The organism is Flavobacterium sp. MMS24-S5, from assembly GCF_050320125.1.
GTDB lineage: Bacteria > Bacteroidota > Bacteroidia > Flavobacteriales > Flavobacteriaceae > Flavobacterium > Flavobacterium tyrosinilyticum.
The window spans coordinates 1960828-2076170 of record NZ_CP190016.1 but is presented as its reverse complement, the minus strand read 5'-3'; the positions used below and the strand labels follow the sequence as shown (position 1 = coordinate 2076170).

The 115343-nt window shown below is 31.6% G+C and carries 116 protein-coding genes and 11 pseudogenes (2 of these 127 only partly in view); 117 read left to right on the top strand and 10 right to left on the bottom strand.

Translation table 11 applies throughout. The annotated features are described in order from the left end of the window. A protein-coding gene (locus ACPWTF_RS09585; protein ID WP_427872856.1) for an IS3 family transposase occupies positions 1-503 on the bottom strand; the annotation gives its coding sequence in 2 pieces (ribosomal slippage) (positions 1-164 and positions 164-503; 1269 coding nt in all); it reaches 765 nt to the left of the window's first position. Between the two features lie 226 nt (positions 504-729). Here ACPWTF_RS09585 and ACPWTF_RS09580 point away from each other — a divergent pair. After that, positions 730-2085: a UDP-N-acetylmuramate--L-alanine ligase gene (locus tag ACPWTF_RS09580; protein ID WP_427875275.1), complete on the top strand. Its 1356-nt coding sequence runs from the start codon at positions 730-732 to the stop codon at positions 2083-2085. Positions 2086-2180: 95 nt separating this feature from the next. Here the strand turns inward: ACPWTF_RS09580 and ACPWTF_RS09575 are convergent, their stop codons facing one another. Further along, on the bottom strand, positions 2181-2813 hold the full coding sequence (locus tag ACPWTF_RS09575) for a DUF1287 domain-containing protein (protein WP_427875274.1): 633 nt from the start codon (positions 2811-2813) through the stop codon (positions 2181-2183). Positions 2814-2919: 106 nt separating this feature from the next. Here ACPWTF_RS09575 and radC point away from each other — a divergent pair, with 106 nt between their 5' ends. The 3 genes from radC to ACPWTF_RS09560 are packed head-to-tail and all read left to right on the top strand — an operon-like array spanning position 2920 to position 5051. Continuing rightward, on the top strand, positions 2920-3609 hold the full coding sequence (radC, locus tag ACPWTF_RS09570) for a RadC family protein (RefSeq protein WP_427875273.1): 690 nt from the start codon (positions 2920-2922) through the stop codon (positions 3607-3609). A gap of 3 nt (positions 3610-3612) precedes the next feature. Further along, entirely contained in the window at positions 3613-4299 is a 687-nt protein-coding gene (locus ACPWTF_RS09565) for a YjjG family noncanonical pyrimidine nucleotidase (RefSeq protein WP_379798833.1), read from the top strand. A 2-nt stretch (positions 4300-4301) separates the two neighbouring features. Then, positions 4302-5051, top strand: a complete 750-nt coding sequence (locus ACPWTF_RS09560) for a hypothetical protein (protein ID WP_427875747.1) — start codon at positions 4302-4304, stop codon at positions 5049-5051. 14 nt (positions 5052-5065) lie between these two features. On the opposite strand, the pseudogene ACPWTF_RS09555 reads toward ACPWTF_RS09560, so the two are convergent. Beyond that, positions 5066-6345 (bottom strand): annotated as a pseudogene (locus ACPWTF_RS09555) (replication-associated recombination protein A). 176 nt (positions 6346-6521) lie between these two features. On the opposite strand from ACPWTF_RS09555, the pseudogene ACPWTF_RS09550 reads away from it, so the two are divergent. Both ACPWTF_RS09550 and ACPWTF_RS09545 read left to right on the top strand, forming a co-directional pair. Next, positions 6522-7287 (top strand): annotated as a pseudogene (locus ACPWTF_RS09550) (rhomboid family intramembrane serine protease). Between the two features lie 63 nt (positions 7288-7350). Then, entirely contained in the window at positions 7351-7848 is a 498-nt protein-coding gene (locus ACPWTF_RS09545; protein WP_427875272.1) for a hypothetical protein, read from the top strand. Here ACPWTF_RS09545 and ACPWTF_RS09540 read toward each other — a convergent pair whose 3' ends face one another. From ACPWTF_RS09540 to ACPWTF_RS09515, 6 genes are all read right to left on the bottom strand, one after another. Further along, a complete protein-coding gene (locus ACPWTF_RS09540; protein WP_427875271.1) occupies positions 7849-8652 on the bottom strand; it encodes a DUF2490 domain-containing protein in 804 nt (267 codons plus the stop codon). 52 nt (positions 8653-8704) lie between these two features. After that, positions 8705-9439: a 23S rRNA (guanosine(2251)-2'-O)-methyltransferase RlmB gene (rlmB, locus tag ACPWTF_RS09535; protein WP_095931505.1), complete on the bottom strand. Its 735-nt coding sequence runs from the start codon at positions 9437-9439 to the stop codon at positions 8705-8707. A gap of 83 nt (positions 9440-9522) precedes the next feature. Beyond that, positions 9523-10965: a SusD/RagB family nutrient-binding outer membrane lipoprotein gene (locus tag ACPWTF_RS09530; protein ID WP_427875270.1), complete on the bottom strand. Its 1443-nt coding sequence runs from the start codon at positions 10963-10965 to the stop codon at positions 9523-9525. 1 nt (position 10966) lies between these two features. Further along, the gene (locus tag ACPWTF_RS09525; RefSeq protein ID WP_427875269.1) at positions 10967-13273 is read right to left on the bottom strand and encodes a TonB-dependent receptor domain-containing protein; all 2307 of its coding nucleotides are present in this window, start codon (positions 13271-13273) and stop codon (positions 10967-10969) included. Between the two features lie 63 nt (positions 13274-13336). Then, a complete protein-coding gene (locus ACPWTF_RS09520) occupies positions 13337-14197 on the bottom strand; it encodes a carboxypeptidase-like regulatory domain-containing protein (RefSeq protein WP_427875268.1) in 861 nt (286 codons plus the stop codon). An 84-nt stretch (positions 14198-14281) separates the two neighbouring features. Further along, positions 14282-15982, bottom strand: a complete 1701-nt coding sequence (locus ACPWTF_RS09515) for a hypothetical protein (protein WP_427875267.1) — start codon at positions 15980-15982, stop codon at positions 14282-14284. Between the two features lie 182 nt (positions 15983-16164). Between ACPWTF_RS09515 and rpsL the strand changes: the two genes are divergently transcribed. The 38 genes and pseudogenes from rpsL (at position 16165) to ctlX (ending at position 39795) form a co-directional block, all read left to right on the top strand. Then, positions 16165-16548, top strand: a complete 384-nt coding sequence (rpsL, locus tag ACPWTF_RS09510; RefSeq protein WP_007136570.1) for a 30S ribosomal protein S12 — start codon at positions 16165-16167, stop codon at positions 16546-16548. Between the two features lie 24 nt (positions 16549-16572). Beyond that, positions 16573-17049 carry a 30S ribosomal protein S7 gene (rpsG, locus tag ACPWTF_RS09505; RefSeq protein WP_026727879.1) on the top strand — a complete coding sequence of 159 codons (477 nt, stop codon included), beginning with the start codon at positions 16573-16575 and terminating at the stop codon, positions 17047-17049. Between the two features lie 10 nt (positions 17050-17059). Beyond that, positions 17060-19217: pseudogene (gene fusA / locus ACPWTF_RS09500) on the top strand (elongation factor G). A gap of 10 nt (positions 19218-19227) precedes the next feature. Beyond that, a complete protein-coding gene (gene rpsJ / locus ACPWTF_RS09495; protein ID WP_007803605.1) occupies positions 19228-19533 on the top strand; it encodes a 30S ribosomal protein S10 in 306 nt (101 codons plus the stop codon). Between the two features lie 405 nt (positions 19534-19938). Beyond that, positions 19939-20556, top strand: a complete 618-nt coding sequence (rplC, locus tag ACPWTF_RS09490; protein WP_095931500.1) for a 50S ribosomal protein L3 — start codon at positions 19939-19941, stop codon at positions 20554-20556. After that, on the top strand, positions 20556-21185 hold the full coding sequence (gene rplD / locus ACPWTF_RS09485; protein ID WP_111379744.1) for a 50S ribosomal protein L4: 630 nt from the start codon (positions 20556-20558) through the stop codon (positions 21183-21185). The genes rplC and rplD overlap by 1 nt, the downstream gene beginning before the upstream one ends. Positions 21186-21192: 7 nt before the next feature. Continuing rightward, the gene (gene rplW / locus ACPWTF_RS09480; RefSeq protein ID WP_008464286.1) at positions 21193-21483 is read left to right on the top strand and encodes a 50S ribosomal protein L23; all 291 of its coding nucleotides are present in this window, start codon (positions 21193-21195) and stop codon (positions 21481-21483) included. Between the two features lie 9 nt (positions 21484-21492). Next, positions 21493-22317 carry a 50S ribosomal protein L2 gene (gene rplB, locus ACPWTF_RS09475; RefSeq protein ID WP_008464287.1) on the top strand — a complete coding sequence of 275 codons (825 nt, stop codon included), beginning with the start codon at positions 21493-21495 and terminating at the stop codon, positions 22315-22317. 6 nt (positions 22318-22323) lie between these two features. Then, positions 22324-22604 (top strand): annotated as a pseudogene (gene rpsS, locus ACPWTF_RS09470) (30S ribosomal protein S19). An 8-nt stretch (positions 22605-22612) separates the two neighbouring features. Further along, positions 22613-23026, top strand: coding sequence for a 50S ribosomal protein L22 (gene rplV, locus ACPWTF_RS09465; protein ID WP_007803631.1), 414 nt, complete (start codon positions 22613-22615; stop codon positions 23024-23026). Between the two features lie 5 nt (positions 23027-23031). Next, positions 23032-23790 (top strand): 30S ribosomal protein S3, encoded by a 759-nt coding sequence (gene rpsC, locus ACPWTF_RS09460; RefSeq protein WP_008464292.1) that lies wholly within the window; start codon positions 23032-23034, stop codon positions 23788-23790. 19 nt (positions 23791-23809) lie between these two features. Then, entirely contained in the window at positions 23810-24235 is a 426-nt protein-coding gene (gene rplP, locus ACPWTF_RS09455) for a 50S ribosomal protein L16 (protein WP_008464295.1), read from the top strand. Positions 24236-24247: 12 nt separating this feature from the next. Next, positions 24248-24439 (top strand): 50S ribosomal protein L29, encoded by a 192-nt coding sequence (rpmC, locus tag ACPWTF_RS09450; protein ID WP_008464297.1) that lies wholly within the window; start codon positions 24248-24250, stop codon positions 24437-24439. A gap of 17 nt (positions 24440-24456) precedes the next feature. Then, positions 24457-24717: a 30S ribosomal protein S17 gene (gene rpsQ, locus ACPWTF_RS09445; RefSeq protein ID WP_012022485.1), complete on the top strand. Its 261-nt coding sequence runs from the start codon at positions 24457-24459 to the stop codon at positions 24715-24717. Positions 24718-24719: 2 nt separating this feature from the next. Continuing rightward, on the top strand, positions 24720-25088 hold the full coding sequence (gene rplN, locus ACPWTF_RS09440) for a 50S ribosomal protein L14 (protein ID WP_007803649.1): 369 nt from the start codon (positions 24720-24722) through the stop codon (positions 25086-25088). Positions 25089-25099: 11 nt separating this feature from the next. Continuing rightward, positions 25100-25414 (top strand): 50S ribosomal protein L24, encoded by a 315-nt coding sequence (gene rplX, locus ACPWTF_RS09435; RefSeq protein ID WP_026727873.1) that lies wholly within the window; start codon positions 25100-25102, stop codon positions 25412-25414. 2 nt (positions 25415-25416) lie between these two features. After that, complete coding sequence (gene rplE / locus ACPWTF_RS09430; protein WP_012022484.1) at positions 25417-25968, top strand: 50S ribosomal protein L5; 552 nt, start codon at positions 25417-25419, stop codon at positions 25966-25968. Between the two features lie 3 nt (positions 25969-25971). Then, positions 25972-26241: a 30S ribosomal protein S14 gene (gene rpsN, locus ACPWTF_RS09425; RefSeq protein WP_008464305.1), complete on the top strand. Its 270-nt coding sequence runs from the start codon at positions 25972-25974 to the stop codon at positions 26239-26241. Between the two features lie 105 nt (positions 26242-26346). Then, the gene (rpsH, locus tag ACPWTF_RS09420; protein ID WP_008464306.1) at positions 26347-26745 is read left to right on the top strand and encodes a 30S ribosomal protein S8; all 399 of its coding nucleotides are present in this window, start codon (positions 26347-26349) and stop codon (positions 26743-26745) included. A 19-nt stretch (positions 26746-26764) separates the two neighbouring features. Further along, positions 26765-27307, top strand: a complete 543-nt coding sequence (gene rplF, locus ACPWTF_RS09415; RefSeq protein ID WP_248728271.1) for a 50S ribosomal protein L6 — start codon at positions 26765-26767, stop codon at positions 27305-27307. A gap of 11 nt (positions 27308-27318) precedes the next feature. Next, the gene (rplR, locus tag ACPWTF_RS09410) at positions 27319-27669 is read left to right on the top strand and encodes a 50S ribosomal protein L18 (RefSeq protein WP_035650451.1); all 351 of its coding nucleotides are present in this window, start codon (positions 27319-27321) and stop codon (positions 27667-27669) included. 3 nt (positions 27670-27672) lie between these two features. After that, the gene (gene rpsE / locus ACPWTF_RS09405) at positions 27673-28197 is read left to right on the top strand and encodes a 30S ribosomal protein S5 (protein WP_085949269.1); all 525 of its coding nucleotides are present in this window, start codon (positions 27673-27675) and stop codon (positions 28195-28197) included. An 11-nt stretch (positions 28198-28208) separates the two neighbouring features. After that, positions 28209-28391, top strand: a complete 183-nt coding sequence (gene rpmD / locus ACPWTF_RS09400; RefSeq protein ID WP_008464315.1) for a 50S ribosomal protein L30 — start codon at positions 28209-28211, stop codon at positions 28389-28391. Between the two features lie 11 nt (positions 28392-28402). Beyond that, the gene (gene rplO, locus ACPWTF_RS09395) at positions 28403-28855 is read left to right on the top strand and encodes a 50S ribosomal protein L15 (protein WP_095931496.1); all 453 of its coding nucleotides are present in this window, start codon (positions 28403-28405) and stop codon (positions 28853-28855) included. A gap of 13 nt (positions 28856-28868) precedes the next feature. Beyond that, positions 28869-30215, top strand: coding sequence for a preprotein translocase subunit SecY (gene secY, locus ACPWTF_RS09390; protein WP_427875266.1), 1347 nt, complete (start codon positions 28869-28871; stop codon positions 30213-30215). A 7-nt stretch (positions 30216-30222) separates the two neighbouring features. After that, positions 30223-30438 carry a translation initiation factor IF-1 gene (gene infA / locus ACPWTF_RS09385; RefSeq protein ID WP_007136545.1) on the top strand — a complete coding sequence of 72 codons (216 nt, stop codon included), beginning with the start codon at positions 30223-30225 and terminating at the stop codon, positions 30436-30438. A 12-nt stretch (positions 30439-30450) separates the two neighbouring features. After that, entirely contained in the window at positions 30451-30567 is a 117-nt protein-coding gene (gene ykgO, locus ACPWTF_RS09380) for a type B 50S ribosomal protein L36 (protein ID WP_002987490.1), read from the top strand. Positions 30568-30569: 2 nt separating this feature from the next. Then, the gene (gene rpsM / locus ACPWTF_RS09375; RefSeq protein ID WP_008464322.1) at positions 30570-30944 is read left to right on the top strand and encodes a 30S ribosomal protein S13; all 375 of its coding nucleotides are present in this window, start codon (positions 30570-30572) and stop codon (positions 30942-30944) included. Positions 30945-30952: 8 nt separating this feature from the next. Further along, positions 30953-31336, top strand: a complete 384-nt coding sequence (gene rpsK, locus ACPWTF_RS09370; RefSeq protein WP_026727866.1) for a 30S ribosomal protein S11 — start codon at positions 30953-30955, stop codon at positions 31334-31336. A 91-nt stretch (positions 31337-31427) separates the two neighbouring features. Beyond that, positions 31428-32033 carry a 30S ribosomal protein S4 gene (rpsD, locus tag ACPWTF_RS09365; protein ID WP_427875265.1) on the top strand — a complete coding sequence of 202 codons (606 nt, stop codon included), beginning with the start codon at positions 31428-31430 and terminating at the stop codon, positions 32031-32033. Positions 32034-32054: 21 nt separating this feature from the next. After that, positions 32055-33047 (top strand): DNA-directed RNA polymerase subunit alpha, encoded by a 993-nt coding sequence (locus tag ACPWTF_RS09360; protein ID WP_427875264.1) that lies wholly within the window; start codon positions 32055-32057, stop codon positions 33045-33047. Between the two features lie 62 nt (positions 33048-33109). Further along, complete coding sequence (gene rplQ / locus ACPWTF_RS09355) at positions 33110-33601, top strand: 50S ribosomal protein L17 (RefSeq protein ID WP_095931493.1); 492 nt, start codon at positions 33110-33112, stop codon at positions 33599-33601. Positions 33602-33845: 244 nt separating this feature from the next. After that, a pseudogene (gene carA, locus ACPWTF_RS09350) lies at positions 33846-34956 on the top strand (glutamine-hydrolyzing carbamoyl-phosphate synthase small subunit). Positions 34957-35067: 111 nt separating this feature from the next. After that, positions 35068-36360: a phosphopyruvate hydratase gene (eno, locus tag ACPWTF_RS09345; protein WP_095931491.1), complete on the top strand. Its 1293-nt coding sequence runs from the start codon at positions 35068-35070 to the stop codon at positions 36358-36360. A 152-nt stretch (positions 36361-36512) separates the two neighbouring features. Further along, the gene (locus ACPWTF_RS09340; protein WP_427875263.1) at positions 36513-37175 is read left to right on the top strand and encodes a citrate/2-methylcitrate synthase; all 663 of its coding nucleotides are present in this window, start codon (positions 36513-36515) and stop codon (positions 37173-37175) included. Next, positions 37129-37790, top strand: a pseudogene (locus ACPWTF_RS09335) (citrate/2-methylcitrate synthase). The gene ACPWTF_RS09340 and the pseudogene ACPWTF_RS09335 overlap by 47 nt, the downstream one beginning before the upstream one ends. Positions 37791-37852: 62 nt before the next feature. After that, positions 37853-38768 (top strand): annotated as a pseudogene (locus tag ACPWTF_RS09330) (dimethylarginine dimethylaminohydrolase family protein). Positions 38769-38859: 91 nt separating this feature from the next. Further along, positions 38860-39795, top strand: a complete 936-nt coding sequence (gene ctlX / locus ACPWTF_RS09325) for a citrulline utilization hydrolase CtlX (RefSeq protein ID WP_427875262.1) — start codon at positions 38860-38862, stop codon at positions 39793-39795. A gap of 63 nt (positions 39796-39858) precedes the next feature. On the opposite strand, the gene ACPWTF_RS09320 is transcribed toward ctlX, so the two are convergent. Further along, positions 39859-40485: a MarC family NAAT transporter gene (locus ACPWTF_RS09320; RefSeq protein WP_250837462.1), complete on the bottom strand. Its 627-nt coding sequence runs from the start codon at positions 40483-40485 to the stop codon at positions 39859-39861. Between the two features lie 153 nt (positions 40486-40638). On the opposite strand from ACPWTF_RS09320, the gene ACPWTF_RS09315 reads away from it, so the two are divergent. The 73 genes and pseudogenes from ACPWTF_RS09315 to ACPWTF_RS08955 form a co-directional block, all read left to right on the top strand. Beyond that, positions 40639-41004, top strand: a complete 366-nt coding sequence (locus tag ACPWTF_RS09315) for a CoA-binding protein (protein WP_379798809.1) — start codon at positions 40639-40641, stop codon at positions 41002-41004. 130 nt (positions 41005-41134) lie between these two features. Then, positions 41135-41754: pseudogene (recR, locus tag ACPWTF_RS09310) on the top strand (recombination mediator RecR). A gap of 70 nt (positions 41755-41824) precedes the next feature. Next, the gene (locus ACPWTF_RS09305; protein WP_427875261.1) at positions 41825-42616 is read left to right on the top strand and encodes a polysaccharide biosynthesis/export family protein; all 792 of its coding nucleotides are present in this window, start codon (positions 41825-41827) and stop codon (positions 42614-42616) included. Between the two features lie 16 nt (positions 42617-42632). Continuing rightward, on the top strand, positions 42633-45080 hold the full coding sequence (locus tag ACPWTF_RS09300) for a GumC family protein (protein WP_427875260.1): 2448 nt from the start codon (positions 42633-42635) through the stop codon (positions 45078-45080). A 10-nt stretch (positions 45081-45090) separates the two neighbouring features. Beyond that, positions 45091-46074 carry an SDR family oxidoreductase gene (locus tag ACPWTF_RS09295; RefSeq protein WP_427875259.1) on the top strand — a complete coding sequence of 328 codons (984 nt, stop codon included), beginning with the start codon at positions 45091-45093 and terminating at the stop codon, positions 46072-46074. Between the two features lie 27 nt (positions 46075-46101). Then, positions 46102-47493 (top strand): UDP-glucose 6-dehydrogenase, encoded by a 1392-nt coding sequence (locus ACPWTF_RS09290; protein WP_427875258.1) that lies wholly within the window; start codon positions 46102-46104, stop codon positions 47491-47493. Positions 47494-47557: 64 nt separating this feature from the next. Then, positions 47558-48022, top strand: a complete 465-nt coding sequence (locus ACPWTF_RS09285; RefSeq protein WP_427875257.1) for a UpxY family transcription antiterminator — start codon at positions 47558-47560, stop codon at positions 48020-48022. A gap of 283 nt (positions 48023-48305) precedes the next feature. Then, a complete protein-coding gene (locus ACPWTF_RS09280; RefSeq protein WP_427875256.1) occupies positions 48306-49595 on the top strand; it encodes a nucleotide sugar dehydrogenase in 1290 nt (429 codons plus the stop codon). 24 nt (positions 49596-49619) lie between these two features. Next, positions 49620-50627, top strand: a complete 1008-nt coding sequence (locus tag ACPWTF_RS09275; protein ID WP_427875255.1) for a mannose-1-phosphate guanylyltransferase — start codon at positions 49620-49622, stop codon at positions 50625-50627. Positions 50628-50641: 14 nt separating this feature from the next. Further along, a complete protein-coding gene (gene rfbB / locus ACPWTF_RS09270) occupies positions 50642-51688 on the top strand; it encodes a dTDP-glucose 4,6-dehydratase (RefSeq protein WP_427875254.1) in 1047 nt (348 codons plus the stop codon). Between the two features lie 46 nt (positions 51689-51734). Next, positions 51735-54230, top strand: coding sequence for an SLBB domain-containing protein (locus ACPWTF_RS09265; protein ID WP_427875253.1), 2496 nt, complete (start codon positions 51735-51737; stop codon positions 54228-54230). Positions 54231-54237: 7 nt separating this feature from the next. Next, positions 54238-55302: a Wzz/FepE/Etk N-terminal domain-containing protein gene (locus ACPWTF_RS09260; protein ID WP_250837450.1), complete on the top strand. Its 1065-nt coding sequence runs from the start codon at positions 54238-54240 to the stop codon at positions 55300-55302. 601 nt (positions 55303-55903) lie between these two features. Beyond that, positions 55904-57337, top strand: coding sequence for a lipopolysaccharide biosynthesis protein (locus ACPWTF_RS09255; RefSeq protein ID WP_427875252.1), 1434 nt, complete (start codon positions 55904-55906; stop codon positions 57335-57337). Further along, positions 57334-58416, top strand: coding sequence for a DegT/DnrJ/EryC1/StrS family aminotransferase (locus ACPWTF_RS09250; protein WP_427875251.1), 1083 nt, complete (start codon positions 57334-57336; stop codon positions 58414-58416). Before ACPWTF_RS09255 ends, ACPWTF_RS09250 begins: the two co-directional genes overlap by 4 nt. 6 nt (positions 58417-58422) lie before the next feature. Beyond that, a complete protein-coding gene (locus ACPWTF_RS09245; RefSeq protein WP_427875250.1) occupies positions 58423-59427 on the top strand; it encodes an ATP-grasp domain-containing protein in 1005 nt (334 codons plus the stop codon). Next, complete coding sequence (locus ACPWTF_RS09240; protein ID WP_427875249.1) at positions 59424-60215, top strand: NAD-dependent epimerase/dehydratase family protein; 792 nt, start codon at positions 59424-59426, stop codon at positions 60213-60215. Before ACPWTF_RS09245 ends, ACPWTF_RS09240 begins: the two co-directional genes overlap by 4 nt. After that, complete coding sequence (locus ACPWTF_RS09235) at positions 60196-60843, top strand: metallophosphoesterase family protein (protein ID WP_427875248.1); 648 nt, start codon at positions 60196-60198, stop codon at positions 60841-60843. Before ACPWTF_RS09240 ends, ACPWTF_RS09235 begins: the two co-directional genes overlap by 20 nt. A gap of 118 nt (positions 60844-60961) precedes the next feature. Further along, complete coding sequence (locus ACPWTF_RS09230; protein WP_427875247.1) at positions 60962-61978, top strand: glycosyltransferase family 2 protein; 1017 nt, start codon at positions 60962-60964, stop codon at positions 61976-61978. 351 nt (positions 61979-62329) lie between these two features. After that, the gene (locus ACPWTF_RS09225) at positions 62330-62956 is read left to right on the top strand and encodes an acyltransferase (RefSeq protein WP_427875246.1); all 627 of its coding nucleotides are present in this window, start codon (positions 62330-62332) and stop codon (positions 62954-62956) included. Beyond that, complete coding sequence (locus tag ACPWTF_RS09220; RefSeq protein ID WP_427875245.1) at positions 62953-64056, top strand: glycosyltransferase family 4 protein; 1104 nt, start codon at positions 62953-62955, stop codon at positions 64054-64056. Before ACPWTF_RS09225 ends, ACPWTF_RS09220 begins: the two co-directional genes overlap by 4 nt. Before the next feature lie 8 nt (positions 64057-64064). Next, positions 64065-65060, top strand: a complete 996-nt coding sequence (locus tag ACPWTF_RS09215) for a GDP-mannose 4,6-dehydratase (RefSeq protein ID WP_427875244.1) — start codon at positions 64065-64067, stop codon at positions 65058-65060. A 22-nt stretch (positions 65061-65082) separates the two neighbouring features. Beyond that, positions 65083-65838 (top strand): glycosyltransferase family 2 protein, encoded by a 756-nt coding sequence (locus ACPWTF_RS09210; RefSeq protein ID WP_427875243.1) that lies wholly within the window; start codon positions 65083-65085, stop codon positions 65836-65838. 1 nt (position 65839) lies between these two features. Next, complete coding sequence (locus ACPWTF_RS09205; protein ID WP_427875242.1) at positions 65840-67030, top strand: glycosyltransferase; 1191 nt, start codon at positions 65840-65842, stop codon at positions 67028-67030. Between the two features lie 142 nt (positions 67031-67172). Next, complete coding sequence (locus ACPWTF_RS09200; RefSeq protein ID WP_427875241.1) at positions 67173-68414, top strand: hypothetical protein; 1242 nt, start codon at positions 67173-67175, stop codon at positions 68412-68414. A 12-nt stretch (positions 68415-68426) separates the two neighbouring features. Next, on the top strand, positions 68427-69722 hold the full coding sequence (locus ACPWTF_RS09195) for a hypothetical protein (RefSeq protein WP_427875240.1): 1296 nt from the start codon (positions 68427-68429) through the stop codon (positions 69720-69722). Positions 69723-69758: 36 nt separating this feature from the next. Next, complete coding sequence (locus ACPWTF_RS09190) at positions 69759-70790, top strand: polysaccharide biosynthesis protein (RefSeq protein WP_427875239.1); 1032 nt, start codon at positions 69759-69761, stop codon at positions 70788-70790. Positions 70791-70844: 54 nt separating this feature from the next. Then, positions 70845-71964, top strand: a pseudogene (locus tag ACPWTF_RS09185) (NAD-dependent epimerase/dehydratase family protein). Between the two features lie 87 nt (positions 71965-72051). Continuing rightward, positions 72052-73185 (top strand): non-hydrolyzing UDP-N-acetylglucosamine 2-epimerase, encoded by a 1134-nt coding sequence (gene wecB, locus ACPWTF_RS09180; protein WP_250837435.1) that lies wholly within the window; start codon positions 72052-72054, stop codon positions 73183-73185. A 19-nt stretch (positions 73186-73204) separates the two neighbouring features. After that, a complete protein-coding gene (locus ACPWTF_RS09175; protein ID WP_427875237.1) occupies positions 73205-73990 on the top strand; it encodes a glycosyltransferase family A protein in 786 nt (261 codons plus the stop codon). Further along, complete coding sequence (locus ACPWTF_RS09170) at positions 73987-74574, top strand: acetyltransferase (RefSeq protein WP_427875236.1); 588 nt, start codon at positions 73987-73989, stop codon at positions 74572-74574. The genes ACPWTF_RS09175 and ACPWTF_RS09170 overlap by 4 nt, the downstream gene beginning before the upstream one ends. Positions 74575-74577: 3 nt before the next feature. After that, positions 74578-75711 (top strand): NAD-dependent epimerase/dehydratase family protein, encoded by a 1134-nt coding sequence (locus ACPWTF_RS09165; protein ID WP_427875235.1) that lies wholly within the window; start codon positions 74578-74580, stop codon positions 75709-75711. Then, positions 75708-76748 carry a hypothetical protein gene (locus ACPWTF_RS09160; RefSeq protein ID WP_427875234.1) on the top strand — a complete coding sequence of 347 codons (1041 nt, stop codon included), beginning with the start codon at positions 75708-75710 and terminating at the stop codon, positions 76746-76748. Before ACPWTF_RS09165 ends, ACPWTF_RS09160 begins: the two co-directional genes overlap by 4 nt. 1 nt (position 76749) lies before the next feature. Then, positions 76750-77658 (top strand): NAD-dependent epimerase/dehydratase family protein, encoded by a 909-nt coding sequence (locus ACPWTF_RS09155; protein ID WP_427875233.1) that lies wholly within the window; start codon positions 76750-76752, stop codon positions 77656-77658. 11 nt (positions 77659-77669) lie between these two features. Then, a complete protein-coding gene (gene gmd / locus ACPWTF_RS09150; RefSeq protein ID WP_427875232.1) occupies positions 77670-78788 on the top strand; it encodes a GDP-mannose 4,6-dehydratase in 1119 nt (372 codons plus the stop codon). A gap of 47 nt (positions 78789-78835) precedes the next feature. Then, complete coding sequence (locus ACPWTF_RS09145) at positions 78836-79768, top strand: GDP-L-fucose synthase family protein (RefSeq protein ID WP_427875231.1); 933 nt, start codon at positions 78836-78838, stop codon at positions 79766-79768. A 9-nt stretch (positions 79769-79777) separates the two neighbouring features. Next, on the top strand, positions 79778-80749 hold the full coding sequence (locus tag ACPWTF_RS09140; protein WP_427875230.1) for an MraY family glycosyltransferase: 972 nt from the start codon (positions 79778-79780) through the stop codon (positions 80747-80749). Continuing rightward, entirely contained in the window at positions 80739-81170 is a 432-nt protein-coding gene (locus tag ACPWTF_RS09135; protein WP_250837426.1) for a WxcM-like domain-containing protein, read from the top strand. The genes ACPWTF_RS09140 and ACPWTF_RS09135 overlap by 11 nt, the downstream gene beginning before the upstream one ends. Further along, positions 81160-82304 (top strand): annotated as a pseudogene (locus ACPWTF_RS09130) (DegT/DnrJ/EryC1/StrS family aminotransferase). Before ACPWTF_RS09135 ends, ACPWTF_RS09130 begins: the two are co-directional and overlap by 11 nt. Further along, positions 82301-82849 carry a dTDP-4-dehydrorhamnose 3,5-epimerase gene (gene rfbC / locus ACPWTF_RS09125; protein WP_427875229.1) on the top strand — a complete coding sequence of 183 codons (549 nt, stop codon included), beginning with the start codon at positions 82301-82303 and terminating at the stop codon, positions 82847-82849. Before ACPWTF_RS09130 ends, rfbC begins: the two are co-directional and overlap by 4 nt. Then, complete coding sequence (gene rfbD, locus ACPWTF_RS09120; protein WP_427875228.1) at positions 82849-83694, top strand: dTDP-4-dehydrorhamnose reductase; 846 nt, start codon at positions 82849-82851, stop codon at positions 83692-83694. The genes rfbC and rfbD overlap by 1 nt, the downstream gene beginning before the upstream one ends. Before the next feature lie 82 nt (positions 83695-83776). Then, a complete protein-coding gene (gene rfbA, locus ACPWTF_RS09115; protein WP_427875227.1) occupies positions 83777-84661 on the top strand; it encodes a glucose-1-phosphate thymidylyltransferase RfbA in 885 nt (294 codons plus the stop codon). A 108-nt stretch (positions 84662-84769) separates the two neighbouring features. Beyond that, a pseudogene (locus ACPWTF_RS09110) lies at positions 84770-86713 on the top strand (polysaccharide biosynthesis protein). Between the two features lie 135 nt (positions 86714-86848). Continuing rightward, entirely contained in the window at positions 86849-87712 is an 864-nt protein-coding gene (locus ACPWTF_RS09105) for an ABC transporter permease (RefSeq protein WP_250837420.1), read from the top strand. Between the two features lie 47 nt (positions 87713-87759). Next, positions 87760-89019 (top strand): ABC transporter ATP-binding protein, encoded by a 1260-nt coding sequence (locus ACPWTF_RS09100; RefSeq protein WP_427875226.1) that lies wholly within the window; start codon positions 87760-87762, stop codon positions 89017-89019. Then, positions 89003-89626 carry an acyltransferase gene (locus tag ACPWTF_RS09095; RefSeq protein ID WP_427875225.1) on the top strand — a complete coding sequence of 208 codons (624 nt, stop codon included), beginning with the start codon at positions 89003-89005 and terminating at the stop codon, positions 89624-89626. Before ACPWTF_RS09100 ends, ACPWTF_RS09095 begins: the two co-directional genes overlap by 17 nt. Then, positions 89613-90179 carry an FkbM family methyltransferase gene (locus ACPWTF_RS09090; RefSeq protein ID WP_427875224.1) on the top strand — a complete coding sequence of 189 codons (567 nt, stop codon included), beginning with the start codon at positions 89613-89615 and terminating at the stop codon, positions 90177-90179. Before ACPWTF_RS09095 ends, ACPWTF_RS09090 begins: the two co-directional genes overlap by 14 nt. Continuing rightward, a complete protein-coding gene (locus tag ACPWTF_RS09085; RefSeq protein WP_427875223.1) occupies positions 90166-90408 on the top strand; it encodes a hypothetical protein in 243 nt (80 codons plus the stop codon). Before ACPWTF_RS09090 ends, ACPWTF_RS09085 begins: the two co-directional genes overlap by 14 nt. Further along, positions 90408-91418: a glycosyltransferase gene (locus ACPWTF_RS09080; protein WP_427875222.1), complete on the top strand. Its 1011-nt coding sequence runs from the start codon at positions 90408-90410 to the stop codon at positions 91416-91418. Before ACPWTF_RS09085 ends, ACPWTF_RS09080 begins: the two co-directional genes overlap by 1 nt. 53 nt (positions 91419-91471) lie before the next feature. Continuing rightward, the gene (locus tag ACPWTF_RS09075; protein WP_427875221.1) at positions 91472-92356 is read left to right on the top strand and encodes a glycosyltransferase family 2 protein; all 885 of its coding nucleotides are present in this window, start codon (positions 91472-91474) and stop codon (positions 92354-92356) included. A 39-nt stretch (positions 92357-92395) separates the two neighbouring features. Then, positions 92396-93175 carry a glycosyltransferase family 2 protein gene (locus tag ACPWTF_RS09070; protein ID WP_427875220.1) on the top strand — a complete coding sequence of 260 codons (780 nt, stop codon included), beginning with the start codon at positions 92396-92398 and terminating at the stop codon, positions 93173-93175. Beyond that, positions 93176-94021, top strand: a complete 846-nt coding sequence (locus ACPWTF_RS09065) for a glycosyltransferase family 2 protein (RefSeq protein WP_427875219.1) — start codon at positions 93176-93178, stop codon at positions 94019-94021. Next, complete coding sequence (locus tag ACPWTF_RS09060; protein ID WP_427875218.1) at positions 94018-94911, top strand: glycosyltransferase family 2 protein; 894 nt, start codon at positions 94018-94020, stop codon at positions 94909-94911. The genes ACPWTF_RS09065 and ACPWTF_RS09060 overlap by 4 nt, the downstream gene beginning before the upstream one ends. Beyond that, complete coding sequence (locus ACPWTF_RS09055) at positions 94908-95915, top strand: glycosyltransferase family 2 protein (protein ID WP_427875217.1); 1008 nt, start codon at positions 94908-94910, stop codon at positions 95913-95915. Before ACPWTF_RS09060 ends, ACPWTF_RS09055 begins: the two co-directional genes overlap by 4 nt. A gap of 16 nt (positions 95916-95931) precedes the next feature. Beyond that, positions 95932-97008 (top strand): glycosyltransferase family 2 protein, encoded by a 1077-nt coding sequence (locus ACPWTF_RS09050; RefSeq protein WP_427875216.1) that lies wholly within the window; start codon positions 95932-95934, stop codon positions 97006-97008. Positions 97009-97015: 7 nt separating this feature from the next. After that, positions 97016-98107 (top strand): glycosyltransferase family 4 protein, encoded by a 1092-nt coding sequence (locus ACPWTF_RS09045; protein WP_427875215.1) that lies wholly within the window; start codon positions 97016-97018, stop codon positions 98105-98107. Further along, positions 98104-98769: a cytidylyltransferase domain-containing protein gene (locus ACPWTF_RS09040; RefSeq protein ID WP_427875214.1), complete on the top strand. Its 666-nt coding sequence runs from the start codon at positions 98104-98106 to the stop codon at positions 98767-98769. The genes ACPWTF_RS09045 and ACPWTF_RS09040 overlap by 4 nt, the downstream gene beginning before the upstream one ends. Positions 98770-98784: 15 nt before the next feature. Beyond that, entirely contained in the window at positions 98785-99828 is a 1044-nt protein-coding gene (neuB, locus tag ACPWTF_RS09035) for an N-acetylneuraminate synthase (RefSeq protein WP_427875213.1), read from the top strand. 3 nt (positions 99829-99831) lie between these two features. Then, on the top strand, positions 99832-100827 hold the full coding sequence (locus ACPWTF_RS09030; RefSeq protein ID WP_427875212.1) for a glycosyltransferase family A protein: 996 nt from the start codon (positions 99832-99834) through the stop codon (positions 100825-100827). Positions 100828-100869: 42 nt separating this feature from the next. Beyond that, positions 100870-101994, top strand: coding sequence for a UDP-N-acetylglucosamine 2-epimerase (neuC, locus tag ACPWTF_RS09025; RefSeq protein WP_427875211.1), 1125 nt, complete (start codon positions 100870-100872; stop codon positions 101992-101994). 1 nt (position 101995) lies between these two features. After that, positions 101996-102973, top strand: coding sequence for a glycosyltransferase family 10 domain-containing protein (locus tag ACPWTF_RS09020; protein ID WP_427875210.1), 978 nt, complete (start codon positions 101996-101998; stop codon positions 102971-102973). Next, the gene (locus ACPWTF_RS09015; protein WP_427875209.1) at positions 102973-104151 is read left to right on the top strand and encodes an acyltransferase family protein; all 1179 of its coding nucleotides are present in this window, start codon (positions 102973-102975) and stop codon (positions 104149-104151) included. Before ACPWTF_RS09020 ends, ACPWTF_RS09015 begins: the two co-directional genes overlap by 1 nt. Further along, positions 104151-105551: a UDP-glycosyltransferase gene (locus tag ACPWTF_RS09010; protein WP_427875208.1), complete on the top strand. Its 1401-nt coding sequence runs from the start codon at positions 104151-104153 to the stop codon at positions 105549-105551. Before ACPWTF_RS09015 ends, ACPWTF_RS09010 begins: the two co-directional genes overlap by 1 nt. A 46-nt stretch (positions 105552-105597) precedes the next feature. Then, positions 105598-107031, top strand: coding sequence for an MBOAT family O-acyltransferase (locus tag ACPWTF_RS09005; protein WP_427875207.1), 1434 nt, complete (start codon positions 105598-105600; stop codon positions 107029-107031). Further along, positions 107031-107909 carry a hypothetical protein gene (locus ACPWTF_RS09000; protein WP_427875206.1) on the top strand — a complete coding sequence of 293 codons (879 nt, stop codon included), beginning with the start codon at positions 107031-107033 and terminating at the stop codon, positions 107907-107909. The genes ACPWTF_RS09005 and ACPWTF_RS09000 overlap by 1 nt, the downstream gene beginning before the upstream one ends. Positions 107910-107949: 40 nt before the next feature. After that, positions 107950-108315: an EamA family transporter gene (locus tag ACPWTF_RS08995; protein ID WP_427875205.1), complete on the top strand. Its 366-nt coding sequence runs from the start codon at positions 107950-107952 to the stop codon at positions 108313-108315. Positions 108316-108461: 146 nt separating this feature from the next. After that, positions 108462-109391 (top strand): glycosyltransferase family 2 protein, encoded by a 930-nt coding sequence (locus tag ACPWTF_RS08990; RefSeq protein ID WP_427875203.1) that lies wholly within the window; start codon positions 108462-108464, stop codon positions 109389-109391. Then, on the top strand, positions 109388-110083 hold the full coding sequence (locus ACPWTF_RS08985; RefSeq protein ID WP_427875202.1) for a GNAT family N-acetyltransferase: 696 nt from the start codon (positions 109388-109390) through the stop codon (positions 110081-110083). The genes ACPWTF_RS08990 and ACPWTF_RS08985 overlap by 4 nt, the downstream gene beginning before the upstream one ends. Then, entirely contained in the window at positions 110070-111182 is a 1113-nt protein-coding gene (rffA, locus tag ACPWTF_RS08980; RefSeq protein WP_427875201.1) for a dTDP-4-amino-4,6-dideoxygalactose transaminase, read from the top strand. Before ACPWTF_RS08985 ends, rffA begins: the two co-directional genes overlap by 14 nt. A 466-nt stretch (positions 111183-111648) precedes the next feature. After that, on the top strand, positions 111649-112461 hold the full coding sequence (locus ACPWTF_RS08975; protein ID WP_427875200.1) for a hypothetical protein: 813 nt from the start codon (positions 111649-111651) through the stop codon (positions 112459-112461). A 2-nt stretch (positions 112462-112463) separates the two neighbouring features. After that, a complete protein-coding gene (locus tag ACPWTF_RS08970; RefSeq protein WP_427875199.1) occupies positions 112464-113096 on the top strand; it encodes a glycosyltransferase family 4 protein in 633 nt (210 codons plus the stop codon). Positions 113097-113107: 11 nt separating this feature from the next. Continuing rightward, positions 113108-113614: a glycosyltransferase family 4 protein gene (locus ACPWTF_RS08965; RefSeq protein ID WP_427875746.1), complete on the top strand. Its 507-nt coding sequence runs from the start codon at positions 113108-113110 to the stop codon at positions 113612-113614. A 215-nt stretch (positions 113615-113829) separates the two neighbouring features. Further along, positions 113830-115161: a glycosyltransferase family 2 protein gene (locus ACPWTF_RS08960; RefSeq protein ID WP_427875198.1), complete on the top strand. Its 1332-nt coding sequence runs from the start codon at positions 113830-113832 to the stop codon at positions 115159-115161. Next, positions 115154-115343, top strand: partial view of an FkbM family methyltransferase gene (locus tag ACPWTF_RS08955; RefSeq protein WP_427875197.1) — the 5' portion only. It continues 671 nt past the right edge of the window; the window shows 190 of its 861 coding nt (coding positions 1-190); the start codon lies at positions 115154-115156; its stop codon lies off the right edge, out of view. The genes ACPWTF_RS08960 and ACPWTF_RS08955 overlap by 8 nt, the downstream gene beginning before the upstream one ends.

Here is a 115343-nt window from a genome sequence, read left to right as displayed (position 1 = left end):
TACCAAAGATTTGAGATATTCTTTGTCATGACCTAACTTTAATTGATGTGATGTTCGTTTGTAATAAGCCTGTTTACTATATCCAAACAATCGACATATTTCACAAGGACTAACCTTGTGCATACGATTTATTTCTTGGACTGCTTGGAACCAGACTTTTTTACAATCTCGATTTTTAGTTCGCGTTCGGCTATTTCTATAAACTTTTTAAAGACCAGTAATTCCTGCTCTTTCTTAGCTAATTGAGCTTCGAGTTCTTTGATGCGTTGAGATTGAGGATTTTTCATAGGACGTCCCAGTGTTAGTTTTTCCAGATATGTAAATTTACCATATTTTCTTAACCAACTATCAATACAGCTATGGCTTCTGATTTGATAGCGACGACGTAGATCTGCTTTACAAAATAATCCCAATTCAAATTCTTTTACAACCTGTTTTTTGACTGCCTCACTGTAAGTGCATATAGGCATAACTCTTTTAAATTCTTCTCTTGGTAATGACATAATTAGATTAATTATAGTCAACTTTTTTCAGGACGAGACAATATAAAATTAAACCCGACAAGTTTTAAAAGCTTGTCGGGTTTTTTGTTGTCTTCTAATTAATTTATCTTTAAAACCAAATGATGGAATCTATAATTCCTTATTTTTGAAGAATAATTACAGCGTTTTATTAGTTATTTGCTATTTCGATTAACCGATGAAACAGATTAACGATTAAACATTTTAAATGAAAACACATTTCATCGCCATTGGCGGAAGCGCAATGCACAATCTGGCATTAGCATTACATAATAAAGGATATCAAGTTACGGGAAGTGACGATGCTATTTTTGAACCTTCAAAATCAAGATTAGAGAAAAAAGGAATTCTTCCTGCAGAATTGGGCTGGTTTCCAGAAAAAATCACTTCAGATATTGATGCGATTATTTTAGGAATGCACGCAAAAGCGGATAATCCTGAATTATTAAAAGCGCAGGAATTAGGATTGAAAATCTATTCTTATCCTGAATTTTTATACGAGCAATCTAAAAATAAAACGCGTGTTGTAATTGGTGGTTCTCATGGTAAAACAACGATTACTTCGATGATTCTTCATGTAATGCATTATCATAATATTGCGGTTGATTATATGGTGGGAGCACAATTGGAAGGTTTTGACACCATGGTACATTTGACTGAAGAAAATGATTTTGTTGTTTTGGAAGGAGATGAATATTTATCTTCTCCAATTGACAGACGTCCGAAATTTCATTTATATCAGCCAAACATTGCTTTGATTTCTGGAATTGCTTGGGATCATATTAATGTTTTTCCAACGTATGAAAACTATGTCGAGCAGTTTGAGATCTTCATCGAAAAAATTACAAATGGTGGAATTTTAGTTTACAACGAAAATGATCCAGAAGTAAAACGCGTTTCTGAAGCAGCAACAAATCCGATTAGAAAAATCGCTTACTCAACTCCAGAATATGCTGTGAGTGATGGAGTGACTTTATTAAAAACTCCAGAGGGCGATATGCCGATTGAAGTTTTTGGTGCGCATAATTTAAATAACTTGGCAGGAGCAAAATGGATTTGCCAAAACATAGGTGTTGATGAAGCGGATTTCTACGAAGCAATTGCAAGCTTTAAAGGCGCTTCTAAGCGTTTAGAAAAAATTGCCGAAGGAAAAGGAAAAGTAGCTTATAAAGATTTTGCGCATTCGCCAAGTAAAGTGGCTGCGACAACAAAAGCGGTAAAAGAGCAATATCCAAATAGAACTTTAGTAGCTTGTTTAGAATTGCATACTTATAGCAGTTTAAATGCTGAGTTTTTAAAAGAGTACGAAGGTGCTTTAGAATATGCCGATGTTGCGGTTGTTTTCTATTCGCCAGATGCGGTGAAAATTAAGCAATTGGAAGAAGTAACTTATGAGCAAATAGCGACTGCATTCAATAGAAAAGATTTAATTATTTATACCAATCCAGCTGAGTTTAAAGAATACTTATTCAATTTAAATTTAGATAATTCTGCACTTTTATTAATGAGTTCAGGAAATTATGGAGGTTTGAATTTTGATGAAGTAAAAGAGTTGGTTAATTAGATAATTAGTCAATTAGGAAATTAGATAATGTGTCAATTGCTATACAATTGGCACATTTTTTTTTGATTTATCTAATTGATAAATTTTCTGATTTTCTAATTAGAAATTTCTTCGTATTTATAATGTCCTACAATTTTATATTTAAACAAACAATCTTCCAAAACTTGTCCGCCTCCTACATTATGAACTATTAAATTGCGTTTTCCATCAGCTGACTTTTTATTAGTTACAATACCAATGTGCGGAAGTTTATCGTTAATTGTCCAGGTTACTAATTCACCAGTTTTATAGTCTTTTGCATTTTGTGTAACGGGTAATTTTGTGCCTTTTCTTTCAAAAAACACCTCTAGATTCGGAACTCTTCTATGATCAATATTAGTATCTGTTTTTGTCATTCCCCATTTTTGAAGATTTGGATAGAGTGAAAAATTTTCGATCATATCTTCATGAACTTCTTTTTGCAAATCGATATTTAGAACTCGATATGAGCGTATTACGACATCTGTACAAACTCCCTTGTCTTTTGGAACATCGCCATTTGGATAATCAATTTTGAAGTAAGATGGGTCATAATCTATTGATGGATCAATTATTGAAATTGCTGCTTGTGATAATTTTTCGCCAAAAGTTTTAGGTTCGGTATAATTTGAAACAGCTACACTTTTGTTTTCTTTTTGTTGGCATGATAGAAAAAACAATAAAATAAAGCTGGAGATTAATGATTTCATTTTCAGATAATTTAGTTTTTAAAGATACTAAAATTTAAAAACGTCCGACATTAATTGAGAGATTTTTCTTCTTTTTTAAATATCTTCGCTTCTTAAAATTATAATTATGGAAGTGGGACATTTTGCTATTAAAAATTGGTCTGATGATGACAAACCTCGCGAAAAATTAATGCTCAAAGGAAAAGATGCTTTAAGTGATGCCGAATTATTAGCTATTCTAATTGGTTCTGGAAGTCGTAATGAATCTGCGGTTGCTTTATGTAAGCGTATTTTAGCGGTTGCCAAAAATCTAACTGCCTTAGGTAAAATGACTATTTCTCAGTTGATGCAATTTAAAGGCATAGGTGAAGCAAAAGCCGTTTCAATTGTATCGGCTTTAGAATTGGGTAGGAGACAAAGAATAGAAGATGTTTTAAAATTAAAAAAAATAACTTCTAGTAAAGCTGTTTTTGATATTATGCAGCCCATTATCGGAGAACTTCCGCATGAAGAATTTTGGGTACTTTTTCTTAATAATTCAAATAAAGTGATTTATAAATCGCAATTAAGTAAAGGAGGTATTGCTGGGACAGTTGTAGATATACGATTGGTTTTTAAATTAGCGCTAGAAAATGGCGCTACAGCCTTGATTTTGTGTCATAATCATCCTTCAGGTGGTTTGGATCCGAGTAATGCCGACAAACAAATTACCAAGAAAATTAAAACTGCTGGAGAAATATTAGATGTTAAAGTTTTAGATCATGTTATTATAACTGAATCAAAATATTATAGTTTTGTAGATGAAGGAATTTTTTAATACATGAACACCAATATTACCGACATCTTTTTTGATTTAGATCATACGCTTTGGGATTTTGATAAAAATTCAGAAATGGCTTTTGATCGAATTTTCAAAACTAAGTATCAAGAAATCGTTACTCAAGATTTTATTAAAGAATATATTCCGATCAATCAAGAATGTTGGAGATTGTATCAGAATGATAAAATTACACATCAGGAGCTTCGTTATAATCGTTTGAAGTTTTCATTTGATGCTTTGAATTATGTAATTTCAGAAGAGAATATTTTGGAAATTGCCAATGACTATATCGAGTTTCTTACCGACAACAATTATCTTTTTGATGGGGCAATTGAAGTTTTGGAATATTTAAAGCCTAAGTACAAACTTCATATTATAACAAACGGATTTGCTCATGTTCAGGAGAAGAAAATTAATAATGCTTCACTTGGCGGATATTTCAGTACCATTACAAATTCGGAATTAGCTGGAGTTAAAAAGCCAAATAGTATTATATTTGACTATGCATTAAAATTAGCCAATACATCTAAAGAAAGCAGTATCATGATCGGAGATGATTTTGAGGCTGATGTAAATGGTGCTTTAAATGCTGGTATAGATGCTATTTTCTTTAATGAAAAGCGAGTAGACGTTTCCGAAAATTATAAACAAATTAACCATTTATTAGAACTAAAAAAATATTTATAATGATGAGAATTAAAATTTTACTTACTGCAATTTTATGTTCAGTTGTTGGATTTGCACAGTCTATTAATGATTTCAAAGCTGTAATTATTCCTCTGAAATATGAGTTTATGAAGACTGATAATCAATATCGTTTGGCAACTTTAAGTAAACAAAATTTGACTAAAGGTGGTTTCGAAGCTTTTTATTCAAATGAACAACTTCCTGAGGGATATACAGACCGTTGCCAGGTTTTATATATGGATGTAATAAGAGATAATGCTTTCTTGGTAACTAAACTTATTATACAATTCAAGGATTGTTTTGGACAAGTAGTTTTTACTTCAGAAGCTGGAAAAAGTAGAGAGAAAGAATATGAAATAGCTTATAAAGAAGCGTTAGACAATGCCTTTAAGTCAGTTTATGCTTTGCATTATAAATATAGTGGAAATCCAGTTACAAATTCAAAAACATCTGCTCCTGTAAAAGCTGCTGTGGCAACAACTGTGGTTGCAACTCCAGTTGCTACTGCATCTTCGCCAGATTTGAAAGATCCAAATTTATTATATGCGCAACCAACAGAATCTGGTTACCAATTAATTGATAAAACACCAAAGGTAGTTATGAAGCTTCTTAAAACTTCTCAGCCAAATGTTTATATCGCTATAAAAGATAACGTTCAGGGTTCTTTAATCTTAAAAGAAGATGGACAATGGTACTTTGAATCTTATCAGAATGATAAATTAGTTTCAGAAAAAATTGTAGTTAAATTCTAAATACAAAATACGGCTTAATAACCGTATTTATCTTTCCAACGGTTCTTTAAAAATTCGCGGGTACTATTCTCTCTAGAATTGTTTCCAGGATTGTAAAGAACCGTTTCTTTTATAGCATCTGGAAGGAATTCTTGTTCGGCAAAATTATTGGCGTAATCGTGCGAATACTTGTATTCATCTCCGTATCCTAATTCCTTCATCAGTTTAGTAGGAGCATTTCGCAAATGAATTGGAACAGGCAAATCGCCAGTCTGTTTTACCAGCTGTTGCGCATTACCAATTGCCATATAAGAAGCATTGCTTTTTGGCGAAGCGGCCAAATAAATTGCACATTGACTTAAAATGATACGGCTTTCTGGGTATCCAATTGTTGTAACAGCCTGAAAAGTATTATTGGCCATTATAAGAGCAGTTGGGTTAGCATTGCCAATATCTTCACTTGCCAAAATAAGCATTCTTCGGGCAATAAATTTTACCTCTTCTCCGCCTTCAATCATTCGTGCCAACCAATAAACGGCTCCGTTAGGGTCGCTACCGCGAATAGATTTAATAAACGCAGAAACAATGTCGTAGTGCTGTTCGCCAGTTTTGTCATAAAGAACGGTATTTTGCTGTACGAGTTCAAAAACACGATCGTTGGTAATGGTAATTTCATCACCAGATGAAGCATTAACGACTAGTTCAAATACATTTAAGAGTTTTCTTCCATCACCACCAGATATACGCAACAAAGCTTCTGTTTCTTTTAGATTTATTTTTTTTGTCAGCAAATAGGAATCTGTTTTCATTGCACGCTGCAAAAGAGCTTCTAAATCGGCTTTTGTAAATGCATTTAGTATGTAAACCTGGCAACGTGACAATAATGCAGGAATCACTTCAAAACTTGGGTTTTCGGTTGTCGCACCGACCAAGGTTATCCAGCCTTTTTCTACAGCAGCTAAAAGCGAATCTTGCTGTGATTTGCTAAATCGATGAATCTCATCGATAAATAGAATAGGGTTTTTAGCAGTAAAAAGTCCGCCACTTTGTTTTGCTTTTTCTATAACATCGCGAATATCTTTTACGCCAGAATTTATAGCGCTCAAAATATAAAAAGGTCTTTTGGATTCCTGAGCAATAATTTGAGCCAATGTTGTTTTACCTGTACCAGGAGTGCCCCAGAAAATTAATGAAGGAATGATTCCTTTTGAAATTTGCTGTGTTAATGAACCAGTTCGTGCCCAACCAAATGGTGTTGGCTTATATAATCTTCTAATTTCTGCGGACGAATACGCTCTGCTAAAGGTGCTTCCATAAATACAAAATTACTATTTTAAGATTTAAATTTCATTCATTCAAAAGTTAAAACAGTTTGTAGAGAGAACGATTGTTCTGATTTGAGACAATTTTTTATTTTGGAATATGACAAATTATCAGTAAAATATTTTTGGATAGTTTTTTGAGTCTTGTTATTTGTTATTTTCTAAAAATATGAACGACACTAATTTTAGGTTTTCAAATTCGGTTATTGGACTTCCGATGTTTTTTGTCCTCTTTTTATGGATAGTATATTGGCTTCAGATCCGTTTTGATTTTGATTTTTATCGATACGGAATTTATCCTCGAGACTTGATTGGTTTACGTGGTGTTTTGTTCGGTCCGATTTATTCATGAAAATTTAGATCATTTGTATAACAATAGTATTCCGCTTGTAATACTATTGGCGGCGATGCAGTTTTTTTATCCAAAACAAACATTAGGTGTTATAGGCTACGGGATTCTATTTTCGGGATTAATCACTTGGGTTGTCGGAAGAGAAAATTTTCATATCGGCGCCAGCGGATTAATTTATGTTTTAGTTAGTTTTATTTTCTTTAAGGGTATTCAAACTAAATATTATAGATTGGTGGCATTATCTTTAACTGTGATTTTGCTTTATGGCGGAATGATATGGTATGTTTTCCCAGATGTTGATCAATCTATTTCTTGGGAAGGGCATTTGGCAGGACTTATTACAGGTTTTGTTTTGACATTGTTTTACAAAGCACCCGAATATGCAAAACCAATTGTTTACGATTGGCAGCGTCCAGATTTTGATCCGAGCAGTGATTCTTTTATGAAGCATTTTGATGAGAATGGAAATTTCGTTACTTTTTCCTATGAGGAGGAAGAGGATCAGATAGAGTATTTTTCGTCAAGTCATCCAGTAAATTATATTGTAGTTAAAAAAGCAGATCAAGAAGAAACCGAGGAATAATTTTCTTTGAAATAAAAAAAGTAAATTTGTTAGAGTAACAATTTAATCTTGAGCATTATGAAAATGAAGTTTCTACTTTTGTTTTTTAGTTTTGTTTTTACTGGGAAAGGAATTGCTCAATGTGAAATAAAAAATAGGGTACAGGCAGATGGTAGTATGATTTACTATTTTGAGCCTGCAGTATTTTATACTACAAAATCAAAATCGTTGAAAATTAATATTGTTACAGATAAAGAGAATTATTTTGTTGCACTGCAGCCGACACCATTTCCTGAAAAGAAAGTTGGGAAAAAGATCAAAGACGATTTAATAATTCATCTGGCGGATAATAAAACATATAATTTAGCGCATTACGATACACAATATCGACGTAACGATTCTATAATGCAAGTTCTCTATTTGATAGACAATAAAGATCTTTATGCGTTTTCTAATTACGAAGCTATTACTGCTGAAATCAATATGGAAGGAACTGAATTTGTGAGAAGCTATAACTTTAAGCTTCATAAAGATGCTATCATCGAACAGCTTAAATGTTTTTTAAAGAAAGAAGAAAATTAATTATTCTTCATCCTTCATTTCAGGATGCTTTTTGGCTTCGATTTTCTTCTTAAGGTTTCGAATAAGATTATTGAATGTTAGAGTAAGCGAGGCTGCATTGGTTGTTTGATTCCCGCTGTTTCGGGGAAGATATTCATTGCAATAGGTTAGTTCAACCTGAATATCATCCGAAAATAAATATCCAGCTCCAATATTTAAACGATTCCGATCAAAGAAACTTTCGCCAGTAACTTTTGCTCCAGATTTGAAATAAAGCTCATCTGATGCAATTGCATATACAACACCGCTTCTTAATATTTTACTATTGATTGGTTGTATATATTTAATTTGCTGTCTATATCGAAAAACATCTTCATAATCATCATCTTCATTTCTCATATGACGGAATTCAGCACGCATTCTTGTGCTTAAAGTATATCCGGTTTTATGAAAGTAATAAATACCTTGAAGAGCAAATCGTGTTTCTGGAGATTCGAACTGACCAATTTCGGGTACATCTCTATTATTAAAATAGGCTATAAAAGCAGAGAATTTCCATCTTGGAGAAAAATAGTAATGTCCCCAGCCTCTAATGGATCTTTGAATTGTGTTTTCAAATAAATTTGGAGATGATTCTTTACTGCTGTAAGCTGCGGCGAAATCTATTTCTGTCGCCCATTTTTTGCTTAAAGTTTGGTTGAACTGAATTTCATTCCAAAATTGATTGTACGTAGTATTTTGTCCGTAGCTGTTTGTAATTAGTAAAATTACAAACAGGCAGCGGAATATTGTAACTTTTGATTTTGAATTAGATTTTGAAAGCATTAATTAAAGGTATTTAATTATTTCATTCGCATCTTAATCTCTCAATGTGTTTTTAGGTTCTTTGGCGAACAGCTTCGTATAGAAAAGCGCCGCAGGCTACAGATACGTTTAGTGATCCAATTGTACCGAACATTGGCAATTTGGCTTTTTCGTCAACTATTTTTAAAACAGAAGGGTTTATTCCTCGATCTTCAGATCCCATAATAATAGCCAATGGTTCTGTTAGTGATATGTCGTATATGTTTTGATCTGTTTTTTCAGTTGCAGCAACTGTTTTTACTCCAGAACCTTGCAAGTAAAAGATCGCATCTTTTATATGTTCAACTTTGCAAATAGGCACATTGAATACCGCTCCAGCAGAAGTCTTAACTGTATCTCCATTAACGGGAGCCGAACCTGCTTTTTGTATAATAATTCCGTTTACACCAGTACATTCAGCTGTTCTAATAATAGCACCAAAATTTCTAGCGTCTGATACCTGATCTAATATTAGAAAAAGAGGCTTTTGACCTGACTCAATTGTAGATTCAACTAAATGTTCTAAATCAATAAAACCAATAGGAGAGATGGTTGCTACTGCACCTTGATGATTATTTGGAGTAAGGCGGTTTAGTTTTTCTACAGGTACATAAGAGAAGTTAACGTTTGCACGTTTCATTACCTTCATTAAATCCTTCATAAGCTCACCAGAAATGTCTTTCTGTATGAAAACTTTATCTACTTCTTTTCCTGCTTGAATTGCCTCTATGATGGCTCTAATGCCAAATATTTGATGTTCTTTTTCCATTGGACAAATATAGGTAATATGTTTATATAAAAAAACCGCCCTGAATTAACAGAGCGGTTTGATATAATTGTTTTGAGAATAAATTAGAATTTATCCCAGAAAACGTGAACTTTAAGTTTGTTTCCTCCAATTGCAGTAGAAGCAGCAGCCCAATTTGCATTGTTTACTGTTTGCTCGTTGATTGGATAAGTGTAACGTTTTGGAATTTCTCCTTCAGCAGCAGCAACAGCGTTAGCAGGTGCAACTAAAGCAGGGAAATCTAATCTTCTGTAAGAGTTCCAAGCTTCGAATGGTCTGTTGAAGAAAGCAATCCAAGCTTGTTTACCGATTTTTTCTTTGTAAGTTGCTCCTGCAGCAGTAGCATAAGCTACTTCTGGTTTAGCTAAGTAAGCAGCAGCTTCACTTGCAATTCCCCAATTTTCGAAAGAAGCAGTGATAGCTCTGTTATAGTAGTACTCAGCAGTATTTCCAACAGCATATCCTCTTGCAGCAGCTTCAGCTAAGTAGAAGTTAGATTCAGTAGCCTCAGCTAATAAACCTGGGAAATCAGCAGCTTTTAACTTGTCTCCAATAGCAGAGAAATTTTGGTAAATGTTAGTTAGGCCGTTAAGACCTCCTTTATAAGATCCATCAGGCATTGCATTGAAATAAATAGCTCTTCTTGGATCTTGTAAAGTATTCATTGCATTAACAATAGTTTCAGAAGCAACGAAGTCATTACGGTTACTAGCTACTAAGTTAGCAAAAATAGGGTTGTACATTGGAGCAGCTCCTGGATAGTCGAAAGTTGCATTTTGAGTATTGTTTAAGATAACTCCAGCATTGTAAGCACTTTCAACTGTACTTTTAGAAAGTGCAGCATCAGCATCAGCTAAATTCAAACCAATTTTTAATTTCAAAGTGTTAGCAAAAAGTTTCCATTTTGCTACATCACCTCCATAAATAAAGTCAGCAGAACCAAAAGAATCAGCACTAGTATTTAATTGAGCAATAGCTGCGTCTAATCTAGTGATTAATTTAGGGTAAATAGCTGCATCATCTTCGTATTTAGGTAAAATTACTTCTTTTACTTTTAATGCGTCAGTGTAAGGAACATCTCCGTAAGTATCCACTAAAACTTGGAAAGTGTAAACTTGAAGGATCTCAATTAAAGCAATTTTATTCTTTTGTACTGTAGCATCGCCACCTTCAGTTAAAATTACTTCTTTTGAAGTTTGTAAATTACCTAATGTACTTCTGTATAGTGCATTCCAGTGTCCGTCTCCAATTCTTCTTGTAGTAATATTGAATCTTGCTTCAGTGTTGTACTGAGTTGCAGCCCAATATTGAGATGTATATCTTAATATACTTAGGTTGACACTTGGAGTTACTAGTTGATCTGTAAGTTCTTTTTCAGCATTCGTGAAAAGCGTCTCAGAAGGTACGTCGTAAGATTTGTCCTGGTCATTGTTGTATGTAGGATCATCGCTTACACAGCTTGTCATAAATAATGACAATGCTGTTATTGAGAGGATTAATTTTTTCATCTTAGAAAGTCGCTTTAATATTAAATGAGTATACTTTTGTTGTTGGCATTACACCTGATTGAAAACCTTGAACGTTTCCAGATGATTGTCCAGCTTCTGGGTCAGCATACGGTAAATTTTTGTGAATAATCCAAAGATTATTTCCTAATAAACTAAATGAGATTGATTTAGCCATTGTTTTGTCTAAGAATCTAGACGGTACATTGTATGTGAAACCAACTTCTCTTAATTTTACGTAAGATGCATCGTAGATGAATTTTTTGTTTGGTTCAACTTCAACACCAAAACCAGCTCCTACCATGTTTGCAGGGATTCTAGATTGGTTTGGAGTACCATCTTCGTAAACACCGTCAAGGATAATACCACCACCATTAGCGATAGAGTTTCTTAATGGGTTTCCTAAGTCGTTAAGACCAGCAGTTTCTGGGTAAAGACCTGTGTATTGTCCGTAAGCTTGATCTAGAGAGTAAACACTTCCTCCTTTTTTCATATCGATTAAGAAGTTCAAAGAGAAATCTTTGTAGTTAAATCTGTTAGAAAGACCACCGATCCAGTCAGCTTGGATGTTTCCAATTACTTTATCAGTAGCAAGTAGGTAGTAACCATCTTCGTCAACTGTTTTGTTTCCGTTTGCATCATATACATAGTCTGTTCCTCTCATTGTACCGTAAGGTTGACCAACAGTAGCATTTAAAGAAACTCCATTTTGCCATGAAGCTAATTGTAAGTTATCTCTTCCTTGGTTCAAAGAAACAACTTCGTTTCTGTTTCTAGACCAGTTTACACCAACTTGCCATTCGAAATCTTTAGTTTTAACTGGTGATCCGAATAAAGATACCTCGATACCTTTGTTTTGCATTTCTCCAGCATTAATTTGTGAAGTTGCAAATCCTGTAGATGTAGATTGTGGTACGTTGAAAATTTGATCTGTAGTGTTAGATTGGTATACAGATACGTCAAAACTTAATCTGTTTTTGAACATAGCTGCCTCAACACCAAACTCCCAGCTTTTTAATTTTTCAGATCTTAAGTTTTTAAAGTCAACGAAAGTAGAGCTGTTAGCAAACATTAAGTTTCCGCCAATTAATCCATTGTTAACTTTTGATCCAATTAAACCAGCAGCAGGGTCATTACCTACAACTGCGTAGTTAGCTCTAAGCTTTAAGTTGTTTAACCAATCTTGTTTGATTAATTCAGATACAATGAAACTTGTTCCAAGCGACCAGTAATCATATTTGTTGTTGTTTTGTGGTAAAGCAGTAGATTGATCTCTTCTGTATGAACCTTCAACGAAAACGATTCTGTTGTAGTCAATAGAGCCTTGAGTGTAAAGACCTAATTTGTTGTAGTTGATCTCTTGCTCGATAGGAGCAACAAATGACATAGAGTTAGCTAATGTAAATAATCCAGGAGCTACTAAACCTCCAGTTGTTGATCCGTCGAAAGAATCTACGTGAGATTTAATGAAAGTTGATCCACCTAAAAGTTTAGCTGAAATTTTTTCAGAGATTTTTAAGTCGTAAGTTGCGATGAAATCGTAAGTTGTCTGTAAGAAGCTTCTTGTATATAATGAATATCCAGAAGTTTCGTCAAGAGCTTGTAAACCAAACTCTTCAGCGTGGCTTCCTTTTTCTTTTCTTAATTCTTGTCTGTCGTTAGAAGTATCTACAGTAACACGTCCTAAAACATTAAAGTTTTTTGTTATATCATAAGAGATATTCGCACCTGCAAGAACTCTAGTTCTGTCATCAGAAGAGAAGTTTTTGTAACGGTCAAAGTATGGGTTGTTCCAGTAAGCTGGAGCAAAATTTCCATTTAATGGATCATTCATGTTCCAAGTAACGTTTTGTCCGTTTACATTGTATGCGTCTTTTAATTCTCTAACATCAACGTTAGTTTGCCACCATTGTCTGAAACCAGTTAAGATGTTATCTCCATAACCTGTACTGTTTCTACCTACTGTAGATTGATCAGAGAATGTAAAGAATGCAGACGTTTTAATTTTGTCTGATAAGTTTCTTGTGAAACTACCATTAAGAATGTTTCTGTTTAATCTACTGTTTGGTAAAATTCCAGATTCATTGTTGTTAGTGTAGCTAAAGTTGTAAGATCCTTTTTCGTCTCCACCGCTTAATCCAACGTTGTTAACTGTGCTGAAAGATTTTTGGAAGAATTTACCAGGATCATTAGCAGCAGCAACCCATGGAGTAGCTTTACCATAATTAGCGTTACCTGGAGCAAAAGCAGTCCATTGGAATACGTTTAAACTTGGGTTGAAAGCATTACCGAAAGATGAATCGGCAGTCATATCAACAACTTGATCAGGAATACCATCTCCGTTAGCATCTGCTGTGTAGAAACTATCGTTTGGTCATGAATAACCATTAGCTCCGTAACCTTTTTGGTACTTAATGAAAGTATCTTTATCATAAGAACCCATAGAAGTTGTAGAACTGAAACTTACTCCTAAAGCGCTGTTTTTCTTGCCTTTTTTAGTAGTAATCATAATCGCACCATTCGCAGCCTGGCTACCATATAATGCAGTTGCAGCAGCACCTTTAAGTACTGTAATAGATTCAATGTTGTTTGGGTCAATATCAGAAGCAGAGTTACCAAAGTCAAAACCTTGTCTTCCGCTTTTTGCTGATGCTGAGTTTAAGTTATCATTGCTAATAGCAACACCATCAACAACCATTAATGCTTGGTTGTTTCCAGTTAAACTTTTTGATCCACGTAGTACGATGTTTGTAGATCCACCAAAGTTAGAGTTAGTTTTAACCTCTAAACCTGCAACTTTACCTGATAAGTTGTTTAGGAAGTTGTTTGTTGGTGTTGAGTTAACTGTTTTTTCATCAAGTTTTTGTGATGAGTAACCTAAAGATTTTTTCTCTCTTTTGATACCTAAAGCTGTTGTTACTACAACTGCTTCAAGTTCTTGTGCGTCACCTGATAATTTAACATTAACTACAGATGAGCTTGCAGCTACTTCTTGGGTTTTCATTCCAATGTAGCTAAATACCAAAACTTGGCTTGAAGATGCTTTAATAGAAAATTTTCCATCAAAATCAGTTTGTGTTCCAGTTTTGCTTCCTTTCACTAATACACTTACCCCCGGTAAAGGCATACCTGTATTATCGGAAACTGTTCCTGAAACAGCTCTTTCTTGCGCAAATGTCAATTGCGCAACTAGTACTAATAAAAGCACTAAGAATCCATTGAACTTTAGTTTCATTTTTAAATATTTTGAATTAGTATCGCAAAACTCTTAATAATTTGTTAACTTTCCTAATAAAAAAAATATTTTTTTTGGTAAACCCTAAAATTTAACATTATAACATATGTTTACGATAGTGTTATATAATTGTATTTCCTGTTGATTTTGCTGTCCATTCGTGAGAATAATTCGTAAAATTCCGTTTTTTGTTTCTATTCCCACACCTATGCCGATTCCTATTAAATTCTTAATTTTTTTAGGATTTGAAATATTGGTTAAGTCTTGATATATAGCATAATCGGCTATAGAATGGATGTAAGCGCTTTTTGAAAACATATATCTGTATTCTGTAAGAAATGCAGAATAAAAATTTGCCTGTAGACTGTTTTCTGAAAATCCTCTGATTGAATTCATACCTCCAAATCGAAATAATTCATTGGTAATATAATTTTTGCTGTCTAAATAGCAACTTTGAGAATTTATGTTAATGAAATTCTTGTTATTAAGTTCGAAATTGTACGCGGCATTTACATTTATATAAAATTGTTTGCTAGGATCTGCTGTTTCAAGATCATTATTTGTTTCTCTTTTTCCAAGGCCTATTATCGAACTTAAAAATGCTTTTCCAGGCATGAGGCTATTGTTGGAGTCTGTTTTTTTGTATTCGTATGTTGAAGTAAAGTAGGAATTGTTGAAATCACTAATAGTAGAATTATTGATGTTTTGAATATCGCTTGATTCGGTAGATTGGTAACCAAGGTAGATCTTGGAATTGTAATTTAAATAGTAGCCAAGATTGATGTCTGTTTTAGTGTTCTGAAATGTGCTGTCTTGTTTGAAGATATTTAATTGTGCTTTTATTCCAAGTGGAGATTGAAACAGATAGGGGATTTCAAGTTTTGTGTTGAAGGTTTTTTGTTGGTTTCCGTCGCTTTTCCAATAAAGAGAAAATTTTTCGCCAGCTCGTAATATGTTTGTTAATGAAATGTCCAAATAACCATTTAGAATTAACTTTTTGTTTTCGTCATTTGAAAAACCAATATATCCATCAAAATTGTTCGCTTTTCTTTTGTCAAGATAAGTGTAGATTTTGGTCGAATCTGAAGTGAATAAGATTTCGGGATACTTGGGCTGTGAAACAAATTCAAAACTATTAATATCGTCATAAAGTTTTTTGACAGTTTCTTGATTAAAAGTTTTGTTTAGGTATTTTTTGTTTAATTGTTTAAGCGCTCCTTTTGGAAAATAGTCTTTCAGAGAAGGGTTTGTATAATTTACAATAATTGAATTTAAGGTTCTTTTTTTTTCGGAATCGAAATTTAAATCAGCGTAAATTATTGAATTCTTTTTTTTAATGTTTTCAAGTTTGATTTTAGAAAATGCAAATCCTGCTTTTTCGTTGTCTGATATTTTTTGATTTAAGAAATTTTCAAGTTCTGTATAGGGTATTATTATGCTGTCTTTTGTTGTTGTTTTTGAGTGGTAAAAAAAACTATTTATACCTATATATATATGTATCTCTTTTATTCTAGTTTGCAAGTCTATTAAAATAGTATAAGTGCTGTCGTTTGCCTTTTTGTTTTCTAATGTTTTAGCGTCTATATAGCCTTGTTTTGCTAGTTTGTTTGTTACTGTTGAAATTTCATTGTTTAGTGATTTTATGTTTGGATGTTTTTTTATGTAAAAAATGGAGTCAATAGTTTGATCTTGTTTTTTGTTTATTCCAGTTATATTAAGGTAGAAAGATTGCGCAAAACAATTTGATGATAGAAGTAAAATGAGTATGTAATGTAATTGTTTCAAAAGCAATTGTTTTGTTAGTTAAATGTAAAGCAAATATCTAATGTTTCTTTGTGAAATCATAGATATAAATAATGTTGTTGAAAATTAATGATTTAACGTTTGTATAGTGAAAATTATTTTATACATTTGCAACCCCGTAAAAAGCGGGAATTTAATAAACATAATAATTTTTAGTATTAATTATGCCAACAATTCAACAATTAGTAAGAACAGGAAGAACTCAGATCACTAAGAAGAGTAAATCGGTTGCTTTAGATTCTTGTCCTCAAAGAAGAGGGGTTTGTACGCGTGTTTACACTACTACACCAAAAAAACCAAACTCTGCAATGCGTAAAGTTGCGCGTGTACGTTTGACAAATGGTAATGAGGTGAATGCTTACATCCCAGGTGAAGGACATAATCTACAAGAGCACTCGATAGTATTAGTGCGAGGTGGAAGGGTAAAAGATTTACCAGGTGTTAGATATCATATCGTTCGTGGAGCTCTTGATACGTCAGGTGTTGCAGGAAGAACGCAAAGAAGATCTAAGTACGGTGCTAAACGCCCAAAAGAAGCAAAAAAGTAATTTAAAAACTTTTAAGAAAAAGACATGAGAAAAAGAGCGGCAAAGAAAAGACCACTTTTACCGGATCCAAGGTTTAATGACCAATTAGTTACACGTTTTGTGAACAACTTAATGTGGGATGGTAAGAAATCTACAGCTTTTAAAGTATTTTATGATGCAATTGATATCATAGAAACTAAAAAGCAAAATGATGAGAAAACTTCATTAGAGATCTGGAAAGATGCTTTAACTAACGTTATGCCTCACGTAGAAGTACGTAGCCGTAGAGTTGGTGGAGCTACATTCCAAATTCCAATGCAGATTCGTCCAGACAGAAAAATTTCTATGGCAATGAAGTGGTTAATACTTTATTCTAGAAGAAGAAATGAAAAATCTATGGCACAACGTTTAGCTTCTGAGTGTTTAGCTGCTGCTAAAGAAGAAGGTGCTGCGGTTAAGAAAAGAATGGATACTCACAAAATGGCAGAAGCTAATAAAGCATTCTCTCACTTTAGATTTTAATTCGTAAGAAATGGCTAGAGATTTAAAATATACAAGAAATATCGGAATCGCTGCTCACATTGATGCTGGTAAAACAACAACAACTGAGCGTATTCTTTTTTATACTGGAAAGTCACACAAAATTGGTGAGGTACACGATGGTGCTGCAACAATGGACTGGATGGCTCAAGAGCAAGAAAGAGGTATTACAATTACTTCTGCTGCTACAACTTGTACTTGGAATTTTCCAACTGTACAAGGTAAGGTTATTCCAGAATCATTACCGTACCACTTTAATATTATTGATACTCCTGGGCACGTTGACTTTACTGTAGAGGTAAACCGTTCTTTACGTGTACTTGATGGTTTGGTTTTCTTATTTAGTGCTGTTGATGGTGTTGAGCCTCAATCAGAAACTAACTGGAGGCTTGCTGATCAATATAGAGTTCCTCGTATGGGATTCGTAAATAAAATGGACTGTCAAGGTGCTAACTTCTTAGCTGTATGCGGACAGGTTAAAGATATGTTGAAATCGAATGCGGTTGCAATTACTTTGCCTATTGGTGATGAAGCAGATTTCAAAGGGATTGTTGACTTAGTTAAAAATCAAGCTATTGTATGGCATGATGAAACTCAAGGAGCTACTTTTGATATCGTTGATATTCCAGCTGATATGGTTGATGATGTAAAGCACTACCGTTCTATCCTTATCGAAGAGATTGCAACTTATGATGAAAATCTTTTGGATAAATACATGGAAGATGAAAACTCTATTACAGAGGAAGAAATCAACAATGCTTTAAGAGCTGCAACTATCGATATGGCAATCATTCCTATGCTTGCTGGTTCTTCTTTCAAAAACAAAGGAGTTCAATTTATGTTAGATGCTGTTTGTAAGTATTTACCATCTCCATTAGATAAAGAAGGTATTGAAGGAATTCACCCTGACGATGCTGAATTATTAGAAGAAGATCAAACTAAAATCTTACGTCGTCCAGATGTAAAAGAGCCGTTTGCTGCTTTGGCATTTAAAATTGCTACAGATCCATTCGTAGGTCGTTTAGCTTTCTTCCGTGCTTACTCTGGGCGTTTAGATGCTGGTTCTTATGTTTTAAATACTCGTTCTGGTAACAAAGAGAGAATTTCTCGTATTTACCAAATGCACGCTAACAAACAAAATCCAATCGAATTTATTGAGGCTGGAGATATTGGAGCTGCTGTAGGATTTAAAGATATCAAAACAGGAGATACTTTGTGTGATGAAAAGAGTCCAATTATCTTGGAATCTATGAAATTCCCAGAGCCGGTAATTGGTATTGCTATTGAGCCTAAAACTAAAGCTGACGTTGATAAAATGGGTATGGCTTTGGCTAAATTAGCTGAGGAAGATCCAACGTTTACAGTAAGAACTGATGAGGCTTCTGGTCAAACTATTATTTCTGGTATGGGTGAGCTTCACTTAGATATCTTAGTTGATCGTATGAAACGTGAGTTTAAAGTAGAGGTTAACCAAGGTGAGCCACAAGTAGAATATAAAGAGGCGTTTACTAAATCTGCTCAGCATAGAGAAACTTACAAAAAACAATCTGGAGGTCGTGGTAAATTCGGTGATATCGTATTTAGAATCGAGCCTGCTGATGAAGTTGATGGTAAAGTTCCTGTAGGATTGCAGTTTGTTAATGAGGTAAAAGGTGGTAACGTTCCTAAAGAATATATCCCTGCTGTTGAAAAAGGTTTCCGTGAGGCTATGAAAACAGTTCCCATTAGCTGGATACGCTGTTGATAGTTTGAAGGTAACTTTATTAGACGGATCTTTCCACCCTGTGGATTCTGATGCTCTTTCTTTTGAATTAGCTGCTAGAATGGGTTATAAAGAGTCAGGACGTGCTGCTGGGGCTGTTATTCTTGAGCCAATCATGAAAATCGAGGTTATTACTCCAGAAGAAAACATGGGTGATATCGTAGGTGATTTGAACCGTCGTAGAGGTCAAGTTAATGACATGGGTGATAGAAATGGTGCTAAGACTATCAAAGCTGACGTGCCTTTATCAGAAATGTTTGGTTATGTAACTACATTAAGAACATTATCTTCTGGTAGAGCAACTTCAACAATGGAGTTTTCTCACTATGCAGAAACACCTTCTAATATTTCAGAAGAGGTAATCAAAAAAGCAAAAGGTAACGCTTAATTTTAAGAAAATGAGTCAAAAAATCAGAATAAAACTAAAATCTTACGATCACATGTTGGTGGATAAATCTGCTGAAAAGATCGTAAAAACAGTAAAAACTACTGGAGCGGTTGTAACAGGTCCAATTCCGTTGCCAACTCACAAAAAACTTTTCACTGTATTACGTTCTCCGCACGTTAACAAAAAAGCGAGAGAGCAATTTGAGGTAATGTCATACAAGAGATTGATTGATATTTATTCATCTTCATCTAAAACTATTGATGCTTTAATGAAACTTGAATTGCCAAGTGGAGTTGAAGTTGAGATTAAAGTATAATTTTTTTATATTTTTTTATATAAAAAGCGAGGCATTTTTTGTCTCGCTTTTTTTGTTTTAAAAAGTTGTTTTTAGTTTGTGAAATTTAATTTTTTTTTATTTTATAAAAATTTTTACTTTTTTGTAAAAGCCTTTGTTTTAAAGGGGTGCGAGTTTTTTTTGTTGTGATTTTATTAATTAATTGTTATGATTGGGTTGCTTGAAGATTGAAAAAACAGACTCAAATTTTATTGTGATTAAAGTTGGTTTTGGTGTTGTTTTGGTGCTTGGATTTTGATTATGAGCGATTTAATTTTTACAACTGTTTGGTATATTCGTTTTTAATGTCTACTTTTGCACTCCCTGTTTGGAAATTTCTGTTATTTTCAAATTGAAGGGAATTTTAGTAATTAATAATTAATATTTATGTCTGGGTTAATTGGTAAGAAAATCGGCATGACTAGTATCTTTGATGAAAACGGGAAAAACATTCCTTGTACAGTAATCGAAGCTGGTCCATGCGTTGTTACCCAAGTCAGAACCAAAGAGGTTGACGGGTATGAAGCGTTGCAACTTGGTTTCGATGACAAAAACGAGAAACATTCTACTAAAGCTGCTTTAGGGCACTTTAAAAAAGCTGGAACTGTTGCTAAGAAAAAAGTCGTTGAATTTCAGGATTTTGCAACTGAACAAAAATTAGGAGATCTTGTAGATGTTACTATTTTTGCAGAAGGAGAATTTGTGGATGTACAAGGTGTGTCTAAAGGTAAAGGTTTCCAGGGTGTTGTTAAACGTCACGGTTTTGGTGGTGTTGGACAAGCTACTCATGGTCAGCACAACCGTTTAAGAGCGCCAGGTTCTGTAGGAGCTTCTTCTTATCCATCTAGAGTATTCAAAGGAATGCGTATGGCTGGAAGAATGGGAGGAGAAAATGTAAAAATTCAAAACCTTAGAGTTTTAAAAGTAGTTGCTGATAAGAATCTACTTGTTGTTAAAGGATGCGTTCCTGGGCACAAAAACTCTTATGTAATCATTCAGAAGTAATGGAAGTAAAAGTATTAGATTTCAACGGAAAAGATACTGGTAGAAAAGTTCAACTTTCTGATTCAGTATTCGCAATTGAGCCAAACAATCACGCAGTATATCTTGATGTTAAGCAATATCTTGCTAATCAAAGACAAGGTACTCACAAAGCTAAAGAAAGAGCTGAAGTAACTGGAAGTACGCGTAAGATTAAAAAACAAAAAGGAACTGGTACTGCGCGTGCAGGAAGTGTTAAGAATCCATTGTTTAAAGGTGGTGGAACAGTTTTCGGACCAAGACCAAGAAGTTATTCATTCAAATTGAATAAAGGCTTAAAGAGATTAGCTAGAAAATCAGCTTTCTCAATCAAAGCAAAAGAGTCAAATATCGTAGTTTTAGAAGATTTTAATTTTGAAGCACCAAACACTAAAAATTTCATTAACGTTTTGAAAGCTTTAGGGTTAGAGAATAAAAAATCTTTATTTGTGTTGGGTGAGTCAAATAAAAATGTATATTTGTCGTCACGTAATTTAAAGGCTTCAAACGTCGTAACTAGCTCAGAATTAAGCACTTACGCAATATTAAACGCTAATAATTTAGTGCTTTTGGAAGGTTCTTTAGAGTTAATTGAAGAAAATTTAAGTAAATAATAGGAATATGAGCATTATTATTAGACCTATAGTAACGGAAAAAGTAACCAAAGAAAGTGAAGTTCTAAACCGCTTCGGATTCGTTGTTAACAAAAAAGCAAACAAAGTTGAGATTAAGAAAGCTGTTGAAGCTGCTTATGGAGTAACTATCGTTTCTGTTAACACAATGAATGTGAGACCAGATAGATCTACTAAATACACTAAAAGTGGTTTAATCAGTGGAAAGACAAATGCTTATAAAAAAGCAATTGTACAAGTACAAGAAGGAGAAACAATTGATTTTTACAACAATATCTAAGATAGAAAAATGTCAGTAAGAAAATTAAAACCTATTACCCCGGGTCAGCGATTTAGAGTTGTGAATGGTTATGACGCTATTACAACTGATAAGCCGGAACGCTCATTGATAGCGCCGATAAAAAACTCAGGAGGTAGAAATAGTCAAGGAAAGATGACCATGCGTTATACGGGTGGTGGTCACAAGCAGAGATATCGTATTATTGATTTCAAAAGAACTAAAGATGGAATTCCAGCTACAGTGAAATCAATTGAATATGATCCAAATCGTACTGCATTTATCGCTTTATTAGCTTACGCTGATGGAGAGAAAACTTATATTATCGCACAAAATGGATTGAAAGTTGGTCAGAAATTAGTTTCTGGACCAGAGTCTCAACCAGAAATCGGTAATACATTACCTTTAAGCAGAATTCCTCTTGGAACTGTTATATCTTGTATTGAGTTACGTCCAGGACAAGGAGCGGTTATCGCTCGTTCAGCTGGAACTTTTGCTCAGTTAATGGCAAGAGACGGGAAATATGCAACAATTAAAATGCCTTCTGGTGAGACAAGATTAATCTTGTTAACTTGTTCGGCTACAATTGGAGCTGTTTCTAACTCTGACCACCAATTAGTTGTGTCTGGAAAAGCAGGTAGAACAAGATGGTTAGGAAGAAGACCTAGAACTAGACCAGTAGCGATGAACCCAGTTGATCACCCTATGGGAGGTGGTGAAGGACGTTCTTCTGGAGGGCACCCACGTTCAAGAAACGGATTGCCAGCTAAAGGTTACAGAACTCGTTCTAAGAAAAACCCGAGTAACAAGTATATCGTAGAACGTAGAAAGAAATAATAAGATATGGCACGTTCATTAAAAAAAGGCAGCTTTTCGTTCATTATAAATTAGACAAGAAAGTTCAAGAAAACGTAGAAAGTGGTAAAAATGCAGTTGTTAAGACTTGGTCTAGAGCTTCAATGATTACTCCAGATTTCGTTGGACAAACTATCGCAGTTCATAACGGTCGTCAATTTGTACCAGTTTACGTAACAGAAAACATGGTAGGTCACAAATTAGGAGAGTTTTCGCCAACTAGATCTTTTAGAGGTCATGCTGGAGCAAAAAATAAAGGTAAAAAATAAAAGAAGCAATGGGAGTTCGTAAAAGAGAAACAGCAGATGCGAGAAAAGAGGCTAATAAGTCTATCGCTTTCGCAAAATTGAATAACTGCCCTACTTCACCTAGAAAAATGCGCTTAGTAGCGGACTTGGTAAGAGGTCAGAAGGTAGAAAGAGCACTTAACATTTTAAGATTCAGTTCTAAAGAAGCTTCAAGAAAATTAGAAAAACTATTATTATCTGCAATCAATAACTGGGAGCAAAAAAATAGTGAAGGTAATTTAGAAGAGGCTGGATTATTTGTTAAAGAGATCAGAGTAGATGGTGGAATGATGTTAAAAAGACTTCGTCCAGCTCCACAAGGTCGTGCACACAGAATAAGAAAACGTTCTAATCACGTAACAATCGTGCTTGGAGCTATCAATAACACACAAAGCAATTCTTAAGCAGCATGGGACAAAAGACAAATCCAATTGGAAATAGACTTGGTATCATCAGAGGATGGGACTCAAACTGGTATGGTGGAAATGATTACGGTGATAAACTTGCCGAAGATCACAAAATCAGAAAGTATATCCACGCTCGTTTATCAAAAGCTAGTGTATCTAAAGTAATCATCGAGAGAACTTTGAAACTTGTAACCGTTACTATCACTACTGCTAGACCTGGTATCATTATCGGAAAAGGTGGACAAGAGGTAGACAAGTTAAAAGAAGAACTTAAGAAAGTTACTGACAAAGAGGTTCAAATCAACATCTTTGAAATTAAAAGACCTGAGTTAGATGCTTATCTTGTGGCGACAAGCATCGCTCGTCAAATCGAAAGCCGTATTTCTTACAGACGTGCAATCAAAATGGCTATTGCTGCTTCTATGCGTATGAACGCTGAAGGTATCAAAGTTTTGATTTCTGGTCGTTTGAATGGTGCTGAGATGGCGCGTTCGGAAGGTTTCAAAGAAGGTAGAATTCCTCTATCAACTTTCAGAGCTGACATTGATTATGCACTTGCTGAAGCTCACACTACTTACGGTAGAATGGGGATCAAAGTGTGGATCATGAAAGGTGAAGTTTACGGTAAGAGAGAACTTTCTCCACTTGCTGGAATGGATAAAAAACAATCTGGTACAGGTGGTGGAAAAGGTGGAGATGCTCCTAGAGGCAAATCTAACTTTAACAAAGGTGGAAAACCAGACGCTCGTAAAAGAAAGTAAATTTTTAAACTAAAGAAAAATGTTACAGCCTAAAAGAACAAAATACCGTAAGGTACAAAAAGGTAGAATGAAAGGTAACTCTCAAAGAGGGCATGAACTTTCAAATGGAATGTTTGGTATTAAATCTGTACATGAAGATGGAATGTTCTTAACTTCTCGTCAAATCGAAGCTGCACGTATCGCTGCAACTCGTTACATGAAAAGAGAGGGACAATTATGGATTAAAATTTTCCCAGACAAACCTATTACTAAGAAACCTCTTGAAGTACGTATGGGTAAAGGTAAAGGAGCAGTTGAGTATTGGGCTGCTGTTGTTAAACCAGGAAGAATTATGTTTGAAGTTGGAGGAGTTCCATTGTCAGTTGCAAAAGAGGCTTTACGTCTTGCAGCTCAAAAACTTCCAGTAAAAACTAAGTTCGTCGTTGCTAGAGATTTCGAAGCATAATTTATATTTATTATGAAACAATCAGAAATAAAAGATCTTTCTGCAGCGGAGTTGCAAGAAAAGCTTAGTCAAACTAAGAAAGTATATGCTGACCTAAAAATGGCTCACGCAATCTCTCCAATTGCTAACCCACTTCAAATTAGAAGCGTTAGAAGAACAGTTGCAAGATTAGCTACAGAGTTAACTAAAAGAGAGTTACAATAATTGTATTCTGCTGAAAGATGGAAGAAAAAAGAAATTTAAGAAAAGAAAGAATAGGTGTTGTTACTTCAAATAAGATGGATAAATCTATCGTTATTTCGGAAGTAAGAAAAGTAAAACACCCATTATACGGTAAGTTCGTGTTGAAAACTAAGAAATATGTTGCACACGACGAAACAAACGACTGTAACATTGGAGATACTGTAAGAATTAGCGAAACGCGTCCTTTAAGTAAAACAAAATGTTGGAGATTAGTTGAAATCTTAGAAAGAGCTAAATAATTATGGTACAACAAGAATCAAGACTAAAAGTAGCAGATAACACGGGAGCTAAAGAAGTTTTAACTATTCGTGTTTTAGGAGGTACTAAAAGAAGATATGCCTCTGTTGGTGACAAAATTGTAGTTTCTATCAAAGATGCAACTCCAAACGGAAACGTGAAAAAAGGAGCTGTTTCAACTGCAGTTGTTGTGCGTACTAAAAAAGAAGTGAGAAGAGCTGATGGTTCTTATATCCGTTTCGATGACAATGCATGTGTTCTTTTGAACGCTGCAGGGGAAATGAGAGGAACTCGTGTTTTTGGTCCGGTAGCAAGAGAACTTCGTGAAAAACAATTCATGAAAATTGTATCATTAGCACCAGAAGTGCTTTAATTCGTTTTAAGATGATAAAGCTAAAAATAAAATCAGGAGATATCGTAAGAGTTATTGCTGGAGACCATAAAGGGGCTGAAGGTAAAGTTTTACGTGTTTACCGTGAAAAAAACAAAGCGATCGTTGAAGGTGTAAACATGGTTTCTAAACATACTAAACCAAGTGCTAAAAACCCTCAAGGTGGTATCGTTAAGAAAGAAGCTTCTATTCAAATTTCTAACATTGCTTTAATTGATCCTAAAACTAAGGAGACAACTAGAGTAGGTATTAGAGTAGAAGGAGATAAGAAAGTAAGATTTTCAAAAAAATCTAATCAAGTACTATAGTAATGGCATATACACCTAGACTAAAAGAAGAATATAAGAGTAGAGTAATCTCTGCTCTTAAAGAAGAGTTCGGATATACAAACGTGATGCAAGTTCCTAAACTTGAGAAAATCGTTTTGAGCCGTGGAGTTGGTGCAGCTGTATCTGATAAAAAACTTATTGACTATGCAGTTGATGAGTTAACAAAGATCACTGGACAAAAAGCAGTTTCTACAATCTCTAAGAAAGACGTTGCGTCTTTCAAATTGAGAAAAGGAATGCCTATTGGAGCAAAAGTTACTTTACGTGGAGAAAGAATGTATGAGTTTTTAGATAGACTTATCACTTCTGCTTTACCACGTGTTAGAGATTTTGGTGGTATTAAAGCTACTGGATTCGACGGAAGAGGTAACTACAATCTTGGAGTTTTAGAGCAAATCATTTTCCCAGAAATTGATATTGACAAAGTAAACAAAATTTCAGGAATGGATATTACTTTTGTTACTACTGCAAAAACAGACAAGGAAGCAAAGTCATTATTGGCTGAATTAGGATTACCTTTTAAAAAGAATTAAGACATGGCTAAAGAATCAATGAAAGCCCGCGAGGTGAAAAGAGAGAAAACGGTAGCTAAGTACGCTGAAAAGAGAAAAGCTTTATTAGAAGCTGGAGACTATGAAGGTTTACAAAGATTACCTAAAAATGCTTCACCAGTTCGTTTACACAACCGTTGTAAGTTAACAGGTAGACCTAGAGGTTACATCCGTCAATTCGGTATTTCACGTGTAACTTTCCGTGAAATGGCTAACAATGGATTAATTCCTGGTGTTAAAAAAGCATCTTGGTAATCTGGCAATAAGTTATTACTTTTGCAAACCAAAAAATAATTTTTAATTGATTAAAGGTTCGGGAGATGAGTATCTCCCGAAAACCATAATCGCAATCAAATACATATGTATACAGATCCTATTGCAGATTATTTGACTAGAGTTCGTAACGCTGTGGCTGCAAACCACAAAGTTGTTGAAATTCCAGCATCTAATCTTAAAAAAGAGATAACTAAGATCTTATTTGATCAAGGTTATATCTTAAGTTACAAATTTGAGCAGAACACAGTTCAAGGTTCTATCAAAATTGCTTTGAAGTATGATAAAGATACTAAAGAGCCTGTAATCAAAGATATCCAAAGAATTAGTAAACCTGGTTTACGTAAGTACGCAGGTGCTGCCAAATTACCTAGAATCCTTAACGGATTAGGAATTGCTATTGTTTCTACATCAAAAGGTTTGATGACAGGAAAACAAGCTAAGCAATTAAATGTAGGTGGTGAAGTAATTTGTTACGTATACTAATTTTAAACACTAGATAAAGATGTCAAGAATAGGTAAAAGCCCAATTGTAATCCCTGCTGGTGTAACTGTTGAAGTTAAAGACGGTATTATTACAGTAAAAGGAAAAAGAGGTCAACTAGTACAAGAGTTTTCGGACGTAAATGTAACTGTTGAAGGCGATCAAGTTTTAGTTGAAAGATCGTCTGATCATAAAGACCATAGAGCAAAACACGGATTATTTAGATCTTTGATCAATAATATGATTGTTGGTGTATCTGAAGGTTTCACAAAAGAACTAGAATTAGTTGGAGTAGGTTATAGAGCTTCAAACCAAGGTCAAAAATTAGATTTAGCTCTTGGATATTCTCACAATATTGTTTTAGAAATTGCTCCAGAAGTATCTTTAGAAACAGTATCTGAAAAAGGTAAGAACCCTATCGTAAAATTAACATCGTTTGATAAACAACTTTTAGGTCAAGTAGCTGCGAAAATCAGAGGTTTCCGTAAGCCTGAGCCATACAAAGGAAAAGGTGTTAAATTTGTGGGTGAAGTATTAAGAAGAAAAGCAGGTAAATCAGCTTAAAATATAAGATTATGTCATTAACAAAATCTGAAAGAAGACAGAGAATTAAATTCAGAATTAGAAAATCGGTTAGTGGTTCTGCTGCAAGACCTAGACTTTCTGTTTTTAGAAGTAATAAAGAAATTTACGCTCAAATTATTGATGATGTAAATGGAGTTACTATCTTAGCTGCATCTTCTAGAGAAAAAGAAATAGGAAAAGGTACTAACGTTGAAGTAGCTGCTGCTGTTGGAAAACTAGTTGCGGAGAAAGCGTTAAAAGCTGGGATTGATACCATCACTTTTGATAGAGGTGGATATTTATATCACGGGCGTATTAAATCATTAGCAGAAGGCGCAAGAGCCGCTGGACTTAAATTCTAATATATTATGTCTAAATACAAAAATGTAGAATTGGTAAAACCTAGTGGTCTTGAATTAAAAGATCGTCTAGTTAGTGTTAATCGTGTTACTAAAGTTACAAAAGGTGGTAGAGCTTTCGGTTTTTCTGCTATTGTAGTTGTAGGTGATGAAAATGGAGTAGTTGGTCATGGATTAGGAAAATCTAAAGACGTTTCTGAAGCAATTGCGAAAGCAGTAGAAGATGCTAAGAAAAATTTAGTTAGAATTCCTTTGAATGGACAATCTGTTCCTCACGAACAAAAAGGTAAATTTGGTGGTGCACGCGTATTCTTAATTCCAGCGTCTCATGGTACTGGAGTTATTGCTGGTGGAGCTGTTCGTTCAGTTCTTGAGTCAGTAGGTATTCACGATGTATTGTCTAAATCTCAAGGATCATCAAATCCACATAACGTAGTAAAAGCAACTTTTGATGCTTTATTGCAAATGAGAAGCGCTCATACTGTTGCAAAACAAAGAGGTGTTTCTTTAGAGAAAGTTTTTAAAGGTTAATTCAGGAAATTATGGCTAAATTATTAGTAAAACAAGTAAGAAGCAAAATCAACTGTCCTCTTTCTCAAAAGAGAGGGTTGGAAGCTTTAGGTCTACGTAAAATTGGACAAGTTGTGGAGCATGAGTCAAATCCTGCTATCCTTGGGATGATAAACAAAGTTAAACACTTAGTTTCTGTTGAAGAAGCTAAATAACAAATACTGTTATGAATTTAAGTAACTTACAACCTGCTGAGGGATCTACACACAATCAAAATAAAAGATTAGGTAGAGGAGAAGGTTCTGGAAAAGGTGGTACCGCTGCACGTGGACACAAAGGAGCAAAATCTCGTTCTGGTTATTCTAAGAAGATTGGTTTTGAAGGAGGGCAGATGCCACTTCAAAGACGTGTACCTAAGTTTGGTTTCAAAAACATCAATCGTAAAGAATACGAAGGTGTTAATTTAGATACTCTTCAATTATTAGTTGATAACGGTGCAATTACTGATTCTGTATCTATGACAGAGTTCGTGGCAAATCGTCTAGCTACTAAAAATGAGATCGTTAAGATTTTAGGTAGAGGAGAATTGAAAGCAAAATTAAAAGTAACTGCCCACAAATTTACTGCTACTGCAAAAGCTGCTATTGAAGCTGCTGGTGGAGAAGCTGTAACTATATAACTTATCTATTAAGATGAAGAAATTTATTGAATCAATAAGTAATGTTTGGAAAATCGAAGAACTAAAGAATAGAATCTTAATTACATTAGGATTGCTTTTAGTATATCGTTTTGGAGCACACGTTACGCTTCCTGGAATTGACGCAACGCAATTGACTGGTTTAGCGGGACAAACTAAAAATGGTTTAGGATCTATCCTAGACATGTTCACCGGGGGTGCTTTCTCTAAGGCTTCAGTTTTTGCTTTAGGTATCATGCCTTATATTTCTGCGTCTATTGTTGTTCAGTTGATGGGGATTGCGATTCCATATTTACAAAAACTTCAAAATGATGGGGAAAGTGGTAGAAAAAAGATTAATCAAATCACTCGTTGGTTGACAATCGCTATCACATTGGTTCAAGGTTCAACTTATATCTATAATTTATACAGAACATTGCCTAGTAATGCATTTTTGCTAGGCTTTAATTCTCCTGAATTTTTGTTCTCGTCTGTTATCATTTTGGTTACTGGTACAATTTTTGCTATGTGGCTGGGTGAGAAAATTACGGATAAAGGTATTGGAAATGGTATTTCATTGTTAATTATGGTTGGTATTTTAGCTCGTTTACCGCAAGCTTTTATCCAAGAGTTTACAACTCGTGTTACCAATAACAATGGAGGTCCAATGTTATTAGTTATTGAAATTATTGTGTGGTTATTAGTTATCATCTCTTGTGTATTGCTTACAATGGCAGTACGTAGAATCCCTGTTCAGTATGCTCGTCGTACAACTACAGGAGATTACGAGCAAGATTTGGCAGGAGGTAATAGACAATGGATTCCCCTTAAGCTTAATGCTTCTGGAGTTATGCCAATTATTTTTGCTCAGGCAATTATGTTTATTCCTGCGGCTGTAGCTGGATTGTCTAAATCAGATACATCACAATCTATTGTTGGTGCATTTAGTAATATGTTTGGTTTCTGGTATAATTTTGTTTTTGCAACTTTAATTATTGTATTTACATTCTTTTATACTGCGATCACTGTACCTACTAACAAAATGGCTGATGATTTAAAGAGAAGCGGCGGTTTTATTCCTGGAGTTCGTCCTGGAGCAGAAACTTCTGATTTCCTTGATAAAGTGATGTCTTTAATAACTTTCCCAGGATCTTTATTCCTTGCTTTGATTGCTGTGTTCCCAGCTATTGTTGTAAGTATTATGGATGTACAACAATCTTGGGCGATGTTTTTTGGAGGTACCTCATTAATAATTATGGTTGGTGTTGCAATAGATACTATTCAACAAATCAATTCATACTTGTTAAACAAACATTATGATGGTTTAATGAAGACTGGTAAAAATAGAAAAGCGGTAGCTTAATATATTTATGGCAAAACAATCAGCAATAGAACAAGACGGATCAATCATTGAAGCATTATCAAATGCGATGTTCCGTGTAGAGTTAGAAAATGGACATATCGTAATTGCTCATATTTCTGGAAAAATGCGTATGCATTACATCAAATTATTACCTGGTGATAAAGTGAAACTAGAAATGAGTCCATACGATTTGTCAAAAGCAAGAATTACTTATCGATATTAAAGGATATTCACTATGAAAGTTAGAGCATCAGTAAAAAAGAGAAGTGCCGAGTGCATTATCGTGCGTAGAAAAGGGAGACTGTACGTAATAAACAAAAAGAATCCTAGATTTAAACAAAGACAAGGATAATTATGGCAAGAATAGCAGGGGTAGATATCCCAAAAAACAAAAGAGGTGTTATTGCACTTACCTACATCTTCGGATTAGGAAAAAGTAGAGCTATCGAGATTTTGGAAAAAGCTCAAGTTAGCCAAGATAAAAAAGTTCAAGATTGGAATGATGATGAAATCGGAGCAATTCGTGAAGCTGTTTCATTTTACAAAATTGAAGGAGAATTACGTTCTGAAATATCTTTAAACATTAAACGTTTAATGGATATCGGATGTTACAGAGGTATTCGTCATAGATCTGGTCTTCCATTAAGAGGGCAAAGAACTAAAAACAACTCAAGAACAAGAAAAGGTAAAAGAAAAACTGTTGCTAACAAGAAAAAAGCAACTAAATAATAAGTAATATGGCTAAAGCAACTGCAAAAAAACGTAAAGTTATCGTTGAATCAACGGGTGAGGCTCATATTTCTGCCACTTTTAATAACATTATTATTTCTTTGACTAATAAGAAAGGTGAAGTTATCTCTTGGTCTTCAGCTGGTAAAATGGGTTTCAGAGGTTCTAAAAAGAACACTCCTTATGCAGCTCAAATGGCAGCGGAAGATTGCGCTAAAGTAGCACTTGAGGCAGGACTTAAAAAAGTGAAAGTTTATGTAAAAGGACCAGGTAACGGACGTGAGTCTGCTATCCGTTCTATTCATAACGGTGGAATTGAAGTTACAGAGATTATCGATGTTACTCCAATGCCACACAACGGATGTCGTCCTCCAAAAAGACGTAGAGTTTAATTTTTTATTTTTATAGTATAAACAAGGTAGAACATAGATTATCGAAGGATTAGACCTGAATTCATAATTTCTACCTTAAATTTTTTTTAAAATGGCAAGATATACCTGGCTGAAAACCAAAATCGCTCGTAAATTTGGCGAGGCAATCTTCGGAGATGATAAATCTTTCGAAAAAAGAAATTACCCACCTGGACAACACGGGATGGCTAAAAAAAGAGGAAAAAAATCTGAGTACGCTGTTCAGTTAATGGAAAAGCAAAAAGCTAAATATTCTTATGGAATTTTAGAAAAACAATTCAGAAATTTATTCGAAAAAGCATCAGCGACTAAAGGAGTAACTGGTGAAGTTTTATTACAATTATGCGAAGCAAGATTAGATAATGTTGTTTTTAGAATGGGAATTGCTCCATCTAGAAGAGGTGCGCGTCAAATCGTTTCTCACAGACACATTACTGTAAATGGAGAGGTTGTTAATATTCCTTCTTACCACCTTAAGCCTGGTGATAAAGTTGCAGTTCGTGAAAAATCTAAATCTTTAGAAGCTATCGAACGTTCTTTATCAAATTCAAGTCATGTTTATGAATGGATTACTTGGAACAATGATCTTAAAGAAGGAACTTTCGTTTCTGTACCTGCGAGACTTCAAATTCCAGAAAACATTAAAGAACAATTAATCGTAGAGTTGTACAACAAATAATAATTGACTTAGTCGAAATTTATGGCAATATTTAATTTTCAAAAGCCCGATAAAGTTATCATGATCGATTCAACCGATTTTGAAGGTAAATTTGAGTTTAGACCTTTAGAACCTGGTTACGGATTGACAGTTGGTAATGCACTTAGAAGAGTTTTGCTTTCAGCGTTAGAAGGTTATGCAATTACATCTGTTCGTATCGAAGGTGTAGATCATGAGTTTTCTACTATTTCAGGTGTTGTTGAGGATGTTACCGAAATTATCCTTAATCTTAAGCAAGTACGTTTCAAACGTCAGATTGAAGATATCGATAATGAATCAGTTACTATTTCTGTTTCTGGTAAAGATCAATTAACAGCAGGTGATTTTCAAAAATTTATCTCAGGTTTTCAAGTTTTGAATCCAGACCTTGTTATCTGTAATTTAGATTCTAAAATCAAATTGAACTTCGATTTAACAATCGAGAAAGGTAGAGGATACGTTCCTGCTGAAGAGAACAAAAAACAGAATGCTGCAATTGGAACAATTTTTACAGATTCTATTTTTACTCCGGTAAAAAATGTAAAATATGCAATCGAAAACTTCCGTGTAGAGCAAAAAACAGATTACGAAAAATTAGTTTTTGAAATTAAAACTGATGGATTTATTAATCCAAAAGATGCTCTTACTGAAGCTGCTAAAGTTTTAATTCACCATTTCATGTTGTTTTCTGATGAAAGAATTACACTTGAGGCTGACGAAATTGCACAAACAGAATCGTATGATGAAGAGTCATTGCATATGAGACAATTGCTTAAAACTAAGCTTGTTGATATGGATTTATCTGTGAGAGCATTAAATTGCTTGAAAGCGGCTGAAGTTGATACACTTGGTGATTTAGTATCGTTCAATAAAAATGACCTAATGAAATTCCGTAATTTTGGTAAAAAATCTTTAACTGAACTTGATGAACTTGTTGCAGTGAAGAATTTAACTTTCGGAATGGATTTAGCTAAATACAAATTAGATAAAGAATAATTTACTTCATATTTTGCTCTCCATAGCGGATTGTAGCAAGATGAAGATAAAAAAAACACGTCATGAGACACGGAAAAAAATTCAACCACTTAAGCAGACAGACTGGACATAGAAAAGCTATGTTGGCTAATATGGCTTGTTCTCTTATTGAGCACAAACGTATTAACACTACTGTTGCTAAAGCTAAAGCGCTTAAACAATTCGTTGAGCCTTTAATCACTAAATCAAAAGAAGATACGACTCACAATCGTCGTATTGTTTTTGCTTACCTACGTAGCAAATATGCTGTAACTGACTTGTTCAGAGATGTAGCTGCTAAAGTTGGTGACCGTCCAGGTGGATACACTCGTATCATTAAAGTTGGAAATCGTTTGGGAGATAATGCTGATATGGCAATGATCGAACTTGTAGATTTCAATGAACTTTACAACGGAGGTAAAAAAGAAGTTAAAAAAGCGAAAAGCCGTCGTGGTGGTAAAGCTAAAAAAGCTGAAACTGCTGCTCCAGAAGCTCCTGCTGCTGAAACAGAAACGACTACTGAAGCTTCTGAATAATTATGAAAGTAATCATTCTATAGAAATCAAGGATAAACTAATTTTTAGTTTATCCTTTTTTTTGATTTTTTTGAAACCATAAAAATGTAACTTATTTAAAATGATAGGTTTTATTTTTACGGATGAAAGTTTTAAAAAATCTTGGAGGGGCTATTTTAAAGAAGTAAATTTGCAAAATTCTAATTACACTTAAAACCTATATTTTGGTTTTATAACTTGATTAAAAAACAATACAAATTAAATAATGAAATACACAACACGACAAAGCGCCATTTTATTACTTAGTGACGGAACAATCTTTCACGGAAAATCTATCGGGATTAGCGGTAAAACTTTTGGTGAAGTTTGTTTTAACACAGGGATGACTGGGTATCAGGAAATTTTTACTGATCCTTCTTATTTTGGGCAAATAATGGTTGCTACAAATACACATATCGGAAACTATGGTGTTAATGATTCTGAGGTTGAATCTGATAGTATTAAAATTGCCGGTTTAGTTTGTAAAAACTTTAGTTTTAATTATTCTAGAGAAAATGCTTCGGGAAGTTTAGAGGATTATTTTGCTAAACAAAATTTAATCTGTATTTCTGATGTTGATACGCGTGCACTTGTAAGCTACATTCGAGATAATGGTGCTATGAATGCAGTAATTTGTACAGATGGAACTTCAATAGAGGATTTGAAAAAAGAGTTGGCTAATGTTCCTAATATGGAAGGTTTGGAATTGGCTTCTAAAGTTTCAACTAAAGAGCCATATTTCTTTGGCGACGAAAATGCTACTTATAAAATATCAGCTTTAGATCTTGGTATCAAAAAGAATATTTTGAGAAATCTTGCTAAAAGAGATTGTTACATTAAAGTGTATCCGTTTGATTCAACTTATAAAGATATGTCTGAGTTTAATCCTGATGGATATTTCTTATCAAACGGCCATGGAGATCCAAATCCGTTGTTTGGAGCAATTCAGGTTGCTAAGGAGATTTTGGCAGATAATAAGCCATTGTTCGGAATCTGTTTAGGACATCAAGTAATTGGTTTGGCTAATGGTGTTGAAACTTATAAGATGTTTAATGGACACAGAGGAATTAACCATCCAGTAAAAAACATCCTTACAGGTAAAGGTGAAATAACATCTCAAAACCACGGTTTTGCTGTTAAGAGAGAACAATTGGAAAATCATCCAGAATTAGAAATTACGCATGTTCACTTGAATGATGGTACTGTTGCAGGAATGAGAATGAAGAATAAAAATTGTTTCTCAGTTCAGTATCACCCAGAGGCTAGTCCGGGACCGACACGATTCGTCATATTTGTTTGATCAATTTGTAGAGAATATTAAAAGTGGCAAAGCCTAAAACGATGTAGTTAATAAATAAAGGTGTTTAATGACTACAATGCGTTTATAGTATTAAATATTTTTATAATTTCGAAAAAAAAATATAATTTATTAATAAAAAACAAAAATAATGAGTATTATAATTAAAGTTCACGCAAGACAAATTCTTGATTCTAGAGGTAATCCTACTATTGAAGTAGATGTAGTAACTGAAAATGGAGTTTTAGGTAGAGCTGCTGTTCCATCTGGAGCATCAACTGGAGAACACGAAGCTGTTGAATTACGTGATGGAGGTAAAGCTTATCTAGGTAAAGGTGTTTTGAATGCAGTGAACAATGTAAATACTGTTATTGCTGAAGAATTAGTGGGAACTTCTGTTTTCGAACAAAACACAATTGACCAATTGATGATTGATTTAGATGGAACTCCAAATAAATCTAAATTAGGAGCTAATGCTATTTTAGGGGTTTCTTTAGCGGCTGCAAAAGCTGCTGCTAACGAACTTGGATTACCATTATACAGATACGTAGGTGGTGTTTCTGCTAATACGTTACCAGTTCCAATGATGAACATCATCAACGGTGGTTCTCACTCTGATGCGCCTATCGCGTTCCAAGAGTTTATGATTTTCCCAGTAAAAGCAACTTCTTTTACGCATTCTATGCAAATGGGAACTGAAATTTTCCACAGTTTGAAAAAAGTTTTACACGATAGAGGTTTGAGTACTGCTGTAGGTGACGAAGGAGGTTTTGCTCCAAACTTAGCTGGTGGTACTGAAGATGCATTAGATACAATTAAATTGGCTGTTGAAAAAGCTGGTTATTCTTTCGGTGACGAAATTATGATCGCTCTTGACTGTGCAGCTTCTGAGTTTTATGTAAACGGTAAATACGATTATACTAAATTTGAAGGTGAAACTGGAAAAATCAGAACTTCTGAGGAGCAGGCTGATTACTTAGCTGAACTTGCTGCTAAATATCCAATTATTTCTATCGAAGATGGTATGTACGAAGATGATTGGAATGGATGGAAATATTTGACTGAAAAAATTGGTGATAAAGTCCAATTAGTTGGTGATGATTTGTTTGTTACTAATGTTGAGCGTTTGTCTACAGGAATCCAAAAAGGAATTGCTAACTCGATCTTGGTAAAAGTAAACCAAATTGGAACTTTAACTGAAACTATTGCAGCTGTAAACATGGCGAAAAACGCTGGTTACACATCTGTAATGTCTCACCGTTCTGGAGAAACTGAAGACAATACAATTGCAGATTTAGCTGTAGCTTTAAACTGTGGTCAAATTAAAACTGGTTCTGCTTCTCGTTCAGATCGTATGGCAAAATACAATCAATTATTAAGAATTGAAGAAGAATTAGGAAGCACTGCTTATTTCCCAGGTTTAAATGCTTTCAAGATTAAATAATCATAAGAGATATATTAAGATAAACCATTCATTTTTTAATGAATGGTTTTTTTTGGAGTTTTAACAAATTCATAGCAGTATTCTTTTTTTAATTAGTCTTAAATTCATTAGATTTGATAAATTATTATTTAAAGAATTATTTCCAGTATATTATGTCAAAAATAGCTACATTAGAAATAGATGGTAAAAAGATTGAGCTTCCAGTAATCACAGGAAGCGAAAACGAATCAGCTATCGATATTAACAAATTACGTGATTTAACAGGTTTTATTACACTTGATCCAGGTTATAAAAATTCAGGGTCTTGTACAAGCGAAATCACTTTCCTAGATGGAGAAGAAGGAATTTTACGTTACAGAGGATACTCAATCGAAGATCTTGCGGAAAAAGCTAATTTCTTAGAAGTATCTTATCTTTTGATTTTTGGTGAATTGCCTACAGCTTCACAATTAGAAGACTTTGAAAATGGTATAAAAAAGCATTCTTTGGTAAACGAAGAAATGAAAAATATTATTGACGGTTTTCCTAAAACGGCTCACCCAATGGGAGTGCTATCTGCTTTGACTAGTGCTTTAACGGCATTTAACCCTAAAGCAGTTAATGTTGATAATGAAAAAGAAATGTATGAGGCTATTTGCAAAACAATGGCAAAATTTCTTGTAATTGCTACATGGACTTATAGAAAATCTATGGGTTATCCTTTAAACTACTACGATAATACAAAAGGATATGTAGAAAGCTTTATGCAATTAATGTTTAAATTGCCTACTGGTCACTTATGCTGCAAATCCAGTAATCGTAAATGCTTTAGATAAATTATTTATTCTTCACGCAGATCATGAGCAAAACTGTTCTACATCTACTGTTAGAATGGTAGGTTCTTCTCACGCAGGTTTATTTGCTTCAGTTTCTGCAGGAGTTTCTGCTTTATGGGGCCACTTCACGGTGGAGCAAACCAAGCTGTACTTGAAATGCTTGAAGAGATTAATAAAGATGGAGGAGATACAGATAAATTTTTAGCAAAAGCAAAAGACAAAAATGATCCTTTCCGTTTAATGGGATTCGGACACAGAGTTTATAAAAACTTTGATCCAAGAGCTAAAATTATCAAAAAAGCAGCAACAGAAGTATTAGAGACTTTAGGTGTTGAAGATCCGATTTTAGATATCGCAAGAAAATTAGAAAAAGCTGCTCTTGAAGATGAATACTTCAAAGCAAGAAACTTATATCCAAACGTTGATTTCTACTCTGGAATTATCTACAGAGCTTTAGGAATTCCAACTGATATGTTTACTGTTATGTTTGCAATTGGAAGACTGCCAGGTTGGATTGCGCAATGGAAAGAAATGCGTGAAAACAAAGAACCAATTGGAAGACCAAGACAAATTTATACAGGACATCCTTTACGAGAGTTTAAGTCTAATAAATAAAAAACGAAAGCTTCACTTAACTGTGAAGCTTTTTTTATATTTGCTCAAAATACAATAGAGTTATGTTGCAATTAAATGTAAAGAACGAAACGTCTCGACTTCGTGCTGTAGTTTTGGGTTCTGCTGTTCATAATGGACAGAACTCCAACTATAGAAGAGGCTTATGATCCTAAATCATTGGAACATATTAAGGCGGGAACTTATCCTTTAGAAAAAGATATGGTTGCTGAAATGGATGCTTTTAATGCTGTTTTTCAGAAATATGAAGTAACAGTTTATCGTCCGGAAATGATTGAAAACTACAATCAGATTTTTGCACGAGATATTGGGTTCGTAATTGATGATATCTTTGTGAAATCGAATATTCTTCCAGATAGAGAACGCGAATTAGATGCTATTCAATATGTAATTGATCAGATTGATCCATTAAAAGTGGTTCGTCCTCCAGAAGAAGTTCATATCGAAGGAGGAGATGTGATGCTTTGGAATGATCATATTTTTATTGGAACTTATAAAGGAAGTGATTATAAAGACTACATTACAGCAAGAACCAATATGCATGGTGTAAACTATATCAAATCGCTATTTCCTAATAAGATTGTAAAAGAATTTGATTTGGTAAAATCTAAATTAGAAGCAAGAGATAATGCGTTACATTTGGATTGTTGTTTCCAGCCCGTTGGAAAAAATAAAGGTATTATTTATAAAAGAGGTTTCCGTGAGGAGGCAGATTATCTTTATTTAGTGAAGCTTTTCGGAAAAGAAAATCTATTTCATATTGAAAGAAACGAAATGTATAATATGTTTTCGAATGTATTTTCAATTGATGAAAATGTGGTGGTTTCTGAAAAGAATTTTACAAGATTGAATAATTGGCTTCGTGAAAATGGTTTTATTGTTGAAGAAATTCCATATGCTGAAATTTCAAAGCAAGAAGGTTTGTTGAGATGTTCAACGCTTCCATTAATTAGAGACTAAAAATAGTTTTTTGTTTCAAGTTTCACGTTTCAAGTTTTTTGCAAGACGTGAAACCTGAAGCTTTAAACGTGAAACAAAAAAAATATAAAAAATGAGACAAACAACAAACGCAATAGTAATGATTCGACCAGTTGCTTTCAGAATGAATGAACAGACGGCTGTAAATAATTATTATCAAAAAGTATTAGACGGACTTTTACCCAGTACCGTTAATGCTAAAGCGCAACAGGAATTTGATGCTTTTGTTGAAAAATTAAGAGCGGTCGGAGTAGATGTTACTGTTGTTGATGACAATTTAGAGACTGATACTCCTGATAGTATTTTTCCAAACAATTGGGTTTCATTTCATGAAAATGGAGATGTGGCACTTTATCCGATGTTTGCTGAAAATCGTCGTCAAGAACGTCGTGAAGATATTTTAGATACTTTGGAAGAAAAAGGATTCGAAATTGCTAATATCATGGATTATACTTCAGCAGAAGAAGATGGCATTTTCTTAGAAGGAACGGGGAGTTTGTTATTAGATAGAGCTAATGGAAAAGCATATTGCGCACTATCTCCAAGAGCAGATGAAGAGCTTTTTATAGAATTCTGCGAAGATTTTGATTATGCTCCTGTTATTTTTGAAGCTTTTCAAACGGTTGATGGCGAGCGTAAACTAATTTATCATACTAATGTAATGATGTGTTTAGGTGAAACTTTTGCTGTTATTTGTGCAGATTCTATCGATGATAAGAAAGAACGAAAAATGGTTCTAGATAATCTTAAACAAGATCAAAAGGAAGTTATTTTAATAACAGAAGACCAAGTGAATAATTTTGCAGGAAATATGCTAGAAGTTCGCGGAAAAGAGGATAAGAGATATATTGTTATGAGTGCTTCTGCACACCAGATCTTAACTCCAAAACAGATTGCTCAATTGGAAAATCATGCAGAAATCTTAAGCTCAAGCCTTGATACAATTGAAGCTTGTGGTGGAGGAAGCGCAAGATGTATGATGGCTGAAGTTTTCTTGCCGAGAAGTTAAAATAAAAGAAAGGGATAAAATCATACTTGATTTTATCCCTTTCTTTTTAAGAACATTTTGGAGTTAAAAATTTCCTTTTATAATATTTACTATAGCACTTACTATGTATTGAATTCCGATAGAAATAACGATAAAACCAACAATTCTTGAAATAGCGACAATTCCAGATGCTCCTAAAATTCTAGCTAGATAATGAGCACTTTTTAAAATAGCAAAAATCGCTATAGCAATTGCAAGAATCGCCAATGACGAAATTATAATTTCATTTATTTCATGATGCTCTTGATAAAAAGCAATTAAAAGAGACATCGATCCAGGGCCAGCAAGCATTGGTATTGCTAAAGGTGTTAATGCGATATCATTTCTGTGTTGTGCTTCATTTTCAATTTTTTTATTGATTCCTCGTTTCTTGTTGAATTTTCCAGAAAGTAAAGAAAAGCCAGAATTTACAATTACAATTCCGCCCGCAATTCTTAAGGCGTCTATGCTGATTCCGAAAAAAGTTAGAACATATTGGCCAATGAAATAAGAAACCAATAATATGATGAAAACATTGATTGCGGTCCAAAGAGAGATTCGGGATCTTTCTTTTTGAGAGTCGTGTTGTGTTAATCCGACAAAAATAGGTACGGTTCCAATTGGGTTAAGCACGGAGAACAAGGCGGCAAATAAGTAAATAAATAATTCCATATTGTATTGGTTGGTTGAAGTAAATGTAGTTATTTTTTGATGTTTTTATGTAGAATTATGTTATAATAATGTTTTTTATTGCTGTTTATTCTGGGTCAAAGAGATAAAGTTAAATCGTTCTTTTTGATTACTTTTGCATTCTAAACAAAAAAAATGAAAAATAAAAAAACATTAGTTATAGGAGCGTCTACAAATCCAGAACGTTATTCTTATAAAGCAGTAAATATGCTGATAGGAAAAGGACATTCTGTTTTAGCAATCGGACAAAAAGCTGGAGAAGTTGCTGGAGTAAAAATTCAAACTAAAGCGATACCAGTTAAAAATATTGATACTATCACTTTGTATTTAAATCCTATTCGTCAGAGAGATTATTATAATTATATTATTGAGTCACATCCTAAACGAGTAATTTTTAATCCAGGAACCGAAAATCCAGAGTTGTACCAATTACTAGAATTAAATGATATTCAAGTAGAGGTGGCTTGTACGTTAGTTTTGTTGGCTACAAATCAATACTAAAACATTGTTTGTCATCTTCATTTGAGCCAAGAAAAGAAAGGGGTTTCGTAATAAATTATCGTTAGCATTAAGCTTTGAATTTAATGGCTGTAATGTAGGCTAAACCATTAAAAGTATTACTTTTGTCGTCATGGAATTTTCATCAAAATTAATTGAAAAAGCGGTAAACGAAATGTCGCAATTACCTGGTATAGGTAAGCGTACGGCACTTCGATTAGTTCTTCATTTGTTAAAGCAACCTAAAGAACAAACAGCTTTTTTGTCTCAAGCATTATTGAAAATGCGTGAGGATATTAAGTTTTGTGAAAGTTGCCATAATATTTCTGATACTAAAATGTGCGAGATTTGCGCTAATACAGTTAGAAATCATGAAACAATATGTGTTGTAGAAGATATTAGAGATGTTATGGCGATAGAAAACACAGGACAATTTAGAGGAATATATCATGTGCTTGGAGGGAAAATTTCACCTATTGAAGGAGTTGGCCCAATCAGTTAAATATTTCTAGTTTAGTAGCAAAAGTAAAATCTGGAAATGTAGCAGAGATTATTTTTGCTTTAAGCTCAACTATGGAAGGAGATACGACAAATTTTTATATCTATAAACAAATTGCAGATTCTGAGATTATAATTTCGACAATTGCGAGAGGAATATCAGTTGGAGATGAATTAGAGTATGCAGACGAAATAACACTTGGGCGCAGTATCTTGCATAGAGTGCCTTTCGAAAAAACATTTAAGAACAATTAGCTAAACCCCAAATAGCAATTATGTTTTTCTTGATATTAAAGGAAAAGATCTTTGCGAAAACATTGAACGAATGACAAAAAACAGTTTTCTTCTATTTTTATTAATCTCAACATTACTTACATCGTGCATTCCAATCAAAGATTTGGTTTACCTTCAGGATAAAAATGATTCAGGAGAACAAGCAGCGATTGTAGCAGTAGAATCAAAACCATATAGATTGCAAGTACATGATGTTTTAAGGATTAATATAAAAGCAATAGACTCAAAATTAGTATCTATTTTTAATACAACAGAAGGAGAAGCTGGTCAGGCTGGGAAAAGTGAGTCTGGTTTATACTTTGATGGATTTACAGTTGACGATCATGGAAATATAAGAATGCCAATTCTTGGAGAAATTAATGTAATTGGATATACTCTCGAAGAGACAAGAATAAAAATTGAAAAGAAATTACTGGAAGAATATTTTAAAAGCGAAGCAAATATTTTTGTAACAGTAAAATTAGCTGGATTTAGATATACCATAAATGGAGAAGTTGGAAGTACAGGTACAAAAGTATTATTTAAAGACAATGTAAATATTTTAGAAGCTGTTGCAAATGCAGGAGATATTACAACAGTTGGTAATAGAAAAGAAGTAACCATAATTCGTCAGAGTCCAACTGGTGTTCAAATGCATGATATTGATCTTACAGATGTGAACGTAATGAAATCACCATACTATTATTTGCAACCGAATGATTATATATACGTAAAGCCATTGAGACAAAAAACTTGGGGAACTGGGCAAACGGGTATACAGTCTATAGGAACAATAATTACATTGTTATCTTTGGCAACAACAGTTTATTTAATTATAAAGTAAAAAATAGATTTTTAAAATGTTAGATATTAAAGATTTCGCCATTTTTGAAAATCATTCTCATTTTGATTTTAAAGGGTTTCTGTTGAAAATTGTAAGTTACTGGAAATGGTTTCTTGTAAGTTTGATTATTACATTCACTATTGCTTACCAGATAAATATTCGTAAAGAAAAAATTTACGGAATGCAAACCATGATTTCTATTAAAGAAGAAAGTAATCCTTTTTTTACATCAAATACCAGTTTGGTATTCAATTGGGGAGGAGTTTCGGATCAGGTAAACGGTATTTCTACGATTTTGCAATCGAGATCTCATAATGAACTAGTAGTAGAGAAACTTCAATTTTATATTAACTATTTAGAGCAAGGGAAATACAATTTAATTGATTCTTACGGAGCGGTACCATTTTATGTCGATATTGACAAAACAAAGGGACAGCTTGCAAATACATTAATTAGTATAAAATTTTTAAGCGAAAATGAGTATCAAATTCAGATACCATTTGAAGTTAATTCTGTTTCGTTAATTACTTATAGCAATAATTCTTACAGCAATACGTCAGTACAACCTACAACTTTTATTAAAAAATACAAAGTAGGAGAACGTGTTAGTCTTCCTTTTTTAGATTGGAAACTTCAAATAGTAGATAATCCAGGTTTTTATAAAGGGAAAGAATACTTTGTAAGATTTAATGATTTTGATGGAACTGTATCTCAATACAAAGGCATAAATGTAGATGCTGGAAGAAGTGGGGGGTCGTTGTTGACTTTGTCAATGCAAGGAACAAATAAAGCGAGAATGGTTGACTATCTGAATGCTACTGTAAGGATGCTTATGAAATTGCAATTAGATGGTAAAAACCAATTTGCAACAAACACTATTAGATTCATAGATAGTACTCTTGTTGCAATGGAATCTCAGCTTAAAGAGACAGGTAACGAATTAAAGTCTTTTCAAAAAGACAAAAATATTTACGAAATAGAAGACGGAGGTTCTAAAGTTTCAGAGAAAATAATGAGTTTTGATGCTGAAAAGGATCAAGTAGCTAGAAAAATTGCTTATTATAATTCTTTAAAAGCATATCTAAATAGTAGCGTTGATTATTCTAGATTACCTGCCCCTTCTGTTGCAGGAATTGAAGATCCAAATATTGTTGCCAATGTGGGTAGGCTTATTGCGCTGTCTACTCAAAGATCTGAAATGGCTTATGCTGTAAAGAGTGAAAAAATATTTAAAGATTTTGACAATCAAATGGCCGCAGTAAAAAATGTTCTTCAAGAGAATATTAATACTGCAAAGTCTTCTTTAGTTTATGATTTATCTTTGTTAAATGCCAAAATTGGACAAGCAGAAAGTACTGTTAAAAAACTTCCTGCTGAACAACAAGAATTACTGAAGATTAAAAGAAAATACGATCTGAATGATAATATCTATACAGAGTTCCTTCAAAAGAGAAATGAAGCAGAAATTGTAAGAGCATCTAACCTATCAGATATTCATTTTATTGATCCGGCAAAAGATATTGGTGGAGGTTTAATAGGGCCTAAGACTTCTGTAAACTATGTAATGGCTTTGTTCTTAGGGTTTTTAATTCCCTTCTTATTTGTTTTATTAATCTTCTTTATTAATAATTCAATTCAGAATAGTGATGATATTAGTAAACTAACTCAAATTCCATTGCTTGGAGTGATTGGTATTAATAAAGACTCAGGAAGCTTAGCGGTTTTTGATAAACCAAAATCTGCTCTTTCAGAATCATTTAGGGGCTTACGTTCTTCACTTCAGTTTTTATATAAAAAACAAAAAGTTGACGGATCAAAAACCTTAATGATTACTTCTTCAATTAGTGGAGAAGGAAAAACATTCTGTTCTATAAATATCGCTACAGTTTTTGCTTTAAGCGAGAAAAAAACAGTAATTGTTGGTTTGGATTTAAGAAAACCAAGATTAGCAGATGAATTTCAATTAAAATCATCTTTAGGAGTTGTCAATTATTTAATAAGACAAAATAATTTAGAAGAAATTACGAATCGGACACCAATTCCTAATTTAGATGTAATACTTTCAGTGCCAATTCCCCCAAATCCTTCTGAGTTAATTTTAAGTGATTCAATGAAAGAATTGATTGATGAATTGAAGCAAAAATATGATTATATAGTTTTGGATACTCCACCAGTTGGTTTAGTGGCAGATTCGTTAGAATTAGTTCAGTTTGCAGATGTAATATTGTACATTGTAAGACAAAATTATACTAAGAAAGATATGATAACGTTGTTGAATACTAGACTCAAACGTGGAGAGTTGAGCAACGTGAGTATTGTATTAAATGGTTATGAAAATAAAGCAAAATACGGTAGTGGTTATGGATATGGTTACGGCTACGGAGCTTATTCGAATGGTTATCATGAGGAGGAAGTTAAAGATGGATTTTGGAAAGCATTTTTAAATCGAATTAGAAAAAAATAAACTTTGATAAATGGAAATTAGGGTAAAGAATACAATTTTGATTACTGGGGGGGCTGGGTTTATAGGTTCAAATTTGACTGGGTATTTTTTAGGCTTAGGCCATAAAGTCGTTTGTTTGGATAATTTTTCTACAGGCCACCGTTATAATTTAAAAGATTTTTTAAATAACCCTGATTTTAAGTTGATTGAAGGTGATATTCGAAATTTAACTGATTGTAATTTAGCTGTTGCAGGAGTAGATTATGTTTTACATCAGGCCGCTTTAGGTTCTGTTCCTAGATCAATAAAAGATCCAATTACGACAAATGATGTAAATGTTTCGGGTTTTTTAAATATGCTTACAGCAGCACGCGATGCTAAAGTAAAACGATTTGTTTATGCTGCGAGTTCTTCTACTTATGGAGATTCTCAAGGATTGCCAAAAGTAGAAGATGTTATCGGAAAACCATTGTCTCCTTATGCAATTACAAAATATGTGAATGAACTTTATGCTGAAATTTTTAGCAAGACATATGGATTAGAAACAATCGGGCTTCGTTATTTTAATGTTTTTGGAAGAAAGCAAGACCCTAATGGAGCTTATGCGGCTGTAATTCCAAAGTTTGTAAAGCAATTTATGAGCCACGAGAGTCCAATAATTAATGGAGACGGAAATTATTCTCGTGATTTTACATATATAGACAATGTAATTCAAATGAATGAGTTGGCTATGACTTGTCAAAATTTAGAAGCAATTAATACTATTTATAATACTGCATTTGGAGACAGAAATACTTTAAATGACTTAGTTGGATATTTAAAAGAATATTTGTCAGACTTTGATCCAAAAATAAAGGATGTTCCAGTTATTTATGGTGAAAATCGAGCAGGAGACATTCCGCATTCTCTAGCAAGTATCGAAAAAGCAAAAAGAAATCTCGGTTATAATCCAAAGTATTCTTTGCAAGACGGGTTAAAAGAAGCTGTTGAGTGGTATTGGAATAATTTAAAATAAATTTAAGATCAAGATAAAATAGATCAAATGAAAATTACAAAAATTTGCTGCATTGGTGCAGGATATGTTGGATGGCCAACAATGGCAGTGATTGCTCAAAAATGTCCTCATATTCAGGTTACGGTTGTTGATTTAAATGAACAAAGAATAGCAGATTGGAATGATCCGAATCCTGAAAATATTCCAATATATGAACCTGGACTTTCTGAAATTGTAGCAGAAGCAAGGGGCAGGAATTTGTTTTTTTCTACTGATGTTGATAAAGCAATAGATGAAGCTGAAATGATATTTATTTCTGTAAATACACCTACCAAGACTTATGGAAAAGGAAAAGGAATGGCAGCAGATTTAAAATATATCGAATTATGTGCTAGACAAATTGCAAGGGTTGCAAAGCAAAATAAAATTGTAGTCGAGAAGTCAACTTTGCCAGTGAGAACTGCTGAGGCCATTAAAAGTATATTGGATAATACAGGAAATGGTGTTCAATTTCAAATTTTATCTAATCCAGAGTTTTTAGCAGAAGGAACTGCAGTTACAGATTTATTAAACCCTGATCGAATTTTGATTGGTGGAGATACAACTCAAGAAGGTGAAGAGGCAATTAATTCCTTAGTAGAAGTTTATTCAAATTGGGTAAGCAAAGATCGAATTTTGACAACAAATGTTTGGTCGTCTGAATTGTCTAAACTAACTGCAAATGCATTTTTAGCACAACGTATTTCTTCAATAAACGCGATGTCAGAGCTTTGCGAGAAAACTGGCGCAAATGTAAATGAAGTGGCTAAAGCGATCGGTATGGATAGTAGAATTGGCCCTAAATTCTTGAAAGCTTCTGTAGGATTTGGCGGTTCTTGTTTCCAAAAAGACATATTGAATTTAGTATATATAGCAAAATCATACGGATTAAATGAGGTTGCAGATTATTGGGAGCAAGTGATTATTATGAATGATCATCAAAAAAGAAGATTTTCAAATAAAATTGTTCAGACTTTATATAATACAGTAGCCGATAAAAAAATTACTTTCTTAGGCTGGGCTTTTAAAAAAGATACAAATGATACAAGAGAGTCTGCTGCAATTTATGTTGCTGATGATTTAATAAATGAACAGGCCAAAATCTCAGTTTTTGATCCGAAGGTTTCTAAAACTAAAATGCTAAGTGATTTAGATTATCTAGAAACGAGAGCAAGTGATAATAATCTTGACTCACTAAGTGTTTTTGATAATGCTTATGAGGCATGTAAAGATGCACATGCGATTGCAATCTTAACAGAATGGGATGAGTTTACAACTTACGATTGGAAAAGGATTTATGATTCTATGCATAAGCCAGCTTTTGTCTTTGATGGAAGAAATATTTTAAATGCCAAACAATTAGAATCAATCGGATTCGTTTATAATGGTATTGGAGCATAAATTGCTTTTGTATTTGTAGAATTAAATGGAGTGGGATATGTTGCTTCATCCTTAAATAAAAAAAATGAATTGGTACGTTGTTTATACAAAACCGAAATGGGAAAAGAAAGTAGCAGATAAACTTAATCAGCTTGGAATAGAATGTTATTGTCCATTGATTACTCAAATAAAACAGTGGTCAGACAGGAAGAAGAAAATTGAAACGCCTCTTTTTAATTCCTACGTTTTTGTTCAGTTATCCGATTCAGATCGTAACTTAGTTTTTCAAGCACAAGGAGTAGTTAGGTATTTGTTTTGGTTAGGAAAGCCAGCAATTGTAAAAAATCAAGAAATTGAAATTATTAGAACAAGTTTAAAATCCCCAAATCTAAAGGATGTTTCAGTTTCTAGTATTCAGGTGGGAGATAAAATAAAACTAGAGTCTGGTGTGTTTATCAATCAAAATGCAATTGTTCAGGAGGTTTCTAATAATTATTATGTGCTGGTGCTTGAAGCTTTAGGGTGTGTCTTGAAAATAAAATATAAATAACAGCGTTATCCAATAAAAAATTAGCAGAAGAGAAGTCTTTTTTTAGATTTTTTTCTTCTGTTTTTTTTATAAAGTAATTATTTACAGCCTGATTAATAACGTATTGTGGTCAAACGTTTTTTTATTAACAATTTGTTTTTGAGTATTACGGGAAACCGTATTGATTAACTAGAGTTATTATACTATATTTGCGCGAAAATGATTAATTTAGGCATCTGAGTCAGATATTGTGACTTGGAACGGCGAAGCCGTGAATTTTTAAAAGCCTAAAGAAATTAAGCAGATGAAGTTAAAAAAAAATATTAAAATTGCAGTTATTGGTTTAGGTTATGTCGGATTGCCATTAGCACGACTGTTTGCAACAAAATATTCTGTAATTGGTTTTGATGTAAATGAATCGAGAGTTAGTTCTCTGAAATCAGGAACAGACACTACTTTAGAAGTAGAGGATGATGTTTTACAAAACGTTTTAGTAGATAAAATCGATGGAAAAGAAGGATTATATTGTACTACCTCTATAGTGGACATTGCTGAGTGTAATTATTATATAGTCACAGTTCCTACGCCAGTAGACAAAAATAACAGGCCAGATTTAACACCTCTTTATAAATCTAGTGAAACTGTTGGTAAAGTTTTAAAAAGAGGGGATATAGTTATCTACGAATCTACGGTTTATCCTGGAGTGACGGAAGAACAATGTGTGCCGGTTCTAGAGCAGGTTTCAGGATTGAAATTTAATGAAGATTTTTTCGCAGGATATTCGCCAGAAAGGATTAACCCAGGTGATAAAGAGCATACAGTTGAAAAAATTCTAAAAGTAACATCAGGCTCAACACCAGAAATAGGTTTAAAAGTTGATGCTTTATATAAGTCTGTAATTACTGCTGGAACCCATTTAGCTCCAACAATAAAAGTAGCGGAAGCGGCCAAAGTTATTGAAAACTCTCAGCGAGACATTAATATCGCTTTTGTTAACGAATTGGCTAAGATATTCAACTTAATGAATATCGATACTCAAGAAGTATTAACAGCGGCATCTACAAAATGGAATTTTTTGCCATTTAAACCAGGTCTTGTCGGTGGACATTGTATTGGTGTGGATCCTTACTACTTAGCGCAAAGAGCACAAGAGTTTGGTTATCACCCTGAAATAATTTTAGCAGGAAGACGTTTAAATGATAGCATGGGTGAATATGTAGCTTCACAAATAGTGAAGTTAATGATTAAAAAAGGTATTTCGGTCAATGGGGCCGAGCTGTTAATGTTAGGTATTACTTTCAAAGAAAATTGCCCAGACGTTAGAAATACAAAAATTGTAGATGTTATAAAAGCACTAAAAGATTACGGAATAGTCGTTACCATTTTTGACCCTTTAGCTAATAATGACGAAGTTAATAAAGAATATAAGCTGGAGACTATTAACTCTCTGCCTGAAAAAAAATTTGATGCATTAGTATTAGGAGTAGCTCATTCAGAGTTTCTAAAAATAGATTTTTCAAGTTTGCAAAAAGAAAAAAGTTTAATTTATGATGTAAAAGGAGTTTTAGGATCTTTGGCAGACAATAGGCTTTAGATTTCCTTTTTTATTTAAAAATATATGAATTCAGATAAATATATTACACATGTAATCCTTACTGGAGGAGTTGGAAGTCGTTTATGGCCACTTTCGCGTAAAAGTAGACCAAAACAATACCTTGAAATATTTGATGGCAAGTCTTTATTTGAAATGACAGTTGAGCGGAATAGTCATTTAGCTAATAAAATAATGGTGGTTGGAAATATTGATAATCATCAATTAAGCGGACAAGTAATGCATAAAACTAGTACTTCGTATATAAATATTGTGGAAGCAACACCACGAAATACGGCGGCGGCAATTGCTTTTGCAGCGTTTGCATCAAATCCAGAAGATATCTTAATTGTTACTCCATCAGATCATATAATTGATCAAATGGAGAATTATAATCAAGCTATTTCTGAAGCTGTTTCCAAAGCCCATGAAGGATTCATAGTAACTTTTGGTATTATTCCTACCAAACCAGAAACGGGATATGGTTATATAGAAGCTGAAGGAGACAATGTAATTTCATTTCGAGAAAAACCAAATGAGACTACAGCAAAAGAGTTTATTGCAAAAGGAAATTTTTTGTGGAATAGTGGTATGTTTTGTTTTAAAGCGAATGTTTTATTGCAAGAACTCAAACAATTTCAACCGGATGTTTACGAAAAATCAAAATTAGTTTGGGAGTCTAGTCAAAATGGTTTTCTTGATTTAGCTTTATCTATGGAGATTCCTTCTATAAGTATTGATTATGCCGTAATGGAACGCAGTAAAAAAATTAAGGTTGTCCCAGCTTCGTTTTCTTGGTCAGACTTAGGTTCTTTTGAATCCGTATACGATTATTTAAATTCAAAAGGGCATTCTACGGACTCAAACGGAAATATGGTCATCGGCTGTGATAAGCACACGACTTTCCTTGGGCTGAAAAACACCATTTTTGTTTATACAGAAACTGCTAATCTAATTTTACAGAAAGAAAACTCGCAAGATGTGAAAGATATCTATAGCGAATTAGAAAAACAAAATTCAGATTTATTAAATTAATAAAGCATTTAAAAATGAAAAAAATTCTAATAACTGGCGGCGCTGGTTTTATAGGTTCTCATGTAGTACGACATTTTGTGAACAAATATCCAGAATATCAAATTTTTAATTTAGATGCTTTAACCTATGCTGGTAATCTAGAAAATATAAAAGATATTGAAGATAAATCAAATTATACCTTTGTTAAAGGTGATATTGTGGATGAAATCTTTATAAATGAACTTTTTAAAAAACATGTTTTTGAGGGCATTCTTCATTTAGCGGCTGAATCTCACGTAGATCGTTCAATTGAAGATCCATTGGCATTTGTGAAAACCAATGTTATTGGGACAATGAATTTATTAAATGCTGCAAAGAATCAATGGAAGGGAGATTTTGAAGGGAAAAGATTTTATCACATAAGCACGGATGAAGTGTATGGTTCACTTGGACCTGAGGGATTGTTTACAGAGTCCACGTCTTATGATCCAAACTCACCTTATTCTGCTTCAAAAGCCAGTTCTGACCATTTTGTTAGAGCCTACGGAGAAACCTACGGACTTCCATATGTTTTGACTAACTGTTCGAACAATTACGGATCCTATCACTTTCCTGAAAAACTTATTCCTCTTTTTATTAATAATATTATAAATAATAAGTCATTACCTGTTTATGGAGATGGAAATTACACGCGGGATTGGCTTTTTGTGGAAGATCATGCAATTGCGATAGATTTAGTTTTTCATGAAGGGAAAAATCATGAAACATATAATATTGGCGGGTTTAATGAATGGAAAAATATAGATTTGGTTAAGTTACTATGTAAAATAATGGATGTTAAATTAGGACGAGTAGAAGGTACTTCTGAAGGATTAATTACATATGTAAAAGATAGGCCAGGTCATGATTTGCGTTACGCTATTGATGCTTCGAAAATTAAAAAAGAATTAAACTGGAAACCTTCAGTGACTTTTGAAGAAGGATTAGAAAAAACTATAAATTGGTATTTGGATAATCAAGAATGGCTCCAAAATGTTACTTCAGGGTCTTACAAAGATTATTATCAAAAACAATACTCATAAAAGGAAAATAATTAATAAATTTCTTTTAAATAATTTTCTCATAAACATGAAAAAAATAATATACGTTCTTACCCTATTTTTTGCATTCATTACTTTTAATGCAACAGCACAAGATATTATGAAATCTAAAGATTTAAGTACAGTAAAAGTTGATTACTTATCTGATGATGATTTAGCAAAAATTAGTGCTCAGCTAAAAAGTAACAATGCCACTATTGATCAGGTTGAATCAATGGTGCTTTCAAAGGGGATGAGTCAAACTGAGTTTAACAAACTTAAGGTTAAGCTTAATGATTATGAAAGAAAAAATGCAAAAGATGGAGGAAAAGATAAAAGTAAAGAGGGAAAATCAAAAAACGTAGAAAAAACTTCAGAATTTGGAAGGAAACAAAGTGAAATAAAAAATGAGAAAGTAAAAGATTCTTTAAATGCACTAATTTTTGGTTCGGAACTATTTGATAATCCCACTTTAAATTTTGAGCCTGATTTAAATTTGGCTACTCCTATGAACTATGTTCTTGGCCCTGGTGATGAATTACAAGTTAGTGTTTATGGAGTTCAAGAATATAATGCCAATATATCTGTAAGTGTAGAAGGAAAAATAAGTATAGACTATGTAGGACAAATCTCTGTTTCTGGAATGTCTATTGAGGCTGCTACTCAAAAAATAAAAGCGGCTATTGCTAGAGTTTACAGTACAGTTCGCTCGGGACAATCTCAAGTGAGCATTAGTTTAGGAAAAATACGTACTATAAAAGTAACAATCGTAGGAGGTAAGCAACCAGGAAATTATTCGATTTCTTCATTAGCAACTGTTTATAATGCTTTGCATTTAGCAGGTGGGCCTGGAAAAAATGGTAGCTATAGAAACATCGAATTGATAAGAAATAATAAAGTTTATAAGAATATTGATATTTATAGATTCTTAGTTAAAGGAGATCAATCTGATAATGTTGCCTTAAAAGAAAATGATGTTATTAGAATTCCTGCCTATAGTCAAAGAGTTACCGTTGAGGGAGAAGTTAAGCGTCCAGGTATTTTTGAAATGAAAAAAGGTGAGAAGTTTTCTGATTTGTTAAATTTCGCGTCTGGATTTAACGAATTTGCTTATACAGCTTCGGTAAATGTTTTACAAAAGACAGGAAAAGAATTTAAAGTCCACGATATAAACGAAAGTGAATATAATTCCTATCAACCTCAATCCGGAGATGTTTTTAGAATTACTAAGATTCTAAATCGATTTGAAAATCGTATCAAGATTGAAGGGGCTGTTTTTAGACCAGATTATTATTCTTTTACAGAAGGCATGAGGATTTCAGATCTTGTCACAAGAGCAGAAGGATTAAAAGAAGATGCTTATAGTAAAAGAGCAAGAATCATCCGTTTAAAAACAGATTTAACAACAGAAATTGTTAACGTAGATTTAGGAGCTGCTTTGTCAGGAGATTTAAATGCAGATATTGAACTAAAAAGAGAAGATATAGTGACGGTATATTCTATATTAGAATTTAGAGAAGAATATAAAGTAACTATAGACGGGGAAGTAAAAAATCCAGGAGAGTATGAATATTTTGAAAATTTAACTTTAAATGATTTAGTTATTCAAGTAGGTGGATTAACTGGTTCTGCTTCAAAAAGAGTTGAAATTGCTAGAATGATTAAATCTGATGCTATTGATGATGCAGATCCTAAACGTATAGAATTGGTTGAGTTGGAGATAACCGCAGATAATAACGAGCAGATTAAAAACTTTGTTTTAAGACCTTTTGATGTTATTAATATTCGTAGAATGGCAGTTTATGAGAAACCAGAGATGGTTAAAGTAAGTGGAGCAGTTACTTATCCAGGAAAATATGTTCTAGCAAATAAGAAAGAAAAAGTTTACAATGTGGTAATGAGAGCTGGAGGACTTACATCTATAGCTAATTTAGATGGGATGAAGATTAAACGACCAATCAAAGAGGAACAGATTGAGCAATTAGAAAGCATAAATCTTAACTTGGAAAAGAAAGAAACTTCAGAAAAGAAAGAAGGAATTATAGAAGAATCAGATCTTAAAACTAATGATACACTTAAATCTAAATTATCAAAAAAATTAAGAGACGAACTAAAATATACGACTATTCCTGTCAATTGGGAAAAAATTGTAAAAGACAAAAATCATTATTCTAATGTTACCTTATTTCCTGGAGATGAAATTGAGGTTGCAGTGTATAACGAAGGGGTAAAAGTTACAGGTAACGTTTTGCTTACTTCCGAAATTCCATATAGAAATGGAAAAGGATTTAAATATTATATTAATTCTGTTGGTGGTGTAGATAATAAAGGGTGGAAGAGAAAGGCTTATATAATTTATCCCAATGGAAAAGCAGCCGTAACAAGTTCATTTTTATTTTTTAGATCTTATCCAAGAGTAGAACCAGATTCACAGATTGTTGTACCTGAGAAGCCTGAAAAGAAAAAGATGAGTGCGGGAGAATGGGCTGGTCTTGGAACAGCATTTGCTAGCTTAGCATTATTAATTGTAACTGCTTTTAAATAGACATTTGATGAATGCAAATATTGAAAATGATGAAGTATCATTAAAAGATTTAATACAAAAATTAAGAGATTGGTATCTGTATTTATTGTCAAATTGGAAAGTTATAGTTTTGGCTGGAATAATAGGTGGATCTCTAGGTTTATTATACTCATTCACTAAAAAGCCTGTTTATACTGCAACGTTAACATTTGCATTAGAGGATGAAAAATCAGGAGGTCTGGGTGGAGCACTAGGCTTTGCTAGTTCATTTGGTTTAGATATTGGAGGAAGCGGAGGAGGTATTTTTGCTGGTTCAAATTTGACTGAGTTATTCAAATCAAGATCAATGGTTGAGAAAACATTACTTACACCAGTTAAGGTTGACGGAAAAGTAATTTCTTTAGCAGAGATGTTTATCCAAAATAATAAATGGAGGGAGAGCTGGTCGGATAAACCAAAATTGGAGTCAATTAAATTTTTGCCGAATTCAGATAGAGAAAGGTTTACCCGCGTACAAGATAGTATAATAGGGAGTATCTATTCAAATTTATTAAAAGGAGGATTATCGGTTGGTCAGAAAGATAAAAAAATAGCAATAACGAGTATTGATGTAATGTCAGGAGATGAGTTGTTTGCTAAATATTTTTGTGAAGCTTTGGCTAAACAAGTTGGAATGTTTTATGTTACAACAAAAAGTAAGAAAGCTAGAATGAATATGGATATCTTAGAGCGTCAAGTCGATTCAATTCGGAAAGAGCTGAATGGAGCTATTACAGGTGTAGCAGTAGCCACTGATAATACTTTTAATCTAAATCCAGCAATGAATGTACGTAAATCAATATCTTCGAGACGACAGGTTGATGTTCAGGCAAATACTGCTATATTAACAGAACTGGTTAAGCAATCAGAATTAGCTAAAGTAACACTACGTAAAGAAACGCCGTTAATTCAAGTTATAGATAGACCAATTTTGCCATTAGCTAAAGAAAGATTTGGTAAAGCAAAAGGAATTGTAATGGGTGGTTTTATAGGAGTGTTTTTAATGTTGTTTTATTTGCTATTTTCGAAAATTTTTAGAGATTTAGTTAAGTAATTTTGTACTTAAAAAACAATGAAGAATTATACTTTCAAAGTTCAGAAAATTAGAAATAAATAACCAAAGTTATACATATAATTCACTTCTCACAAAGAAATAGGTTAAAATAATCATTCCTGTAAGTCCTGAATACTACCGTCCAACACAAGTTTGTATGTTAATTGGAGATTCTGCCAAATTAAAAAAATTAGATGGGAAGCTTAAATCTGATTTAGTTGCATTAGTTAAAGAAATACTAGCTAGTGAATTGGAAAGCATAAATAGATTGGATATGTTACTTTGAATAATGTGATTTCAATATAAGTAAGCATATAGAAATTATAACAATGTAAGTAAATAGATTAATCTAACTAAAGTAAAAAATAAAGTTACGAATTTAAGCAGTAAAACTAGTACTTATTAAAATTATGCGGTAAAGTAATTTTAATTTATGTAAAAAGATTTAATATTTCAAGGATGTTACGTTTGCTATCTTGAACCAACAATTCTTTAACATTTTTTGATACTTTTTATTCTTTAGATAAAAAGAAAAAATAAATAAGGTTTTAAGAAGGATGTAACTATACATTAGCTTCATTTATAGAGAATATATAAAAAAATGTCACTTAGAAAACAAGCAGTATCTGGAATGATTTGGACTTTCTTACAGCAGTTTGGAAGTCAATTAATATCTTTCGTAGTATCACTGGTACTAGCCAGACTTTTATTGCCAGAAGAGTTTGGACTTATTGGTATGTTAACCATTTTTATGGGAATTGGATCCGCTCTATTTAATGGTGGATTAACGAGTTCACTCATAAGAACTCAAGAATGTACACAAGAAGACTATTCCACTGTATTTTACTTTAATTTTGCAGGGAGTATTCTAATTTATGGAATTCTTTTTATGGTGGCACCTTGGATAGCTAAATTCTATCACCAACCTAGTTTAACAAGTATAACTAGAGTCTATGGTTTGACCTTTATACTTTCAGCTTTTGGTACTGTACAAAATACAATTCTGACTAGAGAATTAAAATTTAAAAAGTTGGCAATTATAAGTTTACCTGCTTTAGTTATTAGTAGTGTAGTTGGGATTTTAATGGCATATTTGAATTATGGTGTATGGAGCTTAATTGTTTCAACTTTAGTCAATGTGTTTTTTGTAAGTTTTTTTTTGTGGTTTAATGCAAAATGGTACCCGAAATTAATTTTTAGCAAAGATAAATTTATCCAACATTTTTATTATGGTTATAAATTAACAATATCTGCCATTTTAGATACTATTTTTACAAATATTTATCACATTGTTATTGGTAGGTTTTATTCTCCCACACTAGTAGGATACTATACTCGTGCCAATACCTTAATGATGCTCCCTGTAGGGAATATTTCTGGGGCACTTAATAAAGTGGTTTTTCCTCTGTTTTCTAAAGTTCAGGATGATCTTCCTAGGTTTAGAAATTCTTATAAACAAATTATGCAAATGGTCCTATTTATAATTACTCCAATTATTGTATTAATGGGATTGTTAGCTAAACCTTTGATTGTTTTGTTGTTCACTGATAAATGGCTTGCTGTTGTACCAATTTTTAAAATTATATGCTTTACAGGAATACTTTACCCAATTCATTTGTATAATTTGATCGTCCTGGAAGTTAAGGGAAGAAGTGACTTGTTTTTAAAATTAGAAGTATTTAAAAAAATATTATTAACAATTATTTTAATTATAAGTTTTTTTTATGGATTTTATGCTTTGTTATGGGGACAATTAATCTTTTCTATATTAGCATTATTCATTAATACACATTATGCGGGAAAGATATTGGAGTACAGTATGTGGCAACAAATGAGAGATATCTTGCCAATCTTCATTTTTGCTGTAATAATGGCGGCAATTACTTTTATAGTTGATAGAATGTTGACTAGTCAAATTGATATTGTAAGATTAATTTTAGGAAGTTTATCTGGTAGTTTGACTTATTTATTAGTTGCTTATCTGTTTAAATTTGAAAGCATACAGGATATTAAAAATCTAATTTTAAAAATATGATACCAGTAACAAAACCTTTTTTGCCTCCTCAAGAAGAATACCAACAATTAGTCGATGGTATCTGGAAACGCAAATGGCTAACCAATATGGGACCTTTGGCAAGCGATTTGGAAATGAATCTGAAGGATTATTTAAGAGTTAATCATTTATTGTATGTGACTAACGGTACGGTGGCTTTGCAGATGGCAATCAAAGCTTTGAATATAACAGGCGAAATTATTACGACACCTTTTTCCTTTGTTGCAACCACTTCTACTATTGTTTGGGAGGGATGCACACCGGTTTTTGTCGATATAGAGGAGAAGAGTTTAAATATAGATGTTACCAAAATAGAGGCTGCCATCACAGAAAAGACTGAAGCGATACTTGCAACGCATGTTTACGGGAATCCTTGTGATGTTCAGGTGATTGATAAAATTGCCAAAAAGCACAATCTGAAAGTGATTTATGACGGAGCTCATGCTTTTGGTGTAAAAGTAGATGGGAAATCTATATTTGAATATGGTGATATTTCAACCTGTTCTTTGCATGCGACGAAGCTCTATCATTCTATTGAAGGGGGGTTAATTATTACTAAAGATGCAGAGTTATTGAAAAAACTGGCCTATATCCGTAATTTCGGAATTTCTGGTTTTGATTCTTTTGCCGAATTGGGTATAAACGGAAAAAATTCGGAGTTTCATGCGGCCATGGGATTGGTAAATCTGAAGTATATACAAGAAATATATGAGAAGAGAAAAGAGTTAACAATGCATTATAATGCAAAATTAAAAGGATTGAAAGCCTATCGTCCTCTTTGGCATAGTGAGTCCAGTGAAAATTATTCTTATTACCCTATAGTGATAGAAAGCGAGGAATTGCTACAGAATATTAAAAAGTTTCTAGATGGTCATGAGATTTTTACCCGTCGTTATTTTTATCCGTCTTTGGCCAATACTTTACCTTATTTGGAGCCCCAAGATTTGGAGGTGACAGATACTGTTTCGAAACGTGTTCTATGCCTTCCTTTGTATTATGATTTGACATTGGAAGAAGTTGATTTGATTTGCCGTTTAATGTTAAGAGTTCAAAATAATTAATAAAATATGTATAATATAGCAGTAACAGGAGTAGGAGGAGGTGTAGGACAAAGTATTCTTAAATCCTTAGAAGGAACTGGATATAATGTTATAGCCTTAGATGGGGAATTATTAGCAGCAGGATTATATGCGACGAATAATTCTTATTTAATACCCTATGCAAATAGTCCGAAGTATATAGAAGAATTATTAGAAATTTGTAAAAGGGAAAAAATTTCATTGTTATTTCCTGGTCTGGATGCAGAGCTGATGCCGTTATCTTTAAATAGAGAAGCTTTTGCTAAGATTGGAACTACTGTTGTAGTTAGTCGACCAGAAGTAGTTGATATTTCAGATAATAAGCAGGAAACATACAATCAACTAATAGAAGCAGGAGTAGTTGTACCTCTAACTGTTTCTATGGAAGATTTTACTCCAACTGAAGAGAGTTTTCCTGTAATTATAAAGCAAAAAGTAGGTGGTGCTCGATCTAAAAATATTTTTTTAGCAAGAAATAAAGCTGAATTTGAAATAATAAGTGATAAAATTGGAAACAATATATCTGATTTTATTGTTATGGAATATATTGAGGGAGATGAATATACTTGTGGAACTGTAAATTTGGATGGCAGTTGTAAAGGTGTGATTGTAATGAGAAGAATTTTGCGAGACGGTGATACACATAAATGTTTTTCTGTAATAAATCCTATTATTGAAAAAGCTGTCAGAAATGTTGTTGAGGCAATTAAACCATTTGGAGCTTGTAATATTCAGTTGAGAATGAGAGATAATATTCCATATGTATTTGAAATTAATGCCAGATGTTCGGGAACTACTGCATCTAGAACACTTTGTGGTTTTAATGAACCGAAAATGATTGCTGATTTTTTGCTAAAAAATATACAGCCAGAATATGAGATAAAAGAGTTGACAGTACTTAGATATTGGAAAGAATTGGTAGTTGACAATAAGGATGTTGAGAATTTGAAAAAAGATACTCATCTAGGTTTAAGAAATTATAGCAGTTTATGATACTATTTACAGGTTCAGGTGCAATCGCAAATACTTTCGCAAAATATTACGATTGTGAAATTATTTCTGCAAGAAGTATGGATGATGATACTTTAGCGAATAAAATTAAAGTAGCAGATGTTATTATTCATAATGCTGCACTTATAAATAGTAATGACTTGTCGGAGTTTGTGGACGCTAATTTTATTCTTACAAAGCGTATTTTAGAAATTATAAGTACTATAAAACCCAAAATAAAGTTTATTAATTTAAGCTCAATGAGTTTTTTGAAGGATGAAAATCAGTATCTAAATTCTAAAGAAATGAGCAATTATGCTTTTTCTAAATATTTAAATGAACTTTTTTGTTTAAAGTACCCAATTGAAAATATATCAAATGTAAGATTTTCTACCATTTTTTATGGCGATTTTAGGAGAGATGGATTGTCAAAAATTGTTTATGATTGTTTTTTTGAAAAAAAAATAACAATTTATAATAACGGAGAAGCAATAAGAGATTTTATTCCAATAGAAATAGCAGTTCAGTATTTGTACAAATTAACAAACTTGAAAACATTACCCAAAATTATTAATATTGTTTCAGGTAGAGAAACAAGTTTTAAATATTTTGTAAATAAGTTAGTTGAATTAAATCCAGAAATAGAAATCTTCAATATTGAAATTGAGACACCGAAAATCCTTTCTGAGTTTTCAAAAAGTGGAATAGCTGAGTTGGGAGAAATAGATTTTAATATAGATGAATTATTCGAAAAATATGCCTTAGAGATCAATGAAAACATTAATATTTAGTGATGTGCATGGTAATCTTCCAGCATTTGAAAAAATGTTAAAAACTGAAGCCGATTGTGAAGAATTTATTTGTTTGGGGGATTTAGTAAATTATGCTCCTTGGAGTAATGAGTGTGTTGATTTAGCAGCTTCACTATCTAATGTTACACTATTAATTGGAAATCATGAGGAAGCTTTTATTAATGGCTTCTATCCGGGTGAAAACAGTTTGGTCCAACGATTTTTTTCCCAAAATTTTGATGATTTCATGCAATTTGATGCTATAAAAAAATACATCAAAGACTGTAGAGTAGGAAACTATATATGTCAACATACAATATTTGACAAATATATATATCCAGATACCGAAATAATTTTAGATAATAATTATATAATCGGTCATTCCCATCATCAGTTTAAATATGAAAATAATAATTTTACGCTTTACAATTCTGGCAGTGTAGGGCAAAATCGAAAATTTATTAATTTAATAAATTATTTGGTATACGATAATTCCAATGGACGTATTGAAATGAAAAAGTTGATATACGATGTCGATTTGGTTATTAATGAAATGAAAATAAAAAAATTCCCTGAAGAATGTATAAATTATTATTTGCAGAAAAAAAGATATAACCAAAATACTTAGAAAACTGCACTATTCGAGATGCTCTACTTATTAGGAAAATAATTGCGCTTTTGAGCTAAATTAAGTTATGTCTGTTTAACTATTAGTTTTTCAAAAATGGCATTTTTAATAAGAGTACTTGTTATTAAATTATTGGATTAGTAAATTGTTATTTCGAAAATTTACTCAAGTTTTAGAGGTAGTATATTTGCTGATAATTTCTGGTAAAACTGTTTTGTGTGCTCAGGGCGCAACAGTAAAAATTATAAAAAAAAATCGAATTTTAAAAAAAAAACACATGAATGATCCCATGGTTTCTGTAGTAATGATGACTTATGGACATGAAAAATATATTACTCAGGCTATCGAAGGAGTTTTAATGCAGAAATTCGATTTTGATATAGAATTGATTATTGCGAATGACTGTTCTCCCGATAAGACAAATAGCGTCGTTGAACGAATAATGGAGGAGCACCCGCGAGGGAATTGGATTAAATACACTTCTCACAAAGAAAACAAAGGGGTGATGTCCAATTTTGTTTGGGCTTTAGAACAGTCTAAAGGCAAATATATTGCAATTTGCGAAGGCGATGATTATTGGACAGATTCTTTAAAATTGCAAAAACAAGTTGATGTTTTGGAGAATAATCCTAAATTGACGGGATGTTTTCATAATTCTGAAGAACGATATTGGAATGATTATACTAAAGCTTCTTCGCTATATTTAAATATTGGGGGAGCAAGAGAAGTTAGTCTGCAAGATATGACTATGAACAATATAGCACCTACAGCCTCTATTGTTTTTAGAACCCCTGTGCCCAAAGAAGTTTTTAGTAATGCCTTTGTAAATTTACCCATTGGTGATTGGCCATTACATTTATTGAATTTAAGAAAAGGAAATTATTATTATATTCCGCAAGTTATGAGCGTTAGGCATTTATATGTTGAAAGTACATGGGGAATGCAAGACCAAATTAGAAATAGAAACATAGTTTTGAATGTTTATGATATATTAATTAATTCTAATTGGTTTTCTTTAAGTACAATTCAAAATCTAAAAAAAGGGAAAAATAATTTGAGGAATCCAGAAAATCCGTTTTTAAAAATTTTGAAATACCGTTGTAAGCGTCTTCTGTCTTTACTAACGAAAAGGTAGGTTTACTTCAGTTTTATTCTTTTTTATAAACTATTTTTATAGCTTTCTTTTTTTTATATTAACCATTGTTAAAAAGTGTGATAGGTGTCAATTCAAATCAGTTGTGTTTATTTGCAAGTATTAGTTTTGTATTCATTTTTTTGCTTATTCTACTGCTGTTTTTCTAGATATTTTGAAGATTTGGAAAGACAGGTAAGATATTGAAGTTTTATTATAATTGCTTTAGCAAAGTTTTTTTATTTGAATATTGGAATTGACTCTGCTCGCTTAGCATCGGCTATTTTAATAATTCTAAAAATGTTTTATGTTTTGTATAGATCTAATAATTGTATTAAATAATTTAAATAAATTATGATCGAGTTTTTGTTGAATATTAGAAGAAAATACCAATCGAAATCGAGGTATAATTCTTTTAAAGATTATATTAAAATTGGAAGCTCTCATCTTTTAGATGCTTTTAGAATTAATTTAAACAATCCTTTGAAAGAGAAAATCTATCTTTCGGTTGGAAATGATACAATTTTAAATTGTCAAATTACTTTCGAATCTGAAAAAGGGGAAGTATTAATTGGTAATAATACTTTTATAGGAGGGAGTAATCTTATATGTAGGAATAAGATTACTATTGAGGACAATGTGTTTATAGCTTGGGGAAGTTATGTATATGATCATAATTCACATTCTTTAGATTATAAAGACAGAGAGAATGACATTATTCAGCAGTTGAGTGATTATAGACTAGGTCAAAATTTTATTGCTAATAAAAATTGGGATGTTGTTCAATCAAAACCAATTTTAATAAAAGCTAACGCTTGGATAGGTATGAATTGCATTATTTTGAAAGGTGTTACCATTGGTGAGGGAGCTATAGTTGGAGCGGGAAGCGTTGTATCTAAAGATGTGCCAGATTGGACAGTCGTAGGAGGTAATCCTGCAAAAGTTATAAAAATATTACCAGAAAGTTTAAGGAAAAAATGAAGATACTATTCGACGAACAGATATTCACTCAGCAAAAATATGGAGGTATTTCCAGATATTTTTTTGAATTGATTAAAAGATTTGATGAAATAGAAAATAGTTGTGAGGTAGCAACTCTTTTTACTGATAATGCTTATTATAACAAACGATTTAACCCTAAACTGAATAGGTTTTTGCCTGATTCTCATTTTAAGGGAAAGAAAAGAATAACAAATTATCTTAATGAAAGGAAATCGATAAGAGAAGTTCAGAAAGGAAATTTTGATCTGTTTCACCCCACTTATTATGATGATTATTTTCTTGATAGATTAAAAGGGAAGCCTTTTGTGGTTACTTTTTATGACATGATACACGAGAAATTTTCAAATCAATATGAAAGTTTTAAATCAGATATTAAGATTTTTGACAATAAGAGACGTTTGTTAGAAAATTCGAGTAAAGTAATTGCAATATCTGAAACAACAAAAAAGGATATTATTGAATTTTTTGATGTTGATCCTTCAAAAATAGATGTTGTCTATTTGGGAAATTCGCTTCAGAATTTTGATATTGAAAATAAACCTTTGATTGAAGAAGATTATATTTTGTTTGTAGGTAACAGAGAAAATTATAAAAATTTTAATTTTTTTATTTCAGCTATAGCTCAATTATTAATTGATACTAATTTGAAATTGATTTGTGCAGGTGGTGGTGATTTTTCTCCACAAGAAGTAGTTTTAATACAAACCTTGAATTTAGAAAATCGTGTTGTTTTAAGAAAAATAATTAATGATGATGTATTGGCCAATTATTATGCCCATGCCTTATTTTTTTGTTTCCCAAGTTTATACGAAGGATTTGGAATTCCAGTATTAGAATCATTTGCTTGTGGTTGTCCAGCACTCTTGAGTAGTGGAGGTTCGTTGCCTGAAGTAGGAGGTGAGGCTGCACTTTATTTTGACCCGCGTAATGCAGAATCTTTGAGAAAATCTGCACATGAATTGATTAATAATCAGGTTTTAAGACAAAATTTGAGTGAAAAAGGTTTTGAAAGATTGAAACAATTTTCCTGGGATGCCACCTTCTTAGAGACTTTAGAAGTTTATAAATCAGTGATATAAGGAATATAATGGGGGAAATATATACAAAAACGGCTCTTATTACAGGGATTAGCGGACAAGATGGGGCTTATCTCTCTAAATTATTATTAAGTAAAAATTATAAAATCATTGGAGTAACAAGAAGTCATCATGAAGATAATTTAAGTAAACTTAAAAGACTTGGTGTTGATAGTGATATAATTATGGAGGAATGTGATTTACTTGATATATCAAGTATAATCAACATGATTAATAAATACAAACCCGATGAAATTTATAATTTGGCGGCACAGAGTTCTGTTGGATTGTCATTTACACAACCTATAGGTACAATAAATTTCAATATTGTTTCGGTACTAAATTTGTTAGAAGCCATTCGTATTATTAAACCGGATGTTAGATTTTATCAAGCATCGAGTAGTGAAATGTATGGAAAAGTAACAAACTTACCTGTTACCGTAAATACTCCGATGCATCCATTGAGTCCGTATGCTATTTCAAAAGCATCAGCACATTGGATAGTAGTTAATTATAGAGAGTCTTATGGGGTATATGCTTGTAATGGTGTCTTATTTAATCATGAATCTTTTCTGAGATCTAATGGTTTTTTTGTTAAAAAAGTTTTGCAAGAAACGGTTAGAAACCAGAATAATGCTAATTGGGTTTTGAAGGTCGGTAGTATTGATATTAAAAGAGATTTTGGATATTCACCAAGTTATGTAGAAGCAATGTGGTTAATGTTACAAGCTGAAAAGGCAGATGATTTTATTATTTGTTCAGGAAAAAGCATAACGTTGAGATCTATTATTGAGTATGTCTTTAAGAAACTCGATGTTTCAATAAATAAATTAGTAATTGATAACGATTTTATGAGACCAACTGACATAGAAGATATTTATGGGGACAACACGCCTGCAAAAACGAAATTGGGTTGGCAGTATGATCTCGATTTTTATCAGGTTTTAGATGTTTTAATAAAAGAAGAACTAGATTTTTTAGATCAAAAAGAAGTTGTTAATGCATAAGTTTTATTATTAGTAAACAAAAATGAATACACAATTACCTCTTATTTCTATCATAACAGTTTCATATAATGTGGTTAATACTATTGAACAAACAATACTGAGTGTAATTAATCAGGGATTTGATAATTACGAATACATCATAATTGATGGAGGCAGTAAGGATGGAACTTTAGAGATTATTAAAAAATATGAAGATAAAATTACTCTTTGGATATCAGAAGCAGATAAAGGGATTTATGATGCAATGAACAAAGGAGTTCTATTAGCAAAAGGTGAATGGGTTAATTTTATGAATGCCGGAGATTTGTTTGCAAATAACATTTCTAAGTTGTTAAATGACGCCCTGGTAGATAAAAATCATGATGTCATTTATGGTGATGTTTTTATAAAAAAAAATGGAGTTTTAAGTCTTGATAAAGCAAGAGAGATATATCAGTTGAACTATTCTCTTAATTTTTGTCATCAAAGTTCTTTTGTAAGAAGAGAAATATTGGTTAAATATCCTTTTTCTTTAAATTATAAAATATCTTCAGATTATAATTTGTTTTTAAATTTATTTATCAAAGGCTATAATTTTCATTACATAAAAAGTGCCATCTCAATATTTGAATATGGTGGAATTTCTTCTGGAACTAGTAAAAAATATATTAAAGAACGATTTTTAATTTTATCTAATTCCCATAAAGGATTTAAGAATAAAGTTTGGTTTAATTATAAATTTGTTAAAATGCTGCTTCCATTTAATAGAGCTACTATCTTAAATTTTTTTAAAAACTAGTTTGAAAAATATTCTTATAATTCACCACGGAAGGGGTGTTGGGGGAGGTCTAATTGCTTTGTTAGGACTTATTGAAGAACTTAAATTTAAAAATAAGGTTCAAGTTTTATGTGTCTTTGATAGTGAAGCAGTTCAATATATTGAGAAATTAGGTGTCACGGTAACTATTGCAAAGTCAAAATTTTATTCAAAATTTTATGGAATTTTTATTCATAGCGAAGCATCTTATTTTGATATAATTGATTTTTCTAGGAATTTAAAAAATATAATTAGTTTTTTTTTAAGTAAATATATATTCGCCAAAAAAGAATTATCAAACTTAAACATAGAATCTGATATAATTTATCTGAATTCTACTTTTATATCTGATTGGGCGCTGGCAGCAAAAAGGAATAAAAAAGAAACTTTTATTCATATTAGAGAGCCCCTTGCTAGAGGTGTTTTTGGAATTAGAAAAAGTATAATAAAAAGTGGCATAAATAAATATTGTGATCAAATTATTGCAATATCTAGAGATAATGCTTTAAGAGTTGGTTTAGAAGACAAAACTAATATTGTATATGATCCAGTAGTAGTTAAGGGCAGAAGCACTTCGCATGAAGTAAATCAAAATCAAAATTTTAAACATTTCTTGTATATGGGAGGAATGCAACGAATAAAAGGTTTTGAGCAATTTGTTCAAGCTTTACCTTTTTTAAATGAAAATGTTAGGATTTATTTCTTAGGAGGGGATTTCAGATTTCCAGATAACAAACTAAAAAGATTTATTTTATTTTTTGATCCCTATATGTGGAGAATTAATTCACTAATTAAGAGTTTAAATAAGTCTAAACATATTATTAAAATTGGGTTAGTTGATAATATATTTGATTACTATGCTAATTCTATATCTTTAATCTCTCCATTTTCAAAACCTCATGCAGCGCTTCCTATTTTAGAATCATTTTCAGTGGGGAAACCAGTAGTTGTTTCTGATATTATGGGTATGGATGAATTAGTTGATTTAAATAATGGATTGTTTTTTAAAAATGGAAGTGGCGAAGAATTGGCAAACGCAATAAATAAAATGTCAACTTTAAATAATTCTGAATATTTGAATATGTGTAATAATGCAAAGAATAAGTTTGTTGAAATATTAGGGCAAAATCAATCTGTACAATCTATCATTGATAAGCATTTTTTATCAATTTAATAAGCTCATAAAAAGTAGTATCAAAAATATTATTATATAGTAAGGTTTTAATATATTAATTAAAAGATCCAAATTACTTCTAAGAATTTGGTAAGATACTTTTATTTTAGGATTTTATAATATTATAATAAATAAAAAATTAATGATAAATATAAAAAATAAAGAATCAGATGATCAAACTAATTGGATGCATTATCTTATATTTTTTATAGTAATATTTGTTTCTGATGATACTTTTAACTTTGGTACCAACGAGAATCTAGTTTATATTGCAGTAAAATACCTAATATACCTTTTGTTAACAGTATATCTACTGACGATTTCTAACTTAAAGTTTTTGACGATTTTAACTAAGAGTAGTTTAGTCTTTTATTTTATAGTCTTTTCCGTTTTTATCACCGTTTTTTTGAATTATGACTTTTCTGGGGGCTATGTTTATCAAATATGGTTGTTTTTTTTAGCTTTGATAATTGTAAATTTTTATTCATATAAAAATTTTATAGATGTTTATTTGAAACTAATTTATATTTTAAGTTTGATTTCATTAATCATATTTGTAATTGCGTCAATTTCCTTATCTTTTTTTGAAATATTCCCAGTCCAATATAATTCGGCTGGAGCAACAATGTATAATTTAGGAGTTGCTATTGTTTTTGCTGACGGTAGCTATGTAAGGAATACTAGCATTTTTAGGGAACCAGGTGTTTTTATGATTTATTTAAATATAGCAATATTATTTGAGTTGTTTTTTAAAAGTGAAATCAATAAAAAATATCTTTTTGTTTTCATATTGGCCTTATTTAGCACATTTTCTACAGCCGCATTTATTACAGTAGGTATTATCTTTATCTCATTCTTGTTTACAAATAACAAAAGTAAAGCCTCAATAAAAAATAAAAGTTTAATTGTTGGATTACTGTCGATTGGTTTTATAGTTGTTCTTTTGTCGGGAGAACTGTATAGCATGATTTTTGAAAAAATGGGAAAAGATAACATTGGAGATGGTAGCTCACTCGCTAGAGCGATGTCCGTTCTAGCTAATTTCAATATTTTTTTGGATAATATTTTCTTTGGTGTAGGAATTAAAAATTATCCATTGTTCTTTGAAAAATACACTCGTGCCCTTATTGGTTTTGGATTGGATGTAGGAAATAACACCAATACAATTACGACAATATTAGCTGTTTATGGATTTTTATTTGGTTTTTTATTTATTTATATGCTGATTAGTTTCGCAAAAAAAACATCTAATTCAATCATTGTTAGAACTTTTATATTTTTGGTTTTGATTATGTTATATAGTAATGAAGAATTAAGATACTCTTTAATGTCGGCAACATTTTTAATGTGGGGGTTACTTAGTAGAAAAAAAGTAGAAAATTAAAATAAGTTTATTGTGAAGATTTTAATAGTATCGTATGATTTTTATCCTGAAGCTAAGCCTAATACTTACCGTTGGTTTAATATCGCAAAAAAATGGGTTGACGAAGGTATAGAAGTACATGTTATTACCGCTAATAAAAATGCTTATCTAGAATTTGAGGAAATTGAAGGAGTTAAAATTTATAGGACAACGGAGTATTTTTTAGGGAATCTCAAATATAAATTTAGGGGGAATCTTCAAATCAATTCTCTGGACATGAATAAACAGAGAATAACTTTTAAAGTTGCAGTAAAAAAAATGTTTAGAAAAATTTATGATTTGACATGGTCAAATTTATATTGGCCTGATCATTCTTTTCTATGGCAATTTTCTGCCGTTCCTATGGCCTCAAAAATTATTGATGAAAATAAAATTGATAAGTTAATTACTGTATCATGGACATTTTCTGCCCATCGAATTGGTTATAAGTTAGCGAACAAACATAAAAATCTTTACTGGCTTGCAGATACTATAGACCCATTTAGTTACAACGCAAAGGTCAATAATACATTTCTCTATGGTAAATTAAACAGGGCATTCGAGAAAAAAATATTTGAAAAGGCAGATTTAAATTGTGTATTGACAGATAGAATAAGAAAAAAATATGTATCACTATTTCCAAATTTAGAAAATAAAATAGTTGTAAATAACAATGTTTTTATTCCTACTGATTACAACTATTCGAATGAAAAAAGTTTGGAAGAGAAAAAAATAAAAATAGTTTTTTTAGGAACCTTAAGTACTAGTACTAGATCCCCAGAAAATTTGCTTATTTTATTAAAAAAATTAGTGATTAGATATCCAGATCTGAACTTTACTTTTGATTTTTATGGAGATCTTACTGATACTGTTATACTTTTTCAGCAATATCCACAATTATTAAATGATCATATCAAGTTGAATGGATTTATCGATAGAACTCAATTGAACTTAGTTATAAAAAATGCTGATGTCCTATTGAATATTGGTAACAATAATGAATATCAAGAGCCAAGTAAACTTATAGAATATATGTATTCAGGAAAAAAGATACTTAATATTTGTTCTATTATGAATGATACTTCAGCTGAGTTATTAAAGATATATCCGCTAAGCTTAAGTATTTTTTCAGATGAGATAGATCGTATGGAATCTGTTGAAAAAATGGTAGATTTTTTTCAAAAAGATGCTATCATTGATGAAGAATCTTTGAAAAGTATTTTAAAAGACTATCTATTCGAAAATGTCGCGAATAAATATCTAAGTTTTATATCAGAAAGGAAACAATAGGGTTTCATCGTTTAAATTAAAGGAAGAAAATATAATATGTTCAAAGATAAAATATTACTTATAACAGGAGGTACAGGCTCATTTGGTAATGCAGTTTTAAATAAATTTCTTACTACAGACCACTTTAAAGAAATTCGTATTTTTTCACGAGATGAAAAAAAACAAGACGATATGCGTAATCAATTAAAAAGTGATAAACTGAAATTTTATATTGGTGATGTAAGAGATTATAATAGTGTAGAAAGAGCTATACGGAATGTTGATTACGTTTTTCATGCTGCAGCTTTAAAACAAGTGCCTTCATGTGAGTTTTTCCCATTAGAAGCAACTAAGACAAATGTAATAGGAACGCAAAATGTTATCGATGCGGCTGTTGCAAATAAAGTAGCAAAGGTTATTTGTTTGAGTACAGATAAGGCCGCTTATCCAATTAATGCTATGGGGATATCTAAAGCATTAATGGAGAAAGTTGCTGTAGCTGCATCTAGAAACTCTAAAGATACCACCGTTTGTTTAACAAGATACGGGAACGTTATGGCTTCAAGAGGATTTGTTATCCCTTTATTTTTGAAACAAATAAAAGAGGGTAGTCAGATTACAATTACAGATCCTAATATGACTCGTTTCTTAATGTCATTAGATGAAGCTGTAGATTTAGTTTTATTTGCATTTGAACATGGAAATCCAGGAGATTTGTTTGTAAACAAGGCTCCAGCAGGTACGATTGGGGATTTGGCACAAGCATTAAAGGAGCTTTGTAATTCGAATAACGAAATTAAAATTATAGGAACGCGTCACGGGGAAAAACTTTATGAAACCTTGTGTACACGTGAGGAAATGTTAAAAGCAGAAGATATGGGAGATTTTTATAGGATTCCAGCTGACAATAGAGATTTGAATTACGCGCAATATTTTTCAGAAGGTGAAAAAGATATTTCATTTATTGAGGATTATCATTCTCATAATACCGAACAGCAAGGTGTTGAAGGAATGAAAACATTATTATCAAAATTACCTCTTATAAGAAAAGAAGTGTTTGGAGAAGATGTAATTCAAATGCCAGGATAGTAAGTTGCTTTAAAATTAATTTGATAAATAATATTTTAAAGAATAAACATAAATATGTTAAAAGTAGGGATAACTGGGCAGGCAGGGTTTGTTGGTACACATTTATATAATACATTAGGACTTCACCCGGAAGAATTTCAGAGAATAGAATTTCAGAAAGATTATTTTGATGATGATGATCTATTAAATGAATTTGTAGCAAAGTGTGATGTAATAATTCACCTTGCTGCAATGAATCGTCATCATGATCCACAGGTAATCTACGATTCTAATATTGGGTTAGTTAAAAAATTAATTCATTCCCTTGAAATTTCGAACAGTAAAGCGCATGTTATTTTTTCGTCGTCTACTCAAGAAGAAAGGGATAATCTTTATGGAAAATCTAAAAAAGAAGGCCGTGAAATGATGTCTGCATGGGCAGAAAAATCTTCGGGAAAATTTACAGGTTTGATTATACCAAATGTTTTTGTGACCTTTTGGCCATCCTAATTATAATTCAGTAATAGCAACTTTTAGTCATAAGATATCTAGAAATGAAAGCCCATCCATTGATATTGATGCTGATTTAAAATTAATTTATGTAGGAGAATTGGTTGATTTTATTTTAAAAGAAATAAAATCAGTAAATGGAAATGAGAAAGTAATGATAGAGCATACTTCGCAATGTAAAGTTTCTCATCTTCTAGCTTTATTAACATCATATAAAGAAGAATATCAGGATAAAGGTATAATTCCAGTTATAAATAATGTATTTGAACTTAATTTGTTTAATACTTATCGTAGTTATATTGATGTAAAAAAATATTTTCCAGTAAAATTTACGCAACATACAGATACTAGAGGTAGTTTTGTAGAAATTATTCGTTTAGGTGTAGGAGGACAAGTTTCATTTTCTACTACTGTTCCAGGAATTACAAGAGGAAATCATTTTCATACCAGAAAAATAGAACGTTTTGCTGTAATAAAAGGTAAAGCACTAATTCAGCTACGCCGTATAGATAGTGATGAAGTAATCGATTTTTATTTAGATGGCAATGAGCCTGCGTACGTCGATATGCCAATATGGTACACCCATAATATTAAAAATATTGGTGATGAAGTATTGTATACGAACTTTTGGATAAACGAATTTTTTGATCCAAATGATCCAGATACCTATTTCTTAGATGTATAATGAATAAGTGGCTTTTCTAATTATTTTATAAAAATATTAACTAATTATTGAAAAATACTATCACTTTAGGATAGAGAAAGATTATATATGAAGAAGTTAAAAGTTATGACGGTGGTTGGAACCCGTCCTGAAATCATCAGACTTTCACGTGTTATGGCAGCTTTAGATGATTCACAAGCGATTGAGCATATAATTGTACACACGGGGCAAAATTATGATTATGAATTAAATCAGATTTTTTTTGAAGATTTAAATATAAGAAAACCGGATCATTTTTTAAATGCAGCTGGAGTAACTGCTACTGAAACAGTAGGCCAAATTTTAATAAAAATTGATCCTCTTCTCGAAGCTGAAAAACCAGATGCTTTTTTAGTTTTAGGAGATACAAACAGTTGTTTATGTGCAATACCTGCTAAAAAAAGACATATTCCTATTTTTCATATGGAAGCTGGAAATCGTTGTTTCGATCAAAGGGTTCCAGAAGAAACTAATCGTAAAATTGTAGATCATATTTCAGATATTAATCTTACTTACAGTGATATTGCACGAGAATATCTATTAAGGGAGGGCTTATCTGCGGATAGAATTATTAAAACTGGTTCGCCAATGTTTGAAGTTTTAAATCATTACATGAATGATATTAATTCATCAAATATTCTTGAAAAACTTAATCTTGAAAACGAGAAATTTTTTGTTGTGTCGGCTCACAGAGAAGAAAATATAAATAGCGAGAAAAACTTCAAAGGACTAATGGATACTCTAAACTTAATTGCGGATAAATATAAATTTCCAATTATTGTTAGTACGCATCCTAGAACACAAAAAATGATTGATGCGAAACAGATTGCAATGAGACCTGAAGTCCAGTTTTTAAAACCGATGGGATTTAATGATTATAATGCTTTGCAAATGAAATCTTTTGCAGTCTTATCTGATAGTGGTACAATTTCAGAAGAATCTTCTACACTGAATTTTCCAGCTTTAAATATTAGAGATGCTCATGAGCGACCAGAGGCGATGGAAGAAACTTCAGTTATGATGGTTGGTCTAAATCCAGAAAGAATTATGCAAGCCCTTGTACAATTACAAACACAAAAGAGAGGGAAAGATCGTAATTTCAGACCGGTGGCCGATTATTCTATGCCAAATGTGTCTGAAAAAATGGTCAGAATTATTTTGAGTTATACCGACTATATTAAACGTGTAGTTTGGAGCGAATAATTAAATAAAATAATTGATTATGATTTCTGTAATTATTCCAATGTATAATTCAGCAGGTTCCATTGAAAGGGCGTTAGAGTCTGTTATTAATCAAGATTATGATGGCTTGATAGAGGTTATTGTCGTGAATGATGGTTCAAAAGATGATTCTGTTAAAATAGTAAAAGCATTTATTGAATGTAATAATCACATAGGTATTAGCTTAATTTCACAAGAAAATGGAGGAGTTTCAAAAGCTAGAAATACGGGTTTAAAAAATGCGAAGGGTAATTATATTGCTTTTTTAGATTCTGATGATGCTTGGTTCCCAGATAAACTTAGTCGACAAACAAAAATTTTTGAAGAGAAACCAAATGTTGATTTTTTAGCAACAGCTTTTGAAGGGTTTTACATGAAAAATAGATTAGAAGGAGAGTTGATAAATGTGAAATTTATAAATTTAATATTTAAAAATTTTTTCCAACCTTCAACTGTTTTAATGAAAAAAGCTATTGTCGATAAAATTGGATTATTTGATGAAAATCAAAAATATGCCGAAGAGGGAAACTTCTTTTTTAGGGTGTCTCAGGAATTCAACTGTTTTTTTTATAATAAAAAACTAATAATTTATGGTGATGGAAAAACTGGTTTTGGTGAAAGTGGACTGAGTGCTAATCTAAAAGAAATGGAAAAAGGGGAACTTAAAAATCTTAAATTTGCCTTTAAAAATAATTGGATAAGTATTGGTACATATATAATAGCTGTTACTTTTTCTGTTCTTAAGTATTTCAGAAGAATTGTAATAGTGTTTCTTAGAAAAAAATGAATAATTATAGTATTGCTCAAGTTTTATATTTAATTTATTGTAAATTACGAGGTTTTTTTGTTTTTAAGGAAGCAAGACTTGTAAGGTTTCCAATTGATCTTCGAGGAGCAAAATATATTAAAGTTTCGAAGGGGTTTACCACAGGAGTTGGATGTCGATTAGAAGCCTATCCAATGAACCGCGAACAAACAATGTTTTTTGGAGAAAACGTTCAAATGAATGATTATGTTCATATAACGGCCATGAAAAGTGTAATAATTGGAAGTAATGTACTTTTAGCAAGTAAAATATATATATCAGATTGTTCGCATGGTAGCTATAATGGTGATGAATTTGATAGTAACCCTAATATAATACCGAATAAAAGAGCATTAATTGCTAAACCAGTTATAATTAATGATAATGTTTGGCTAGGGGAATTTGTTTCCGTATTACCAGGGGTTGTAATTGGAAAGGGAACAATAGTCGGAGCGAATTCAGTCGTATCTAAAAGCCTTCCGCCGTATGTTATTGCTGTCGGTTCACCTGCAAAACCAATTAAGGAATTTAATTTTGAAACTCAGAAATGGGTTAAAATTCAGTAAAATATGAAAAATGTATTAATTACCGGAGGAGCCGGATTTATAGGAAGTAATTTATCATTAGAATTGATTGATAAAGGATATAATATAACAGTCTTGGATAATTTATCTCCTCAAATTCATGGAGATACTCCAGAGTTAACATCTCCCTTATATAAAAGTATTAAAGATAAAGTAACGTTTATTAGAGGAACCGTAACCTCTAGAAAGGACTGGGAACTGGCTCTTGAAGGACAAAATATAATTGTGCACTTTGCTGCTGAAACAGGTACTGGACAATCGATGTATTGTATTGAAAAGTATACTGAAGTAAATATTCAAGGTACTGCAATTATGCTTGATATATTGGCAAATAATCAGAATTCTGTCGAGAAAATTGTAATAGCATCTTCGCGATCTATTTATGGAGAAGGAAAATATAGACATCCAGAATTAGGAATTGTTTATCCAAAACATAGGGGAGAAGAAAATATGTTAGCTGGAAATTTTGATCTTACATATGCAGACAACCAAAAACTGGAATTATTGGCAACTGATGAAGATTCAAAAATACATCCATCTTCGGTTTATGGAATCACAAAGCAGAATCAAGAACAGATGATTATGACTGTTTGCCCAACAATAGGTATTGCCCCTGTTGCTTTTAGATATCAAAATGTCTACGGTCATGGACAATCATTGTCAAATCCTTATACAGGAATTTTATCTATTTTTTCTACACAAATTAGAAATAATAATCCGATTCAAATTTTTGAAGACGGAAAAGAAACAAGGGATTTTGTTTTTATTGATGATGTAGTATCAGCGACAATTCTTGGAATTGAAAAAAGTGAAGCTAATGGGCAAGTTTTTAATGTAGGAACTGGTGTAGCTACAGATGTTCTCGAGGTGGCAAATTCCTTAATTAAAGCTTATGAAATAGATGTTCCTGTCACAATAACAGGTAAATTTAGATTAGGTGATATACGTCACAACTATGCGGATTTAAATAAAATTAAAAATTTATTAGGATTTGAGCCAAAAGTTTACTTTAAAGAGGGAATTGAGAAATTTTCTAAGTGGGTTTTGCAGCAAGAAATTCAAGAAGATAAGTTAAGTATTTCACTTGAAGAAATGAAGAAGAAAGGTCTGCTAAAATGATATTAAAAGATAAGCTGGATAATAAAAAAATACTTTTCTTTTCCGTTCAGACCTTTAATCTAGAGAAAGAGATTATAAAAAAGTTAGAGGAGCTTGGTGCGCAAGTTGATTACTATGATGAAAGACCTTCAAATAATAGTTTTGTTAAAGGAATTATAAGGGTTAAAAGGAATTTTTATCAGAAAAAAATAGATAGTTATTACAAGGGGATCTTGCTTAAAACTAAAAATGAAATTTATAATTATTTGTTTGTAAATAGAGGTGAGGTAGTTCCAGGATTTTTTCTTCAAAATTTTAAGAAAGATCATCCGGAGTGCGAATGTATTTTTTATACTTGGGATTCATTTACAAATCACAGTCACCCTACTCAGATATTAAAATACTTTGATAAGAAGTTTACTTTTGATCCTGATGATGCAGTAAAATTTAATTTGAATTTTCGACCTTTGTTTTATTTAGACTCTTTTAAAAACATATATAAGGACATTAATGAAAAATCTAAATATGATTTGCTTTTTCTTGGCACAGCCCATTCAGATAGATATACAATAAGTAGTAAAGTAAAAGAATGGTGCGATTTAAATAATTTGGCTTCATATTGTTATTATTTTATTCATGGTCGTTTAGTTTATTTTTATAAAAAGAAATTTGATAAGACTTTTCAATTGTTTGATTATAAGAAATTAAGCTTCAAAAGCTTAACAACGAATCAAATATTAGAATTATATAAAGATTCAAAAGTTATTTTAGATATTAATCACCCAGGCCAGAAAGGATTAACAATGAGGACGTTTGAGACTATTGGAGCAGGTAAAAAAATGATTACTACTAACTCTGAAATTAAAAAATATCCTTTTTACAATGCTAATAATATATATGTAATAGATAGAAACAGCATTGTTATGGATAAAAACTTTTTTGAATTGCCTTATGTAGAAGTTGATAAAGAATTATATTACAAAGCTTCAATAGAAGGCTGGTTAAAATGTATCTTTGTTGAAAATGAATCAAAGTATTGGATTAAAGATATAAATTAGAATGAAAATAACCATAACTGGAGCTAGTGGTTTTGTGGGGGGCAATCTTAAAAAAGATTTAGGAACTTCGAACGAAATTGAGTCAAAGAGTATCAGATATGTTCCCAATCAGGAGTTTGATCTTAAAACAGATGCAATAATTCATCTAGCGGGAAAGGCACATGACCTGAAAAATGTATCACAACCAAATGAATATTATGATGCCAATTTTGAGTTAACTAAACAACTTTTTGATGGTTTTTTGGTTTCGGACGCTAAGATTTTTATTTTTATGAGTACGGTTAAAGCATGTGCTGATGAGGTTGACGGAATTTTAACAGAAGAAGCTCAATGTAATCCTAAAACTCACTATGGCATAGCAAAGAAAATGGCAGAAGATTATATTATAAGCCAAAAAATTCCTTATGGTAAACGCGTTTATATCTTAAGACCCTGCATGATTCATGGACCAGGAAATAAAGGTAATCTCAATCTTTTATATCAATTGGTTTCTAAAGGTTTACCTTGGCCCTTAGGGGCTTTTAAAAATCAACGTTCATTTTTGAGCATTGAAAATCTTTGTTTTGTCATTAAGGAGTTGTTAGAGAACAAAATGATTCCTTCTGGTATTTATAATATAGCGGATAATGAAGTTTTGTCAACTAATGAATTAATTAAAGTTTTAGGTTCTACCTTAGGAAAGAAAAGTTTAATATGGAATATTAATTCATCTTTTATTAAATTTCTGGCTAAATTTGGAGATTATTTTCATATGCCATTAAATTCAGAACGTTTGCAAAAGTTAACGGAAAACTACGTAGTCAGTAATAAAAAAATGATTAGTGTTCTCGGAAAATCATTACCGATTGTTGCTGAAGTTGGGTTAATGAAAACATTTGAATCTTTTAAGATAAATAATAAAAAAAAATAAAAAATAAATAAATGAAAGTAGCACTTATAACAGGAATTACAGGACAAGATGGATTATATTTAGCAGAATTATTGCTGGAAAAAGGATATGTGGTTCATGGCGTTAAAAGAAGAGCTTCTTCTTTTAACACTCAACGTATTGATCATATATATCAAGATCAGCACGAAGCTAACGTAAATTTTAAGCTACATTATGGAGATTTGACAGATTCTACGAATGTTATAAGAATTATTCAAGAGGTGCAACCAGATGAAATATATAATCTTGGAGCTATGAGCCATGTTAAGGTCTCTTTTGATTCTCCAGAATATGTTGCAAATGTAGATGGTATAGGAACTTTAAGAATTCTAGAGGCAGTTCGTATTTTAGGGTTAGAAAAGAAAACTCGTATTTATCAAGCATCAACATCCGAATTATATGGTGGCTTAGCTGAGAATAAAAATGAAAAAGGCTTTTATGATGAGAATTCACCATTTTATCCGCGTTCGCCTTATGGTGTAGCTAAAATTTACGGTTTTTGGATTACCAAAAATTATAGAGAAGCTTACGATATATTTGCTTGTAACGGTATTTTGTTTAACCATGAATCACCACGTCGAGGAGAAACTTTCGTAACTCGTAAAATTACTATGGCTACGGCCGCTATTGCTTTAGGAGAGCAAGATTGTTTGTATTTAGGAAATCTAGATGCACAACGTGATTGGGGACATGCAAAAGATTATGTAGAAGCAATGTGGCGTATTTTACAACAGGATGTTGCTGAAGACTATGTTATTGCTATGGGAGAAACTACATATGTTCGTGATTTTGTTAAAATGTCATTTGCAGAAGTAGGGATAGATATCGAATTTAGAGGTGAAGGGGTAGAAGAAAAAGGATATGTTGCTTCTTGTAGTAATGCTGAGTATCAAATTGAAATAGGTAAACAAGTAATTTCTGTTAATCCACAATATTTCCGTCCAACAGAAGTAGATTTGCTTATTGGAGATCCTACTAAATCAAAAACAAAATTAGGATGGGTTCCTAAATATGATTTGGCAGGACTAGTTAAAGAAATGATGATATCTGATCTTAATTATGTTAAGAAAGAAAAGATGTTAAATGAAGTAAGATCAGCTATTAGATATTAATTTAGATATATTAGAATACTTCATATTCAAGATCGAAGAGTAACACTATGAATTTACAAGATAAAATATACGTAGCTGGACATAGAGGTATGGTAGGTTCGGCAATTTTACGTCAATTAAAAGAAAAAGGATATACAAATTTCGTATTGAAAACTTCTTCAGAATTAGATTTGAGAAATCAGCAAGCAGTAGAAGATTTTTTTGCTGAAGAAAAGCCTGATTATGTTTTTTTAGCAGCAGCAAAGGTTGGAGGTATTATTGCCAATAACACTTATAAAGGGGATTTTATCTATGAAAATCTAATGATTCAAAATAACATTATTCATCAATCTTATTTAAACAATGTAAAAAAGTTGATGTTTTTAGGATCTTCTTGTATTTATCCTAAGATGGCGCCTCAGCCATTAAAAGAAGAGTATATGCTTACAGGAGAACTAGAGTCTACTAACGAGCCTTATGCCATTGCAAAAATTGCTGGAATTAAAATGTGTGATGCGTATAGAGATCAATTTGGATGTAATTTTATCTCTGTTATGCCAACAAATTTGTATGGGCATAATGATAATTACGATTTAAAGAATTCTCATGTTCTTCCTGCAATGTTAAGAAAATTTATTACTGCAAAACGTAATAATGACTCTTCTGTTACTATTTGGGGAACAGGACACCCAAAAAGAGAATTTTTGTATGCAGATGATCTTGCCGAAGCCTGTCTATATTTAATGGAAAACTATAATGAACAAGGATTAGTAAATATTGGAGTAGGAGAAGATATTTCGATTTTAGATCTGGCTATTTTGGTAAAAAAAATAGTTGGTTTTGAAGGAGAAATTTTGACGGATACCTCCAAGCCAGATGGTACGCCTCGTAAACTAATGGATGTTTCAAAATTAAATAGTTTTGGATGGAAAGCTAAGACTAGTCTAGAAGAGGGGATTAAGAAAGTATATCAAGAAATAAAAGATACTAATTGGGAGTAAGGTCATAAAATGGAGTACACAATTTTAGGAATTGTTTTAATGATTATTATGTTGCTCTATTTTAAAGTAGCAGATCATTTTAATATAATTGACAAACCAAACCAAAGAAGTTCACATACAGAAATTACTTTGCGGGGAGGTGGAATCATTTTTTGGTTTGCAGCATTGTTATATTTTGCTCAAAATATTGAAGGTAGTTTCTTTTTCTTTACAGGAATTACTTTAGTCAGTTTAGTCAGTTTTTGGGACGATATTCAAAGTTTATCAAATAAAATCCGAATTTCAATTCATTTCCTTTCCATCACGTTAATTTTTTTTGATTTAAACTTATTTACTTTCGTCCCAATTTGGACAGTTTTAGTAAGTTACGTATTAGCAATAGGGCTCATTAATGCCTATAATTTCATGGATGGAATTAATGGTATTACGGGGCTTTATACTTTAGTAGTAATGGGGTCACTGTTGTATGTAAATACAAAAATCCAGCTTTTTACTGATGGTGTTTTTATAATATATGCAATGATTGCGAGCTTGGTTTTTCTGTTTTTTAATTATAGAAAAAAAGCAAAATGTTTTGCAGGAGATGTTGGAAGCATTGCTATTGCTTTCTGGATAATTTATTTGGTTTTAAAATTAATCCTTAAAACAGAAACTCTTATTTGGTTATTGTTTTTAGCAGTGTATGGAGTAGATGCTGTCTGTACAATTCTTCACAGACTTTACCTTAAACAGAATATTTTTGAAGCCCATCGTTTGCATCTATATCAAGTATTAAGTAATGAATATAAGATGCAACATAGAGTAGTTTCGGCACTTTATGCAGTTGTACAGACAGGGATTTCTTTTTTAGTTATTTTTCTTTATCAAAAAGTTCAAGATTCACTAGTATTCTTAATTGTCATTTCGCCATTATTGTTACTTTACTCTTCAAAATTTTATTTGTTAAACAAAAGTAATTTACGATTAAATCATGAAGCCTAAAATAATTCAGGGAGGAAAATTTTCAGATCAAAGAGGAAGTATATCGTATGTAAATGATTTTAGCTTTACTGATATTGAAAGGTTTTATATTATAAGTAATTCGAAGGAAAATCCAATCCGAGCTTGGCAGGGGCATAAATTAGATACTAAAAATTTTTATTGTCTTTCTGGTTCTTTTAATATTCATTTTATAAAAATTGATAATTGGGAAAATCCTTCAAAGGATTTAACCATTGAAACCGTTTTTGTTTCTGAATCTGATAGTAAAATTGTTCACATACCTGCGGGTTACGCAAATGCAGTAGAATCGTTGGATGAAAATTCTAAATTAATATCTTTTTCTACATTGCCGTTAAGTAATGTTAGCGAGGACGACGTTCGTTATCCGTTAGATTATTGGCATATTAATAATGGACAATAAGAGAATTTATTTGTCATTATCTCAAGAAAGCGGATTTGAGCAAGAGTATATTCAGAATGCTTTAAAGTCAAATTGGATTACTTCTGGTGACCAAATGTAGAGGAGTTTGAAAATAGACTTGAGGGGTACTTTGGAAATGAAAACTTTGTTGCTGCTTCAAACTCTGGAACATCAGCTATTCATTTAGCTCTAATCTTATTAGGTGTTAAAGCTGGCGATGAGGTAATTTGCCAAAGTATGACTTTTTCAGCTTCAGCAAATCCAATTTTATATCAGAATGCATCTCCTATATTTGTAGATAGTGAAGTTGATACATGGAATATTTGTCCAGAATATCTAGAAACTGCTATAAAAGACCGAATAAAAAAGGGGAAAAAACCAAAAGCAATTATAGCCGTTCATTTATATGGTATGCCATATAAAGTAGATGAAATAACTGCTATTGCTGATAAATATAAGATTCCAATTATTGAAGATAGCGCTGAAGCACTAGGAAGCAGTTATAAAGGAAAAAAATGTGGTAGTTTTGGAGCTTTTGGTATTTTATCATTTAATGGAAATAAAATTATTACCACTTCTAGCGGTGGTGCATTAATAGCTAGGCATAAAGAACAAAAGGAAAAAGCAATTTTTTATGCTACTCAATCAAAAGATGCAGAGGTACATTATCAGCATAGTGAAATAGGCTACAATTATAGAATGAGTAATATTTGCGCAGGAATTGGTCTTGGACAGATGAAAATTTTAGAAAAGAATATCAGTTTAAGACAAGCGAATCATTTATTTTACAGAGAGATTTTTAAAGAAGTTGAAAATGCAAAACTCTTTGATAATTCTAGCAATGACTTCATTTCTAACTATTGGCTTAATACAATACTTTTGGAAACAAAAGAAGAAAAGGAAAGTTTGAGACTTGCTTTTAACAAAGCAAATATAGAGAGTAGACCGTTGTGGAAGCCAATGCATCTGCAGCCAGTTTTTGAAAAATATCCATATTATGGAGGTAAAATTGCTGAAGAGTTATTTGATAGAGGATTATGTTTGCCATCAGGATCAAATTTAGCTAATACAGATAAAATTAGAATAAAAGAGGTTATTGTTAATTTCTTTAATGAATTTAAAATTAAAAAATGAAAATCGAAGAAACATTCATAAAAGATTTGGTAATTGTAGAACCAACAGTATTTGGAGACGAAAGAGGTTACTTTTTTGAATCTTATAGTAGAACTAAATTTGAAGATTTAGGAATTAATATTGAATTTGTTCAAGATAATCAGTCATTTTCAAAGAAAGGCACTTTAAGAGGCTTGCATTATCAAAATCCTCCTTTTGCACAGACAAAACTAGTTCGTGTTTTGGAAGGCGAAATTATTGATGTTGCAGTGGATTTGAGAAAAGATTCTCCTACGTATGGAAAAGCATTCAGTGTTTTACTATCAGCAGAGAATAAAAAACAGTTATTAGTTCCGCAAGGATTTGCACACGGATTTTCTGTTATAAGCGAAACAGCTTCAGTAATGTATAAATGCGATCAATTTTATAACAAAGCCTCTGAGGGCGGAATTAAGTACGATGATCCGTCTTTAAATATTGATTGGGGAATGAATCTGGATGAAGCAATAGTTTCAGAAAAAGATCAAATTCTTCCTTTTATTGAAAATTGTAATAGTTTATTTTAATGAAAAAAATTTTAGTAACTGGTGCAACAGGACAATTAGGATCGGAACTTTCAGTTTTAGCACCTTCTTATCCTCAATATGAATGGGTATTTGCAGATAGAACTCAAATTACATTAAATAACTTAGAAATGCTTCAATCTCAATTAGAGGCAATTCTCCCTGATATTATATTTAATTGTGGAGCTTATACTGCTGTTGATAAAGCTGAATCAGAAAAAGATTTAGCTTTTACAGTAAATCATCTATCCGTAGGGTTAATTGCAAAATATGCCAGAGAAAATAATGTTAAATTAATTCAAATTTCAACAGATTATGTATTTGATGGATCTTCTTCAGTTGCTTTAGATGAAAAAGCAGAAACAAATCCTAAAAATGTTTATGGAAAAAGTAAATTAGCTGGAGAAACTGCATGTTTGCAAGAAAATCCGGAGTCAATTATTATTAGAACTTCTTGGGTCTATAGTAAGTTTGGAAATAATTTTGTCAAAACAATGCAGCGATTGATGCAGGAAAGAGATGAAATTAATGTTGTAAATGATCAAATAGGGTCACCAACTTATGCTCCTGATTTGGCGCAAGCAATGATTGATATCATCGAATCTTCAAATTGGGTTCCAGGAATTTATAATTATTCGAACGAAGGCGAAATTAGCTGGTATGAATTTGCGTTAAGCATTAAGGAGGTTGGTGGCTACAGCTGTAAAGTTGGAGGGATTCCATCGTCATCTTATCCAACTCCAGCAAAAAGGCCAAGTTTCTCACTATTAGATAAGAAAAAGATAAAAATAGTTTATAATTTAAAAGTTCCAAATTATAAAGACAGTTTAAGAAAAATGTTTGTTTAAATTAAAAATGATTTAAAGATTTATACGACAGAATTTCAAAAGAAATCTAAAATCTAAAATCTAAAATCTAAAATCAAAATATATGAAAGGAATTATATTAGCTGGAGGTTCTGGCACAAGATTGCATCCATTGACATTAGCTGTAAGTAAACAGCTAATGCCAGTTTACGATAAACCTATGATTTATTATCCGTTATCAACATTAATGATGGCAGGAATTAATGAAATTTTAATTATATCAACTCCTCACGATTTACCACATTTTAAAAAACTTTTAGGAGACGGGAGTACAATTGGTTGTAAGTTTAGTTATGCTGAACAACCCAATCCAAATGGATTGGCTCAGGCTTTTGTAATTGGAGCTGAGTTTATAGGTAATGACAAAGTAGCTTTAGTTTTAGGAGATAATATTTTCTTCGGTACCAATATGCAACAACTTTTAAAAGACAATGCAGATCCTGAAGGAGGTGTTGTTTTTGCTTACCATGTTTCGGATCCTGAAAGATATGGAGTGGTTGAATTCGATGAAAATAAAAATGCTATTTCTATTGAAGAGAAACCATTGGAACCAAAATCTAATTACGCAGTTCCAGGACTATATTTCTACGATAATTCTGTTGTTGAAATTGCCAAAAATATTAAGCCAAGCGCCCGTGGTGAATATGAAATTACAGATGTGAATAAAGTTTATCTTGCAAATGGGAAATTAAAAGTTGGTATATTAAGTAGAGGAACTGCTTGGTTGGATACGGGAACTTTTAATAGTTTAATGCAAGCAGGGCAATTTGTGCAAGTTCTAGAAGAAAGACAAGGATTAAAGGTAGGCTGCATTGAAGAAATTGCATGGAGGCAAGGTTTTATTGACGATGCAAGACTGGAAGAATTAGCTCAGCCATTACTTAAATCTGGTTATGGAACTTATCTTTTGGAATTTTTAAAGCAAAAGAAAAAAGGTGTTAAAATTTAATTTGCACCAATAAGTAATTATTTAAAACCTTTAATTTGTATTTTTGTATAAAGTTCAAATTTTACTGACTTAAAAAATGCTAAATTGAATACAGAAAAACCAAATAACATAAGCTCTTTGCTGTATAAAACCTTTTCTCCAAGAAATCTTAGAGCAAATATCAACAATTTGAGTTATTTGCCCAGATGGATTATTGTTGCTATTGATGTAATGGTTTTATTTTTTTCATTTTCCTTTACTTATTTGCTTTTTGATGGAACTGCAATCGGATACATTATAACTTCTCATGATTTTTATTTTGTAGCGGGATTAATAACAGTTAATATATTTTTCTTTTGGCTCTTTAGAACATATTCAGGAATTATTAGGCACTCCTCATATATTGATGCAATTAAACTGCTTTTCTCTCAAATGTCAGTTTTGGTTTTCTTTCTATTTATAAATCTAATATTTGAATTATATACTGGGCATAAAGCATTTTTAAATACAGCTCTTTTTATAAATTTAGTTTTGTCGTTTTGCGGTTTGTTTTTGTATCGTGTAATTGTAAAACAGACTTTTGAAATGTATTTTTCAGAGAAAACTACAACCAAGCTTGTTAGAACAGTTATTTATGGTACTGATGCAAATGCCATTTCTGTTGCAAATGCTTTAAAATTTGAAACACCTTCTAGATTTAAAATTGTTGGATTTGTTGATAAGAATAATCAGAACGCATCTAAGCGAATGCTAGATCTGCCAATCTTAATTTTAAGAAAAAAACTTCCTGCATTAATGAGATCTGTTGCAGCAGAAGGAGTAATTATTGCAGATAAAAGTTTGACTAAAGATGAGCAACTTATTATTGTTGACCAATGTTTAGAATTTAATTACAGAGTATATACTGTACCATTGATTTCAGATTGGGAAAATCAAAAAGAAATTTCTCAGAAAGTAAAAAATATACAGATTGAAGATTTATTAGAAAGAAAACCGATAGTCTTAGATAGTAAATCAATTTCGAAACAATTAAAAGATAAAACAATCTTAATAACAGGTGCGGCTGGTTCAATTGGAAGCGAGATTGTTAGGCAGGTTCTGAATTTTAATCCAAAAAATGTAATCGTTTTGGATCATGCAGAGACACCATTACACAATTTATGCTTAGAAACTCAGGGAATGAATTTCAATACGAAAATTGTTGCAGTAATTGCTGATGTGAGAAGTAAAAAAGCTTTAGAAAAAGTTTTTAAAAATTATAATCCTCATGTTGTTTTTCATGCGGCAGCTTACAAGCATGTGCCTTTGATGGAAGAGAATCCGTCTCAAGCAATTCAAACTAATATTAAAGGAACTAAAAACCTTGCAGATTTAGCTTGTAAATATCAGGTAAAGAAATTTGTAATGGTTTCTACCGATAAAGCTGTTAACCCAAGTAATGTAATGGGGGCTAGTAAACGTATTGCAGAAAAATATGTGCAGTCTCTATTCTTAAAAAACCAAAAGGAAAAGGTTGAAGGCGGTACAAAATTTATTACTACTCGTTTTGGAAACGTTCTAGGGTCAAATGGATTTGTTGTTCCCTTATTTACTAAACAAATAGCAGAAGGATGACCAGTAACAATTACACATCAGGATATAATTCGTTATTTTATGACAATACCTGAGGCATGTCAACTGGTATTAGAGGCTGGAGCTATGGGTAATGGTGGAGAAATCTATATTTTTGATATGGGTAAACCAGTTAGAATTATTGATTTAGCACGAAAAATGATTAAGTTGGCTGGTTTCATTCCAGACAAAGAAATTAAAATTAAAATTGTTGGATTAAGACCAGGAGAAAAACTTTACGAAGAATTATTAAATGATACATCTAAGACTCTTCCAACACATCATAATAAGATTATGATTGCGCAAGAAATTCAAGATGAGTATGAAAATCTTCATAATGAGGTTGATGAATTGATCGGAATTGCTGATTTTTACGAAAATGATGATATTGTTTCAAAAATGAAAAAGATAGTTCCAGAGTTTAAAAGTATGAATTCTACTTTCGAAGTTTTAGACAAATAGTATAAAGACAAAAATATAAATTCAGTATAATCAAAAGGTGTTTTTTGTAAACACCTTTTGGCATTTTTAAACAAACTCTAAAATATTAAAAATCTTGTTAATTTTTATGATAAGGTTTTTTTTTAGTTCTTTTAAATGGATTCTAAAAATACAAATGATTGGCTGTTTGAAATAACACCCAAAAACAAGTTTTTCTCTTTAAATCTTAGAGAAGTTTGGCAATATAGAGATTTACTACTCCTTTTTGTTAAGCGAGATGTGATAACAGTGTATAAACAAACTGTTTTGGGACCACTCTGGTACTTAATTCAACCTTTGTTTACTTCTGTAACATTTACTATAATATTTAATAATGTAGCAGGAATTGATACAGGATCTGTTCCTCCATTTCTATTCAATTTAGCGGGTATTACAGTCTGGAATTATTTTACAGCTTGCCTTAATGGTACTTCAGATACGTTTAAAGCTAATGCCGCAATATTTGGTAAAGTTTATTTTCCTAGAATTATAACTCCTCTATCAGTAGTGATTTCGACTTTGATAAAATTCGGAATCCAATTCCTGATTTTTATAATCTTTTATATTTACTATTATTTTAGTGGTGCGAATTTGTCAATTAATAGTTCGATTTTGTTTTTCCCCATTTTGATTGTTATAATGGGAATTTTTGGTTTAGGACTTGGAATGTTAATTTCTTCGATGGTAACAAAATATAGAGATTTTAGTAATTTAATTGGTTTTGGTATACAATTGTTAATGTATTTATCGGCAGTTATGTATCCTATGGAATTAATCAAAGAAAAGATCCCAAAGTACGGTTGGATTGTTGATTATAATCCTTTGGCATATGTAATCGAAACTAGTAGATATATGCTTTTAAATGTAGGGAATATTTCTATTTTAGGATTAGCTTATACTTTTGGAGTAACAATTATGATATTTTTTATTGGCCTTTTAGTTTTCAATAAAACAGAAAAAAGCTTTATTGACACGGTTTAGCCAATTTTTTAGACCAACAGCACAGTTTATAATCTATACTTTAATAATTGGAAAAAGATATAATTTTAAAAGCCGAAAATATTTCTAAGCAATATCGTTTAGGACAAGTCGGTACAGGTACGTTGAGCCACGATTTAAATCGATGGTGGCATCAGATACGTGGAAAGGAAAATCCGTACTTAAAAATTGGTGATGTAAATGATCGTTCCACAAAAGGAACTTCCGATTATGTTTGGGCATTGCAGGATATTAACTTTGAAGTAGAGCGTGGAGAAGTTTTAGGAATCATTGGTAAAAATGGGGCAGGAAAATCAACACTTTTAAAAATATTATCTAAAGTAACAGCACCGACAACCGGAAGCATAAAATCTCGCGGAAGAATAGCCTCTTTATTAGAAGTAGGTACAGGTTTTCATGGTGAAATGACAGGACGCGAAAATATTTACTTAAACGGTGCCATTTTGGGAATGACCAAAAAGGAAATAACTTCAAAACTGGATGAAATAATTGAATTCTCGGGATGCGAACGTTATATCGATACTCCAGTAAAAAGATATAGTAGCGGAATGACCGTACGTTTAGCATTTGCAGTCGCAGCTTTTCTAGAGCCAGAAATTTTGGTAATTGATGAGGTTTTGGCCGTTGGAGATGCTGAATTTCAGAAAAAAGCAATTGGAAAGATGCAAGATATCTCTCGTGAAGGAGGCCGAACGGTTTTGTTCGTAAGTCATAATATGGCTGCGGTTAAGCAGTTGTGTACTAAAGGAATTGTGATGGAGAACGGAAGAGTAGTCTTTGAAGGAAGTATCGATGCTGTTATCGATGAGTATTTCAATGAAGATCAGTTAGCTAATGATGGAAAAAGAACTGAAATCAGTAATGATTCTGTAGGCTTTTTTACAAGATGGTTTGTAAGAGATTCTGATTTATTCAGCATTTCTTCAGATGAAAAGGAAAATATTTGTTTTGAATTTACTTCAAATGAGGATTTTACTAATTGTGAATTAGGACTTGTTATTAGAAATTTTGAAGGAAAAATTATGCTTGGATGTAATAGTCGTGATTATGAAGGAGATTATTTTAATATCAAAAAAGGAAATCATGTTTTTAAGTTTGAGTTAATCTTGCCAGTTATAGATGGAAAGTATGAAATTGATATTGCATTGGTAAGTAATAATACTATAATAGATCAATGGGTGTCAGAAACGAATTTAATTGTTAAAAACAAATTTGAATCCGTGCTTGATAGGAAATGGAGAGGAGAGTTAAATTTAAAAACATCTTTTAGCTATGATGAACTTTCTTAAAAGAAAAATGGTTAACTACCTGTCATCATTTTTTCAGAAAATAGAACCTAAATATTATAATCAAAATAATTCTTTAGGAATTAAAGTAGGCGTAAATTCTTTTTTTGAAAAACCTAAAATTTTGAATGGGGCAGAATATATAGAAATAAAAGATAATTCCAGTATAGGGCATACCGCGTGGCTTGGGGCATTTGATAAGTATTTAAATCAATCATTTAGGCCTAAAATAATTATTTCAAATAATGTAAGAATAGGTAATTATGCATGTATTACTGCAATAGATGAAATAGTAATTAATGACGGATGTTTGCTTAGTGAATATGTTTATATATCAGATCATTATCACGGATTTGATCCCACAATAGATTTGCCTCTTAAGGATCAGCCTCTTTTCTCGAAAGGGAAAATTGAAATTGGCGAAAATACTTTTATTGGTTACAGAGTAACTATTCTATCGGGAGTTAAACTAGGGAAGAATTGTGTGGTAGGAGCACATTCAGTAGTGACTAAATCTTTTCCTGATTATTCAATGATAGCTGGGTCTCCAGCAAGATTAATAAAAACTTTTGATTTTAATAGTAGATGTTGGAAAAATGAAATTAATTAAAAAGAATATAAAAAAAATTCTTGAATTTAGAAGGTATAAATTTTTAGGTCTTTCATACAATGAGTTTTCTGCATTGAAAAAAGGATCTATTAAAAAAACATCTATATTATTTGACAAAGAAGTAAAGATTACGGACTCATTTTGGTATTTGCACAGTCTTAATGAGTTATTCATTGAAGAGGTTTATAAATTTACTGCAAATAACAATAAACCTAAAATTATTGACTGTGGTTCAAATATTGGTTTAAGTATTATTTATTTTAAAAGGCTTTTTCCAGAATCTGAAATAATTGCGTTTGAACCTGATAATGATATCTTTAATATTTCTGAATATAATTTAAATCAGTTTAATATTTGTGATGTAAAACTTTATCAAAAAGCAGTTTGGATTAATGAAGAACCTTTGATTTTTGCTAAAAGAGGTTCTTTAGGAGGACATATAGTTGAAGAGAAAGCAGAGAATACAATAGAGATTGAAACTGTGAGGTTAAAAAATCTTTTGCACGAAAAAATTGATTTTTTAAAAATTGACATTGAAGGTGCCAGAATATGATATTTTGAAAGATTGTGGTGATTCATTAAAAAACGTAGAAAATATTTTTGTTGAATATCATAGTTTTGCCGAAAATCCTCAGATGATAGGTGAATTGTTAATAATATTAAAAACTGCTGGTTTCAAAGTATATATAAAAGAAGCCTGGGAAAACATGAAAAATCCATATAAAGAAAAAAAAGGCCCTTATTTTGATTTGCAATTAAACATATTTGGATACAGATTATAATGAAAATTGCATTCACTATTTGCTCGAATAACTATCTGGCACAAGCTAAGATATTGGGAGATTCATTGTTAGATAAAAATTCTGATTATAAATTTATAATTGGTTTGTGTGATGAAATTTCAGAGGATATTGACTACTCTTTTTTTGAGAATACAGAAATTATTCCTGCCTCTCAATTTGGTATTTATTGTTTTGATGAAATAATAGAAAAATACGACATTGTAGAATTAAACACTTCAATTAAAGCTTCTTTTTTTAAGTATTTAATAAGTAAATATGAAAATCTTGAGACAATTATTTATTTTGATCCTGATATTCAAATTTTTAATAAGTTAAGTTTATTAGAAAAATATTTAGAAGAAGATGATGTTTTATTAACTCCGCATATTCTAAATCCAATAGGTGTAGATGATTTTTCTCCTGCAGAAAGTTCATTTTTAAATTACGGCATATATAATTTAGGATTTTTAGCCCTCAATCCGAAAAGCCAAAATGTGAGAGATTTACTTGATTGGTGGGAAGATAAAACTTTGAAAATTGGTTTTAGCCGAGTTTCTAATGGGTTATTTGTAGATCAATTATGGATTAATTTGGTGCCAATTTTTTTCAATAAGGTTAAAGTTTTATATGAATATGGTTTTAATGCTGCGCCATGGAATCTACATGAAAGAAATTTAATTGTTAAGACTAATGACGAATTTATTATGACTGACAATTCTAAATTAGTATTTTATCATTTTAGTTCATATAATTATACAAAACCTGAAGTGTTTTCTAAACATTATGATAGATATAATTCTGTAACACTGTCAAAAGAAGTTTATAAATTGTATAGCCAATACCATGATAAATTAATTCAAAATAAAATTGATTTTTTTTCAAAAATTAAATGCTTTTACTCTAAAGAAGAGGTAAAAGTAGTAGTTAAAAAAAAGAGCCTCTTAAAAGTTTTAATATATAATATCGTACCACCTTTCATTATTAAACTTGTGAAGTATTTAAGTAATTAATTGAAATTTCGAGTTCATAATATTATAATTAAAAATATATACCATAATTCATAATGAATTATCCCAAAATATCAATAGTAACACCATCTTACAATCAAGGTCAATTTCTTGAGGATACTATTTTGTCCGTTTTAGGGCAACGTTATCCTAATTTAGAATATTTGATTTACGATGCATCAAGCACAGATGATTCAGTTAAAATAATCAAAAAATACGAGAAGGAATTAAGTTATTGGGTTTCTGAAAAAGATAAAGGACAGGCAGATGCAATTAATAAAGGTTTTGCCAGAGCAACAGGCGAAATTTTAATGTGGTTGAATAGTGATGATGTTTTAGTGCCAAATATTTTGAATTTTGTTGCCGCTAAATACAATGAGAATGGAGATGGAATTTATTTTGGAAATTGCCTGCATTTTGAGGAGAAAAGCAATGGGGCTTTATCTGCACGTGGTAGTAATGTAGTAGCATCTTTCAATTCAATTCCATTAGAATTGGCCGATACTATAATTCAACCCTCTTCTTTTTGGAGTAGAAAAGTCTGGCTAGAAACGGGAATTTTAAATATTGATTTAAATTTTGGCTTTGATTGGGAATGGTTTCTTCGTGCCAAGAAAAATAATATTCCTTTTTACCCTTTAAATAAATCTATATCATTGTATCGCATTCATGAAGAACATAAAAGTGGCGTCGGAGGAAGAAAACGACAGGAAGAGTTATTGAAAATTTATAAGCTTTATAATCGCAGATACGCGAATTTATATGAGCATATAATAAATGAGGGTTTTACTTTTAGCTTTGGAGAAAAAATAGCTTTTCGAATTTTACAATTATTATATGGAAAAGGTTTTACGAGAACTCATTTCCTAAGAAAGATTAAAAGCAAAAAGTATAAAGAATATACAGCAAGAGAGATTGATATTATAAAATCGATGTTATAAAATGTCATTTCCTTTAAAAACACTTAAGATTTATAAGCAATGCCCAAAATATCTATAATAACAATCAACTACAACAATCTCGACGGTTTAAAGCGAACTGTTGAGAGTGTAGTCAATCAAACCTGGAAGGATTTTGAGTATATCGTTATCGATGGCGGTTCTCTAGATAATAGTGTTGCGTATTTAGAAAGCCAAACTAAACATATTGATTACTGGGTAAGCGAACCTGACAAAGGTATCTATAATGCAATGAACAAAGGAATTGCGAAAGCAAAAGGCGATTATTTAATATTCTTAAATAGTGGAGATCATTTTTTTGATGATAACATATTGGCAGAAAACAATAAGTTTTTAAAAGAAAAAGATATAATTTATTTTAATCTTCAGGTAGTTGATAAAAACGAAAAGTTTATAAAAACATATCCAGAAGAATTGCCTTTTTCTTATTTTGTAAAAGATACTTTGCCACATCCTGCAGCGTTTATTAAAGCTGCTTTATTCAGTACTGTTGGTTTGTACGATGAAAACTTAAGAATTGTATCTGATTGGAAATTTTTTATAGAAAGCGTTTGTAAATTCAACTGCTCTTATGAGAGAATCAATCAAACCTTATCAACCTTTTATTTAGATGGTTTGAGTTCATATTTAGATAATAAAGCGTTTATTGCTGAAGAAAAAAAGAATGTTTTAAATTCAGAATTCAGTGCTTTCATAGATGATAGTATTGATTTGTTTGAATCCAAAGCGGTTTTGAAGAATCTTAGAAAATCAAAAAAAATCAAATTATTAATCAAATTGGGTTTATTAAAAAGATTTTAAATGAATAATCCATTAGTATCTATAGTCGTTCCGTGTTACAATCAAGGCCAATATTTAGATGAAGCTTTACAATCGATTTTGGAGCAGACTTATGAAAATTGGGAGTGTATTATTGTAAATGACGGTAGTCCGGATAATACCGAAGAGGAAGCGAAAAAATGGATTTTAAAAGATACAAGATTTAAATATGTTTATTCTAAAAATAAAGGTGTTAGTCATGCCAGAAATTTAGGAATAGCTATAGCAAAAGGAGAATTAATTTTACCATTAGACGCTGACGATAAAATTGGTCAGAATTATATAAAAAAAGGAAGTGAATTGTTTCAGGAGAATCCTTCTTTAAAATTAGTATACTGCCTGGCAATGAAATTTGGTGATGAAAATGGAGAATGGAATTTACCGGTTTTCTCCTTAGAAAATTTATCAAAAGATAATTTAATATTTTGTTCAGCACTTTATAAAAAGACAGATTGGTATTTCATTGGTGGATACGATGAGCAAATGAAATCAGGTTTAGAAGATTGGGAATTTTGGATTTCGTTATTAAAAAATGGCGGAGAAGTAGTTCAAATTAAAGAAGTAGAATTTTATTATAGAATAAAAAAGAGTTCAAGACAAACCGATTTAACCAATGATAATCGCAAAAGTCTTTTTGAATATATGAGCATTAAACACGCTGATTTCTTTGTGAAGCAATTGGGAACTTTTAAGCATTTAGATTCCGTTATTAAAAGCACAAAATCAGAATTTAAAAATAAATTACAGAGTAAAAAGTTTGTGATTGATTTGTTTTGCACTACTTTTTTTCATTTCTCAATCTTTGGTTTGTATAAAAAAAATAAATGATTGCTATAGTTATTCCATATTATAAACTAAGTTTTTTTGAAGAAGCACTGCAATCTCTGGCAAATCAAACTGATAAACGATTTAAAGTTTACATAGGTGATGATGACAGTCCGGAAAATCCTCTTGATTTACTAAAAAAGTTTAAAGACAAATTTAATTTTCTATACCATCGTTTTGAGACTAATCTTGGAGGAAATTCACTTACCCAACAATGGCATCGTTGCATTACCTTGACAGAGAAAGAAGAATGGATCATGATTTTAGGTGACGACGATGTTTTGGAAGAAAATACTATCGAAGAGTTTTATAAAAAATTACCTGAAATAAAAAGCGAAGGAATTAATGTAATTAGATATGCAACTCAGATTTTTAATGAAAAGAGCAACACTAATTCCGAAATTTATTATCATCCAACAAAAGAGAAATCTACAGATTTTTTATTTCGAAGGAGCAGAAGTTCTTTAAGCGAATACATTTTTTTGAAAGAAAAAGTGTTGAAAATTGGATTCGTTGATTTCCCATTAGCATGGTATTCCGATGTTTTAGGCGTTTTGGAATTTTCAGATTTTGGTACTGTTTTTACAATAAATGAATCAGTGATCAAAATTAGAGTTTCTTCTATAAGTATATCCGGAAACATCATTTATTCAAAGAAAAAGAATAATTCCAGATTTGATTTTTATTATTACCTCTTGTCAAATAAGAAGCGTTTTTTTTCAAAAGAACAACAAGAGGAATTGTTTTTAAAAATTGCAAACTGTTATATAAACGATAAAAAAAGAATTCCGTTTTTTTTTAAGATTTCCTGGCTATATATAAAAAACCTTTCGATCATAGGTTTCAGTAAATTTATTAGATTGATTTTGTTCTATACGTTTAAGAAAAAATGAAAAAAGCTCCCCATAACCCTCCTTTTTTCAGCATTATTATACCGGTTTATAATGTGGATAAATACATTAAAGATTGCTTAGACAGTATTTTAATTCAATCGCTTCAGGATTTTGAAGTTATTTTAGTAAACGACGGATCAACAGATAATTCTGGAGAAATTTGCAATAATTATGCTGTAGATAATGCGTGCATTAAAATAGTTCATAAAATAAATTCAGGTACAGCATCAGCTAGAAATACGGGTTTAGAAATTGCAGAAGGAAGGTATTTATGGTTTGTAGACAGTGATGATTTAATAACAGAAAACGCACTATTTGATTTAGAAAAACTACTAAAGGAATATGAAAACATTTCGATTCTAAATTTTACCAAAATTGATTTTAAAGATCCTGAATTAAAGACCTTAACAATTGGTTTTCCCGAAAGAATAAATGCTTTAGTCAAAAACACTGAAAATTCAATCGATGGTATGCCTTCAAACGTCTGTTTTAGTATTTATAACAGAAGCTTTTTATTAGATAAAAATTTAAGATTTGAACAAGATAATGTATTTGAAGATGAGTTTTTTAATTTAAAACTCTACACAAATTACAGCTTCAATTTTTTGAATACAAATCTTCCGTTATATCTATACAGAAGAAGAGAAGAAGAAAATAAAACTTCATTAAAAGACAGCAAATCACTGTATGAAAAATGTCTTTCAAAAATAAAATTGTTTCAATACGTTTCTCAGATAAAAGCAAACCAAACCAATCATAATTTTCTGAGTTATAAAAAAAGAGTTTATGCGGAGTATGCTTTATATTTTCTTGAACTTTGCTTGAGACAAGATCAAACGGAATACACAAAAAAGACAATTGCAATTATAAAAAAGAATATTCGCAAGATTCCTATTGAAGGTAATTATTTCAAAACATCTCAGATCAAAAGAGTGTTGTATAATTGGAATCCTGATATATTTGTTGGTTATATTAAACTGCTGATTTTGATTCAGAAAACGTAAACAAGAAACTAAAACAATGATAACAATACTTTATATATATAAAGATAAAGAAGTTGAAAGAGTAAAAAGATCATTGGATAGTTTGCTGTCTCAAACTGTCAATGAATTTAAAGTATTGTTTGTAGATTTTGGCTCAGGAATAAATAATAGAACCGAACTTCAAAATGTTTTGAAGCAATATTCGTTCGTAGACTATATTTATTCCAATCATTTATACCAGCCTTGGTCAAGAGCAAAAGCAATTAATATAGGTTTGCGAAATATTAGTACGCCTTATGTTTTTGTCGCAGATATAGATATGTTGTTTCATAAAGAATTTGTAGGGACATTAAATGAAATCAAATCTCCTGAAAGTTCTCATTATTTTAAAGTTGGTTTTTTGAGTGAACAAGAAACTAAAATCAACAACGATTTTGACGATTACTCCATTGCTTTTACAAGTTCAGTTGGCGCTCAGGGTCTTTCTTTGTTTCCAACGCAAGCTTTACTTTCGATAAGAGGATTTGATGAATTTTTTAATTTCTGGGGAGGCGAAGACGAAGACGTTCATGCCCGACTGAAATTGAGCGGACTAAAAGTTGAATTTTTTGATAAAAAAGTTTTAATGCTTCATCAATGGCATCCAACTTATAGAAATTCTTTAAAAAAAGGAATAACAACTACTTTACAGCACAATACGATTTCGAAAATAAACCAGGAACATTTCAAAATGAATGCTCTATTGAAAAATAGCGTTGTAAATAATGAAAATTGGGGAAATGTCATCACAGAAAATCAGTTTGAACTTCTTGCTAAACCAGATATTTTTCTAGAGCTGCAGAATAAAAAAGAAGTCATTGATAATTTTTTGTTTTCGGTTTTACCTAAATTGAATAATAAGGTTTTAGAAGTTGTGATTCAGGAAGACACATCTGCTAAAACTTTAAAATATTATACAAAAAAACTTTTGGGTAAAAACATCCCTAAATATTACAGCTTGAAAGAAATAAATGATGTTCTTTTGTTACATTTGACGTCTTTTTACTCACATGCAGCTTATAAATATGTTGTAGGAGAAGATTTGAAGAGCATTACCTTAACGTTGCAATTATAATTATACCATGTCAAAAGTTATATTGATTTCAGAGTTTCCGTTACCTTTTTCTCTTACAGGTAGTTGGACTAACTTATATAACAATTATCTGTCTACACCACATCAAATAGATTATATCGTTTGCAAGCCATCAGAGCGTCCGGAGCCTTCGGTACTTTATGGAACTGTAAATAGAGATATCAAGATAAAGCTTCTGGAACGATGGCATAAAAATCGATACTACGCCTATCTGGAGCAATTAAAAAAAATTATTAAGCGAGATGAAAAGTATATCATTCAGATAATCGATAACTATGGTCTGGTGAAACCATTGATAACAATGCTTGAAAATACAGGATTAAGAAAGCAATGTTACTTACAGTTTTTTTATCATGGATTTCCACCTTTTCATGAAAATTATCACGGAAGATGGTTTTATGAAGCAATAGATGAGATGATTTTGTTAACAAATGATTCTTATTTGGCGCACAAAAATTATTATACGATTTTACCCACTCGATTTTCGGTTTTACATAATGGAATTGACACTAACAAGTTTTTTCCGCTTTCGAAAAAAGAGAAACAAGTTTTAAAGGAAAGTAAAGGAGTTGGAAATAAAACCGTATTTGTTTGGTGTTCGCAAGATCGTCCCAAAAAAGGATTAAACCTTTTGCTCGATGCATGGAGAAGATTTTATTCTAATAGACAAGATGTCGTTTTGTGGATTATTGGATGTGAACCTAAAACGCCTCAAAATGGAGTAGAGTATTTAGGGAAAGTCCTTAACAATGAAGTCGCTACTTATTTGCAAATGACAGATTGTTATTTGTTCCCTACTCTTTGGCATGAAGGATTTGGATTAAGTTTGATAGAAGCCCTGCATTGTGGAAATTATTGTATTGCCTCTGCCATTGGGGGAGTTCCAGAAGTTATGCAATATGGAAAACTGGGAAAACTGATAGAAAAACCTCATTTTGTTTCAGAATGGGAAAAAGCGATGATCGAGTTTATGGAGAACCCAATAGAATATGAACCAATTCCAAGAAATTTATATTCTATTACGAATTGGAACTTAGGAATGAATGAGATTATTTTGAATGCAAAGAAAAATTTCGAGTGAAAACAATAGCCATAATTCCTGCCAGAGGAGGATCTAAACGAATTCCTGAAAAAAATATACAGTTATTTGGAGGATTGCCTTTGTTGGCACATTCTATACAATATGCTTTAGCTAATAGCGAAATTATTGATGAATTATACGTTTCAACTGATGATGAAAGCATAAAAAGGATCGCCTTATCTTATGGCGCTAAAGTAATTGATAGACCAGAAGCGTTATCCGGAGATTTAGAGCCTACAGTTTCTGCAATGAGACATGTTTTAGAATCTCTTGAGGAGAATGTAGAAAATGTAGTTTTGTTACAAGCGACAAATCCATTAAGACCAGATAATTTGTTAAAAGAATCTTTTGAAATTTATCAAAAAGAAAATTGTGATAGCTTATTTACAGTGACAAGAAATCACCAAAAATTTGGTAAAATAAAAGATAACAAATTTCATCCCTTTAATTATAGTATTGGACAACGTAGCCAGGATTTGGAGCCATTATTTTTCGAAAATGGATTATTGTACATTAGCAAAGCGACTTTAATTTTAGAAGATACTATTATTTCAAAAAATGCTTATCCATTAAATGTAAATCATATTTTTGCCAATATTGATATTGATACTCCACAAGACATGGATTATGCAGAATATCTGTTTCAAAGACATAAATTATAAATCGTAACTCATCTTATGAACCCATATATAGAAATATCCGGAAGGAAAATAGCACCTGATTATCCACCGTTAGTAATTGCTGAAATAGGAATTAATCACGAAGGATTGTTACAAGTCGCCAAAGAAATGGTCGATGCAGCTCATCGTGCAGGAGTTGAAGTAGTGAAACACCAAACCCACATTGTTGAAGATGAAATGTCAGGAGCGGCAAAAAAAGTAATTCCAGGTAACGCAGATGTGTCCATTTATGAAATTATGGAACGTTGTTCGCTTAATGAAAGCGATGAGTTGGAATTAAAGAACTATGTTGAGAGTAAAGGCATGATTTTTATATCAACTCCTTTTTCTCGTGCAGCTGCCGAAAGATTGAAAAAATTTGATATACCAGCTTATAAAATAGGTTCAGGAGAATGTAATAATTACCCTTTACTAGAACATATTGCATCTTTTGGGAAACCAGTTATTTTGAGTACTGGTATGAATACTATTGAAAGTATTCGTAAAGCAGTTGCTATTTTTGATAAATACAAAGTTCCAGTAGCTTTATTGCACACCACAAATTTATATCCAACACCCATACATTTAGTTCGCTTTGGAGCGATGATGGAAATGCATAACGCTTTTTCGGATAAAGTTTTTGGGTTGAGCGATCATACTTTGAATAACAATGCGTGCTTGGGTGCAGTGGCTTTGGGTGCCAGTATTTTGGAACGTCATTTTACAGACCACATGCAACGTACAGGTCCGGATATTGTTTGCAGTATGGATGAGCAGGCAACTAAAGAATTAATTATAAGTTCGAATGAAATCTGGCAAATGCGTGGCGGAATCAAAGAACCGGCAAAAGAAGAACAAGTTACAATTGATTTTGCTTTTGCAACTGTTTGTACGATTGCCAGCATAAAAAAAGGAGAAATATTTACAAAAGAAAATATTTGGGTAAAACGCCCGGGAACAGGGAAAATCTTAGCGGAACATTTTGATGATTTGATTGGAAAAATTGCTACACGCGATATTGAAATAGATGATCAATTGGATTTTAGTGATTTTAAAGACTAAGCGATGAGAGTAGGAATGAATCCTCAGAAACAAGCGAATACAATCGATTTACAATCTAATCACAGAGTTGTAATTGTAGTCTATATTCCCGAGATGAGCGGATATTATGCTAATGTTTTTGATGTAATGAAACTCTGTTTAGAATCTGTTTCTGTTACAAAAAACGTATCATGTGAAATCACAGTTGTCAATAACGGCAGCTGTATTGAGGCTACGGATTACTTGAATAAAATTTACTCAGAAGATAAAATTAATTGTTTAATACATTACAGACAAAATATTGGAAAAATGGATGCTTTGATTGGAGCAGCAAGAGGTGCCAGAGAAGAATTTGTAACACTTTCTGATGTCGATGTTTTATTTGTTGAAGGATGGCAGCAAGCTGTTGAGAAGATATTTAATTCAATTCCAGATGTTGGTTTAGTGTCTCCTATTTCTTCGAGAACGGAACCTACATACGCTTCTTTTTCAACTTGGAGTAAAATCTTTTTGCAAAAAGTTAAGTTTAAATATGAGGCCATACCAGAAAATTTTGAGTCCTATAATAAGTTTCTAGAAAGTACTAATTGGGATAAAGAAACTGATCCAAATATTGCTTGGCCAGTAATTGAAAAAAATGGAACGAAAGCAATTGTAGGAAGTAATCATCAAGTGGTGACTATTAAAAGATCTTTGCTTTTTGAATTTGTTCCAACATTACCATCACTTACTTTGGTAGGAAATAACTCTGAGCACAATTATATTGATTTGCCTGTTGATTTAGCCAATAAAATGAGATTATCCACTTTTAATAATTTTGCTTTTCATATGGGAAATAAAGTGGAGGACTGGATGGTAGAAATCCAGAATAAAAACTTATTAAACAATAGCGAAAAGAGCGAAGTAAATAAAAGTGTTTTCAAAATGAATCAAAGAGAAATAAATAATACTAATTTATTTTTTTATAAGTTGAAAAAGAGAATAGTTAAGCCTATTTTTTCGTCTTTTTACAAGAAATAATTTAGAATAAAATAGAAATTAAGACAAAAAAAGGTTAAGTAAGTGAATAAAAAAATCCTTTTTCTTACCGGAACACGTGCTGATTTTGGTAAAATAAAATCGTTGATTTCAATTCTGGAATCTCAACCCACATTTGAAGTTTTTGTGGCAGTTACAGGTATGCACTTACAAGACGAATACGGATATACATTGCTTGAAATTCAGCGTTGCGGTTACCAAAACATACATACATTTAAGAATCACACCCATGAAACTACCATGGATTTGACACTTGCCAAGACCATTGAAGGACTCTCAAATTATGTCAAAATAGTAGAACCAGATTTGATTCTGGTTCATGGAGATAGAGTAGAAACTCTGGCTGGAGCTATTGTAGGATCATTAAATAATATTTTGGTAGCCCACATTGAGGGCGGAGAAATATCAGGAACCGTTGATGAATTGATTCGACATAGCGTGAGTAAATTGAGTCATATTCATTTTGTTTCCAATGCCGAAGCTGCAAAGCGATTGAAGCAAATGGGTGAAATAAAAGAATCTATTTTTACTATTGGCTCTCCAGATATTGATATTATGTTTTCTGATAAACTTCCGGATTTAGAAATTGCAAAACAATATTATCAAATTGATTTTAATTCGTTTGCTATCGTAATGTTTCATCCCATAACGACTGAAATCGATTCGATGGAAGACTACGCAACCAATTTTGTTGAAGCATTATTGAATGATATTCATAATTATGTTGTTGTTTTTCCTAATAATGATTTAGGAAGTCAAATAATTCTGGATGCGTACAAAAGACTAAGCGGCAATTCTCGTTTCAGGATTTTTCCGTCGTTGCGATTTGAATATTTTTTAACATTATTAAAAAACTCTCAATTCATTATAGGTAATAGCAGCGCAGGAATTCGCGAAGCTCCTTATTATGGAATTCCGATTATTAATATTGGTACTCGTCAACAAAATAGAGCCGTGCATGCCGATATTGTAAATGTCGATTATGAAAAAGAGAATATTTCAAAAGCATTAAGTACTATAGACTCTCATAAGGTAAAACAAAGTGATGCCGATTTTGGCACTGGAAATAGCGCTGAATTATTTTTAGAATCTCTTCAAGGTGATAAAATTTGGCAAATGAATCATCAAAAACAATTTAGAGACAGATAATATGATAATTAAATTAGAACGTTACTTCAGTTATCCCGACTTAAAAAGGCAAACGCCAAATAATTCAATGAAGTGGAAGGATTTTACTTTTACAGAAGATGATATTGATGAATGTGATTATTTAGTAATCTTAGAATATCCTAAGGAAGATTTTTCAATTAAAGTTAACGAGAATAATATTTTACATTTATGCTTAGAACCACCAAACGAGATTTCTAAGTATAGACAATATGCTAATAAAAAGACAAAGCTTATTTATAATCAGTTAGATATTAAGAAAAATAATATTCTTTCGCATGGTGCATTGCCATGGCATGTCAATAAAGATTATGATTTTTTGAGTGAGCTTAAAGTTGAAAGCCTAGAAAAAGAAAATACAATTGTTTGGATTACGAGTAATCAAAGAACATCTAAAGGACATAACACAAGAATGGATTTCTTGGGGAATATTCAAAACTTGCCTTTTGTGAATCTTTATGGCAGAGGCATAAAACCTATCGATGATAAATGGGATGTTCTGGATAAATCTAAATACGCAATTGCTTATGAAAATTTTCAAAGTGATTATTATTGGACAGAAAAAATTATAGATTGCTTTTTAAGTTTTACAATGCCATTGTATTTTGGATGTAATGTGATAGAAAATTTTTTTCCTAAAAATTCCTTCATTCAGATTGATCCCAATGACAAGCATATCGATTTGTTTTTAAAAGAGATAGTTAATTCTGCTAAATGGGAAGATAATCTAGGAGCTATTTCAGAAGCAAGAGAATTAATATTGAATAAATATCAATTATTTCCTTTTTTATACAATCAAATTAAAGATTTAGAATTAAGAAAAGGGGATAATTTATCATTAAAAAAAACAGAGGTTCACTTTAAAGGAGGAAACGATTATTTTGACAACTATCCTATTTCTGTGGCTATTGAAAAACAAATAAAAAAGGTGGTAAATAAAGTAGGGAATAAATTTAAATAATGGTAGATAGTGATAAATATAAATGGGTAAATGCCTTAAGGGGATATGCTATATTACTAGTTATTCTTATTCATTCTTCGCAATCATTTATTGTATCAGATTTTGTTCAAAAAATTTGTAGTACTGGAGATTTAGGAGTTCAACTCTTTTTTATTTTAAGTAGTTTCACATTATTCAATTCTTACTCTAAAAGAATATTAATCGAAAAAGAATTTACAAATCGTAATTTTTTTATTCGTCGTTTTTTTAGAATTGCACCCTACTATTATCTTGCTGGAATAGTATATGTTTTTTATAAAAGTGTCATTAAGCATAATGAGATTAATATTGAAAATTTAATAGCAAATTATACTTTTACAAATGGTATTTATTTGCCAGGAATAAATGATATTCCGCCTGGAGGTTGGTCAATTGGAATAGAAATGCTTTTTTATTTGTTGGTTCCTGTGTTATTTAAATACTTTAATTCTTTAAAAAAGGCGATTCTATTACTAATAATTTCAATGCTAGTATCTGTAATCATAAATCATTACTTTGTAGAGAATACCATGTTCTTTTTAAATTCCATTTTTGGAAGTTTTAATAAATGGGCCTTATATTTTTGGTTGCCAAACCAATTGCCAGTATTTATTTTAGGAATAGTCTTGTATCATGTTAATAAGAATATTGTTTTTTCATTTAAGTCTGGACAAAAAATGATAGTAACTTCTCTTTTATTATATTTAGGTTTTTGCTTTTTCAAATTTGATGAAGAATATGCGTATTATTTTATTAAAAGAGAATATATATGCGCAGCTATATTTTTATTATTTGCGATAGGAACATATACAACTAATATGAAGTTTTTGGTTAACGATTTTATTCAAAAAATAGGAGTTGTGAGTTTTAGTATGTATTTAAACCATTTTTTAATTATATCTATATTTGGATATTTTTTTAGAGGAATTTGTAAAAAAATCACAGCTATTTTACACCTGCCTGAAGTAATTTTACATAATGATTTTATGTTCTTCTGTTTTTATGTATTAATAATTGTAATAACTTATTTTCTTTCCAAAGTAACGTACAAATATGTAGAAATTGGTGGTATTGATTTTGGGAATAAATTAATAATGAGTTTGCCTAAAAAGAATCAAAATTTGGAAAACGAATTATTAGAAAAAATTAGTAATAGATAATGCAAAACAAGAAAATATTTATCCTTTTACCCGACGGTATTGGCTTACGCAACTTTGCATACTCAGATTTTCAAGCTATTGGATTAAAGGAAAATTTCGACGTTATTTTCTGGAATAACACTCCGTTTGATTTAACAGAATTAGGTTTTAAAGAGATAAGAATTCATAATTCTAAATCAAATCCATTTACAGAAAGCTATAAAAATGCCCGCAAACAAATTGAGTTGAATCTTAATATCCGAAAAACACAAGACCGTGTTTACGATACATATAGATTTCCTTTTTCATATGCAACTGTTCTTAAAGCTGGAAAAAGTTTGTTTACTCAAATGGTATCATTTACCCATTCTTCTAAATATGGTTTAAATCGCATTCGAGAAAAAATTAAAAACAAGGAACGAAGAACGCTGTATTATCATAAAAGTTTAGAAACACTTCAAAAAGAAAAACCAGCAATGGTTTTTTGTACCAATCAAAGACCAATGTCTGCCATTGCACCTTTGTTGGCTGCACAAGATTTGGGAATTCCTACCGCGACTTTTATTTTTTCGTGGGATAATCTGCCAAAAGCTACAATGGTTGTCGAAACAGATTACTATTTTGTCTGGAGCGACTTGATGAAAAAGGAATTACTTTTTTATTATCCATATATTCTAGAATCACAGGTTGTGGTAACCGGAACACCTCAATTTGAATCTCACTTTGATAAAAGCAAACTAATTTCGAGAGAAGACTTTTTTGAACAAAATAATCTAGATCTCCATAAAAAATATATCTGTTATTCAGGAGACGATGTTACCACTTGTCCTGACGATTCCAAATATTTGGAAGATGTAGCCGTTGCAGTTAGAGAATTAAACAAAAACGGAAATGCATTAGGGATTATTTTTAGACGCTGTCCAGTTGATTTTTCAGATCGATATGACAAAGTGCTTAAGGATTATCAGGATGTAATTGTGCCAATTGAACCATTATGGCAAAAAATAGGAGAAGGTTGGAATACAATTTTACCAACTCAGATAGATATTGATTTGCAAATGAATACCATAGCAAATACTGAAATGGTTGTCAATCTAGGCTCTTCTATGGTTTTTGATTATGTTGCGCACGATAAAGCCTGTGCATTTATTAATTATGATGTTACTGATAAAAAAATCTCAGATTGGTCCGTTAAAAAAATATACAATTATGTTCATTTTCGCTCAATTCCAAATTTAGAAACAGTCTTATGGATAAATAATCCGGATGATATTGTTTCAATAATTGAGAGCGGCATTGATAAAAAATCGTCTGTTATTGAAGGAGCACAAGAATGGTTTAAAATTATCAATCAACATTCTCCACAAGAAGCCTCCAAGAGAATTTGGGAAGGAATTAAAGTCATCATTTATAAAGAATAATTGTTTTCTTTGCGTTTTTATTGCACTACCATTTTTAAAATAAATTATGTTTTTCAATTCTCTGGCTTTTGCTGTTTTTTTGCCCCTCGTGTTTTTTTTGTATTGGTTTGTTTTTAACAAAACAAAAAGTACGCAAAATGCGCTTCTTATTATTGCCAGTTATTATTTTTATTCTTGTTGGGATTGGCGTTTTTTATTTCTGTTGGTTTTTTCCACTTTTTTAGATTATTATACCGGAATCAGAATTGAAAAAAGTACCAATGATAAAGGACGAAAGTTTTGGTTTTGGCTAAGTGTCAGTGTCAATTTAGGCTTTCTGGGAATTTTTAAATACTATAATTTCTTCTCAGAATCGTTTGCACAAATGTTGACAACCGTTGGTTTCAAAGCAAGTCCAATTTTGTTAAATGTCGTTTTGCCGGTTGGAATTTCTTTTTATACGTTTCATGGCTTATCGTATGTTATTGATATTTACTTTAAACGAATTAAAGCCGAATATAATTTTGTAGATTATTCGCTTTTTGTGAGTTATTTTCCGCTTTTGGTGGCAGGCCCAATTGAACGGGCAACCCATTTATTGCCAGAAGTAAAGGTGAAAAGAACTTTTAATTTTCAGCAAGCAAAAGAAGGAATTTGTCAGATAGTTTGGGGATTAGTTAAAAAAGTAGTCATTGCCGATACTTGCGCAACTTATGCAAATGCTATTTTTGACAATTATGCTTCAATGAATTCTTTCTCACTTATATTGGGTGGAGTATATTTTGCATTCCAAATTTATGGCGATTTCTCAGGATATTCAGATATGGCACTGGGAATGTCAAAACTATTTGGACTTGAGTTATTGCGTAATTTCAATTACCCTTATTTTTCAAGAGATATAGCCGAGTTTTGGCGACGTTGGCACATTTCGCTTTCTTCATGGTTTCGAGATTACCTGTATATTCCTTTAGGCGGAAGCAAAGGTTCAAAAGCGATGCAGGTTCGGAATGTCTTCATTATTTTTGTTGTAAGCGGCTTTTGGCATGGTGCCAATTGGACATATTTGGCTTGGGGCTTTCTAAACGCAATCTATTTTTTACCACTTTTATTATTGAATAGAAACCGAAGCAATATAGACGCAATTCAACTGAATTGGAATTGGGATTCAGTACGCACAATAGCCAGTATTGTAATGACTTTCTGTCTGAGTACTATTGCCTGGGTATTTTTTAGAGCCAAAACAATAACCGATGCTTGTTTGTACTTAAAAAGGATGGTCGTTAATGGGGAGTTTACGTCACAATATCTGGATAATGAGCGCTACAATTATGAGTTGCTCTTGATGATTGGATTATTTGTTTTAGTTGAATGGAATAATAGAACCAAAGTCGAACCTATTTCGGGGAAATACAATACCGTTAAACTTGCTTTGGCTATAATGGCTATTATCGCTTTCGGAACTTACTCAGATTATAAGGAATTTATATATTTTCAATTCTAATGAAAAAGTTTTTATTATTCAGTTTAAAAATACTAATCCTGACAATAGTAATTGCTGTTGCTTTAGATTTTATATATACCGCAGTTTATTTAAAATCGAGTAATCGAGGAAAAATAGATCACATTTATAACTCAAAAAATGAAAATTACGACGTAGTTATTTTAGGTTCTTCAAGAGCCAATAACCATTTTGTTGCCCAGATGTTTGAAGATAAAGGTTTGAAAACATTTAATTACGGTATGAGTGGAGGCCATTTATTCGAAGCATCATTACTTTTGAAAATGATGGTTGAGAGAAATTATAAAATCAAGAATGTTATCCTCGAAGCCGATTTGAATTTGTCTAATTCGCATAGAGATAATGGTATTTCCAGTAAATTTTTGCCGTATTTACATCAGTCAGAAATTGTAAAAAAACATTTTTCACACGAAGACGATTTTTTAGAATTGTATTATATTCCTTTTTATCGTTATATAAAATTTGATGAACGAATAGGCTTTAGAGAATTTTGGAATACGTTACTTAAAAAGAAAACAAATACTCTGGACAATAAAGGATATTATCCCTTGGTCAATAAAAAAGGGAACATGAAAAATAATATTGTCAATTTAAAACCATTGGTTCATAATCAATATTATGAAGAAATTAAGCAAATCTGTAAAGCAAACAATATCAATTTTATTGCCGTAATGACACCAATGTGTGAAAACACTAAAGGGATTAACTATTTTGAAAAAGTAAAAAAGCTATATCCGGAAATTCATAATTATGAAAATGTGGTAATTGAGGATAAATATTTTTCGTCTTGCGGGCATATGAATGATACAGGAGCAAGAATGTTTACAGCTAGAATTTTAAAGGACTTTTTTAATAAATAATGAACTTAATAGGTTTGTTTAAAGCATATAAGTCAATTTTATGAATCCTTATTTTTATATTTTCGGAACATTGTTTTTTACCGTTTATGGACAAATAGTTCTTAAATGGCGATTGAACCAATTAGGAAGTTTACCGGACGGAATAAAAGAAAAATTATTTTTTTTATTAAAAGCGCTTTTAGATCCTTTCATCTTTTCTGGTTTTTGTTCAGCCTTTTTAGCGTCACTTTGTTGGATGGCAGCTATGACACATTTCGAAATAACAAAAGCATATCCTTTTATGAGTTTGGCTCCTGCATTAGTTTTTATAATTGGAATTCTTTTTTTAGGAGAGTCTTTTACTATTGGTAAAGTAGTTGGATTATTATTGATACTTTTGGGAACCATTGTTACCGTTAAATATTAGGAACAATGAAAAAAGGGATAATAATCCAAGAAGTGATTTGTAATTATTGTTATTCAATGCACAGCGAATTTCTTTAAAAAAATAATAATACTAGAATTAGTTTACTTGACTTATGCAATGCTTAATAATATAATACTGTTTAATAAATGGAAGAATTGAAACCTATGATATCTTTTGTAAGTCCGGTATATAAGGCTGAAAAGATACTCGAAAAATTGGTTAGTGAGATTCAAAAAGCGATGTCGATTATTGGAACAGACTATGAAATTATTTTAGTTGATGACAGAAGTCCTGATAAAAGCTGGAATGTCATGAAAAAATTATCTCAGGATTTTTCAGAAGTTAAAAGTATAAGGCTAAGTCGAAATTTTGGACAACATCCAGCTATCATGGCTGGTTTATCTCAAGCCAATGGAGAATGGGTTGTAGTCATGGATTGTGATTTACAGGATCAGCCCAAAGAAGTAGTTAAATTATATAATAAAACCAAAGAAGGATTTGATATTGTTTTGGCTAAAAGAAAAAACAGACAAGATACTTTTCTAAAAAAAATGTCATCTTTTGTTTTTTCAAAGATTTATGGATTTTTTACAGATACCAATTATGATAATCAAGTTGCTAATTTTGGTATCTATCATAATAAAGTAATTAAATCAATTTTAAAGATTTCTGATTCAATAAAGTTCTTCCCTCTATTTGTGTCATTTGTTGGTTATAATTCTATCTCAATTCCTGTTGAACATGCTCAAAGAGAAGAAGGAAGTTCAAGTTATAGTTTTTTTAAATTAGTTAGTTTAGCTTTTAATTCTATAATTTCCTTTTCGAATAAACCCTTAAAGCTTTTCGTTAAGTTTGGTCTTACCATTTCTGGAATTTCTTTTCTATTTGGGTTGTATAATATTTATTTAGCTTTGACCAATCAAATTGAAGTTTTAGGATACAGTTCAATTATTGTCTCCATTTGGTTTTTATCCGGAATAATAATAACGACAATTGGTATTACAGGAATTTATGTAGGTAAAATTTTTGACCAGACAAAGAACAGACCAATATTTATTATAGATGAGATAAAATGAAGATAAAAGTTTGTGAATGGGACTCTCTTTTTTTTAATAAAAAAATTGGAGAGGTAGAGTTTGAGAACATAAATCAATCTTCCTCAGGTTTAAATGAATTTGATTTAATTTATAGTAAACAGCAAGAAGAAGCAATTTTTGTAATTGATGATTTTGAACATACCTACACTGAAACAAAAGTCATTTTTTCTAAAAATATTGAGAATAGTAAAAATCTGGTAAATAGCGCTATTGCTTCAGCTTTGAATACCGATATTAATATAGACCATATTTACAAATTGGCTTTTGAGAGTGGTAAGTTTAGCCGATTTAAGCTTGATGAAAAATTCAGTCAGGATGAATTTGAAAAATTATATAAAATCTGGATTGATAATTCATTAGCAAAAAAAATAGCCGACGATGTATTAATTTATAAGGAAAGAGACACAGTATTAGGTTTTATTACTTATAAAATTTCAGATAATTATGCTACGATTGGTCTATTGGCTACAGATCCGAAAATGCAAGGTAAGGGAATAGGAACAATTCTTCTCAAAGCAGCCGAAGAGAGATTGACAAATGTAATGATAAATGAGTTGCGAATTCCTACTCAACTTCAAAATAAGAGCGCATGTAGTTTTTACACCAAGTTAGGATACACTATAAAAGAAAAGATAATTATAAAACACTATTGGAAAAATGATCCCATTTAACAAACCTTATCTAACCGGTAAAGAAACTCAATACATTGAGGAAGCTGTAAAGACAGGTAAGATTTCTGGAAACGGACTGTTTACACAAAAGTGTCAGAACTTTTTTGAAGAGCAATACGGCTTTAAGAAAGTACTGCTTACAACATCTTGTACAGATGCCCTGGAAATGTGTGCTATTTTAGCCAATATTCAGGTAGGCGATGAAGTGATTATGCCAAGTTTTACGTTTGTATCAACCGCTATTGCTTTTGTTAGACAAGGCGCCAAAATTGTATTTGCAGATTCTTTACCAGACAATCCTAATATTGATATATCTAAAATAGAGCCATTGATAACTTCTAAAACAAAGGCAATTGTTCCAGTTCATTATGCTGGTATAGCCTGCGATATGGATTCGATTATGGCATTGGCAGACAAATATAATTTATTGGTTATCGAAGATGCAGCCCAAGCTATCGATTCTTTTTATAAAGGTAAAGCATTGGGAAGTATCGGTCATATGGCGGCTTTTTCATTCCATGAGACTAAAAATATAATCGCCGGAGAAGGCGGAATGATTGCTATCAATGATGAAAGGTTTATTAATCGTGCAGAGATAATCTGGGAAAAAGGAACTAACCGTGCCGAATTTTTTAGAGGAGAAGTTAATAAATATGGTTGGGTAGATACCGGATCTTCTTTTTTGCCCTCTGAAGTAATTGCCGCTTTTTTGTGGGCACAAATTGAAAATCTTCAATTTATACAGAAAAAAAGAATATCACACTGGAATTATTACCATAATGGTTTGAAAACCTGGGCGCAAAAGAATAATATAAAAACCATGTCCATTCCTGACAATGCAACTAATAATGGACATATGTTTTATTTGGTATGTAAGTCATTTGAGCAAAGATCAAACTTAATAGAATATCTTAAAAAGGAATCTGTCTTAGCTGTTTTTCATTATATAAGTTTGCATTCCAGTCCTTATTATAAAGACAAACATGACGCAAGAGAATTAATAAACAGTGATTTGTTTACTGATAGATTACTTAGATTACCAATGTTCTACGAGTTAGATGTCGAAAATGTGGTAAAAAAAATTGTTAAATATGAATAGAGTGTACCAACTTTTAGGCAGTAAAAAAAACATCAATATTGCATTTGTTTTATTTGTCTTAGTTTATTTAGTTTTAGGTGTAATTTCAATATCTAATTCCGGATTACAAGTTAATAATAATGATAACTATAAAGATTTATTTGTAAAGTTTCATGAATTAGGATATTATGATGCAGTTGCACAAGGAACATCAATAGTGTATAATTTTTTTTTAAGTTCTATTTTTGCAATTACTAAAAGTGTCGATGTCAGTTTTTTTGTTTTAAATCTCTTCAGTAATTTATTTTTGCTGTTTTTTGGTTACTATTTTTGTAGTAAAACAGATACTGCAAAAAAAAGTTTTTTTTACATTATTTCGTGTATTTATATTCTCTATGTTTGGGACATGAGATCTTATCTGTCAGCTTCAAACGACTCATTTCTGGGTGTTTTTGTAATGATTTTGTTGTATCTGATAACAATTAAATTGTTTAAAGCAACAAATGAAAGATTGACTTTTTCTAGTATTGGTTTTGTTTTCGCGATCTGCCTTTCTGTTCGAATTACGGCAATATTATTGCTTCCGCTTATTTTTATAGCTTTCTTTTATTGGATAAAAAATACAGAAATTTCTTTTTCCAAAAGAGTGCAATTAATTTTAATGTGTTCATTAATGTTCTTTTTGACAATATTAATCCTTCATTATCCTGCGATAAAAGAAAAGCATTCCCTAAGTTATGAAGATAAAAATCCTTCAAAAGATTTAAATTGGATCCAAAGAAATTATCTGGGATTGAAAAAGATAGAGTCAGGTCAGGAAAAAATGAATCGCGATGCCATTTGGATCAATACAAAGTTCGAAAAAGTTCAGGAATATCTTAAAATACACGGAGAAAATAGTCTTCCAAAAACTTTTACTCAAGCTGTTATTAAAGATCCAATATTAGTTGCCAAAATCGCTTTTTTAAATATAATAACTTGTTTTGGTAGGTTTTTTCGATTTTGGGGTCTCCTATTTTTTATTCCATTCATGGTATTATTTAAGGGAGTTTTTTTTAATAAATATAAACTTCCGGCAATTTTATTTTTTAGTTTTATAGTTATTCTTTCCTCCGTATGTTTCACTTTTATGGAGTTTAGATGGTTTTATGGATATGAGATTTTGATACCAATTTCAATTTTGTATGCCATCGATAAATTTAAAATCTCTGTAGAGTCTTCTAAAATTCAAAGCGTTATAGTGATTTCTCTTTTATTGATAACATTGTTTAATGTTAAAAGCATTATTTCAATACTATAATTATGTTGAAACTAGCTTTTGTAACCCCAGAATATCCTCACCAACGTGTTCAGCATGCAGCAGGAATTGGCACGAGTATCAAGAATTTGGTTCAGGCTTTAGCCAAAAAAGGTGTGACTGTTTCAGTTTTTGTATACAGACAAAATGAAGATGCTGTTTTTATAGAAGATAATATTAAAATCCACTTAATAAAATCTCAAAAATATAAAGTTTTAGGTTGGTTTTTATATCGAAAACATATCGAAAAGTATCTTAATAAATGCATTTTGTCAGAAGGAATTGATTTGGTTGAAGCTCCGGATTGGAGTGGAATAACGGCTTTTATGAATCTAAAAGCGCCAGTAGTTATTCGTTTTCATGGAAGTGATACTTATTTTTGTCATTTAGAAAAGAGAAAACAAAAGTTTAAGAATTTTTGGTTCGAAAAATTAGCAATTGGCAAAGCTCAGGCTTTTATTGCACCAACACATTTTGCAGGAGAATTATCAAAAAAACTCTTTAGTATTAAAAACAAAACAATCAGGACAATTCATCACGGATTAGATTTAGATCAATTTGTTAATACCGATCCTTCAATATATGAAGAAGGACTGATTTTATATATTGGAACAATTATTAGAAAAAAGGAGCCTTAGAATTACCTTCGATTTTTAATAATGTTAGAAAACAATATCCTAATGCAAAACTGGTTTTAATTGGCAATGATTCTTATGATATTGAAACAAAATCTGAATCGACTTGGAGATTGGTGCAGCAAAAATGTATAGATTATAATTTACATTCTGCTGTTTCCTATTTAGGAAAAATCCCTTATCAAGAAATTCAGGAATATATTAAAAAGGGACATATTTGTGTTTTTCCAACTTTTGCAGAGACTCTAGGAATGGTGACGATTGAAGCCATGGCTTTGCAAAAACCAGTGGTAAATAGTAATATTGGATGGGCTCAGGAATTGATTGTTGATGGAGAAAGTGGTTATCTTGTTCATCCCAAAAATCATAATGAGTTTTCCGATAAAATAGTAAGCCTGTTAAAGGATGAAGATTTGTGTAGTATAATGAGTAGTGCGGCAAGAACAAGAGTTGAAACTATTTTTAATATTGAAAAAATAGTAGAGCAAAATATTGATTTTTATAAAACCATAATTAGTTAATTTTGATTGTAATTTATCATAATAACAACTGTATTTCCAGAATTGAATCTAAAGAAAAAAATGCAATAATCTTTGATCGAAAGAAGTCTATTGCATTCGGATTAATGCAATTGGCGATTCAGTTTCCCGAATCAAAATTAGTCTGGTGCCACGAAAGTAATCAAGAGCAAATTAATTTAACTGCAATTCCAGAATTGATGCATCACCATAAATTGATGCTTTCTTACAATCCAGGTTCTTCTGATTATTTTGGGAAAAGAATTGGTTATATTGAAGAATCTCCATTTATCAATGTAAATAAAAAAGTGAGTTATCCCACTTGGCAAATGAGTAGTTTAGCAGGTGTTATTCATGCATCTGTTTTAATAGTTTTTAAAGATAAAATCAAGTTAGACAGTGATTTTGATTATTATCTAAATTCAATTGCCAAAGTTGGTATGCCATTGGGACTATTTTGTTATTCAGAACCTAAACTATTGGCTCAAAGTTCAATTCAAACAACAAGATCAAATGCTTCGGTATTTGTACTTTTTAAATTTGTAAAACAGCATTATAAAACACGTTGGACTATCTTGTTGCTGCTGAATTTGCTGATTTATGAGTTTCGATTGCCATTTTTAGCATTTATAGATGCACTATTTTTTAAAAACAGAAATAGTTTAGGGATTTCATTGGATAGTATTCCTGTTCAATCTAATCGATCAGTGATGCAAAATGCTACAATCGATGTTATAATTCCTACTATCGGGAGAAAAGAATATTTGTATGATGTCCTGAAAGATTTATCTCAGCAGACACATTTACCGGTAAATGTGATTATTGTCGAGCAGAATCCCCTGGAAAATAGTGCTTCTGATTTAGATTATTTGCAAAATGAAACTTGGCCCTTTATAATAAAACATACTTTTACGCATCAGACAGGAGCATGTAATGCCAGAAATTTGGCTTTAAGCCAGGTAGAAAGCAAATGGGTATTTTTAAACGATGATGATAATCGATTTGAACCAGAATTAATCGAAAAAATTTTCGGAAGTATAAAAAAATATGGTGCTAAAAGTGTGACAACATCTTATTTACAGCAACGAGAAGTTCTCAAGTTTTTAATTATCCAACAATCGGGGATATTTGGTTCAGGTAATAGTTTTGTGTGTTCTGATTTATTATCAAAGCTGTCTTTTGATAAAGCTTTAGAATTTGGGTATGGGGAAGACACTGATTATGGCTTGCAGATAAGGAATTTAGGAATCGATATAATTTATTTTCCAGATCCGAGTATATTACATTTAAAAGCACCAAATGGAGGATTTAGAATAAAGCCTACTTTTCCATGGTCTGCTGAAACAATGCAACCCAAACCTTCTCCCCATATTATGTACGTAAAACTTAAACATTATACGGAAGAGCAATTATTAGGGTATAAATTAGTGTTCTTTTTAAAAATGCTTAATGGGCAATCTATTTTCAAATTGCGTTCGCTTATATCATCTTTTAATAAAAAATGGGAAAGAAGCCTATATTGGGCAAAAAAATTAAATTGTTATGATTAATAAAATAATATCTAAAATTAGCCATAGAGTTAAAGCATTTAAAAAGCATCCTATGACGAAGGATGAAGTTGGATCAGCTCTTTACAGATATCTTTCTTTTAACCTCATACAAAGGGTTTATCCGAAAGAACGAATTTATAATTTCATAGGAGGAATGAAATTTTATGCTCAAAAAGGAGAGG

What these genes read in the sequence shown, in the direction of transcription:
- ACPWTF_RS09580 (WP_427875275.1), top strand. Translation starts at nt 730, where the DNA reads ATGAAAACACATTTCATCGCCATTGGCGGAAGCGCAATGCACAATCTG.
- ACPWTF_RS09575 (WP_427875274.1), bottom strand. Translation starts at nt 2,813, where the DNA reads ATGAAATCATTAATCTCCAGCTTTATTTTATTGTTTTTTCTATCATGC.
- radC (WP_427875273.1), top strand. Translation starts at nt 2,920, where the DNA reads ATGGAAGTGGGACATTTTGCTATTAAAAATTGGTCTGATGATGACAAA.
- ACPWTF_RS09565 (WP_379798833.1), top strand. Translation starts at nt 3,613, where the DNA reads ATGAACACCAATATTACCGACATCTTTTTTGATTTAGATCATACGCTT.
- ACPWTF_RS09560 (WP_427875747.1), top strand. Translation starts at nt 4,302, where the DNA reads ATGAGAATTAAAATTTTACTTACTGCAATTTTATGTTCAGTTGTTGGA.
- ACPWTF_RS09545 (WP_427875272.1), top strand. Translation starts at nt 7,351, where the DNA reads ATGAAGTTTCTACTTTTGTTTTTTAGTTTTGTTTTTACTGGGAAAGGA.
- ACPWTF_RS09540 (WP_427875271.1), bottom strand. Translation starts at nt 8,652, where the DNA reads ATGCTTTCAAAATCTAATTCAAAATCAAAAGTTACAATATTCCGCTGC.
- rlmB (WP_095931505.1), bottom strand. Translation starts at nt 9,439, where the DNA reads ATGGAAAAAGAACATCAAATATTTGGCATTAGAGCCATCATAGAGGCA.
- ACPWTF_RS09530 (WP_427875270.1), bottom strand. Translation starts at nt 10,965, where the DNA reads ATGAAAAAATTAATCCTCTCAATAACAGCATTGTCATTATTTATGACA.
- ACPWTF_RS09525 (WP_427875269.1), bottom strand. Translation starts at nt 13,273, where the DNA reads ATGACTGCCGATTCATCTTTCGGTAATGCTTTCAACCCAAGTTTAAAC.
- ACPWTF_RS09520 (WP_427875268.1), bottom strand. Translation starts at nt 14,197, where the DNA reads ATGAAACTAAAGTTCAATGGATTCTTAGTGCTTTTATTAGTACTAGTT.
- rpsL (WP_007136570.1), top strand. Translation starts at nt 16,165, where the DNA reads ATGCCAACAATTCAACAATTAGTAAGAACAGGAAGAACTCAGATCACT.
- rpsG (WP_026727879.1), top strand. Translation starts at nt 16,573, where the DNA reads ATGAGAAAAAGAGCGGCAAAGAAAAGACCACTTTTACCGGATCCAAGG.
- rpsJ (WP_007803605.1), top strand. Translation starts at nt 19,228, where the DNA reads ATGAGTCAAAAAATCAGAATAAAACTAAAATCTTACGATCACATGTTG.
- rplC (WP_095931500.1), top strand. Translation starts at nt 19,939, where the DNA reads ATGTCTGGGTTAATTGGTAAGAAAATCGGCATGACTAGTATCTTTGAT.
- rplD (WP_111379744.1), top strand. Translation starts at nt 20,556, where the DNA reads ATGGAAGTAAAAGTATTAGATTTCAACGGAAAAGATACTGGTAGAAAA.
- rplW (WP_008464286.1), top strand. Translation starts at nt 21,193, where the DNA reads ATGAGCATTATTATTAGACCTATAGTAACGGAAAAAGTAACCAAAGAA.
- rplB (WP_008464287.1), top strand. Translation starts at nt 21,493, where the DNA reads ATGTCAGTAAGAAAATTAAAACCTATTACCCCGGGTCAGCGATTTAGA.
- rplV (WP_007803631.1), top strand. Translation starts at nt 22,613, where the DNA reads ATGGGAGTTCGTAAAAGAGAAACAGCAGATGCGAGAAAAGAGGCTAAT.
- rpsC (WP_008464292.1), top strand. Translation starts at nt 23,032, where the DNA reads ATGGGACAAAAGACAAATCCAATTGGAAATAGACTTGGTATCATCAGA.
- rplP (WP_008464295.1), top strand. Translation starts at nt 23,810, where the DNA reads ATGTTACAGCCTAAAAGAACAAAATACCGTAAGGTACAAAAAGGTAGA.
- rpmC (WP_008464297.1), top strand. Translation starts at nt 24,248, where the DNA reads ATGAAACAATCAGAAATAAAAGATCTTTCTGCAGCGGAGTTGCAAGAA.
- rpsQ (WP_012022485.1), top strand. Translation starts at nt 24,457, where the DNA reads ATGGAAGAAAAAAGAAATTTAAGAAAAGAAAGAATAGGTGTTGTTACT.
- rplN (WP_007803649.1), top strand. Translation starts at nt 24,720, where the DNA reads ATGGTACAACAAGAATCAAGACTAAAAGTAGCAGATAACACGGGAGCT.
- rplX (WP_026727873.1), top strand. Translation starts at nt 25,100, where the DNA reads ATGATAAAGCTAAAAATAAAATCAGGAGATATCGTAAGAGTTATTGCT.
- rplE (WP_012022484.1), top strand. Translation starts at nt 25,417, where the DNA reads ATGGCATATACACCTAGACTAAAAGAAGAATATAAGAGTAGAGTAATC.
- rpsN (WP_008464305.1), top strand. Translation starts at nt 25,972, where the DNA reads ATGGCTAAAGAATCAATGAAAGCCCGCGAGGTGAAAAGAGAGAAAACG.
- rpsH (WP_008464306.1), top strand. Translation starts at nt 26,347, where the DNA reads ATGTATACAGATCCTATTGCAGATTATTTGACTAGAGTTCGTAACGCT.
- rplF (WP_248728271.1), top strand. Translation starts at nt 26,765, where the DNA reads ATGTCAAGAATAGGTAAAAGCCCAATTGTAATCCCTGCTGGTGTAACT.
- rplR (WP_035650451.1), top strand. Translation starts at nt 27,319, where the DNA reads ATGTCATTAACAAAATCTGAAAGAAGACAGAGAATTAAATTCAGAATT.
- rpmD (WP_008464315.1), top strand. Translation starts at nt 28,209, where the DNA reads ATGGCTAAATTATTAGTAAAACAAGTAAGAAGCAAAATCAACTGTCCT.
- rplO (WP_095931496.1), top strand. Translation starts at nt 28,403, where the DNA reads ATGAATTTAAGTAACTTACAACCTGCTGAGGGATCTACACACAATCAA.
- secY (WP_427875266.1), top strand. Translation starts at nt 28,869, where the DNA reads ATGAAGAAATTTATTGAATCAATAAGTAATGTTTGGAAAATCGAAGAA.
- infA (WP_007136545.1), top strand. Translation starts at nt 30,223, where the DNA reads ATGGCAAAACAATCAGCAATAGAACAAGACGGATCAATCATTGAAGCA.
- ykgO (WP_002987490.1), top strand. Translation starts at nt 30,451, where the DNA reads ATGAAAGTTAGAGCATCAGTAAAAAAGAGAAGTGCCGAGTGCATTATC.
- rpsM (WP_008464322.1), top strand. Translation starts at nt 30,570, where the DNA reads ATGGCAAGAATAGCAGGGGTAGATATCCCAAAAAACAAAAGAGGTGTT.
- rpsK (WP_026727866.1), top strand. Translation starts at nt 30,953, where the DNA reads ATGGCTAAAGCAACTGCAAAAAAACGTAAAGTTATCGTTGAATCAACG.
- rpsD (WP_427875265.1), top strand. Translation starts at nt 31,428, where the DNA reads ATGGCAAGATATACCTGGCTGAAAACCAAAATCGCTCGTAAATTTGGC.
- ACPWTF_RS09360 (WP_427875264.1), top strand. Translation starts at nt 32,055, where the DNA reads ATGGCAATATTTAATTTTCAAAAGCCCGATAAAGTTATCATGATCGAT.
- rplQ (WP_095931493.1), top strand. Translation starts at nt 33,110, where the DNA reads ATGAGACACGGAAAAAAATTCAACCACTTAAGCAGACAGACTGGACAT.
- eno (WP_095931491.1), top strand. Translation starts at nt 35,068, where the DNA reads ATGAGTATTATAATTAAAGTTCACGCAAGACAAATTCTTGATTCTAGA.
- ACPWTF_RS09340 (WP_427875263.1), top strand. Translation starts at nt 36,513, where the DNA reads ATGTCAAAAATAGCTACATTAGAAATAGATGGTAAAAAGATTGAGCTT.
- ctlX (WP_427875262.1), top strand. Translation starts at nt 38,860, where the DNA reads ATGAGACAAACAACAAACGCAATAGTAATGATTCGACCAGTTGCTTTC.
- ACPWTF_RS09320 (WP_250837462.1), bottom strand. Translation starts at nt 40,485, where the DNA reads ATGGAATTATTTATTTACTTATTTGCCGCCTTGTTCTCCGTGCTTAAC.
- ACPWTF_RS09315 (WP_379798809.1), top strand. Translation starts at nt 40,639, where the DNA reads ATGAAAAATAAAAAAACATTAGTTATAGGAGCGTCTACAAATCCAGAA.
- ACPWTF_RS09305 (WP_427875261.1), top strand. Translation starts at nt 41,825, where the DNA reads ATGACAAAAAACAGTTTTCTTCTATTTTTATTAATCTCAACATTACTT.
- ACPWTF_RS09300 (WP_427875260.1), top strand. Translation starts at nt 42,633, where the DNA reads ATGTTAGATATTAAAGATTTCGCCATTTTTGAAAATCATTCTCATTTT.
- ACPWTF_RS09295 (WP_427875259.1), top strand. Translation starts at nt 45,091, where the DNA reads ATGGAAATTAGGGTAAAGAATACAATTTTGATTACTGGGGGGGCTGGG.
- ACPWTF_RS09290 (WP_427875258.1), top strand. Translation starts at nt 46,102, where the DNA reads ATGAAAATTACAAAAATTTGCTGCATTGGTGCAGGATATGTTGGATGG.
- ACPWTF_RS09285 (WP_427875257.1), top strand. Translation starts at nt 47,558, where the DNA reads ATGAATTGGTACGTTGTTTATACAAAACCGAAATGGGAAAAGAAAGTA.
- ACPWTF_RS09280 (WP_427875256.1), top strand. Translation starts at nt 48,306, where the DNA reads ATGAAGTTAAAAAAAAATATTAAAATTGCAGTTATTGGTTTAGGTTAT.
- ACPWTF_RS09275 (WP_427875255.1), top strand. Translation starts at nt 49,620, where the DNA reads ATGAATTCAGATAAATATATTACACATGTAATCCTTACTGGAGGAGTT.
- rfbB (WP_427875254.1), top strand. Translation starts at nt 50,642, where the DNA reads ATGAAAAAAATTCTAATAACTGGCGGCGCTGGTTTTATAGGTTCTCAT.
- ACPWTF_RS09265 (WP_427875253.1), top strand. Translation starts at nt 51,735, where the DNA reads ATGAAAAAAATAATATACGTTCTTACCCTATTTTTTGCATTCATTACT.
- ACPWTF_RS09260 (WP_250837450.1), top strand. Translation starts at nt 54,238, where the DNA reads ATGAATGCAAATATTGAAAATGATGAAGTATCATTAAAAGATTTAATA.
- ACPWTF_RS09255 (WP_427875252.1), top strand. Translation starts at nt 55,904, where the DNA reads ATGTCACTTAGAAAACAAGCAGTATCTGGAATGATTTGGACTTTCTTA.
- ACPWTF_RS09250 (WP_427875251.1), top strand. Translation starts at nt 57,334, where the DNA reads ATGATACCAGTAACAAAACCTTTTTTGCCTCCTCAAGAAGAATACCAA.
- ACPWTF_RS09245 (WP_427875250.1), top strand. Translation starts at nt 58,423, where the DNA reads ATGTATAATATAGCAGTAACAGGAGTAGGAGGAGGTGTAGGACAAAGT.
- ACPWTF_RS09240 (WP_427875249.1), top strand. Translation starts at nt 59,424, where the DNA reads ATGATACTATTTACAGGTTCAGGTGCAATCGCAAATACTTTCGCAAAA.
- ACPWTF_RS09235 (WP_427875248.1), top strand. Translation starts at nt 60,196, where the DNA reads ATGAAAACATTAATATTTAGTGATGTGCATGGTAATCTTCCAGCATTT.
- ACPWTF_RS09225 (WP_427875246.1), top strand. Translation starts at nt 62,330, where the DNA reads ATGATCGAGTTTTTGTTGAATATTAGAAGAAAATACCAATCGAAATCG.
- ACPWTF_RS09220 (WP_427875245.1), top strand. Translation starts at nt 62,953, where the DNA reads ATGAAGATACTATTCGACGAACAGATATTCACTCAGCAAAAATATGGA.
- ACPWTF_RS09215 (WP_427875244.1), top strand. Translation starts at nt 64,065, where the DNA reads ATGGGGGAAATATATACAAAAACGGCTCTTATTACAGGGATTAGCGGA.
- ACPWTF_RS09210 (WP_427875243.1), top strand. Translation starts at nt 65,083, where the DNA reads ATGAATACACAATTACCTCTTATTTCTATCATAACAGTTTCATATAAT.
- ACPWTF_RS09200 (WP_427875241.1), top strand. Translation starts at nt 67,173, where the DNA reads ATGATAAATATAAAAAATAAAGAATCAGATGATCAAACTAATTGGATG.
- ACPWTF_RS09190 (WP_427875239.1), top strand. Translation starts at nt 69,759, where the DNA reads ATGTTCAAAGATAAAATATTACTTATAACAGGAGGTACAGGCTCATTT.
- wecB (WP_250837435.1), top strand. Translation starts at nt 72,052, where the DNA reads ATGAAGAAGTTAAAAGTTATGACGGTGGTTGGAACCCGTCCTGAAATC.
- ACPWTF_RS09175 (WP_427875237.1), top strand. Translation starts at nt 73,205, where the DNA reads ATGATTTCTGTAATTATTCCAATGTATAATTCAGCAGGTTCCATTGAA.
- ACPWTF_RS09170 (WP_427875236.1), top strand. Translation starts at nt 73,987, where the DNA reads ATGAATAATTATAGTATTGCTCAAGTTTTATATTTAATTTATTGTAAA.
- ACPWTF_RS09165 (WP_427875235.1), top strand. Translation starts at nt 74,578, where the DNA reads ATGAAAAATGTATTAATTACCGGAGGAGCCGGATTTATAGGAAGTAAT.
- ACPWTF_RS09160 (WP_427875234.1), top strand. Translation starts at nt 75,708, where the DNA reads ATGATATTAAAAGATAAGCTGGATAATAAAAAAATACTTTTCTTTTCC.
- ACPWTF_RS09155 (WP_427875233.1), top strand. Translation starts at nt 76,750, where the DNA reads ATGAAAATAACCATAACTGGAGCTAGTGGTTTTGTGGGGGGCAATCTT.
- gmd (WP_427875232.1), top strand. Translation starts at nt 77,670, where the DNA reads ATGAAAGTAGCACTTATAACAGGAATTACAGGACAAGATGGATTATAT.
- ACPWTF_RS09145 (WP_427875231.1), top strand. Translation starts at nt 78,836, where the DNA reads ATGAATTTACAAGATAAAATATACGTAGCTGGACATAGAGGTATGGTA.
- ACPWTF_RS09140 (WP_427875230.1), top strand. Translation starts at nt 79,778, where the DNA reads ATGGAGTACACAATTTTAGGAATTGTTTTAATGATTATTATGTTGCTC.
- ACPWTF_RS09135 (WP_250837426.1), top strand. Translation starts at nt 80,739, where the DNA reads ATGAAGCCTAAAATAATTCAGGGAGGAAAATTTTCAGATCAAAGAGGA.
- rfbC (WP_427875229.1), top strand. Translation starts at nt 82,301, where the DNA reads ATGAAAATCGAAGAAACATTCATAAAAGATTTGGTAATTGTAGAACCA.
- rfbD (WP_427875228.1), top strand. Translation starts at nt 82,849, where the DNA reads ATGAAAAAAATTTTAGTAACTGGTGCAACAGGACAATTAGGATCGGAA.
- rfbA (WP_427875227.1), top strand. Translation starts at nt 83,777, where the DNA reads ATGAAAGGAATTATATTAGCTGGAGGTTCTGGCACAAGATTGCATCCA.
- ACPWTF_RS09105 (WP_250837420.1), top strand. Translation starts at nt 86,849, where the DNA reads ATGGATTCTAAAAATACAAATGATTGGCTGTTTGAAATAACACCCAAA.
- ACPWTF_RS09095 (WP_427875225.1), top strand. Translation starts at nt 89,003, where the DNA reads ATGATGAACTTTCTTAAAAGAAAAATGGTTAACTACCTGTCATCATTT.
- ACPWTF_RS09090 (WP_427875224.1), top strand. Translation starts at nt 89,613, where the DNA reads ATGAAATTAATTAAAAAGAATATAAAAAAAATTCTTGAATTTAGAAGG.
- ACPWTF_RS09080 (WP_427875222.1), top strand. Translation starts at nt 90,408, where the DNA reads ATGAAAATTGCATTCACTATTTGCTCGAATAACTATCTGGCACAAGCT.
- ACPWTF_RS09075 (WP_427875221.1), top strand. Translation starts at nt 91,472, where the DNA reads ATGAATTATCCCAAAATATCAATAGTAACACCATCTTACAATCAAGGT.
- ACPWTF_RS09070 (WP_427875220.1), top strand. Translation starts at nt 92,396, where the DNA reads ATGCCCAAAATATCTATAATAACAATCAACTACAACAATCTCGACGGT.
- ACPWTF_RS09065 (WP_427875219.1), top strand. Translation starts at nt 93,176, where the DNA reads ATGAATAATCCATTAGTATCTATAGTCGTTCCGTGTTACAATCAAGGC.
- ACPWTF_RS09060 (WP_427875218.1), top strand. Translation starts at nt 94,018, where the DNA reads ATGATTGCTATAGTTATTCCATATTATAAACTAAGTTTTTTTGAAGAA.
- ACPWTF_RS09055 (WP_427875217.1), top strand. Translation starts at nt 94,908, where the DNA reads ATGAAAAAAGCTCCCCATAACCCTCCTTTTTTCAGCATTATTATACCG.
- ACPWTF_RS09050 (WP_427875216.1), top strand. Translation starts at nt 95,932, where the DNA reads ATGATAACAATACTTTATATATATAAAGATAAAGAAGTTGAAAGAGTA.
- ACPWTF_RS09045 (WP_427875215.1), top strand. Translation starts at nt 97,016, where the DNA reads ATGTCAAAAGTTATATTGATTTCAGAGTTTCCGTTACCTTTTTCTCTT.
- neuB (WP_427875213.1), top strand. Translation starts at nt 98,785, where the DNA reads ATGAACCCATATATAGAAATATCCGGAAGGAAAATAGCACCTGATTAT.
- ACPWTF_RS09030 (WP_427875212.1), top strand. Translation starts at nt 99,832, where the DNA reads ATGAGAGTAGGAATGAATCCTCAGAAACAAGCGAATACAATCGATTTA.
- ACPWTF_RS09020 (WP_427875210.1), top strand. Translation starts at nt 101,996, where the DNA reads ATGATAATTAAATTAGAACGTTACTTCAGTTATCCCGACTTAAAAAGG.
- ACPWTF_RS09015 (WP_427875209.1), top strand. Translation starts at nt 102,973, where the DNA reads ATGGTAGATAGTGATAAATATAAATGGGTAAATGCCTTAAGGGGATAT.
- ACPWTF_RS09010 (WP_427875208.1), top strand. Translation starts at nt 104,151, where the DNA reads ATGCAAAACAAGAAAATATTTATCCTTTTACCCGACGGTATTGGCTTA.
- ACPWTF_RS09005 (WP_427875207.1), top strand. Translation starts at nt 105,598, where the DNA reads ATGTTTTTCAATTCTCTGGCTTTTGCTGTTTTTTTGCCCCTCGTGTTT.
- ACPWTF_RS09000 (WP_427875206.1), top strand. Translation starts at nt 107,031, where the DNA reads ATGAAAAAGTTTTTATTATTCAGTTTAAAAATACTAATCCTGACAATA.
- ACPWTF_RS08995 (WP_427875205.1), top strand. Translation starts at nt 107,950, where the DNA reads ATGAATCCTTATTTTTATATTTTCGGAACATTGTTTTTTACCGTTTAT.
- ACPWTF_RS08990 (WP_427875203.1), top strand. Translation starts at nt 108,462, where the DNA reads ATGGAAGAATTGAAACCTATGATATCTTTTGTAAGTCCGGTATATAAG.
- ACPWTF_RS08985 (WP_427875202.1), top strand. Translation starts at nt 109,388, where the DNA reads ATGAAGATAAAAGTTTGTGAATGGGACTCTCTTTTTTTTAATAAAAAA.
- rffA (WP_427875201.1), top strand. Translation starts at nt 110,070, where the DNA reads ATGATCCCATTTAACAAACCTTATCTAACCGGTAAAGAAACTCAATAC.
- ACPWTF_RS08970 (WP_427875199.1), top strand. Translation starts at nt 112,464, where the DNA reads ATGTTGAAACTAGCTTTTGTAACCCCAGAATATCCTCACCAACGTGTT.
- ACPWTF_RS08960 (WP_427875198.1), top strand. Translation starts at nt 113,830, where the DNA reads ATGCTTTCTTACAATCCAGGTTCTTCTGATTATTTTGGGAAAAGAATT.